Genomic DNA, 115,343 nt, shown 5'->3' with positions numbered 1-115,343 from the left:
CGATTTCCGGCAGAACGTTCAGGCTTTATGCCTCGACCGACCGCACGGGCGTGCAGCTTGGCGGCGCACTGAAGAATGTGCTCGCCATTGCCGCCGGCATCGTGGAAGGTGCGGGCCTCGGCGATTCCGCACGGGCGGCGTTGATTTCGCGGGGGCTTGCCGAGATGTCGCGTCTGGTCGTTGCCATGGGCGGCAAGGCCGATACCGTGCGCGGTCTTTCCGGCCTTGGCGATCTCGTGCTGACCGCCACAAGCCACCAGTCGCGAAACCTGCGTTTCGGCATCGCGCTTGGCCGGGGCGAAGGCAAGGACATGTCCGGCGGGCTGGTGGAGGGCGCCTTTGCGGCAGCCGTTGCCGCCCGGCTCGGCGAACATCACGCTGTCGACATGCCGGTGACCGAGGCGGTTGCGGCCATCATCGACGGCAATCTGGACGTGGCGAGCGCCATGCAACAATTGATGACAAGGCCCATCACCACTGAATGAGTGTGGCCTTCGGATAGTTTTTACGCATGTCCTGGTCCCAAAACCGCTTACACTTTTGGGAGACATGCGCCAGCGAGGAGACGAAAATGCTGTTTGCCTTTATCTGCAAGGACAAGCCCGGCCATCTGAACGTGCGCATGGACACGCGCCCGGCTCATCTGGAGCACCTGAACAAATTGAACGCCGAAGGCACGCTGAAGATTGCCGGACCGTTTCTGGATGCCGAAGGCAAGCCGAATGGCAGCCTTGTCATCGTGGAAGCTGCCGACATCGATGCGGCTAAGGCCCTTGCCGATGCCGATCCCTATGCAAAGGCCGGCCTGTTCGAAAGCGTGGATGTGAAGCCCTATAACTGGGTCTTCAACAATCCGGGGGCGTGACCGGCCATGGCGAATTACTGGCTTTACAAGTCTGAGCCGTTCAAATGGTCCTGGGAAATGCAGAAGGCCAAGGGCGAGGCTGGCGAAGAATGGACCGGCGTGCGCAATTATCAGGCCCGCAACAACATGCGCGCCATGAAAATCGGCGACAAGGGTTTTTTCTACCACTCGAATGAAGGGCTGGATGTCGTCGGCATCGTGGAAGTCTGCGCCCTTTCGCACCCGGATTCGACCGCAGAGGGCGATCTGAAGTGGGATTGCGTGGATATCCGCGCCGTTTGCGACATGCCGAAACCGGTTTCGCTGAAGGATGTGAAGGCCAATCCGAAACTCGAAAAGATGTCGCTGGTCACCTCCATGCGGCTTTCGGTGCAGCCGGTGACGGAAGAGGAATATCTCGAAGTCTGCCGCATGGGTGGCCTTTCCAATCCACCGAAATCTCCGGACTGAGCTTTTGGTGAGGACCGATCCCGAACGCTTCATTCTCGATAATACCGGCATCATGCATCCACCACATGTGCCGGAATTGCGCCTTCATCTTGCGACCGAAGCCCATGAGCTGTGGCTGAAGACGGAGGAGGAGCTGGAAGAGATCGGCCTGCCGCCGCCATTCTGGGCTTTCGCCTGGGCTGGTGGACAGGGGCTTGCCCGCTACATTCTCGATCATCCTGAAAGTGTCTCCGGCAAACGTGTGCTGGATTTCGCCAGCGGTTCCGGACTGGTCGCCATTGCCGCCGTAAAGGCGGGTGCCGCGGCTGTTTTAGCCGCCGATATCGATCCGTGGACGGAAACGGCCATTCGGCTGAATGCGGCTCTCAATGGTGTGGCCATCGATTTTACCGGCCGCAATCTGGTTGGGACGCCGGTTGAGGCGGATGTTCTGCTGGCCGGCGACGTGTTTTATGATCGCGCCTTTGCCGATCTCCTCGTGCCTTGGTTTCTGGAGCTGGCGGATAGGGGCGTGACCGTGCTCGTCGGCGATCCGGGGCGGGCCTACCTGCCCAAACAGCGCCTTCACGCCGAGGCAACCTATCAGGTGCCGGTGACGCGGGCCCTGGAGGACAGTGAAGTCAAAAAAACCACCGTCTGGCGTTTTGTCTGATTATATCAGGGCCTGATGATGCAGACGCCGTGCTGGTAATCGCAGGCGTCGCCTGTCGTTTCGGCGCGGACGTTGATGATTTTCGCCTTCGGTGCCAGCTGCGCGCCCATATTGACGGTTGCGCCTTGTCGCGAAAGCCCACCATTGATCGCGAAATAATTGCCGTTCCCGCGGACTCTCAGGGCGGATATTCCACCCACATAAGTGCCGCCGGAAAGGGTGGAGGGCAGTCCGTCCGTGGAGAAGCTCAACTGTGACTGACGATGCTGATAATGGTGGCGACTATAAAAATCACCTGCCGCAGCAGGAGGCAGTGCCGTGAAAATAATGCCTGCAGTCATCACCGCCAGAGCTGCGATTCGACGCTGTAACATGAGCCTCATTCTCCGGATTTTTTCGGTTAACGAATAGTAAATTACATGATTTCGAAATTACGTAAAGGTAAATATTTTGAAGGCGTAAATCTTGGAAATGCTCGTTTTTTTATTTTCGAGCAAAAAAATTCCAAAAAAAATTCGTGAACCAATCGATTAAATTGGAATCGGTCATGAAATGTGCTTGTCGTGATGCTCCCATGTGATTAAACGTCGCGGTTGGTGCAATGCACATTCTTTCGTCATGTGCTGTTGCTTGGGGGCGCCCGATATGACGGGTGCACGGGAAAACGCCGCGAGGTTCTGATGGCGAACGTGACAAATAACCGGCCTCTGTCGCCGCATCTTCAAATTTACAAGCCGATTCCGACGATGGTCGCATCCATCGTGCACCGCATCACGGGTGCGGCGCTTTATTTCGGAACGCTTCTTGTCGCCTGGTGGCTTATCGCACTTGCTTCCGGCCCTGCCTATTACGACTGGGTCAGCTGGGCAATGGGTACGATCATCGGCAAGCTTATCCTGATCGGATATACCTGGGCTCTCGTTCACCACATGCTGGGCGGCCTTCGCCACTTCATGTGGGATCTCGGCCATGGCTTCGAGAAGAACTTCAACACGAAACTCGCCAAGGCGACCTTTGTAGCGTCGATCTGTCTGACCGCGCTGATCTGGGTCATCGCCCTGATCGTGCGCTAAGGAGATAGCCTGTCATGGATATGCGTACACCTCTCGGAAAGGTTCGTGGCCTCGGCTCCGCCAAGGAAGGCACCGACCATTTCTGGCGCCAGCGCCTTACGGCCGTCGCCAACGTGCCGTTGCTGATCTTCTTCGTGGTCTTTCTCATCAAATATGCCGGCGCTCCCTATCCGGAAGTTGCGGCGGCGCTTTCCAACCCTCTCGTTGCGGTCATCATGGGTCTGGTGCTGGTTTCCGGCCTCATTCACATGAAGCTCGGCATGCAGGTCATCATCGAAGACTACGTGCACGGCGAGGTTTCGAAGCTCGTTCTTCTGATGCTCAATACGTTTTTCGCGGTTCTCATTGGCGGTCTTTGCATCTTCGCCATTCTGAAAATCGCATTCGCAGGATAAATCGGCCATGGCATCGATCAGTTCACCTTCCCAGAATGGCAAGGCTTACACCTACGTCGATCACTCCTATGACGTGATCGTGGTGGGCGCCGGCGGCGCGGGTCTGCGCGCAACGCTCGGCATGGCGGAACAGGGGTTCCGCACGGCCTGCATCACCAAGGTTTTCCCGACGCGCTCCCACACGGTCGCGGCGCAGGGCGGTATCGCCGCTTCTCTCACCAACATGACGCCCGACTGTTGGCAGTGGCACCTTTACGACACCGTAAAGGGCTCCGACTGGCTGGGCGACGTCGACGCGATGCAATATCTCGCCATGGAAGCGCCAAAGGCGGTCTATGAGCTGGAGCATTACGGCGTGCCCTTCTCGCGTAATGCCGAAGGCAAGATCTACCAGCGCCCGTTTGGCGGCCATATGCAGAACTACGGCGAAGGCCCGCCGGTACAGCGCACCTGCGCCGCTGCCGACCGTACTGGCCACGCCATTCTGCACACGCTTTATGGCCAGTCGCTGCGCAACAATGCGGAATTCTTCATCGAATATTTCGCGCTCGACCTCATTATGGCGCCCGATGGCCGCTGCACCGGCGTCGTGGCGTGGAACCTCGATGACGGCACGATCCATCGCTTCTCCGCCAAGATGGTGGTGCTGGCGACCGGTGGTTACGGCCGCGCCTATTTCTCGGCAACGTCTGCCCATACCTGCACCGGCGACGGCGGCGGTATGATCGCACGTGCCGGCCTGCCGCTTCAGGATATGGAATTCGTTCAGTTCCACCCGACCGGCATTTACGGCGCGGGCTGCCTGATCACCGAAGGCGCGCGCGGCGAGGGCGGTTATCTCGTCAACTCCGAAGGCGAGCGCTTCATGGAGCGTTATGCTCCTTCGGCGAAGGACCTTGCTTCGCGTGACGTGGTGTCTCGCTGCATGACCATGGAAATCCGCGAGGGTCGTGGCGTCGGCAAGAACAAGGACCACATCTTCCTGCATCTCGATCACCTTGATCCGGCGATCCTGCATGAGCGTCTTCCGGGCATCTCCGAAAGCGCCAAGATTTTCGCCGGCGTTGACGTGACGCGCGAGCCGATCCCGGTCCTGCCCACCGTTCACTACAATATGGGCGGCATTCCGACCAACTATTGGGGCGAAGTGCTGAACGCCAACGCCGAGAACCCGGAACGCATCGCTCCCGGCCTGATGGCCGTTGGCGAAGCCGGTTGCGCCTCGGTTCACGGCGCGAACCGCCTCGGCTCCAACTCGCTGATCGACCTTGTGGTCTTCGGCCGCGCTGCCGCCATCCGTGCAGCCCAGGTCATCGACCGCGATGCGCCGGTTCCGGCTCTCGACACGGCTGCCTGCGACAAGATCATGGATCGCTTCGACAGCCTGCGTTATGCCAACGGCTCGACGCCGACGGCGGTGCTGCGTGACAAGATGCAGCGCGCCATGCAGGACGATGCCGCCGTATTCCGCACACAGGAATCGCTGGAAAGCGGTTGCCAGCGCATTTCCGCCATCTGGAAGGAACTGCCTGACGTCAAGGTTACCGACCGTTCGATGGTCTGGAACTCCGATCTGGTGGAAACGCTCGAACTGCACAATCTGATGGCCAACGCGATCACCACGGTCTATGGCGCGGAAGCGCGCAAGGAAAGCCGCGGTTCGCATGCCCGTGAGGATTTCGTCGATGGTCCGTTCGGCGGTCGCGACGATGTGAACTGGCGCAAGCACACGCTTGCCTGGGTCAGCCCTGAAGGTGATGTCAAGCTCGACTACCGCCCTGTTCACACCGACCTGATCGCCGACGGCATCGATCCGAAAAAGATCGAGCCGAAGGCTCGCGTCTACTGATTTGAGGAACTGGATATGGTTGAACTCGCTCTCCCCAAGAATTCCCAGATCAGCGAAGGCAAAGTCTGGCCGAAGCCGGATGGTGCCAAGAACGTTCGCGAATACCGGATCTATCGCTGGAACCCGGATGATGGCCAGAACCCGCGCATCGATACCTATTATATCGATATCGACGATTGCGGGCCGATGGTTCTCGATGCGCTGCTGTACATCAAGAACAATATCGACCCGACGCTGACGCTGCGCCGCTCCTGCCGTGAAGGCATTTGTGGTTCCTGCGCTATGAACATCGACGGCACCAACACGCTCGCCTGCACCAAGGGCATGGAAGAGATCAAGGGAACGGTGAAGGTCTATCCGCTGCCGCATATGCCAGTGGTGAAGGACCTCGTTCCGGACCTGTCGAACTTCTACGCGCAGCACCGCTCCATCGAGCCGTGGCTGAAGACGGTTTCGCCGACGCCTGCCAAGGAATGGAAGCAGAGCCATGAGGACCGCCTGAAGCTCGACGGTCTCTACGAGTGCATTCTGTGCGCCTGCTGCTCCACTTCCTGTCCCAGCTACTGGTGGAACGGCGACCGTTACCTCGGCCCCGCCGTTCTGCTGCAGGCCTATCGCTGGCTGATCGACAGCCGCGACGAAGCAACCGGCGAACGTCTTGATGATCTCGAAGATCCGTTCCGTCTTTATCGCTGCCACACCATCATGAACTGCGCGCAGGCTTGCCCGAAGGGGCTCAACCCGGCCAAGGCGATCGCGGAAATCAAGAAGATGATGGTCGAGCGTCGCGTCTGAAGACGATTCGTTTGGACAGAAAATCTATCGGGCCGCGGTTTGGACCGCGGCCCTTTTTTACAACCGGGCGCGGGAAATTTCGGTAAAAATCGACCGAAATGGTAATTATCCCAGCCATCGCTTGCGCAAGATAAGGCTTTGGTAATAATTCAGCCTTCTTGTTTGATCATGGTCTTTCCGGAAGCGAGAGAATCGGGAGCTTGATATGCAATTCAGATATGTGGTGACGGGTCTTGCGGTTGTAATGAGCCTGGCCGGTTGCCAACGTACCTCCTACGATTACAACAACAACACCAGCAACAATCCCGGTTATACGCCGCCGTTGCAGGCACAGCCGGTTCCCTCCGTTCAGTCTGGCGCCCTGCCGCCACCCGGTGGTGCTTCCGGCAGTCAGTTCCCGTCAGCACCCGCTTCTGCGACGCCTGGCGGCACTGATATGGCGTCTGCCGCTCCGCCGACAACGGCGCTTGATGTCACCAAGGAATCCATGGTTGGCAACTGGCGCGTTTCCAATGGCGGCGCCAATTGCGACATGTTCCTGACGCTTACCAATCTCGGCAGCGGTTCTCGTGGCGGCACGCGTGGCTGCTCCGGCGAACTCACGGCGATGGGGTCCTGGGAAGTGTCCGGCAAGATGGTCCTCTTCAAGAACCGTTCCGGCGATACGATCGGCCGCGTCTACAAGAGCGCCGATGCGCGTTTTGACGGCACGACGAATAGCGGCCAGCCGCTGAGCCTCAGCCGATAGAGCATCTCCGGTGCATCCGGATCGCCTCGCCTGTTTCAAGCCATTCCATTCGTCGCGGGCGTCCGTCCGCGACCGGGGCGCTTTTCCATGAAGCCATTGCCTGACTACAACCATAGTGTCGTTGAACAGCTCAACGCATTGACGGCAGCTGGCACCTTGCAGGCGGATGCCGCGCAACGCGGCGTTGCGGCCCACCTCGACCGTATCCTTGCCGATTTGAAAGCGCGCAAACCCGCCAGGAAAAAAAGCGCACTCGGCTGGATGTTCGCTCGCAAGGCTGGCCCGGCCGCCTTCGTCAAGGGACTGTATGTCCATGGCAGCGTTGGCCGCGGCAAGACGATGCTGATGGACATGTTCTACGAGATGGCGCCCGTCTCTTCCAAACGGCGCTGCCATTTTCACGAATTCATGGCTGATGTCCATAATCGCGTGCACGCGCATCGGCAGAAGCTCAAGAATGGCGAAACCAAGCAGGCCGATCCCATTCCTCCAGTGGCAGCCCAGCTTCTGGCGGAAGCGGAGCTTCTTTGCTTCGATGAGTTCACCGTCACGGATATTGCCGATGCGATGATCCTCGCCCGGCTGTTCAGCGAGCTTTTTGCCAATGGCTGCACATTGGTAACAACGTCCAATGTTGTGCCCGACAATCTTTACAAGGACGGGCTTAATCGCGGCCTGTTTCTGCCGTTTGTCGATTTGCTGAAGAAGCATGTGGAAGTGGTGACGCTGGACAGCCCCACCGATTACCGCATGGAAAAGCTGGAAAGCCTGCCGGTCTATGTCACGCCACTCGACGGTGCGGCGGATCAGGCCATGGATATGGCATGGCGGCACATGACCGGCGGCCATCTTGTCGCGCCGACTGAAATACCGATGAAGGGCCGCTCCATTCTGGTGCCGCGCGCCAGCGGCCGTGTGGCCCGCTTTTCCTTCTCCGACCTTTGCGAAAAGCCGCTCGGCGCTTCTGATTTTCTCGCGATAGCCAATCGTTTCGATACAGTCTTCATTGACCACATCCCGTTTCTCAATGCCGACAAACGGAACGAAACCAAGCGTTTTATCATTCTCATAGACGCGCTGTACGATCACAGCGTCCGCCTCTTCGCCTCCGCTGCGGCCATGCCCGAGGACCTGCTCGGCAAGCGGAAGGGCACCGAAGGTTTCGAGTTCGATCGCACCGCCTCGCGCCTGTTTGAGATGCGCAGTGCAGATTATCTGGTGCTCCACCATGAAAAACGGCAGAAAGTTTGACACTTTCGTGACGCATTCTCTTACGTTTACGTAAGAAAATAATGATCTAAACGATTGAAAATATTCATGCCAAAAGAATCTGTTGCCAATTTTGGCCAATGGGGCTAATCGAAGTGCGACAATTTGGCTGCCGGTGGCGTGGTGAAATTGAATTGAAGCTCTAGAGGAAGCATTCGATGGCTCGCAAAAAGATTGCACTTATTGGTTCTGGCATGATCGGCGGCACGCTGGCGCATCTCGCCAGCCTGAAGGAACTGGGCGATATCGTCCTCTTCGATATTGCCGACGGCATCCCGCAGGGCAAAGGTCTGGATATTGCCCAGTCCGGACCGGTTGAAGGTTTCAATGCCAAGCTCACTGGCGCGTCCGACTACGCTGCCATCGAAGGCGCTGATGTCTGCATCGTCACTGCAGGCGTCGCCCGCAAGCCCGGCATGAGCCGCGACGATCTTCTCGGCATCAATCTCAAGGTCATGGAGCAGGTCGGCGCCGGCATCAAGAAATATGCCCCGAACGCTTTCGTCATCTGCATCACCAACCCGCTGGACGCCATGGTCTGGGCGCTTCAGAAGTTTTCCGGTCTTCCGAAGAACAAGGTCGTCGGCATGGCCGGCGTTCTCGACAGCGCTCGCTTCCGCCTGTTCCTCGCCGAAGAGTTCAACGTTTCGGTTCAGGACGTAACGGCATTCGTTCTCGGCGGCCACGGCGATACGATGGTGCCTTTGGCGCGTTACTCCACCGTTGGCGGCATTCCGCTGACCGATCTCGTCAAGATGGGCTGGCTCACCGCCGAGCGTCTCGAAGAGATCATCCAGCGCACCCGCGACGGCGGTGCGGAAATCGTCGGCCTGCTGAAGACCGGCTCGGCCTATTACGCGCCAGCCGCTTCGGCGATCGAAATGGCTGAATCCTACCTCAAGGACAAGAAGCGCGTTCTGCCCGCCGCTGCCCATCTGTCGGGCCAGTACGGCGTGGACGATATGTATGTCGGCGTGCCCACCATCATCGGCGCCGGTGGTATCGAGCGCATCATCGAGATCGAGCTGAACAAGGATGAAGAAGCCGCCTTCCAGAAGTCCGTCGGCGCTGTTGCCGGTCTTTGCGAAGCCTGCATCAACATCGCTCCGTCGCTGAAGTAATAGCCTGACGCATCGGCGCAAAACCGGATTGGATTTTTGCAAGGCACGATGCGTAGATTCAACAGCTTGAAGCGCCCTGCGTCAGATAAGGATGCAGGGCGCTTCAAGCGGCTCCAAACAGGGATTATTCCATGAATATTCACGAATATCAGGCCAAGGCTCTTCTGAAGGGCTATGGCGCGCCGGTCGCTGAAGGCGTCGCCATCCTCAAGGTCGAAGAAGCCGAAGCCGCCGCAAAGCAGCTTCCCGGCCCGCTCTACGTCGTCAAGAGCCAGATTCACGCTGGCGGCCGCGGCAAGGGCAAGTTCAAGGAACTTGGCCCCGACGCCAAGGGTGGCGTCCGTCTCGCAAAAACGATTGAAGAAGTCGTTTCCCACTCCAAGGATATGCTCGGCAACACGCTGGTAACGGCGCAGACGGGCGATGCCGGCAAGCAGGTCAACCGCCTTTACATCGAAGACGGTGCGGATATCGCTCGCGAGCTTTACTGCTCGCTGCTGGTCGATCGCTCGGTCGGTCGCGTTGCTTTCGTGGTTTCCACCGAAGGCGGCATGGATATCGAAGCTGTTGCCCACGACACGCCCGAGAAGATCCACACCATCGCCATCGACCCGGAAAAGGGTGTGAGCGACGCTGACGTTGCTGCGATCTCCAAGGCGCTCGAGCTTGAGGGTGTTGCTGCGGAAGACGCCAAGGCGCTGTTCCCGATCCTCTACAAGGCCTTCAACGAGAAGGACATGGCTCTCCTCGAGGTTAACCCGCTGATCGTCATGGAAAACGGTCATCTGCGCGTTCTCGATGCCAAGATGTCCTTCGACGGCAACGCGCTGTTCCGCCATGACGACGTCAAGGCGCTGCGCGATGAGACCGAAGAAGACGCCAAGGAAATCGAAGCCTCCAAGTGGGACCTCGCTTACGTTGCGCTCGATGGCAACATCGGCTGCATGGTCAATGGTGCCGGTCTCGCCATGGCGACGATGGACATCATCAAGCTTTACGGCAAGGAGCCGGCAAACTTCTGTGACGTCGGCGGCGGCGCCGGCAAGGAGAAGGTTGCTGCAGCTTTCAAGATCATCACGGCCGACCCGAAGGTCGAGGGTATCCTCGTCAACATCTTCGGCGGTATCATGAAGTGCGACGTCATCGCCGAAGGTGTTATCGCCGCGGTGAAGGAAGTCGGTTTGCAGGTTCCGCTCGTTGTTCGCCTCGAAGGCACCAACGTCGAACTTGGCAAGAAGCTCCTGAACGAATCGGGCCTTGCGATTACGGCTGCTGACGACCTGGACGACGCAGCCAAGAAGATCGTCGCGGCGATCAACGGCTAATTGAGGGACCGGAAATAATGTCTATTCTTGTTAATAAAGACACCAAGATCCTCGTTCAGGGTCTGACCGGCAAGACCGGTACCTTCCACACCGAACAGGCGCTTGCTTATTACGGCACGCAGATGGTCGGTGGTATTCACCCGAAGAAGGGTGGCGAAACCTGGACCGGCTCCAAGGGCGAAAGCCTGCCGATCTTCGCAACGGTTGCCGAAGCCAAGGAAAAGACCGGTGCAGACGCATCCGTGATCTATGTTCCGCCGGCAGGTGCAGCCGACGCCATCATCGAAGCCATCGAGGCTGAGATCCCCTTCATCACCTGCATCACCGAAGGTATTCCGGTGATGGACATGGTGCGCGTCAAGGCTCGCCTCGACCGTTCGAACTCGCGCCTGCTCGGCCCCAACTGCCCGGGCATCATGACGCCTGAAGAATGCAAGATCGGCATCATGCCGGGCTCTATCTTCCGCAAGGGTTCGGTCGGTATCGTTTCGCGCTCCGGCACGCTGACCTATGAAGCCGTATTCCAGACATCCAACGAAGGCCTCGGCCAGACGACGGCTGTCGGCATCGGCGGCGACCCGGTCAAGGGCACCGAGTTCATCGACGTGCTGGAAATGTTCCTGGCCGACGAAGACACGCAGTCGATCATCATGATCGGCGAAATCGGCGGTTCGGCTGAAGAAGATGCGGCACAGTTCCTGATCGACGAAGCCAAGAAGGGCCGCAAGAAGCCGATGGCTGGCTTTATCGCGGGCCGTACGGCTCCGAAGGGCCGCACCATGGGCCACGCCGGCGCTGTCGTTTCCGGCGGCAAGGGCGATGCGGAATCGAAGATCGCGGCAATGGAAGCTGCAGGCATCAAGGTATCGCCTTCCCCGGCGCGCCTCGGCAAGACGCTGGTTGAAGTCCTCAAGGGCTGAGACCACATGAGACCGGTAACGGGCGGTGCGGCTCTAACGCCACGCTGCCCGAAGCCGCAAAGAACGACAGACAGACGGCATACCGCTCCGGCGGCAGACAGCAATAATCAAGCGGCAGGCCGATAAACGGCCCTAACGGCATCGAGGAGGCGGACGGACAAGTCCGCAAGAACACAATGGCAAGGCAAGAAGCGAACGAGCAGTTTCAGATCACGTCGTTTCTGGACGGCGCGAATGCAGCCTATATCGAGCAGCTCTATGCCCGGTACGAAGAGGATCCCTCTTCCGTGTCGCCGGAGTGGCAGAGCTTCTTCAAGGCGTTGTCCGATAATCCGGAAGACGTGAAGAAGGCAGCCAAGGGCGCCTCCTGGAAGCGCGCCAACTGGCCGATCCCGGCAAACGGCGACCTGGTATCCGCGCTTGATGGCAACTGGGCTACGGTCGAGAAGGCCATCGAGAAGAAGGTTCAGGCGAAAGCCGAGGCCAAGAGCGCCGATACCGGCAAGGCCGTCAGCCCGGCCGAAGTGCTTCAGGCGACCCGTGACAGCGTCCGCGCCATCATGATGATCCGCGCCTACCGCATGCGTGGCCATCTGCACGCCAAGCTCGACCCGCTCGGCATTGCCAGCGCCGTTGAGGACTATAACGAGCTTTCGCCGAAATCCTATGGCTTCGAGGAAAGCGACTACGACCGCAAGATTTTCATCGATAACGTCCTCGGTCTCGAATACGCGACCGTACGCGAAATGGTCGATATTCTCGAGCGCACCTATTGCTCGACGCTCGGCGTCGAATTTATGCATATGTCCAACCCGGAAGAAAAAGGCTGGATCCAGGAACGCATCGAAGGTCCGGACAAGGGTGTGGACTTCACGCCGGAAGGCAAGAAGGCGATTCTGTCCAAGCTCGTCGAAGCCGAAGGCTATGAGCAGTTCCTCGACGTGCGTTTCAAGGGTACCAAGCGTTTCGGCCTCGATGGTGGTGAATCGCTGATCCCGGCACTTGAGCAGATCATCAAGCGCGGCGGCCAGGACGGTCTGGAAGAAGTCGTGCTCGGCATGGCTCACCGCGGCCGCCTGAACGTTTTGACCAACGTGATGGGCAAGCCGCACCGCGCCGTGTTCCACGAGTTCAAGGGCGGTTCGTTCAAGCCTGATGACGTCGAAGGTTCCGGTGACGTGAAGTACCATCTCGGTGCCTCCTCAGACCGCGAATTCGACGGCAACAAGGTTCACCTCTCGCTGACGGCAAACCCGTCGCACCTCGAAATCGTCAACCCTGTCGTCATGGGCAAGGCCCGCGCCAAGCAGGACCAGCTTGCCAAGACATGGGACGGCGACATCATTCCGCTGTCGGAACGCGCAAAGGTGCTGCCGCTCCTGTTGCACGGCGACGCCGCTTTTGCGGGTCAGGGCGTGGTTGCCGAAATTCTCGGCCTCTCCGGCCTGCGCGGTCACCGCGTTGCCGGTACCATGCACTTCATCATCAACAACCAGATCGGCTTCACGACGAACCCGGCCTTCTCGCGCTCGTCGCCCTATCCGTCCGACGTTGCCAAGATGATCGAGGCGCCGATCTTCCACGTTAACGGTGATGATCCGGAAGCGGTGGTTTATGCGGCAAAGGTTGCAACCGAATACCGCATGAAGTTCCATAAGCCTGTCGTCATCGACATGTTCTGTTACCGTCGCTTCGGCCATAACGAAGGCGACGAGCCTGCATTCACGCAGCCGAAGATGTACAAGGTCATCCGTGGCCACAAGACTGTCGCCCGCATCTATGCTGACCGCCTGATTGCAGAAGGCCTGATCACCGAAGGCGATTTCGAGAAGATCAAGGCCGATTGGCGCGCCCATCTCGAGCAGGAGTTCGAGGCAGGCCAGTCCTACAAGCCGAACAAGGCCGACTGGCTGGATGGTCAGTGGTCCGGTCTGCGCGCCGCCGACAATGCCGATGAGCAGCGTCGTGGCAAGACCGGCGTGCCGATGAAGCAGCTGAAGGAAATCGGCAAGAAGCTGTCGACCATTCCGGAAGGCTTCAGCGCACACCGCACGATCCAGCGCTTCATGGAAAACCGTGCTCAGATGGTCGAGACCGGTGAGGGGCTGGACTGGGCGATGGCTGAGGCTCTGGCCTTCGGTTCGCTGGTCGTAGACGGCCACAAGATCCGTCTGTCCGGTCAGGACTGCGAACGCGGCACCTTCTCGCAGCGCCACTCGGTTCTCTATGATCAGGAGACAGAAGAGCGTTACATCCCGCTTGCCAATCTTTCGCCGACGCAGGCCCGCTACGAAGTCATCAACTCGATGCTTTCGGAAGAAGCGGTTCTCGGTTTCGAATATGGCTATTCGCTTGCCCGCCCGAATGCACTGACGCTCTGGGAAGCCCAGTTCGGCGACTTCGCCAACGGCGCCCAGGTAGTGTTCGACCAGTTCATCTCTTCGGGTGAACGCAAGTGGCTGCGCATGTCCGGTCTCGTCTGCCTCCTGCCGCATGGTTATGAAGGTCAGGGTCCGGAACATTCGTCCGCCCGTCTGGAACGCTGGTTGCAGATGTGCGCCGAAGACAACATGCAGGTTGCAAACGTTACGACGCCGGCTAACTACTTCCATATCCTGCGCCGCCAGATGAAGCGTGACTTCCGCAAGCCGCTCATCCTGATGACGCCGAAGTCCCTGCTGCGTCACAAGCGCGCCACCTCGTCGCTTGCGGAGCTTGCAGGCGAGTCCTCCTTCCACCGTCTCCTGTGGGACGATGCGGAGGTCATCAAGGATGGTCCGATCAAGCTGCAGAAGGACTCGAAGATCCGCCGCGTCGTCATGTGCACGGGCAAGGTCTATTACGATCTGCTCGAGGAGCGTGAAAAGCGCGGTATCGACGACATCTACCTGCTGCGTGTCGAACAGCTCTATCCGTTCCCGGCCAAGGCGCTCATCAACGAGCTTTCCCGTTTCCGTAACGCGGAAATGGTGTGGTGCCAGGAAGAGCCGAAGAACATGGGTGCGTGGTCGTTCATCGATCCCTACCTTGAATGGGTTCTGGCGCATATCGACGCCAAGTACCAGAAGGTCCGTTACACGGGCCGTCCGGCTGCCGCCTCTCCGGCGACCGGCCTGATGTCCAAGCATCTGGCGCAGCTTGCTGCGTTCCTGGAAGACGCGCTGGGAGAGTGAGAACTCTCCCGCATCGCCCCGCAAAAAAGACACCCGAATAACGGAACTATATCATGGCCACTGAAATCCGCGTACCAACCCTCGGCGAATCCGTCAGCGAAGCGACCGTCGGCACCTGGTTCAAGAAGGTCGGCGATACCGTCAAGGCCGACGAACCTCTCGTTGAACTCGAAACCGACAAGGTTACCGTCGAAGTTCCGGCGCCCGCCTCCGGCGTGCTGACCGAAATCGTCGTGCAGAACGGCGAAACCGTCGGTCTCGACGCCCTTCTCGGCCAGATCGCCGAAGGTGCTGCCGGCGCCGCAACTTCTGCACCCGCAGCAAAGCCTGCTGCGCCTGCTGCTGCACCGGCACCTGCCGCAGCCGTGGCCGCCGCTCCTGTTGGCAGCGCCATGCCGCCGGCACCGGCCGCTGGCAAGCTGCTTGCTGAAAACAATCTTTCCGCCGATCAGGTCGACGGTTCGGGCAAGCGTGGCCAGGTTCTGAAGGGCGACGTTCTCGCCGCTGTTGCCAAGGGTGTTTCGGCACCTGCCGCCGCTCCGGTCGCTGCTGCTGCTCCCCGTCCGGTTTCGGCCGAGCAGGATCAGGTTCGCGAAGAGCGCGTCAAGATGACCCGCCTGCGCCAGACGATCGCACGTCGCCTCAAGGATGCACAGAACACGGCCGCCATGCTGACCACCTATAACGAGGTGGACATGAGCGCCGTCATGGATCTGCGCAACCGCTACAAGGACGTTTTCGAGAAGAAGCACGGCGTCAAGCTGGGCTTCATGGGCTTCTTCACCAAGGCCGTGACCCACGCGCTGAAGGAACTGCCTGCGGTTAACGCCGAAATCGACGGCACGGACATCATCTACAAGAACTATTGTCACGTCGGCATGGCTGTCGGCACCGACAAGGGTCTCGTCGTTCCGGTCATTCGCGATGCCGACCAGCTCTCCATCGCTGGTGTCGAAAAGGAACTCGGCCGTCTCGCCAAGGCAGCGCGCGACGGTTCGCTCGGCATGGCCGACATGCAGGGCGGCACCTTCACCATCACCAATGGTGGCGTCTACGGCTCGCTGATGTCCTCGCCGATCCTCAATGCGCCGCAGTCGGGCATCCTCGGCATGCACAAGATCCAGGAGCGTCCGGTCGCCATCGGTGGTCAGGTCGTCATCCGTCCGATGATGTATCTTGCGCTCTCCTACGATCACCGTATCGTTGACGGCAAGGAAGCCGTGACCTTCCTCGTTCGCGTCAAGGAAAGCCTCGAAGATCCGGAACGTCTGGTTCTCGATCTCTGATCGGTCTTGCTTTTCGTTTCAGCGGGGTTTCAAGTCGATCCCGCTGAAATGCCATCAGGAGAGCGAAAGTGCAGCCGACATTTCTTGCCGCGTCACCCTTTTTGCCGCTGATCGGGTTCAGCGTCCTGCTGCTGGCCGCCCACATTGCGCTGCAGGGAATGACGGCAACGCGGGAATTCGGGCTGGACTGGAATGCCGGTCCGCGGGATGCTGAAAAGAAGCCGCAGGGCAGGGTTGCCGGACGCGCCGCGCGTGCCTCGGCGAATTTTCGCGAGACCTATCCCGCTTTCATTGCGCTCGCCTTCGGTGTCATCATGGCCGGCGATCCGTCCGGGCTGGCCTTCACCGGCGCTTTGATCTGGCTGATCTGCCGGGTGGTCTATATTCCACTTTATCTCGCTGGTGTGCCCTATATCCGCTCGCTGGTCTGGCTCGGTTCGATGCTCGGTCTTGGGCTGATGCTTTTCGTGTTGATGTTTTAGAGGTTGATTTTCCCATGCATCAGTATCTGATCGAACTTGCATCCCTGATGGCGATCTTCTTTTTCGCGATCGTTTCTCCCGGCGCCGATCTGGCGATGGTCATGCGTCAGGCCATGGTGCATGGGCGCAAGCAGGCCATCATCACCAGCTTCGGTGTTGGCACATCCCTGATGTTCCACGTCACCTATACGATCCTTGGACTTGGTCTCATCATTTCCCAGTCGATCTATCTCTTCAACATCGTCAAGTGGTTGGGTGTTGCCTATCTGATCTATATCGGCATCAGGGCGCTACGCGCCGGCAAGACCGAATTGCCGGCTGCGGAAGGCGAAGATGGCGTTCGGGCCAGAAGCGGCCAGACTGCATTGAAGGCCTTCACGCTCGGTTTTGCCGCCAACGCGCTTAACCCCAAACCGGTGTTTTTCTTCCTGTCGATCTTTTCGACGGTGGTTCACGCGCATACGCCTGTTGGCATCAAGTTCGGATATGGGCTCGTCATGGCAAGCTGCCTTATCCTGTGGTTCGTCGGCGTCAGCCTGTTCATGACGACGCCGCGCATGCGCGCAGCTTTTCAGCGCGCCAGCCAATGGATCGACCGCACCAGTGGCGTGGTCTTCATCGCTCTCGGTATAAAACTCGCAACGGAAAAAGCGGCCTGAGTTTCAGGTCAAACGGAAGCAGGGCGGTTCAAAATCCTGCCCGCAATCAATCAGGAACAGAAACATGGCATATGATGTAGTGGTAATCGGTACGGGTCCCGGCGGTTATGTTTGCGCGGTCAAGGCGGCACAGCTTGGCTTGAAGGTCGCAGTGATCGAAAAGCGCGCGACCTATGGCGGCACCTGCCTCAATGTCGGCTGCATTCCTTCCAAGGCATTGCTGCACGCTTCCGAAACCTTCGCGCATGTGGCCCATGGCGTTGATACGCTTGGTATCGAAGTCGCCGCTCCGAAGCTGAACCTCGAGAAGATGATGGGGCACAAGGACAGCGTGGTGAAAGCCAATGTCGACGGCGTTGCCTTCCTGTTCAAGAAGAACAAGATCGATGCTTTCCAGGGCACGGGCAAGGTTGTATCCGCCGGCAAGGTCTCCGTCACCAACGACAAGGGCGAGAGCCAGGAAATCGAAGCCAAGAACATCGTCATCGCCACCGGTTCTGATGTTGCTGGTATTCCCGGCGTCCAGGTGGATATCGATGAAAGCGTCATCGTTTCCTCCACCGGCGCGATTGCGCTCTCCAAGGTTCCGGAAAAGCTCATCGTTGTGGGCGGCGGTGTTATCGGCCTCGAGCTTGGTTCGGTCTGGTCGCGTCTTGGCGCGAAGGTCACCGTCGTCGAATATCTCGACACCATTCTCGGCGGCATGGACAGCGAAGTCTCCAAGCAGGCTCAGCGTCTGCTCGCCAAGCAGGGTCTCGATTTCAAGCTCGGTGCCAAGGTGACGGGCGTTGAAAAGACGGGAACCGGCGCAAAGGTGGTGTTCGAGCCGGTCAAGGGTGGCGCGGCTGAAACGCTGGAAGCCAACGTTGTGCTGATCTCCACCGGTCGCAAGCCCTACACCGAGGGTCTCGGTCTTGCGGAAGCCGGTGTCGTGCTCGACAGCCGCGGCCGTGTCGAAATCGACGGCCACTTCAAGACCAATGTGGATGGCATCTACGCCATCGGCGACGTGGTGAAGGGCCCGATGCTGGCACATAAGGCGGAAGACGAGGGCGTCGCTCTTGCGGAAATTCTCGCCGGCCAGCGCGGCCATGTGAACTACGATGTCATTCCGGCCGTGGTCTATACGCAGCCGGAAGTCGCTTCCGTCGGCAAGACGGAAGAAGAACTGAAGGCCGCTGGTGTCGCCTACAAGGTCGGCAAGTTCCCCTTCACCGCCAATGGTCGCGCCCGCGCCATGCAGGTGACTGATGGGTTCGTGAAGATCCTCGCTGACAAGGAAACCGACCGGGTTCTCGGCGGCCATATCGTTGGTTTCGGCGCTGGCGAAATGATCCACGAGATCACCGTGCTGATGGAATTCGGTGGTTCCTCGGAAGATCTCGGCCGCACCTGCCATGCGCATCCGACCATGTCGGAAGCGGTGAAGGAAGCGGCGCTGGCGACTTTCTTCAAGCCGATCCATATGTGATTGTAGCCAATATTAAATTTCAGCCATAAAGCGAACCCCGGCTTGCAATGCAGGCCGGGGTTCAGCATAGTTGCGCCATAGCCTGTCTAACCTTTTGATAAAAGGCAATAAAATGGCGTCCTCCACTCAAGTTTCCTTCTCCGTTCCGCAGCGTATCCTTCACTGGACGATGGCGCTTCTGATCTTCTTCAACCTGTCGTTTCCGGACGGCATGGCCCATGCGTATCGGTTGATGCGGCGGGGTGAAACGCTGACGCCGGACCAGATCTCCTCGGCCAATATTCACGCGTATGTCGGCTTTGCCGTCCTGTCCCTTGCGGTTCTGCGCCTCTGTCTGCGGTTTTTCCAGGGGGTGCCGCCGCATCCCGCCAATGAACCGCGCGCTTCTCAAATCGCCGCGAAGGTCGCGCATTTCACCTTTTACGCGCTGTTTTTTGCCCTGCCATTGTCGGGCATTGCGGCCTATTATTTCGGCGCGCGAGTAGCAGGAGAATTGCATTCCGGGCCGTTCAAGGGGCTTATGTGGGTGTTGATCGCCGGCCACGTCGCTGCAGTTCTGGTTCATCAGTTCTACTGGCGCACCAATGTTCTGAAGCGTATGACGCACGGCTAACGCATTCCCGCTTTTCCGAAAGCGAAAACGCTCTATCTCTTTGTCTCTTCATATTTTCTGAAGCTAAACCCGCTCGAACTGCCATTAGCGGCGGTTTGTCACGTTCCCGGATGATCGGAAATAGTGATGATGAGCCTCGCCACACAAGGGGGCAATGAGGTTATGGGATGCGGGATAGCGAAGACATATTGCCGGGCGCGGACTGGCGGGATTGCTTTGAAGGAGAGATGGTGACGGCCGCATCGAGTTCACTCGATGTGAGCAGACTTCTCCTCGATCATCCTCCGGCATGGATCAGCGGCCTTATGGCGCTTCGAAACCGTCTCGTATCGCTTTTCGGTCTCAGAACGGTCGAGCTGGCGGCGGGTACTTCGGCGGGCGGATTTCCCGTGCTGTCGTCTACTGCGGACCGGACAGTGCTCGGCTTCGACGACAACCATCTCGATTTCCGTATCGTCGTCGATGTGGAACAGGAGCCTGGTCGGCAGATCGTGAAGGTCACGACTATCGTCCGGCGCAAGAATCTGTTCGGGCGTCTCTATCTTTTCGTCGTCGGGCCGTTTCATCGTCGCATCGTGCCGGCGACGATGCGGCCGTTTTGCGCCAATGTCCGCCCCGTCAAGACCGGAGACGAGTGGATCAGTCGACCCGTGTGAGGGTAAAGCCCTGCGCACGCAGGAGTTCAATTACGCCTTCTTCGCCCGGCAGGTGCAAAGCGCCGACGGCCATGAAGACATTGCCTTTGGCAAGCTCAGGGGCCGATCGCTCCGCCATGACGTGGTTGCGATCGGTGATGATGCGTTGCTCGAAGGCGGCGTAGCCCTGGTCATTTTCAGACGCTTTCTTGGGATCGATGCTCTTCAGCATGGGCATGGTCATGCCGATGTCACCGCTGACATAAAGATCGGTCATTGTCGTCATGATGTCGTCCATGCGGTCGCCCAATTCGAGCGTTTCGATCAGCGCCTGCAGATGAAATTCCATTGGCAGCTCAGACATGGCCGCAAGCTGCTCCACCATGGTCTCCAGCCCGACAAGATGCTTTCCGTCCGCGACTGCATCTTCAGCGAGCTTCTTGTCAAGGAAAGACAGGCCAGTGGCCTTGCGGGCAAATTCGCAGGCGGGAAGGGCGACGAAACTCGACAGCATCCATGGCTTCATGCGCGAAACGGCACTCAGCGGAATGCCGCGCTCCTTAAGACCCTTTTCAAGGCGTGCGACATTTTCGGGTGACAGGATGTCGGTGATCGACTTGCCGTCCAGAAACATGGTGAGGTCGGGTCTTGTCAGCAGCGATGCCGCAATTTTCTTGTCATCGACGATTTCGTCCGATTCCACGATGACCGTCGCGGCTTTTTCAAACGCGGGTGTTGCGGCCGCTGGCATTCCGAGAACACGTGGATCGGTGACATGCATGGTGCCGAGAAGAAAGGACGGTGCTGTCCCAGCTTTTTCGATGCGCCAGAAGTTGCCCTTGCCGTTCGGGATAGCTGCCGCTTCCTGTTCGATCTTCGCGAAGCCCTGCGGGTCGCTCTTGCGCATCTCCACGAGAATATCGCTGCCCGTGCAGCTTATCTCCTGTTCGGCGGCTTGCGCCTCACCTAACGATAGCAACGTTGCGAAGAGGATTGCGACAGCAGTGACGTGCAGAGCGGCGAGCAACCAGAGCAGGGTGTCGCCGGTCTTGCCCATCAGGGTGGCGGTGAGATTTTGTGGCTTTATCAGGCTTTGCATAGGTACCATCCGGTTCTAGTCCACTTATAGAACGGCGGCTTGGACGTCTGATTAATGACTATGGTTAAGCATTTCCTGCTTCATGCGCGCGGGTGGGCATTATCGTAGATTTCCAGCAATCTTGCGGTATCGACGCCGGTATAGATCTGCGTGGTGGAGAGGCTGGCATGGCCGAGCAGTTCCTGAATGGTGCGCAGGTCGCCGCCGCCGGCCAGTAGATGGGTGGCGAATGAGTGGCGCAGCGCATGCGGTGTGGCGTTTTCCGGCAGGCCGAAAGCGCCACGCAACTTCTGCATCTCGCGCTGGATGATGGCAGGTTGCAGCTTGCCGCCGCGCGCGCCGAGGAATAGCGGCTGGTCGGCAGCCAGATGATAGGGGCAGAGCTTTTTGTAGGCCTCAACCGTTTCCGTTACCACCGCCAGCAAAGGCACCATCCGGGTCTTGTTGCCTTTGCCGGTGATGCGAAGGCTGCGGGCGTCGGGCGTGAAGTCGGCTGGAGCCAGCCCGAGCGCCTCGGAGATGCGAAGACCGCAGCCATAAAGAAGCGAGAGAACCGCAGCGTTACGGGCGGCAATCCACGGCTCTTCATTCAATTGTGCCTCGGTGGTGGTTATTTTCAGCGCCTGCCGGTCCGTCAGCGGTTTTGGCAGAGATTTCGGCTGTTTCGGCGAGCGCATGGCGGTGGCCCCGGCCGCATTCACCAGACCTTTCTTTTGCAGATAGTGGAGAAAGGAACGCAGGCCCGCCAGATGCCGCCCCAGCGAGCGTGCGCCGGCGCCTTCCCTGCGACGACTGGCCAGAAAGGCGCGAAGATCGACCGGGCGCAGATCGGCGATATCGGCGATTGAAGCTGGCTTGCCGATGTAACCGGTGAGGAATGTCAAAAACTGGCGAGTGTCGCGCTCGTAGGCCTCGACGGTATTGTTCGCAAGGCGACGTTCACCGGCAATCGCGGCAAGCCAGGATTGGCGCTCGTTCAAGAGATCGGGTGTGGCAAAAGTCAGAATTTCGGTCACGGGGCGCTCCATTCCTCTCCCAACGCTATGCCCTTATGGTCAGTATTTGGTTAAGGCTCGCGCCTGGGCTTTGCATCTGGCGTGGACTTTACCGGGGTCAGCCATTACATCCGGGCGGTTTCCTTTTTCATTCCGCCGGGGCATGTTCGCCACATCATGGCAAAAGATTCGTCCGATCTGTTTGGGGCTCTGTTCGACCCGCCGTCGCTCACGCGCACGGTGCCCGTTCTCGTGCCGATGCCGGCGCCGGGACCCTACAGTTATGCCGTGCCTGACGATATGGTGGTGGAGACCGGCTCCATCGTTCAGGTGCCGCTTGGACCACGGCAGGTCTTCGGCGTGGTGTGGGACGATGCAGGAGAGAAGAGCGTCGATCCGAAAAAGCTGCGGCCCATCACCAAGAGTTTCGAGTGCCCGCCGCTGAAAGCGGAAATGCGGCGCTTCATCGACTGGGTTGCCGCTTACACGCTTTCTCCGCCCGGCCTTGTGGCGCGCATGGCCCTACGCGCGCCCGCCGCCTTCGATCCCGAACCCATGATCGAGGGGCTGCGGCTGACCGAAGGCAGGCCGGAGCGGCTTACTCCCGCCCGCGAGAGAGTGATGGAGCTGGCGGCCGAGGGCCATGGCTGGACGAAGAGTGGCCTTGCCCATGCCGCCGGCGTTTCTACCAGCGTTGTCGATGGTCTGGTCAAGCAGGGCGTATTCGAGACGGTTTTTCTGCCCGCGCCGCCCGTTTTGGCCGATCCTGATCCCGACTATGCCGAGCCGCGACTGGAAGGCCCGCAGAAACAGGCGGCATCGGAAATTCTCGAGGATGTGCGCAAGGGTGGTTTCCATGTTTCACTGATTGATGGTGTGACCGGCTCCGGCAAAACCGAGGTCTATTTCGAGGCGGTGGCGGAAACGCTGCGACAAGGCAAGCAGGTCCTCATCCTGTTGCCGGAAATCGCGCTGACGGCGGCCTTCCTGGATCGCTTTCACGACCGCTTCGGCGCCAAGCCGGCGGAATGGCATTCTGACCTGTCGCCGCGCATGCGCGAAAAGGTCTGGCGACAGGCGGTGACGGGTGAGGTGAAGGTGGTGGCCGGCGCGCGCTCGGCGCTGTTCCTTCCCTTCGACAATCTCGGCCTCATTATCGTCGATGAGGAGCATGACCCGGCCTACAAGCAGGAAGACCGCGTCTTTTACAATGCCCGCGACATGGCGGTCGTCAGAGCCCGGATCGGGGATTTCCCGGTGGTGCTGGTCTCCGCCACGCCGTCAGTGGAAAGCCAGGTCAACGGCAGTTCTGGCCGCTATAACACCATCCATCTGCATACGCGCTTCGGCGATGCGGCGATGCCCGATCTGCATCTGATCGATATGCGTCGCCATCCGCCGGAAAGGGGAGGGTTTCTTTCGCCGGTTCTCCTGCGCGGCATCGGCAAAACCATCGAAAAGGGCGAGCAGTCCCTGCTCTTTCTCAATCGTCGCGGTTACGCGCCGCTGACGCTCTGCCGGGTCTGCGGTCACCGTTTCCAGTGCCCGCAATGTTCGAGCTGGCTGGTGGAGCACCGGTTCCGCAATCAACTGCAATGCCACCAGTGCGGTCACAACGAGCCGACGCCGGACCATTGCCCGGAATGCGGCACCTTCGATCATCTGGTGGCCTGCGGGCCGGGGGTAGAGCGGATCGCCGAGGAGGTGGAGAAACATTTTCCCGAGGCCCGCACCATCGTGCTCTCCTCTGACCTGATGGGCGTCAAGCGGCTGCGTCTGGAGCTGGAGGCGATCGTCAAGGGAGAGGCGGACATCGTCATCGGCACGCAGCTGGTTGCCAAGGGGCACAACTTCCCCCTTATGACGCTTGTCGGTATTGTCGACGCCGATCTCGGGCTTGCCAATGGCGATCCGCGCGCAGCGGAGCGAACGTTCCAGCTGCTCTCGCAGGTGACCGGTCGCGCCGGGCGAACCGGGCTGAAAAGCCACGGCCTGTTGCAAACCTACCAGCCGCAACACCCTGTCATGCAGGCAATCGTGTCCGGCGATGCATCTGCCTTTTACGAAAGGGAGATCGTGGAGCGGGAAAAAGCCGTTCTTCCGCCTTTCGGACGGCTTGCCTCAATCATCGTTTCCGCCGATACGCGTGCGGAGGCCGAAACCCATGCGCGGGGTTTAAGGGCGGCAGCACCGCAGGTTACGGGCATCATGCTGCTCGGCCCGGCGGAAGCGCCGCTGGCGCTTATCCGTGGCCGGCACCGTTTTCGCCTGCTGGTGCATGGGCGGCGCAATTCCGACATGCAATCCTTCCTTCGAACGCTTCTGGCCAATGGCCCGAAGGAACGGGGCAGCGTGCATGTGCAGCTCGATATCGATCCGCAAAGTTTCCTTTGAACTTTATCAATGGGGACGTTTTCCCGCTGTCATGACCGTGTCATAACGCAGCAGGCAAAAATGATTTGGGGAACGAGATGGAGTTTTATTTTCCCGCCGAATTCGGCGAGCAGCTGGCCTTCGGCGCTGCGGTGGTGTCGGTCGTGATCGGCCTCTTTTTCATGTTTGCACCAGGCGTTACTCTGCGTGCCTTCGGTCTGCAGGCGATCGGCGAGCGCCGGGATGGTTACGCGCTTGTGCGCTCGTCGCTTGCCGGTTTTTATCTCGGCCTCGGTGCTTCCGCCCTGCTTCTGGCGCAGCCCATGGTCTATCTCGCCTTCGGTGCGGCTTTCGGTCTCAGCGTGTTCGGCGGCATTCTCTCCATTCTCTCGGATGGAGGCGCAACAGTGCGGAATTTCATACTTCTGGTTGTACACCTTCTGTTGTCTGCACTGTCGTTGAGCTACGTGTTCGGACTGGTCTGAGACGGGCTTTTTGGCTTTTGTGCCGCACCTGCGGCGCATCCTGGGCGGAATCGGAAAATTTAAACGCATTCCCCCTTGCCCAAACGGCGCTTTCCGCTATTACGCGTGTTGCGAGTCCCGGCGTCCTATGCTAGACGGACCGCGAAATTGGGAAAAGGCAGGGGGGAATTCCGGTCTTTTTCGGGGAAATTGAAACGATTTCAAGAATTTGATGCGGAGGATCCCCCTCGCTGATGTTCTTGGACGATTAGCAGGGAAAAAGTGCCCGTGGCAGATACCTCCCATGGAACATCCGGTGTAGCCGAAAGGTATGCATCGTCGCTTTTCGAGCTTGCTTTGGAAGCGGGTGCGGTCGAGGCAGTTGGAGCCGATCTGGACAGGTTCGGCGCACTTCTCGATGGAAGTGACGATTTGAAGCGTCTGGTTGCGAGCCCGGTGTTTTCCGCCGAGGATCAGTTCAAGGCAATCACCGCAATCTGCGAGAAGGCCGGTATTGCCGGTCTTGCTGTCAATTTCCTCAAGGTCGTTGCGAATAACCGCCGTCTGTTTGCCGTTCCCGGCATGATCCGCGCCTATCGCTCCATTGCTGCTGCCCATCGCGGCGAAATTACCGCCGAGGTCACCTCGGCACATGCGCTCGACGAAGCGCAAGAAACTGAACTGAAGGCGGCGCTGAAGAGCGTTACCGGCAAGGATGTGACGGTTTCCGTTACCGTTGATCCTTCGATCCTCGGTGGCCTGATCGTCAAGGTTGGTTCTCGCCAGATCGATACGTCTCTTCGCACCAAACTTTCCACCCTTAAGCTTGCACTGAAAGAGGTTGGCTGATGGATATCCGCGCCGCGGAAATTTCCGCAATTCTGAAAGATCAAATCAAAAATTTCGGCAACGAGGCGGAAGTCTCGGAAGTCGGTCAGGTGCTTTCCGTCGGTGACGGTATCGCCCGCGTCTATGGTCTCGACAATGTTCAGGCCGGCGAAATGGTCGAGTTTCCTGGCGGCGTTCGCGGCATGGCGCTCAACCTCGAAGCCGACAACGTCGGTGTGGTTATCTTCGGTTCCGACCGTGCCATCAAGGAAGGCGACACCGTAAAGCGGACTGGCGCTATCGTTGACGTTCCGGTTGGCCCGGAACTGCTCGGCCGCGTCGTTGACGCCCTTGGCAACCCGATCGACGGCAAAGGCCCGATCAACGCCGCCAAGCGTTCGCGCGTTGACGTCAAGGCTCCCGGCATCATTCCGCGTAAGTCGGTTCATGAGCCGATGTCGACCGGCCTCAAGGCCATCGACGCCCTCATCCCGGTTGGCCGTGGCCAGCGCGAGCTCGTCATCGGCGACCGCCAGACCGGCAAGACCGCGATCATTCTCGACGCGATCCTGAACCAGAAGGCCATTCACGACAATGGTCCGGAAGGCGACAAGCTTTATTGCGTCTACGTTGCTATCGGCCAGAAGCGTTCGACCGTTGCCCAGTTCGTAAAGGTTCTGGAAGAGCGCGGCGCCCTGCAGTATTCGATCATCATTGCTGCCACGGCTTCCGACCCGGCTCCGATGCAGTACTTGGCACCGTTTGCCGGTTGCGCCATGGGCGAATACTTCCGTGATAACGGCAAGCACGCCCTCATCGGTTATGACGACCTTTCCAAGCAGGCCGTTGCTTACCGTCAGATGTCGCTTCTGCTGCGCCGTCCTCCGGGCCGCGAAGCTTATCCGGGCGACGTTTTCTACCTTCACTCCCGTCTTCTGGAGCGCGCTGCAAAGCTCTCCGACGAAATGGGTGCTGGCTCTCTGACGGCTCTGCCTGTCATCGAAACCCAGGGCAACGACGTTTCGGCCTTCATTCCGACCAACGTGATCTCGATCACCGACGGCCAGATCTTCCTTGAAACCGACCTGTTCTACCAGGGTATCCGTCCGGCCGTTAACGTCGGCCTGTCGGTTTCGCGCGTTGGTTCTGCCGCCCAGATCAAGGCGATGAAGCAGGTCGCCGGTTCGATCAAGGGTGAACTTGCCCAGTATCGCGAAATGGCCGCCTTCGCCCAGTTCGGCTCGGACCTTGACGCTTCCACGCAGCGCCTGCTTAACCGCGGTGCCCGCCTGACCGAGCTTCTGAAGCAGCCGCAGTTCTCTCCGCTCAAGACGGAAGAGCAGGTCGCGGTGATCTTCGCCGGTGTCAACGGTTATCTCGACAAGATCCCGGTCGCGCAGGTCGGCAAGTTCGAGCAGGGTCTGCTCTCCTACCTCCGCTCGGAAGGCAAGGCGATCCTCGACACCATCCGCACGGAAAAGGCAATCAGCGACGATACCAAGAGCAAGCTCAAGGGCGCTCTTGATAGCTTCGCGAAGTCTTTCTCGTAATTAGGGCTCTTTTACTCGGACGGATAACGGATGCCTTCACTAAAGGATCTGAAAAACCGCATTGCCTCCGTAAAGGCGACGCAGAAGATTACCAAGGCGATGAAAATGGTCGCCGCGGCGAAGCTTCGGCGCGCCCAGGAAGCTGCGGAGGCCGCCCGGCCTTATTCGCAGCGCATGGGCGCCGTTCTTGCCAACATCGCCAAGGCGGTAGAGGCGGACGTCGCTCCGGCGCTGATGACCGGCACCGGCAAGGACAACGTGCATCTGCTCGTTGTCTGCACCGCTGAACGTGGTCTTTGCGGCGGTTTCAACTCGCAGATTTCCCGTTTTGCCCGCGATCAAGCCCGCAAGCTGATTTCCGAAGGCAAAACGGTCAAGATCATCACGGTCGGCAAGAAGGGTTACGACAGCCTTCGTCGCGAATTCGCAGCTAATATCATCGAGCGCATCGAACTGCGCGAAGTGAAGAAGGTCGGTTTCGAAAACGCCGACCAGATCGCCAAGAAGGTGATCTCCCTGTTCAATGCGGGTGAATTTGACGTCTGCACGCTGATCTACTCGGAATTCAAGTCCGTCATCAGCCAGATCCCGACCGGTCTGCAGCTTATTCCTGCCGCAGTCCCTGTTGTGGAAGAGGTTGAGGCAACGCAGAGCGCCGTCTACGAATATGAGCCTGATGCGGCTTCTATTCTGGAAGACCTTATTCCGCGCAACATTTCGGTTCAGGTTTTCCGGGCTCTGCTCGAAAACGTTGCCGGTGAAATGGGCGCCAAGATGAGCGCGATGGACAACGCAACGCGCAATGCCGGTGATATGATCAACAAGCTGACGCTTTCCTACAACCGTCAGCGTCAGGCTCAGATCACCAAGGAACTCATTGAAATCATTTCGGGCGCGGAAGCGCTCTGAGGTAAGGAAAGAGGGTAAGGATAATGGCTAAGGCAGCTACCCCCAAGAAAACCGCAGCGGTGAACGGCGCGGGCAAGGTTACCCAGGTTATCGGCGCTGTTGTCGACGTGGCGTTCGAAGGCGAACTGCCTCCGATCCTCAACGCGCTCGAAACCGATAACAACGGCAACCGCCTGGTTCTGGAAGTCGCTCAGCATCTCGGCGAAAACGTCGTACGCACGATCGCCATGGACTCGACCGAAGGTCTCGTCCGCGGTCAGGTCGTCGCTGATACGGGCGCCCCGATCGAGGTTCCTGTCGGTCTGGAAACGCTCGGCCGCATCATGAACGTCATCGGTGAGCCGGTTGACGAAGCAGGTCCGATCGTAACGGCCAAGAAGCGCGCCATCCACCAGGACGCACCGTCTTACGTCGAGCAGTCGACGGAAGGCCAGATCCTTGTTACCGGCATCAAGGTCGTTGACCTTCTGGCTCCTTACGCCAAGGGCGGCAAGATCGGCCTGTTCGGCGGCGCTGGCGTTGGCAAGACGGTTCTCATCATGGAACTGATCAACAACGTCGCCAAGGCGCACGGTGGTTACTCGGTATTCGCCGGCGTGGGTGAGCGTACCCGCGAAGGTAACGACCTCTATCACGAAATGATCGAGTCGAACGTCAACAAGCTTGGCGGCGGCGAAGGTTCCAAGGCAGCTCTCGTTTACGGCCAGATGAATGAACCGCCGGGCGCCCGCGCTCGCGTCGCTCTGACCGGTCTGACGATCGCTGAAAACTTCCGCGACGAAGGCCAGGACGTTCTGTTCTTCGTGGACAACATCTTCCGCTTCACGCAGGCTGGTTCGGAAGTGTCGGCTCTTCTCGGCCGTATTCCTTCGGCTGTGGGCTATCAGCCGACGCTCGCAACCGACATGGGCCAGATGCAGGAACGCATCACCACCACGAACAAGGGTTCGATCACCTCGGTTCAGGCGATTTACGTTCCCGCCGACGACTTGACCGACCCTGCGCCGGCCACTTCGTTCGCGCACCTTGACGCAACGACGGTTCTGTCGCGTTCGATCGCAGAAAAGGGTATTTACCCGGCTGTTGACCCGCTCGACTCCACCTCGCGCATGCTCGACCCGATGATCGTCGGTGAAGAACACTACGAGGTTGCCCGTAAGGTTCAGTCGACCCTGCAGCGCTACAAGTCCCTTCAGGACATCATCGCCATCCTCGGCATGGACGAACTGTCGGAAGAAGACAAGCTGACGGTTGCCCGCGCCCGTAAGATCGAGCGCTTCCTGTCGCAGCCGTTCTTCGTTGCCGAAGTCTTCACCGGTTCTCCGGGCAAGCTCGTCGCACTCGAAGACACGATCAAGGGCTTCAAGGGCCTGGTCAACGGCGAATACGACAGCCTGCCGGAAGCAGCTTTCTACATGGTCGGTTCGATGGAAGAAGCCATCGAAAAGGCAAAGAAGCTGACTGCTGAAGCTGCCTGATTATGAATTGGCGGGCGCGTGGTTCGACCACGCGCCTTGCCGACGGTGACGGTGAAACCGGAACGGCTTTGCCGGCGTTTTAATAAAAGTCCGTGACGCCCGCGTAATTGAAAAGAAGTGAATAGCCATGGCTGACAGTTTCAAATTCGATCTCGTTTCCCCGGAACGTCTGCTCGTTTCCGAAACGGTTACGGAAGTCGTCATTCCGGCTACGCTGGGTGAGATGACGGTTCTGGCCAATCACGCGCCCACCATGACGACGATCAAGCCGGGCTTGGTGACTGTGAAATTCGCCTCTGGCGAAACCCATAAATACGTCGTTTTCGGTGGTTTTGCCGATATTCTTCCGACAGGTTGCACGCTTCTCGCCGAATCGGCTGTTTCGGCTGACGATATGTCCCCTGACACGCTGCAGAAGCGCATCGATTTGGCCAAGGCCGAAATCCAGGAAGGCAATCATCACCACGAGCATCTGACCAAGCTTGAAAAGCATCTCTACGAACTGACGAACCTGCATGAGGTTCTCGTCGCCGCTTGAAAGCACCGGGCGGGTTCGAAAGAATGACTGTCCACACAATACCTAAAACAAAAAAGCGGCCGTTTCGGTCGCTTTTTTGTTTTCGGCCACTGCCTGTTTTCTTAAGCAGGCAGAAAAATCTGAGTTCTCGTTCCAGTAAAAGCGTCTCGGTCCGCTCATTACGTTTGCGGAAATCGATTCCGATTTTCAGGGCGATAGGCTAGACATGAGGGTGAAAAGTAACATCGCTGTTGTCGATCGAGAGCAGACGAGAAGCCATGTTTCTTGTCATGGAGGGATGATCGCCGTGTCGATAGAAGCCAGTTATCGAAGGGTCGCAAGATCCGCGCTGCGACAGGGCGCCCTTAGCGCGGGTGAGCGCGCCGTGCCGGAGGAGGTGCCGGTTGCCTTTTCTTACGGCGGCAGCACCCATGCCGTGATGATGGCTAGTCCCGCTGATCTTGTCGATTTCGCCGTCGGCTTCAGCCTGACAGAGGGCATCATTTCGGCACGCACCGAAATCCGGGCGATAGAGGTCATTGAAGCCGGGCAGGGCTATGATGTCCAGGTGGATCTGATGGATGCCGAGGCTGATGCCCTGCGGGCGAGACGGCGGCATATGGCAGGTCCGGTTGGTTGCGGTCTGTGCGGGATCGAATCCATAGAACAGGCGGTTCGCGTGGTCCCCGATCTCAGCGGCGTGAGAATGTCGATCCACGGTGATGACATCGTTGCCGCAGTGAAAGCACTGAGCGACGCACAAAGCCTCAACCGCGAAACCAGGGCCGTTCACGGTGCGGGTTTTTACAGTCCTCAAGATGGTTTGCTTGCGGTGCGCGAAGATGTCGGTCGCCACAATGCGCTCGACAAGTTGGCCGGTGCTGTCGTGAATGCCGGTATTTCCGCCAAGACAGGCATTGTTGCCGTCACCAGTCGCCTCTCGGTGGAGATGGTTCAGAAGACAGCGATCCTTGGTAGTCCGGTTATGGCAGCAATTTCGGCTCCTACCGCGCTTGCCATCGAAACCGCCGAGAGTGCGGGCATCACGCTTGTTGCGCTGGTGCGGGGTGAAGACTTCGAAATCTTCACCCGTGCGGACCGCGTCATTTTATAATGCCAGTTGCCGGCCGGCATTGGCATCCGGGCTTCGAAGCATACTAAAACTCCGCCCATTCGGGCGCAGCATTTCCGTGAGACCTTGCCGTTGCGTATCGCGGCTGTGGTGCTGTCAGCCTCGTTATTGCAGCGGGTCTTTTATTGATCTGCTGGGCGGATGATATCTGTCCTTCGCGCGTTATTCTGAACTGCCGGAGCAATTCGTGCAGGTTGTCCGCTTCATTGGCGAGGCCGTGGCTGGCGGCAGTGGTTTCTTCCACCATGGCGGCGTTTTTCTGGGTCGCCTGATCCATGACGTTGACGGCCTGGTTGATTTCTCTCAGACCGTTGGCCTGTTCGCGCGAGGCCTCGACGATGGCCGAGACGTTGGCATCGATTTCGCCCATTTGCGATTGAATATCCCGCAGTGCACCGCCGGTTCTGCCAACGAGATCGACGCCATTGGCGACCTGTTCGCGGGAGGTGTTGATGAGGGACTTGATTTCCTTGGCAGCAACGGCGGATCGTTGCGCGAGTTCCCGCACCTCTTGGGCGACCACCGCGAAACCCTTGCCCGCTTCACCGGCACGGGCAGCTTCCACGCCCGCATTCAGCGCCAGAAGATTGGTCTGGAATGCAATGTCGTCAATGACGCCGATGATGTTGGTGATTTCACCGGAGGAGCGCGAAATCGCGTCCATGGCGGAAATTGCCTGCTGAACGACTTCACCGGAATGTTCGGCATGTTCTCTCGTGCGCAACACCAGTTTCCCGGCCTCGCCGGCGCGCTGGCTGGCATCGGTCACGGTGGTGGTGATTTGCTCCAGCGCCGCTGCTGTTTCTTCCAGCGAGGCCGCCTGCTGTTCGGTTCGCTGCGAGAGTTGATCGGCGGCCATGCGGATTTCACCCGAGCCGGATGCGATTGTCGAGGCATTGTGAGCGATCGTCTGCATGGTGGACTGAAGTTTGCCGACCACGTCGTTGAAGTCCTGGCGCAATTTCTCCATGCTGGGCACGAAGCTGCTATCGAGGCGCTGCACCAGGTCACCCTCGGCCAGTGCCTGCAAGGCATCGGCGAGAATGGTGATGGCGCTCATGCGCGGCGTCACGTCGGTTGCGAATTTGACAACCTTCACCACCTTGCCCGTCTCATCCAATACCGGGTTGTAAGCGGCCTGGATCCATATCTCCTTGCCATTCTTTCCATAACGAACAAATTCGTCCGAGATGAATTCTCCGGATGCCAGCCGCGGCCAGAAATTGGCATAGGCTGGCGATGCGGCATAGGCCGGATCGCAGAACATACGGTGGTGCCGGCCTTCGATTTCCTTAAGGTCGTAGTTTACAGTGGCGCAGAAATTCGGATTGGCGGTAATGATCGTGCCATCCGGCAAAAATTCGATGGTGGCCTGGGAGCGTGAAAGCGCTTCGAGTTTGCCAGCATCTTCTACAGCCTTGATCTTCTTGGCTGTGATGTCGGTCGCTATCTTGACAACCTTATAGGGTTTGCCTGACCTGAAGACGGGGTTGTAGGAGGCCTCTATCCATATGGTCGATCCATCCTTGCGTATGCGGCGATATTCCTTGCCCTGAAATTCGCCGCGCGCAAGAGATTCCCAGAATTCCTGGTATGCGTGCGATGCGACAAATTCCCGGTCGCAGAAGATACGATGATGCTTGCCGACGATCTCTGCGAGATCATAGCCCAGCGTCACACAGAAATTGCTGTTTGCCGTAAGAATATTGCCTTTAAGATCGAATTCTATGACTGCCTGCGATCTGGATATCGCATCGAGCATATTTCGATTGTCTGCGCTTTTCCCTAACCCCAGCATTAACGTCCCCCAAATAGCGGCCTCGGCGCGCGCTGCCGCACAGGAGGTGTGGTCGGCGCCGTATCATGTTGAACAACGAACAGGTTCTGCCGCCAAAGGCAGCAATGCAGGCACTGCGACTTGTCAGCCTCGGTCAGGTATCGGACCCCGCGTGATGTGATGTAGGCGCGGTACTGTTCGTCGGCTTTTAATATTAGATATCTATAATATTAAAATGTTCTTATTTAATAAAAGAGACGGTCATGAAAACAAAAACCGCCGGGCAGGTGCTCCGGCGGTTTGGTTCAATGGTCAATAGTCTCGTATTTGAGCCTTTGTTCTTAGGTTGCCTAAGAACGCGAACCGGCCGTCATGCAAAGGAATTGCAACGATCAGGCGGCGAGATCTTCCGCTTCGGTTCCCTTGAACATCTTTGCAAGGTTCAGGAAGCAGATCATGCCATGTTCGTTGGCAATGATGCCTTCGGAGTAGGACTTGTCGAAAGAGGCCGAGATTTCCGGAACCGGCTGGACCTGATTTGCCGGGATCGTCAGAATGTCCGAAACGCGGTCGACGAGCATGCCGATGACCATGTTGTGCACTTCGGCCACCACGATGGCGCTTCTTTCATTTGCGACGGTGCTTTTCATTCCGAGTTTGTGTGCGAGATCGATGATCGGAATAACCGAACCGCGCAGGTTCATGACGCCGATGACGTCTTTCGGCGCGTGGGGAATGGGCGTTGAAGGCGCCCAGCCGCGAATTTCGCGGATAGTCGTCGTCTTCACGCAGAATTCCTGATCATGCAGGCGGAATGCGATGATTTCGAGCGTCTCGCCGCCAAAGTTGGTAGAGTTTATCATTGCCATCAGAATTCTTCCCAATGCTCGCTGTGGAGGCCAGCGCAAGTGCACCGACACTTGCATATGCGAATTTGGCGTTCTGCCTGGTGCCTGAACAGCCGGAAACAATATTTTCCGCCTTCAATGGAAGATTCGTAGCATGAGATGGTTTCGCAAACCTAAATGCGAAGACTTCAATATTCTTTCTCGTAAAATATACCGGCTGCACCTTCGCCATTACCGCCCGCTTCACCGCGCAGCTTCACGCCGCGCCCGACATCGAGGTTAATGATGGCCTTTGCGCCGGAATCGCCGCTTTGCTGCAGTTCGAGATAGGTTCGCTCGTTGAGATATTTGCCGGCGGAAACGCGGGCCTGGCCTTCGGAATCCGTCGAGATGTCGAGATCGTCGACACCGAGATTGCTTCGGAGCTTGTCGAACAACGAGGTGGAGCGCCCACCGGCAAGCTGTGCTGCCGCATCCGCCAGCCGCGCGATCTGCAAGGCCGAGAGCTTGGACATGGATTGGCCGAAGATCAGCTGTGCCATAACTTCATCCTGCGGCAGAGCCGGGGTTGAGGAGAAGGCGAATGTCGGGTCGTTGGCATTGCCGGAAACCGCAACGGTGATGGTGGCGGAACCAGCGGTGGACTGCGCCTCCATATCCAGAACCGGCACGAGGCCGCCGCCGAAGGTTATCTTGCCCGTATTGAAATCGAGACGGCGGGTGAGAATTTCGAGCCGTCCACGGCGCATTTCAAAACCGCCGGAGATGACGGGAACAGCTGCCGTACCGCGAATGGTCAGATTGCCGGTCAGTTCTGCGTCGATGCCGCGTCCGCGCACGAAGATGCCGCTCGGTGCGTTTACCTGAAGATCGAGATTGATGGTCGATGAACTACCACTGCCGCCCTGATCGTTGCCGAGTGCCTTTACCTGCGCCCGCACCTGCGGCGGGGCGTTCTTGTGCTTGACGTCGATTTCCGTCAGCGAGGCTGGAAGTTTCTCCGGGATGGTGATGGCGCTTCTGTCCAGCGTCAGCTTGCCGCCAAGCACGGGCGAATTCAGAAGCGGACCCTTCAGCGTCAGCGTGCCGCTTACGATGGTCGTCACCAGCGTGCCATCATTGTAACCGGCGCGGTCCAACGTGATCGTGATGTCGGCTGGAAAGCCCGAACCGCCCGTTATACCGACGCTACCCGTTCCCGAGATCGTTCCACCGCCAGCAAGCTTTCCCGTCAGCCGGGAGATGACGGCGCGATCACGATCGAAGGTGACCGTTGCTGCCAGCCCGTTGACTGTGAGGTTACGGCGCACATCGGTCAGTCGTGTACCATCGGTGGTGATGCTGCCGGTAACGACAGGCGCGGAAGCGCTGCCGGAAATCTTCACATCGATGGCGGCGGTGCCGTCCACATCGAGGCCCTGTGCTGCGGTTTGTGCGGCAACGGCGGAGAAGGGCAACCTCCCGGAAAAGGCCATGGAAAGCGGACGGTTACCGGCAATGCCGAGGGAGCCGCCGCCCGAAAGCGACATGCCGCCCTGACCGGTTACATTCGTATCGATCTGCAGGGTGCCGCCGGCGAAACGGCCGTTTGCCTTGATGCCGAGCGCTGCAAGCCCTGCCGCACGCGTCTGGGCAACCTCGGCATTCGTCCAGTTCAGATTATAATCGACCGCCGGGTCTGAAGCCGTGCCCTTGGCGCTGACCGTTCCGGATATACTCCCCGCCGCATCCAGCCCGGTGGCGAAGGCATTTGCGAGGTTCGCGGGAAGCGAGCGGATATTGGCGTTGATGTCGAGTGTCGAACCCGCCGTGCCGTTTACCTCGACGCGCCCGTCGCCGGTGATGATAGTCAGACCGGAGATGCGGGCCGTGCCGTTCTCGATCGCAATTGTACTCGGCTTTTCAAGCCGTACGGCAATGCCCTTGGGGGCGGCCGAGAAGGCATCGAGCCGCACGGTCATCGGCGATCCTGCGGTATTGGCACTGCCCTTTACCACGAGCGGCGCATTGTCGTAGCGTCCGTTGACATCGAAGTTGGTGGTCGTGCCGGAATGGCCAATGGTCGCATTCAGCGCCGAAATCGCCGCGGTGCCAGCATTGACGCTGTCGGCGCTGACCTTGCCGTTGATGGCGAGCGCCTGAAGGTCGTCAATGGAGATATCGGCAGCGAGCTTCGAAATAACCGTTGTGCCCTGGCGGATAATGCCGCCATTCGCCTTTATCGTCGCGGCAATCCGGCCGTTATCGTTACTGAGTACGATGTCGCCGGCAATATCGCCATCTGCCTGTTGCGCGGCAAGTGCCGCCAGCAGGGCCAAGTCCGGGAAATTGAACGAAAGATTGCCAGATGGCAGGAATTGTTGCGAGAATTGCAGCTTGCCGTTCAAGATATTGCGACCCACTGCCACATGAAGCTCGGGTATTGCCGTGCCGTTTTCTGTCTGCACCACATTGGCGTTGGCGTCGATCTTCTGCCGGTCGAGGCTGCCGCTGGCGGTCAGTTTTGCCTGCGGTGCGGCCGGATCGGCCTTGCCTGCGGCATTGACCTTCAGGGCTTCAAGCTTCCGTCCGGCAAGTGTGGCACTTTCGGAGCTTAAGGTGACATTGAAGTCGGGCGCGGCAAGCGCGCCGCTGGCTTCAATTGCAAAATCGGCAACGCCCTTTGCCTGTGGCGTCAGTTTTTCGAGAGCGGGAAACTTGCCCGTCAGATTGGCGCTCAACGCGTTGTCTTCGAGACTGACATCACCTGTCGCTTCAATTGTTCCGGATTTGACCACGAGGTTCTGAACGCTTGTGCGCCCGCCAATGATCAGGTCGATATCGCCCTGCAAAGCGATGGTGGTATCGAATTTTTCCGCCAGCGCTGGCGGCAGGGTGGCGGGCAACGCAAAGAGCTGCACGCTGGATGTCAGGCGATTGTTGGCGAGGTCGAAACTGCCGTTCAGCGTTCCGCCGACACTGGCGCTCTCCAGCGTCGCGCCATCAAAGCCGATCGTCGACGAGGTGAGGCTGACCGGCGCCTTGATGGTGACCGGCGCACGCACCAGCCGGTCGATATCCGGGCTGACGAAGGACGATTGTGCCACGGAGAGAATGGTGTCGATGGTGCCGCTGCGATCGGCGATGTTGAGATTGCCGCTCCTGGCCGTCAGCTTGACATCATCAAGCCTACCCTGTGGCAGGGAAAGGCTGCGCAACGATGCCGTGGTGTTGAGATGAGCGGCATCAGCGTTGCCTTTCAGGGAAAGATCAATGCCATTGATGAGGGCCTGGATCTCGCCATTGTTCAGCGGCCAGCGGAAATCCACTGGCCCGGCGGTGCCGATGAGGTTGGCACTAAGATCGTTCTGGCCGTTCGGATCCACGGTGCCCGAGGCCGTCAGCAGCAATGTGCCGGTTTCCAGCGTGCTGCTGCCGATTTCGATGCGGCCCTGTGGTGAGAGCGTGGCGTTTGCATCAAGTTTCGTCTCGCCGGCAAAAAGCTGCCGGAAAGCGGGGGGCAGAAGCAGATCGGGCTGGCCGCCGCCTGCGACCTCGATACGCCGCGTGCCGTCGTCTCCTAGTAGATGGTGGCCGGTGACGTTGAGCACGGGGTTGCCGGCGACGTTGCCGCGCAGAGTGCCGGTCCAGTCAGAAAGCGGACCTTCACCGTTCACATCGATCGCCACGGCGGGTGTGCCCGGAAGCGAGAGCAGCGTGGCCAGAAGCCCGCCCTCGGGCTCCTTCATTTCCGCTTTCAACTTCAAGACATTTTCATTCGGCAGAAACGCGATGTCCGCATTGATGGCAGCGTCCGGCGTGCTCTGCCGGTGGGCGGTGAGCGATAGCCTGATATCGTCCTGCGCGGCCTTGAGATTGCCCTCGGCGGTCAGCTCGAAGTCGCGGCCAAGAAGAGATTGTCCGAGGCTAATATCGGGAAAATTGAAACTGTCGATGCCGATTTCAATCGGCAGGGACGAACTGCCGGAGCTTTTGGTCGATGTTTGCTCAGCGGGAAGCGGTTTGCGATCGACATCAATCGATCCGGCCGACACCCGGTCGGCGTGGAAGGTTCCGGCAAGAAGCGAGAGCGGCGACCAGTCAACGGCGATCTGGTTCACGCGGGCGTAAGGTCCCTGCCGATCCGAAAGGGTGACATTGTCGAGCCGCAGGCGACCGGTCAAAAGACCGCTGGGTGGAGAGATTTCGATTGTCTGGTCGGGCGTGGAAACGAGCGATGAAATCTGCTTTGCGGCAATTCTTGCACCCATCGGGGTAAGACCGACGAACAGAACCGCAAGCAACACCAGCACCACGCCGCAAAGAGCAGCGTAGCCCAGCCATCTCAGCAATCGAATCAACGTTGTCATCAAGCGTAATCTACACTCTGTTGCTAGGGTGTTCGATGGCGGCGTTTAAAAAGACTGGCCGATGCCAGCATAAATGCCGAAATTGTTGCCACCATCATATTTTTCAAGCGGCATGGCGACATCAAGACGCAAAGGCCCAAAGGGCGTTGCGTAACGCAAACCAATACCGGCGCCAGCCCGGATATCGGAGAAATCAGGGGTTACGCTGTCGGATACCACACCCGCATCGATAAAGGGCACGATTCCGATCGTATCGGTGACCTTGATACGGGCTTCGATGGAGCCAACCACGTAAGAGCGGCCGCCAGTTGCATCACCGGCTGCATTATAGGGCGATATTTCCTGGTAGCTATAGCCGCGGACGGATCCGCCGCCGCCGGCATAAAAGCGCCTTGTGGTCGGTATGTCCTGCAGATTGCTGCCGCCGACGAGCACGCCGCCGGAAAGCTTTCCGGCCATGATCAAGCGATCTTCGGCGCCGAGTCCCTTATAACCCGAAATAGAGCCTTCAAAGGAGGAAAAGAAAGTGCCGTTCAGCGCTTCGTAGCTGGGCTTGGCGGCCACCGATGCACGAAAGCCTTCAGTGGGGTTGAGCTTGTCGTCGCGCGTATCGCGAACGAATTCCAGCGGTATGGAGGTGGTCAGATATTTGTTCTTGCCGAATGCGTCTTCGGTATCTGCCCACTGCACCTCGAGACCGGCGGCTGCGGTATCGGTGTCGTTCAGCTCATAACTGAAACCGGCGGCTCCCGTTATGGTCTTGGCCTCATAGGTATCGGGATGTTCGGTCTTGGCGATCAGGCTGGTCTTGAATGTGGTGCGCGGGTTGAACATGCCGGGCTTTGTGAAGGTGATGCCCGCCGAATAGTCCATGCCTTCAACGCTCGATGCTTCGGCGATGCGTGAAACCGAACCCTCGATCCGCAGCGATTCCGCCTGCCCGAACAGGTTCCTGTGGCCCCAATACCCCTGGAGGCCAATGCCTTCCGTGGTGGAATATTGTGCGCCGACGCCGAAATAACGGTGCTTGCCCTCTGACACCTCGATGGTGAGCGGAATGGAGCCATCGCGTGACAGTGTTCCTGCTTCCTTGATTGTCAGGCTGGAAAAGACCCCGAGCTGGCGTAGCCGGTCTGCGGCCTTGCGCAGTTTTTCCGGGGAGTAGGGTTCGCCGCCATTGAGGCGCGAATAACGGCGGATGAAGTCGCCGTCGACGGTTTTTTCGCCGGTGACGGTGACCGCGCCGAGCGGTGCCACGGGGCCACCTTCGGCAGCCATGGTAATATCCACCGTATTCGTCGCGTGGTTTGCAACGGCCTCGCGTTTCGTCAGCTTCGCAAGAGGGCGGCCTTCGGCTTTCAGATCATCGATCAGCTTGTTGCCGGCGCGGATGATTGCCAGAGATCCGGCATCGCCGCCGGTGACGAGACCGTATTCTTCAAGGTTGCGGCCCGTCACATCACCCTCGAGCCTGATATTGCCGAGCGTGAAGACCGGGCCGGGGGTGACGGTTATGACCACGGGCACCGGAGCGGAGTGATCGAACACCGGATTGGGTGGCAGATCGTCCACATCCTTGCCGGCGACCGTGACCTTGACGATGCCGCCATATCGGGCGTTTTCGTAAAGCGCTGCGATCAGCCTGTCCCTGTCATCACGCGCCTTGATCAGAAGGCCGAGATCGCCGGAGGCCGGTTTGTCCTTGTCGGCCAGAAGAAGCGAGCTGTTTTCCAGGCTGCCTTTGAGAGATTTGTCTGCATCGGCAGCATTCAGCGTAACGGCATATTTGACCGGATTTATAACTTCGATCTCCGGTTCTTCCGAACCCCAGAGACGCACGCCGAACAGCTTGAAAGCAAAAGCATCGCGAGTAAACGCCGGGTACAGGGCGAACGTAACGGCAACCGCAAGAGCGGTGCCAGCTTTCCGATACGCAATACCTGTCTTCGGGTTAGTCCGTGTTCTTCGCATAAGCTGCTTTATGGTTGAGCATTTATTATGGCTCTGACCCGTTTCCTGTCCGTTAACAGTGCAGTTTAATCATAAATAAACGGCGTTGAGGACCCTTCGGACTGTGTTTTGCCCGCCTTAACGCAAAAAGCCCCGGATGACCGGGGCTTCTGTGCAACGGTATCTCGTGCAGCTATTAACGGCAACGCGCCGTGTAACGCTGACCGTACTGGTCGCGATAATAGCAATAGCCAGGTTCGGATGCATTGCCGATCAACGCGCCGCCAACGCCACCGATCGCCGCGCCTACTGCAGCGCCACGAACGTTGCCCGTGATAGCGCCGCCCAGGACCGCACCGGAAACGGCACCGATCGAAGCACCCTTTTCAGTCTGCGTGCAGCTTGCAAGCGACAGGCCGACCAGCGCAAATATGATTGCCTTTTTCATGAAACTCTCTCCAACGTTACAATGAGCTCTTCGGCTCGGTAGGCGTCCCATATTTATCTGCGGCGACTGCTACCTCCGACCGCCACAGATAACTAACAATTCGATACCGTTTAGGGAAGCCTCCTCTTTCAGGCGTTCTTCCGCGCGTAAATCGATTGCGTCCCAAACAACGGCGCCGTTTGAAAAAGGTTCCAAATTTCCGGGTTTTTTGATGTGAATCAATTTTGTACTTTTCATCGGCGTCTATAAACGGTTTATTGGAATGGTTCAAAACAACGGCGAATTGACGCAGACGCGGTTAAAGCAGCTCGCAAGGGTTGACGGTCCCGGTGTCGAGGCAGAAAACGATCTGGTCAATTCTGGAGCATGGCATGGACTTCGAGGCATTTTTTACGACGGAACTGCAGAGCCTGCATTCTGAGGGACGCTATCGCGTTTTTGCGGATATCGAACGCCAGCAGGGCAATTTTCCCCGCGCGACACGGTACAACGCCAATGGCGAGCGCAAGGACGTAACCGTCTGGTGTTCCAACGATTATCTGGGCATGGGCCAGAACCCCAAAGTCATCGAAGCCATGAAAGCCGCCATCGATCACTGTGGCGCGGGTGCGGGAGGCACCCGGAACATTTCTGGGACCAACCATCATCACGTCCTGCTGGAACAGGAACTTGCCGATCTGCACGGCAAGGAATCGGCGCTGATCTTCACGTCGGGTTACGTTTCCAACTGGGCGACACTCGGCACACTTGGCCAGAAAATTCCGGGCCTCATCATTTTCTCCGATGCGCTCAACCATGCCTCGATGATCGAAGGCATCCGTTACGGCCGTTGCGAGCGGGTGATCTGGAAACATAATGATCTCGAAGATCTCGAGGCGAAGCTCAAGGCAGCCGATCCAAGCGCGCCGAAGCTCATCGCCTTTGAATCCGTCTATTCGATGGATGGCGATATCGCCCCGATCAAGGAAATCTGCGATCTTGCCGATCGTTATGGCGCAATGACCTATCTCGACGAAGTCCATGCCGTTGGCATGTACGGACCGCGCGGCGGCGGCATTGCCGAGCGCGAAGGCCTGATGGATCGCCTGACGATCATCGAGGGAACGCTCGGCAAGGCTTTCGGCGTGATGGGCGGTTATATTGCCGGGTCCACGGCGGTCTGTGATTTTATCCGTTCTTTTGCCTCCGGTTTCATCTTCACGACGGCCCTGCCGCCGTCGCTTGCTGCCGGCGCAATCGCCTCGATCCAGCATTTGAAGGCAAGCCCCTTTGAGCGCGCCCGCCATCAGGACCGGGTACGCAAGCTGCGGGGGCTTCTGGATGCACGCGGCATTCCGCATATGGACAATCCCAGCCATATCGTACCGGTCATGGTGGGCGATGCCGCCAAGTGCAAATGGATTTCGGATATCCTGCTCGACAATCACGGCGTCTATGTCCAGCCGATCAATTATCCAACCGTGCCGCGCAAGACCGAGCGTCTGCGCATCACGCCGACACCGCTGCACACCGATGCCGACATCGAACAGTTGGTCGGCGCGTTGCACCAGCTCTGGTCACATTGTGCGCTGGCGCGCGCCGTGGCTTAAGGCCGCAGTTCAAACAAGAGAAAATCTGGCCGCGTTTACGCGGCCTTTTCTTTGCTGGCGATCAGTTCCCGCGCGTGATTGCGGGCTTCCCCGTCCGCCGAAAATACGTCTTCGATGCTGTTGGCTGATCGGCCGTCATGCATGCGGTCCATGACCGTTTCGACGATTTCGGCCATATCGAGAAAACCGATGCCGCCTTCGACGAAGGCGTGAAAGGCGGTTTCTTCGGCGGCATTCAGAGCCGCGCCCTGCAAGCCTCCGCGCTCCAGCGCCGTGCGCGCCAGTCGGAGCGCCGGAAACCTGGCCTCATCAGGAGCTTCGAAATCGAGCCGCGCCAGTTTGGCGAAATCCAGGCGTTCGACATTGAGATTGCCGCGCTCAGGATAGGTGAGGGCATAAGAGATGGCGGTTCGCATATCGGGCGAGCCGAGCTGGGCGATATAGGAGCCATCCGTATAACCCACCATCGAATGTATGATCGACTGCGGATGAACGATCACCTCCACCTGCTCGGGCCTGAGATCGAAGAGATATTTCGCCTCGATCATTTCCAGCCCCTTATTGAACATCGAGGCGCTGCCGATCGATACCTTCAACCCCATCGACCAGTTGGGATGTGCGCGGGCGATATCTGCCGTGACATTGGCCATCTGCTCACGCGACCAGGTGCGAAAGGGTCCGCCGGATGCGGTGAGTACGATGCGCTCCACGGCCTGTGTGTGATCGCCCGTCAGGCACTGGAAGATCGCGCTATGTTCGCTATCGACCGGGATCAACCTGCCGCCGCCCTGTTTGACCGTGCGCAGGAAAACATCGCCTGCGGAAACGAGGCATTCCTTGTTGGCAAGCGCTATGTCTGCGCCGCGCCGTGCGGCTGTCAATGTCGGGGCAAGACCAGGTGTTCCGGCAATCGCTGCCATTACCCAGCCGGCCTCCATCGAGGCCGCTTCTTCGAGGCCGGATTTGCCCGCCGCAACTTCAATGCCGGTGCCGGCAAGGGCCGCTTTCAGCGCTTCGTATTTGCCATCCTCGGCGGTTACCGCAAGCTGCGCGCCGAATTCACGCGCCTGTTGCGCCAGAAGATCGATGTTTCCGGCGCCGGTGAGCGCCAAAACCTCGAATTGTCTGCGACCACCTAGCTGACGGACGACATCCAGTGTGTTCGTACCGATCGAACCCGTCGAACCCAATATCGTCAGCCTGCGTGGCATTTCACTGGTATCTGTCATCTTCCGTCCGTCGGTCGTTTCCGGTTGCCCGAAACCGATGCATAGTTTCTGGCGACATGCACTAGCCTCTACTCGTGAAAACCCGTCATAACAAGGACACAGCCGGGCTATTGTTTTTGCGGATGGCAAAGCCATATGCAAGAAAAACGATGAGAGAATATTGATGCGACGTTTTCTGGTTTCCAGCGGTTGGATTTTTGCGGCAAGCCTTGTGCTGGTTCTGGTCTTTATTCCTTTCGACCCACGCCTTTCGGAACATGCTCAAGCCCTGCCGGGAAGGATAGTTTCCTTCAATCGCTCCATTACCGATTTCGGTACGTTCAGCTGGATGCTTTATTCCACCGGCGCTCTTGCCATCCTCGCCTATGTCGGCGCGCGGGTCCTGCAGGCGCGGACCTACGCCGGGCGGCTGAGAACGGCATGGCGGCTTCTCGCTTACTTCTTCCTGACGATCGGAACGGCGAGCATATTGGTCCACACGCTGAAATTCCTGATCGGGCGGGCGCGGCCGGAGCTTTTTCTGGAAATGGGTGCCTATAGCCTCACGCCTTTTACCGGTGACAATCTTTATGAGAGCTTCCCGTCAGGCCATTCGACGGCTGCCGGAGCGTTTTTCGGTGTTTTCGCCATGCTGATGCCGCGCTTCCGCTGGGCGTTCCTGCTACTTGCGCTTGTCATTGGTGTTTCACGCGTCATCGTCGGCGCGCATTATCCAAGCGATGTGGCCGCCGGGCTGTTGCTTGGCATGTGGACGGCCATGGCCTTCGCCTTTATCTTTGCCCGGTCCGAAATGCTTTTCCGTTTCGATGCACATGGTTGGCCACAGCCGAAAAATGCAAACCTGCCGGCGGCGGATGCACGATAGAGACGTTTAACGGACAGGGGGGCGGTGATGGAAGAAGCGAAAGTCGTGCCGGAGAATGACGGCAGGGCCGTTCAGCACATCCGCACGTCCGTTGTCGTGGCCGGTGGCGGGCCGGCCGGCCTGATGCTCGGCCTTTTGCTTGCCCGCAGCGGTATAGACGTAACGGTTGTCGAGAAACATGGGGATTTTCTGCGCGATTTTCGCGGCGACACCATTCACCCCTCCACGCTTGAACTGATGGAGCAGCTGGGTTTTGCCGAGGAGTTCCTGAGCCTCCCGCATACGCGTGCGCCTCGGCTGAACGCAGTCATCGGCGGCGAGCGTATCACGATCGCGGATTTTTCGCGGCTGCCGGTCCATCATCGTTTCATTGCCTTCATGCCGCAATGGGATTTTCTCAATTTCATCGTCGGCAAGGCCGGGCAATATGAGAATTTTCGGCTGCTGATGAATGCGCCGGTAACCGGCCTGATCGAGCGCGACGGGCGTGTTGGTGGCCTCATGGTCAATACGCCGGAAGGCCCAATCGAGATCGCCGCTGATCTGGTGGTGGGCGCGGATGGCCGCAACTCCATCGTCCGCGAGGCGGCGGGACTTGAAGTACAGCACTTCGGCATCCCGACCGAGGTGCTTTGGATGCGCCTTTCGAGACAGCCGGGTGATCCGGCCGACACCATGGGCCATGCGGGTTCGCGGCAGGGTTTCGTGATGATCAACCGCGGTGACTACTGGCAATGCGGGTACGTGGTGCGCAAGGGCTTTTTCGCTGACATGAAGATTGAGGGACTTGAAGCCTTCAGGAACCGGGTTGCGGAAATCTGCCCTTTCCCGCGCGAGAGGCTCGACGAAATTACGAGCTGGGATGACGTGCATCTGCTCACCGTCCGTATCGATCGGTTGAAGCGCTGGTGGAAGCCCGGCCTGATCTGCATCGGCGATGCGGCCCATGCCATGTCGCCCGTCGGCGGTGTCGGCATCAATCTTGCCATTCAGGATGCGGTTGCTGCGGCCAATGTTCTGGTGCCGGTATTCACATCCGGCCGGACCATTGCCGATGATGACCTCGCCGCCATAGAGAAACGGCGATCCTTTCCAACCAAGGCCACGCAATTCTTGCAGCGGATGATGCGTGTCGGTCGCAAGAAAGAGCAGGCGGAAACGGCGGAAAAGCCGAAAGGCCCACCCGCCATCGTGCGGGCGATCATGCGGTTTCCACTTTTTGCCCATCTGACCGGCAGGCTGGTGGGGTTGGGCTTTCGTCGGGAAAAGATCGAGACGGTGTGACGCGGCTTAAGCCGCATTCACGATTTCCTTCGCATATTTCAGCCCGATAACGGCGGAACCGATCAGCCCCGGCTCGATCCGGCAAATGGCAGGCACGACGAGCGGCCTGTCGAAGCGCCTGAGAATGCGGCCCCTGACGGCTTCGTCCAGAGCTGTCACGAGTTCCCTTGAATTCGAAAGTCCGCCGCCTACGGGCACGATGGTTGCGCCGGTGACATTGATCACCATCGCCAGCGGCGAGGCGAGAATATCAATGAGTACATCGATGGTTCTTGCGGCTTGCGCATCGCCTGCCTGCCAGGCGGCAATAATATCCTCACTGGTCATATCCTGCCCGTGAAGATGCAGATGCAGCTTTTCCATGCCGCGCGCGCTGCCGATTGCGTCGACACAGCCGGTGAGGCCGCAACCGCATTCGAATCGCGGCAGCGATACCGGTGGATTGCCGGCCAATGTCGCGGCCACTGGCCCATGTCCCCATTCGCCGGCAAAACCGCCGTCGCTGTTGATGAGCTTGCCGTCTATCACCAGCCCGCCGCCGACACCTGTTCCAAGGATAACGCCGAAGACGACGCGATGTCCTTGTCCGGAGCCGATTTCCGATTCGGCGATCACGAAACAATCCGCATCGTTCGAAACGATAACAGGAAGGTTCAGGGCTTTTTCCAGATCGTCTTTTAACGTTCTGCGGTGAATGCTGGGAATATTGGCGACTGTCGCCTTTCCCGTATCAAGATCGATGACGCCCGCGATCGACAGTGATACGCAGTCGGGTGTGCCGCCGCTGTTGTCGATGACGGATTTCAAGCCGGCAGCGAAGTCTTCAAAGCTGGTTTTGGGCGTTGGTATACGCGGTACGGGGCGAATATCGTCCGGGGCATTGGCAATCGCGCCCTTGATGGTCGTTCCGCCGATATCGAAACAAACGATCATGGTTCAGACTCCGGAACGTGTGGCATCGTAGATTTTTTCTCCGCCAATCCATGTTGAATGCATCTGGAGGTCTGGTGTCAGCATCACGAAATCAGCATCGAAACCGGCCAGGAGTTTTCCCTTGCCGGAGGCGCCGATTGCCTGCGCGGGATAGGCGGATGCCATTCGCAAAGCTTCTTCCAGCGGCATTTCCATCTTCTCACGCATGAAGCGGATGCAGGAGAGCATGTCTATATCCGCTCCCGCCAGCGTGCCGTCGGCCAATGTTAGCCGTCCACCGTTGCGATAGACGCGCCGGCCGTTCAGTTCAAAACCGTCATCATCCGTGCCGATGGTGGACATGGCGTCGGTGACAAGGAAGATGCGGGCCGGGCCATTCTTGGCGCGCAGCGCAATGCCGATTGCGGCCGGATCGACATGGAATCCGTCGGCTATAAGCCCGCAATGCAACTTGCCGTTCGAAAGTGCGGCCCCGACCAGCCCCGGCTCGCGGTGGCCAAGCGGGCTCATGGCATTGAAGAGATGCGTCACCATGGAAGCGCCTGCATCAGCATAGGCCGTCGCAACATCGAGACCGGTGTCGGTATGGCCGAGGCTGACGACGATGCCGGCGTCGCTGAGTGCTGCAACCTGCTCGACAGTAACATTTTCCGGGGCAATGGTTGTCAGCACGAAGGGGAGTTCCGCCCTGCAGCCGGTCAGGACCGCGAGGTCGTCTGTCTCCATCTTGCGGATCAACGCCGGATCATGCGTGCCCTTGCGCGCGACGGAAAGATGCGGCCCCTCGAAATGCAGGCCGAGGAAACCGGCCACATGCTCCTTGCCCGCGGCAATCCCCGCCTGCGCCGCCCTGAAAGTCACGTCCGACCGGTCGGTGATGAGCGTCACCATCAAAGCCGTCGTGCCGAACTGGGCGTGGGCGGAGCAGATGCGGGCAATGCCAGCCACATCCGGCTGGTTGTTGAACATGACGCCGCCCCCGCCATTGACCTGAAGGTCGATGAAGCCCGGCGCGATCAATAGTCCATCTGTATCGATCACTTCGGCGTCGGCAGGCACGCTGTCCAGGACAGCGGCAACGCGCCCTTCGCGGATCAGGAGCACCTTGTCATCATGCCATTCGGCGCCATCGAAAATGCGGGCGCCGACAAATGCCTTTATGCCGCTCATTGGGTTTCAGTCACCTTCTTCAATGCCACGGGAGCATCCGGGTTGAAGCCTCTTGCGCGCGACAATTGCTCGATGAAGCCGTAAAACGGTGCGATAAGCAGCAATGCATCGGTCAGGGGATGGTTGGTTTCCACGAATGGCAAGGGCTTGGCCGGGCTACCCTTGGCGGATGTGACGAAAACATTGGCGCCTTTGTGGGCAAGGCTTGCGGCAATATCCGTAACGGAGGTCTCGGCGCGGTCGCGCGCGGCAAAGGCGATTACCGGAAATTTCGGTGCGACCAGCGAAACCGGGCCGTGCATGACTTCTGCCGACGAATAGGCTTCCGCGTGCAGCTCGCAGGTTTCCTTGCATTTCAGCGCGGCTTCCGCGGCAATCGCAAGAGCGGGGCCGCGGCCCAGCATATAAAGTGAATCCTCACCCTTCACAGCCTCGCCAATATGGCTCCAGTCAAGCGCGATCGCCTTGGCGAAATTCTGCGGCAGGGTGCTGACGGCCTTCGCGAGCAGGCTGTCTTCCGTCCATTCGGCAAGGATGGCCAGACCGGCGACAATGGAGTTGACGAAGGACTTGGTTGCGGCAACTGCCTTTTCCGGTCCCGCCTGGATGTCGACGGCGTGATTGGCTGCGTCTCCAAGGGGGGAGGGCAGGGTGTTCACGAGGGAGAAGGTAAGCGCTCCGCCCTTGCGGGCACTTTCCGCCAAAGCGACGATGTCAGGGCTTTTGCCCGATTGCGATACGGCGAAGGCTGCAGCCCGTTCCAGCCGCAGTTTCGTTTGGTAGATCGAGGCGAGCGAAGGGCCGAGCGAGGCGACTGGAAGCCCCGTCTGTAACTCGATCGCGTATTTCAGGAAATGCGCGGCGTGATCGGACGATCCGCGGGCAATGGTGACGATAACGGCCGGGTCACGGGCTTTCAGCTTGTCTCCGGCCTGCCGGAAGTCGGCACTGGTATTGTCCAGCAGACGGGCGACGGCATCGGGAATCTCGTTGATTTCCTGGCGCATCAGGGTTGTCATCGTTTTCTGTCCTTGGTCGATGTGTTTCAGTCGGAGGTCATCGTCAGTTCGGCGACGAGGTCGTAGGCGTCGCTGCGATAAAGGGCGCGCGATATTTCCATGAGGCGGCCGCTTTCGAGATAGGCCATGCGCTGGACGGAAAGTGCAGCAGACCCGGGGGGAACTCCAAGCAGCATCGTTTCCTCATCCGTAAGGTTGCGCGCGGAGATGCGCTGGATGGCGCGGACGGGGCGAATATCGCTTTTCGCAAGCTCCTGATAAAGCGAGTTTTCCACCAGCTGTGGGTCCGGCAGAATATCGCCCGGCAGGCTCGTGACTTCGAGCGCGATCGGCTGGTCGTTGGCAAGGCGCAGTCGCGTCAACCGGGCAACCATGGCGGATTGGGAAAGGCCGAGAGCCATCATCTCGTCACCGGTCGGGTAAAACAGGCCTCTTTCAAGCCAGCGCGTGCTCGCCACCATTCCCCGGCGGCGCATATCCTCTGTAAACGAGGTAAGCTTGGTCAACGGCTGCTGCATACGGGTGATGGGTTTGACGACAAAGGTGCCCGACCCATGCCTGCGGACGAGAAGTCCGTCGCGAACGAGATCGTCCACAGCCTTGCGCACCGTGACGCGGCTGACGCAGGCGCTTTCTGCAATGTCGCGCTCGGGCGGCAGGGCATCGCCATGTTTGAGGCGGCCGCCATTGATGGCGTCTTCAATCGTCTGACGCAGTTTCAGGTAAAGCGGGCCGCCGCCTCCCGATTGCAGGTCGTCCAGATTAAGCGCTGCCCCGTTCATCCATAACCTCTGTCACAATCGATGTGGCGAATTCCGGCTATACCATATGCGTCACAATCGGCAATACCAAAATAGAACCATTAGTGGATTTGTACGATTAATCGGTGGTTTTTTCGATCATTTGCTGAATAATGTGGCCTCTTGCTTGAAATTTTCGCATTAACCAAAAAAAATTTCCGGCAATTGGAATTGCTATAGACGATTGGCATTTTTTTGGTATTGTTTTTGTATCAGTGGCTGACGGCGCTCTATCTTGCGCCTGTCTCCGCTGGAGAAATCGGTCTCCGGTCCTCACTAGGATTTGCGAGATCGAATTTAACTTGACCGTTATGAAAATTAATTTCATCGTGGCGGAAAATTATCGCAGATATCAGGATAGCCAGCAAAGAAATGGTTGCTTCTGCGAAAATGAATTACGAATGAACAGGGAACAAAGTTCATGAAGGTGGGAATTATCGGACTCGGATTCCGTCTCGGTTATCTGGGCTACGTTTTTCACGAGATCGACAAGGATTTCGAGATCGTCGGTTATGTCGATCCTGCCCCGGCCGGTCTGCCGGGTCTTGAGGAAAAGGGCATTTCGGCTGGCAAGGCCTATGATAGCCCCGAGGCGCTGATTGCCGGCGAGACATTCGACCTTTTGATGATCGGCTCACCGAACCATATGCATCTGGAGCATATCCGCATCGGGCTTGAAGCCGGTTGCACCATTTTCTCGGAAAAACCCATCGTCGTCAGCATCGAGGAAAGCCTCGAACTCGCCCGGTTGCTCAACAAGCATGGACATGAGCGGCTGCTGGTCGGTCTGGTCCTGCGTTACTCGCCGCTTTACCGCGATCTGCGCGCCGCGCAGGCCGAAGGCAAGCTGGGTGACGTCGTCTCCATCGAGGCTTCGGAACATATCCCGCCCTATCATGGCGCGTTCTTCATGCGCGACTGGCGGCGTTACGAGAACTATTCCGGCTCCTTCATGCTGGAAAAATGTTGCCACGACCTCGATCTCTATAATGGCGTGGTGGGTGCCCGGCCGCGTTTCGTGTCGAGCTTTGGCGGGCGCAAGAGCTTCACGCCTGCAAATGCTCCGCAAAATGACGGCATCAACGACATGGAAGTCTACCATCGCAAGCCGAGCGGCTGGATGGGTTCCGACAAGGTTTTCGACAGCGACGGTGATATCATCGACTACCAGACCGCGATCGTCGAATATGAAAATGGCGCATCGCTCGCCTTCCATACCAATCTGAACGTTCCCGACGATTTCCGCCGTTTCTGCGTCATCGGCGCCAAGGGCATGGCGGAGGGCGATTTCGTGCGCGGCTTCCTGAACGTGCACAATGCCCGCACCAACGAAAAGACCGTTGCCAAGACCTATTCGGCGGCAACCGTGCTCTCCCAGCATTATGGCGCGGATGAGCAGATGGCCGAGGACGTGATCAACCATGTCGTCGAGGGGACGCCCCTGCCGGTTTCCGCGCTCGATGCGATCGAGGCCGGTATTCTGGCGCTCGCCATGGACGAGGCGCGCCATGGCCGCAAGGTGGTCGATCTCAAGCCGGTGTGGGAGGAATATGATCTGGCACTCCACGGGCAGTTGAAGTCGCCCGCCGTGAAATCGGCTTAAGGGGGCGCTGCGATGGATGCGAAACGCAGCGCGGTCATCTTTGCCTGGCTTCTTCTTTTGCCGGCGCTTTTATACATCACTGTTATTGTTGCTTATCCGCTCGTCGATACCTTCATCCTGTCCTTCACGGACGCGTCGTTGAAAAAGACGACGAACTGGGTGGGTTTCATCAATTACGAGAAGATCTTCAACGAGACTTTCGCCGGGGTCATCACGCGGACCTTTATCTGGACGTTCTTTTCCGTCTCGATAAAGATGATCATCGGCACCTTCGGTGCGGTGTTGCTGAATTCGGCCGTTCCCGGTCGGGCCCTGTTTCGCATCCTGACGATGCCGCCATGGATCGTGCCGATGGCTATCGGCATCTTCATGTGGGGCTGGATGTATAACGGCCAGTTCGGCATGATTTCCGGTGTTCTCCAGAATCTTGGCCTGGTGGACGGTCCAGTCGCCTTCCTCGCCTATGGCAGCACGGCTTTCTGGGCGACCATCATCACCGACGTATGGATCGGCGTGCCGATGGTGACGCTTTATCTGCTGGCGGCAATTCAGGCCATTCCGCAAGATCTTTACGAGGCAGCCTGGACCGACGGCGCCAGCCGCACCTACCGCTTCCGCCGCATCACGTTGCCGCTGATGCTGCCGGCCATGATTACCATGTCGATGATCTCGCTGATTTCGACCTTCAATTCCTTCGACATCATCTGGATCCTGACACAGGGCGGACCGACGGGCCAGACGACGACCATGATCATCGACACCTACAAGACGGCGATCGGTTCCTACAAATACGGTGAGGGCGCAGCGCGTGCAGTGCTGATCTGCATCTTCCTGTCCATATTCACCTACTTCTACTTCCGCATCACCAGCCGTATCTCGCAGGAGACCAGCCGATGACCGACAAAAATGCGATGATCAACCGTTACAGATGGTATGAGATCGTCGGGATTTATTGCGGCATCGCCGTATTCCTGACCTTCGTGCTGGCGCCGTTTGTCGAAGGGTTTCTGGTTTCGCTGAAACCGCTCAGCCTGCTTTTTTCGTCACCGTATAAGTTTTGGCCGGAAAACGGCTCCTTCGAGGCTTACCGGACCATGTGGGTTAGCGTTCCCGGCTTTGCCCGCTACGTCTTCAACTCCTTCTTCATCTCGACGATATCGACGATCATCGTTCTGCTTCTGGTGGTGCCGGCGTCCTATGCTTTCGCGCGGTTCCAGTTTCGCGGTCGCGGGCAATTGCTCGGCGCGTTTCTGGCGATCAACATGTTCTCCGGTGCGGTGCTTTTGATCCCGCTTTACCGGCTGATGCGCAATATGGGCGTCCTGAACACCTATCTGGCGATGATCATTCCCGGCGCCGCCTTTTTGATCCCCACTGCCATCTGGCTTTTGCGAACCTACATGCTGCGTATTCCGCGCGAACTGGAAGAGGCGGCCTATGTAGACGGCGCGAGCTATTTCTACACCTTCCGCCGGGTGATCCTGCCGCTTGCGATGCCTGGCATCGCCGTCGTGTCCATCACCACCTTCATCGGTGCTTATGCGCAGCAGTTCATCTTCGCGCTCACCTTCAATTCCAAGACCGAATATATGCCGCTGCCCATCGGCCTGTTTGCCTATTTCGGTCGTCAGGAAGTCGTCTGGAATGAGTTGATGGCGGCCAGCTTCGTCGGCATTGCGCCGGCCATGGTCGTCATCTTCTTCATGCAACGCTATCTCGTCAGCGGGCTTACCGCAGGCGCGGTGAAATAATCAACAATAGGAACGACCACCAGAAAACGGGAGACTATCTATGGCACTGAAACATTACGGATTGGCGCTTTGCGCCTTCGCATTTGCCGGTTCCACTGCCCTTAGCACGGTGGCGGCACACGCCGCCGACAAGGAGATCAGCTGGATCTATTGCGGCGACAAGATGGACCCCATCCATGAAAAATACATCAAGGAATGGGAAGGCAAGAATGCCGGCTGGAAGGTCGTTCCGGAAGTCGTCGGCTGGGCGCAGTGCCAGGACAAGGCAACCACGCTCGCTGCCGCCGGCACTCCGGTCGCCATGGCCTATGTCGGTTCGCGCACGCTGAAGCAGTTCGCACAGAACGACCTCATCGTTCCGGTGCCGATGACCGAAGAAGAAAAGAAGACCTATTACCCTAACATCGTCGACACGGTTACCTTCGAGGATACGCAGTGGGGCGTGCCCGTCGCCTTCTCGACCAAGGCGCTCTATTGGAACAAGGACCTCTTCAAGCAGGCCGGTCTCGATCCGGAAGTGCCGCCGAAGACCTGGGCTGAAGAGATCGCCTTTGCCAAGCAGATCAAGGAAAAGACCGGCGTCGCCGGTTATGGCCTGCCCGCAAAGACCTTCGACAACACCATGCACCAGTTCATGCACTGGGTTTACACCAATAACGGCAAGGTCATCGACGGCGACAAGATCACCGTCGACAGCCCGCAGGTTCTTGCAGCTCTGAAGGCCTACAAGGACATCACGCCTTACTCCGTCGAGGGTCCGACGGCCTACGAGCAGAACGAAATCCGCGCTATCTTCCTCGATGGCAAGGTTGGCATGATCCAGGCGGGATCGGGTGCTGCAACCCGCCTGCAGGAAACCAAGATCAACTGGGGTATCGCAACCCTGCCGCTCGGCCCTGAAGCCAAGGGTCCCGGCACGCTGCTCATCACCGACAGCCTCGCGATCTTCAAGGGAACCGGTGTCGAAGAAAAGGCGACCGAATTCGCCAAGTTCATCACCTCTCCCGGCCCGCAGGGCGAATACGAACTGCAGGGCGGCGCTGGCCTGACCCCGCTTCGTCCGTCGCCGAAGGTTGATGAGTTCATCGCCAAGGACCCCTTCTGGAAGCCGCTGATCGACGGTATCGCCTATGGCGGTCCCGAGCCGCTCTTCACTGACTATAAGGGCTTCCAGGACACGATGATTGAGATGGTGCAGTCTGTCGTTACCGGCAAGGCGACACCGGAAGATGCCGCAAAGAAGGCATCTGCCGCTCTCGAGCAGTACAAGTAATCCACATTTATAAGGTTGCGGGCGCAGGTCGCCCGCAACTCATAATTCGTTGCGAGAATACCCGCCGCTATGACGGCAGGAGCTTCTCGTGTGTTTCAACGGTTCCGATAAGGCGCGATTTTTCCGTGTCGCGGAACGTCTCTGAACGCAGCCTGATGTCGGCTGGTGACGGGAGAGGCAAGTTTTGGGTCAGCTTTATCTCAACAACGTCCGCAAGAACTATGGACATTTCGAAGTCATCAAGGGCGTTCAGCTCGACATCAGGGATGGCGAGTTCGTCGTTTTTGTCGGTCCCTCGGGATGCGGTAAATCCACATTGCTGCGCATGATCGCCGGCCTTGAGGATATTTCCGCCGGCGACATCGTCATCAACGGCGTGAAGGTCAATGACTTGCCGCCGGTTAGACGCGGCATCGCCATGGTATTCCAGTCCTATGCGCTCTATCCGCATATGACGGTTTTTGAAAACATCGCTTTTCCCCTCCGCGTCGAAAAGATGGAAGAGGGCAAGATCAAGGAAAAGGTCGAGGCCGTCGCGAAGATCCTGCAACTCGACCAGCGCCTGCAGCAGCGTCCCGGCATGTTGTCCGGCGGCCAGCGCCAGCGTGTAGCGATCGGCCGCGCCATCGTTCGCGAGCCGAAGATATTCCTGTTCGACGAGCCGCTTTCCAACCTTGACGCCGCACTTCGCGCCGACATGCGTATCGAGCTCACCAATCTGCATCGGACGCTGAAGGCGACGATGATCTACGTGACGCATGACCAGGTGGAAGCCATGACCATGGCTGACCGCATCGTGGTGCTGAATGCGGGCGAAATCTCCCAGGTCGGCGCGCCGCTGGAACTTTACCACAAGCCCGCAAACCTGTTCGTCGCCGGTTTCATCGGCAATCCGAAAATGAATTTCCTGAAGGTCACCTGCAAATCCGTCAGCGCCGATGGTGTGACCGTGGAGTATGAGGGCCAGACAATCACCGTGCCGGTGGAGCCGCGCGCCGGTCTTGAAGGCACGCAACTGACGCTCGGCATTCGCCCGGAACACACCGGTCTCGAAACGGCCGACCTGAATATCAAGGTCGCGCCCAGCGTTATCGAGCGGCTGGGTGTGAATACGATCGCTTATGGCGTCGCGCCCACGGGTGAAAATTATTGCGCGCTTCTTTCCGGTTCTGCGCCTGTTGTCGTCGATGAAACCATCGTCACCGGTATCAAGGCGTCGGATTGCCATCTGTTTGATGAAAGCGGCACATCGCTCGAACGGCGTGTCGATCTTTCTGTCCTCAAACTGATACAATAAAGGGCGGGAACCGGGCCATGAAATCTGTCTCGCCATGCCCGGTTTTCTGCGACGCTATCGGTTTTCAGCGGTCTTCGTCTTCCAGACGAAAAAGCAACGCCGGGCTTTCGGCCCGGCGTTCAAAACGGTCTGGCAGGTCCGCTGGATCACGGCATGGGATTGGGCATGTATCCGGTGAAACCACTGATTTTCCAGCGACCCTCATGCAGTCGGCAATAATAGAGCGTCTGCCATTTCATGACGTCGAAGCTGCCGTCGGCCTTGCGAAGCCCGCCGTCGAACTTCTTGCGAACCAGTGCGGTCTCACCTTCCACTTCGATTTCTTCCAGCGTGGTGGTGGTGAAGATCGCATTGCGCGGGTCTTCAGCGAATTGCTGGGTCTGGAAATCCTGCGCCTGTCGCAGCCATTCGTCGCGATAGGCGTCAAGCGAGGGGAAGGACAGGCGCCAGTTGTCCGGGTTTGCATCCCGGTTGGCGTTGATACCGAGAAAGCCGTCCTTTACGAAATCATCCGCGACTTTCGACCAGTCGGCAGTGAGGAAGGCGTCGATATCCCGTGTTACCAGCATGTCCCAGATGGAGTGGCGGGCGACGTCTGTTTCGGGAAAAGGGTTTTTGAATGGGTCGCGCATGATTCAGGTCCGTTGTTGAAATTATTTTCAAGATTTGGATATTTCTCTGGCGAAGATTGTTGGCATATGCTCATCTCGCAATCAACAGAGAAAATAATTTTCAAATCAAAGGTGTCCGGCGTGTCGTCAACGGGGCGAAACATGGTCGATTCATGGGTGTGTACGGTTGACGGGCGTCTCGGATTAGGGTGCATCGGAAACGGGGCCAAGCCTTAAGTTTTGGCGGAACGGAGACCGGTGAGCATGGATATTTTCGCAAAGATTCAAGACGACAGGGGACAGTTCTCGCAATCGGAGCGGCGGATCGCCGATATTCTGGTTTCGGACTTCGAGTTTGCGGTCAATGCATCGATCATCGAGCTTGCCGCCCGCGCCGAGGTTTCCCCGCCAACTGTGACGCGGTTCTGCCGCCGTCTGGGTTGCCAGAGCTTTTCGGATTTCAAGGTCAGCCTTGCCAAGACCGCTTATGTCGGCATCCGCTACCTCACCTCGGAACCGACCAGCACGGGCCCGTCGGACGTCGCCGAGGAAGTGCTTGCCAAGGCGCAGGAGGCGCTTTTCCTGCTGCACAAGACGCTCGATCCCGCCCTGGCCGACGAAGCGGCCGTCCGGATTGCCAATAGCGGCATGATCTACGCGTTTGGAGCCGGTGGTAATTCCTCGATGATCGCCTCGGAAATTCAGAACCGGCTGTTTCGCCTTGGCCTGCGCGTTTCGACCAGCGCCGATCACAGCATGCAATTGATGATGACTGCCGCTGCGCGGAAGGAAGACGTCATCATCGGATCCTCCTTTTCCGGCCGCAACATGGAATTGGTGAAGTGCTTCAGGCTGGCGCGGGAAATGGGGGTTACCACCATCGCGCTGACCCAGAGCGATACGCCCGTCGCCTTGGCGGCCGATATGGTGGTGGCCGTCAACGTGCCTGAGGGAAACAATATCTTCCGCCCAACATCATCGCGTTATGCCTATCTGGCGGCGGTTGATGTTCTGGCGACGCTAGCTGCCTATCACCACCGGCAGCGGTCGATGGTGACCCTGCGGCACATCAAGCAGCAGCTTGTGGAGCATCGTGATCCGGACGACCGGCAATTGCTGGGTGACTAGAGCATTTCCAGTGAGCCGCGTAGCGGTTTCACGCCCGAAAAATGCGTAAAAACAAAGATGTAGAGCGGCTTGACCTCAAAACCCGCTCTGGAAAGCCTCGAAGGAGTAGCATGACATGCAGGACAGGAAAGACAAAGTCGCCGTCGTAACGGGCGCGGCGGGCGACATCGGCCGGGCAATTGCCGCGGCGCTTTCTGAAAGCCACGCGAAGGTGGTGTTGGTCGATATCGATCCCGACGCCCTTTCCAATGCGCTTTCCCTGCTTTCCGGTTCCGCCTTCGTTTCGAAAACCTGCGACGTCACCGATCCGCAGGATCTTGCAAGGCTGGCCTTGGAGGTTGGGGAGCTGGGTGATGTCGCGACCCTCGTCAACAATGCCGGTGCTGCAAGGGCCGTCAGCCTGCACGACACGACCGCAGAGATATGGCGCAAGGACAATGCCCTTAACTTGGAAGCACCGTTTCTCTGCTTCAGGGCTTTCGAGGACGCGCTTAAGCGCACGCAAGGGTCTGTCATCAATATCACCTCCGTCAACGGCATGGCTGTGTTCGGCCATCCCGCCTATAGCGCGGCAAAGGCAGGCTTGATCCATCTGACGAAGCTGATCGCTGTCGAATACGGAAAATTCGGCATCCGTTCCAATGCTGTTGCTCCAGGAACCGTGCGCACGCAGGCTTGGGAAGCGCGGGCGGCAGTCAATCCTCAGGTCTTCGAGGAAGCGAAGCACTGGTATCCGTTGCAGCGCATCGTGAGGCCTGAGGATGTCGCCAACGCCGTCGCTTTTCTAGCCGGGCCACAGGCAGCGGCTATCAGCGGCGTGTGCCTGCCGGTGGATTGCGGCCTGACGGCAGGGCAGGCGCCGCTCGCCCGCACTTTCTCACAATCCGAACACTACTGACCGAAGTCCTCTCGGGCTTGAAGCACAATAAAGGGGAGCATCATGGCGCTCGCACAATTTCGTCTCGAAAACTCATGGCATCCGCTCGAAGATTCCGCATCGGGTGGCTTCACCTTCACCCTGTTCAATCTTTCCAGCGAGCCGGTGAAGGATTTCCGGATCGTCTATACGTCGCTGACGCGGACCATCGACAAGCCCGTTTGCGGCAATGCCGTCTATCTGCGCCGCAATGCCAATTTCCATGAATTTGCGCCGCCACGGGGTTTCGTGCTCGAAGCCGGGAAATCGTGGCGTTTCACCGTTGACGGCCTGCTCAGGCCTGCCCGCCATCGCACAGACGGTGCGAAATCCGCCTATATCAGCCTTGCCGACGGCACACATCGCGCGGTTGATGTCGCTGACCTGATGCTTGACGGGCGCCATAGCGAGCCGGCACCAGCCCTGCTTCCCGAAGGAAAGCTCGATCTGCCCTTCGCCATCCAGCCCTGGCCTGCAGAAATCGATGCCGCGCCGGGCGAAGACTTCCCCGTCGCACTCTTCCCGACGGAAGAGGCAGGCAAGGAAGAAGTGCTTGCGGTGGAAACTGTTTCGTCGCTTTTCCGCAGGCTTTTTGCCGTTGGTCACGTGCCTTTCAGCCTCGCGCCTGTTCATGAGGGCAAACCGCTTCGCTTCAAGCAACATAGCGGTCTGGAAGCTGAAGGTTATCGCCTGTCTTTCTCTGATGACGCCGTCGTCGTGGAATATTCGGCCGCTGCAGGTCTGCAATACGGCCTGACTGTGCTCGCGCAATTGCTGCACGGCGCGCGCACCGATACCAAATTCCGTTTCCCGGTTTCCGGCACCATCGCCGATGCGCCGCGTTACAGCTGGCGCGGTTGCCATCTGGATGTCTCGCGACAATTCTATCCGACCGGTGATGTCGTGCGGCTGATCGACATTCTTGCATGGCTGCGCATGAACCGGTTCCATTGGCACCTGACGGATGACGAGGCTTGGCGTCTCGAAATCAAGGCTTACCCGCTGCTGACGACAGTCGGCGCGACGCGCGGCCCGGATGCGCCGCTTCTGCCGCAGCTCGGCAATGGGGCTGAGCCGGTTTCCGGTTATTACACGCAGGATGATGTTCGCATGGTCGTCGCGCATGCGGCGGCACTGAACATCGAAATCGTGCCGGAGGTCGATATTCCCGGCCACAGCACGGCGGCTCTCGTTGCCTATCCGGAGCTGACGGATGGGCAGGAAGCGCCGGACAGCTATCGCTCCGTACAGGGCTATCCCAACAATGCGCTCAATCCCGCCATCGAGCCGACCTATGAATTCCTTGGCAAGATATTCGACGAGATGGTGGAGCTTTTCCCCTCGCGGCTGATCCATATCGGCGGCGACGAGGTAGCAGATGGCTCCTGGCTTGCCTCGCCGCTTGCCAAGTCGTTGATGGAAAAGGAAGGCCTCGACGGCACCTTCGGCATTCAGTCCTATTTCATGAAACGTATTCAGGGGATGCTGCATGAGCGCGGCCGCCAGCTTGCCGGCTGGGACGAAGTTTCGCACGGCGGCGGCGTCGATCCCTCGGGAACATTGCTGATGGCGTGGCAGAAGCCGGAAGTTGGCCTGGAGCTTGCAAAGCAGGGCTATGACGTCGTGATGACGCCGGGACAGGCCTATTATCTCGACATGGTGCAGGATGAAGCCTGGCAGGAGCCGGGCGCAAGCTGGGCCGGCACCGTTCCGCCGTCGCATACATATGCTTACGAGGCAGTCGGTGAGTTCCCCGAGGAATTGAAGGAGCGAATGAAAGGCGTTCAGGCCTGCATCTGGTCCGAGCATTTCCTCAATCGCGCCTATTTCAACCATCTGGTTTTCCCGAGACTGCCCGCCATTGCCGAGGCGGCGTGGACGTCGAAAGCGCAGAAGGACTGGCTGCGTTTCTCCGCCATCGTCCGCTTGAGCCCGGTCTATTGAGAGGAAGGCGAGATGCGTATTGCCGTTGGTGGAATTCATACCGAATGCAGCACCTATTCGCCGGTGCTGATGCGTCAGGAAGATTTTCGCGTCTTTCGCGGGACGGAGTTGCTGGAAGCCGAATATTTCAATTTCCTCGGCGAAGGCGGGGCGGAGGTGTTGCCGCTTCTGCATGCGCGGGCGGTGCCGGGTGGTCCCGTGTCGCGCACGGCCTATGATGCGTTCAAGCAGGAATTCTTGGAGCGTCTCAAGGCCTGCCTGCCGCTCGACGGGCTTTATCTCGCCATGCATGGCGCGATGAATGTCGAGGGAATGGACGATGCGGAAGGGGACTGGATTTCCAGCGCCCGCGCCGTAGTCGGACCGGATGTTATCATTTCCGCCAGCTACGACCTGCACGGCAATGTCAGCCAGTCGATCATCGACCAATTGGATATTTTCGCCGGCTACCGAACTGCGCCGCATATCGATGTGCGCGAGACGATGGTGCGGGCGTGGACGATGCTCATCAAGGCTCTGAAAACTGGCGAGAAGCCCGGTGTGGCATGGGCGAAAATCCCCGTTCTCCTGCCGGGTGAAAAAACCTCCACGGAAGATGAACCGGCCAAAAGCCTCTATGCCGTCTTGCCGCACTACGACGCGCGGCCCGGCATTTGGGATGCGAATTTCATGATCGGCTACGTCTGGGCCGATGAACCAAGGGCGACGGCCTGCGCTGTCGTGACCGGGACGGACAAAGAGGCCGCGCAGGCGGTCGCCTCGGAGATTGCGCAATCCTACTGGAATGCCCGACAGGATTTCCGTTTCGGTCCCGTGACCGAACCGCTCGAGGTCATCATGGATATTGCGGAAAAAACAACAACCGGGCCGATCATTCTGGCGGATTCCGGCGACAATCCGACCGGCGGCGGGGTGGGCGATCGCGCCGATGTTCTGGCGGCGTTAATTGCGCGCAATTGGCAGGGCGCGTTGATCGGCGGCATCACCGACAAGCGGGCGGTCGAGGCCTGTTTTGCGGCGGGCGAGGGCGCGGCGCTTTCCCTGAAGATCGGCGGCAGTCTCGATCCCGAAAGCCCTTCCATCACTGTCGAAGCCAAGGTCCTGAAACTGGACGATCCAGGTGCTTCCGATCAGCGGCAAGCGGTAGTCGTCATCGATGGCATTACCGTCATTCTGGCTGCAAGGCGCAGGCCCTATCACATGATCGCGGATTTCACCCGTCTGGGCTTCGATCCGAAGGCGGTAAGGCTGCTGGTCGTCAAGTCAGGTTATCTTTCGCCGGAGCTTGCGCCCATCGCCAATCCCAATCTCATGGCGTTGACGGAGGGGGTTATCAATCAGGATATCGAAAACCTCCCCAATCGCCGCCGGGATGGCGATTTTTACCCATGGAAATCGCATTTCAACTATATCCCGAAACCCATCCTTTCGGCCCGCTGGCGATGACAGCGGTTCGATAGCATTTCATTCAGCGATCCGGCCGTGCCGGATCATCTCAGGCGAACCTTCATGCCGTCGGCTCTTTCCATCGTTTTCAACAATCCGTCGATCCGCATCGGGGCGCTCGCCATCCTGTTCTTCGGATTTTCGAATGCCGCCACCGCCCCCTATCAGGCGGTGATCGGCATTCGCGAAATCGGGCTCAGCAACACCGTCTATTCCCTGCTGATGCTGTTTGCCGCCATCATCAATGTCAGCGCCAGCGTGCTGATGGGCATCGTTGCAGACCGGCTCGGCGAATATCGCAAACCCATGTTGCTGATCGCGCTTTTCGGCGTCAGCGGCTATCTGCTGGTTTATCTCGTTGGTAATGCCACCGCCTTCGTGACCGCAAAGCTGCTGCTCCTGCCGATTTTCGGGGCGATGAACTCTCTGATTTTCGCGCATGTGCGCGCCGATGCCCGCAATCTTTCGACGGGCGACATGATCGCGGTGAATTCGATCATGCGGGCCACGATTTCGCTTTCATGGGTGCTGGTGCCGGGTATCGTCGGTATTTTTCTCGTAAACTCCGGCAATATGCTGATGGCTTTCCTGTTCTCAGGCATTTGCGCGCTTATCTGCTTTCTGCTGGTCGCCTTCTGCCTGCCGCGCACGGCGACGCCGACATCGGTGAACACGCAGGCACGCTTCGGTGTCCGCGCTTCACTTGCGGAAATCGGGGAGCGACGGGTGCTGCTGCGGATCATCGCCATCGCGCTCATCTGCTCGATGCTACATCTCAATGATTCCATCCGCTCGCTCATCATAACGGGTCAGGCAAAGGGAACGGTCGCGGATATCGGTATCGTCGCTGGCATCGTTGCCGCGCTGGAAATCGTCTTCATTCTGCTGTGGGGCTGGATCGAAAAGAAGGTGCCGCAAACGCTGACCCTTGCGGCGGGAGCGGGGCTTTATGCCGTCTACCTCATCCTGCAGGGGCTCGCGACGGCACCTTGGCATATCTATGCGCAGACCTTGATCAGCGCGCTCGGCGCAGCCGCCATCATCAGTATCCCGATCACCTATCTGCAGGAACTGATTGCGGATCGGCCGGGGCTTGGAAGCTCGCTGATTGCCGTCAACATCTTCCTCGGCGCGGGTTTGGGTGCGCTGATTTTTGCCGTCGGCACGCTCGTCACGAGCTATTCAGGCACTTCAATCCTGGGAGCGGTTGTAGGTCTCGGCGGCGTTTACATGCTCTACGCGCTTGATGGGAAGGGCCGCCGCAGGTAGAGCGTCGGACCGAAAAGTGTGGGCGGTTTTCGGATAAGCCGGCGCGAAAACACGGCACATTCAAAAGAAAGAGGTTACGATGATTCTCGAGATTTGCGTGGACGACGTGGCCGGTCTGGAAGCGGCGGTCAGGGGTGGTGCCGACCGAATAGAACTTTGCGCGGCATTGTCCGGTGGCGGTGTGACGCCATCTGCGGGTTTCATGCACCGGGCGGCGGCCTACGCCCTGCCGGTGAGCGTGATGATCAGGCCGCGCGCCGGGGATTTCGTGTTCACGCGCGACGAAGCCGATGTGATGAAACGCGATATCGATGCGGCGCGCGCGGCGGGGCTTTCCGGCGTGGTGCTCGGTGCCTCGCTTGGCGATGGCTCGCTTGATATTCCCCTGCTCGAAGAACTGCGCCGCCACGCCGACGGGCTCGATATGACGCTGCACCGGGCGATCGACGTTGTTCCCGACATGGATGAAGCATTGGAGGCCGCTATCGCGCTGGGTTTCCCGAGAATTCTGACCTCCGGGGGCGCGCGTTCGGCGCTTGAGGGCATCGAGACCTTGGCCCGATTATCCGAGCTTGCCGCCGGGCGAATTGTCATCATGCCGGGGGCCGGGGTGCGTCCACCAGTCGTGCAGACGTTGCTGGACCGCTTTCCCATTACGGAGATCCACGCATCCTGTTCCGCCATTCCGTTTTACGATCCGGAAAGCCGGGTGGCGAAACTCGGTTTCACCGGCGCGGGGCGCAAAGGCACCGATGAAGAGGCCGTTCGAGAGTTAAAGGCAATCCTCACCGCTCATCAAAAAGGCGGCGCAAAGCTCTAGCCGTTCCTGCGGCGCCATCGAGATCGAGGTGGATCACGTCGGGTCCCGGCAGGGCCAATGCCGCCCTGATGGCATCGGCCATGGATTGCGCAGAGATATCCTTCTCTTCCAGAACCTGTGCCAGTCCCAGCCGCGCCAGCCGTTCGGCGCGGGCGCTCTGTTCCGTTTCGCCATCGGCCGCAAACGGGATCAGAAGCGAGCGGCATTTTGCCTGTAGAATATCGCAGACGGTGTTGTAACCGGCCTGCGAAACCGAAAGCCGCGCGCCGGCAAGCAGGCTTGCGAAATCCTTGCGGAAGCGGAAGATGGACACATTTTCGGGCGCCTGCGCCGAGATCGCATCGAAATCTGCCTGCGGCATGTTGGGGCCGGTTATGAGGCACCAGCTTTTGATCTCTTCCAGCAGAGGCGATGCCTCAAGTGCGGCCCGGATAAGGGCTGCACCAACGGCACCTCCGCCAGCGGAAACGACGATATCGAATTTTTCCGCCGGTTCCGGCGATGGCAGCGGCGCGACGAGGCCGGTATAGACAACGCGCTGGCTGATTTCGCCGGCAAGGGGAAAGGTCTCCTCCAGCCGGACGAAATCCGGATCTCCGTGGACCAGCACCGCGTCGAAATGTTTCTTCACCAGCGACACGGTTTCTTCGTCACGGCCGGGTTTGGTTTTTTCCTGCAGAATATCGCGCAGCGACGTCATGACGAGCGGGCGTGGTTCACTGTCCTCGATCTCGCGCAGAAGCGGCAGCAATTCGAAACGCACCTGCCTGCGGCCGAAGGGGAAGGCCTCTATGATGACGATATCCGGCTTTGCGCCGTGATAAGCGCCGATCAGCATATCCGTTCGCAGCTTCTTGAAGTCGTCATCGACCGGTTTGCCGGAACTATCGACAAGGCCGGAAAAGCTGCCGTCGCTGACGGCGATCGGCGGCAATTCGACATGGCGGATGCCTTCGCCCGGAAAGCCGGGAACCGGGGTGCCGCCTGTCACCAGAACGACATCGAAACCATCAGCCTGAAGGGCGTTGGCAACGCGGCTGGCGCGGGCGATATGGCCGATGCCCAGAAGGTGCTGGACGTAGAAGAAAACGGAAGGGCGCTTTTCCGTATCGGTCATGGCGTTTTTTCCCACTCGGTTTCGAACAGCGTCTTCAACTCGGCAATGCTGGTGCGGTTGTCGAAGGCGGTTCGCACACGGTTTTCCGCCGCACTACCCAGACGCTCACGCAATTGTGGATCGGTAATCGCCGTGCGCAGAGCCTCGGCGAAGGCAACCGGATTTTCGGGCTCCGTCAGCAGGCCGTTTTCACCGTCCACGAAGAATTCCGGAATGCCTGATATATTGGTGGAAATGCAGGCCAGCGCCTGGCTGGCGGCCTCGATCAGCACATTGGGAAGACCGTCGCGGTCACCATCGCTGGTGATGCGGCAGGCAAGGGCGAAGAGGTCGGCCTCGCGGTAATTCTCCAGCACCTGTTTCTGGTCCATGGCGCCGGTCCAGAAGATCCTGTCGGCGATGCCAAGCTCGTCGGCGAGTTTTTTCAACCCGGCAAGTTCGTCGCCGCCACCTATATGGGTGAAACGCCAATGGATGTCCTGTGGAAGCGAGGCCAAAGCCTGCAACAGAATATCGATGCCCTTTTTCTTGACGGCCCGTCCAACACTCAAAATCCTGACCGGATCATGAGCGTCCGATCCATCTCTTTGCGGACGCGGCGTGTCGAAATGCGGGAAGCGGGTGAGATCGAGACCGTGATAGCTCAAATGCACATTCTGTTTGACGCCGGAAAGGGTGCGAAGATGCTGAAAGCCGCTTGCGGTGCAGGTCACGGCCCAGCGGGCGCTTTCCAGCTTTGCGGCAAGGTCCCGGTCGCTGGAGGTCCAGATATCCTTGGCGTGAGCCGAAATCGTCCAGGGCGTGCCGGTGATAAGATGTGTATAGGCGGCGACCGAGGCGGGTGTGTGGATGAAGTGGACATGCAGCCACCCGGCATCTACAGGCCATTCGTGCGCCAGCACGGCCGCCTGCCCGAAACGGCGGAAGCGGTTGCGGCTGAGATCATGCGGCAGATCGCTGAAAAACCGACGCAGCGCCTTGGTGAAGCCTGGCTTTTTGCGGCAGGCCCACAGGGCCTTCAGCACGCGGATGGGCTCGTCATGCAGATATTCCGGCAGGTAGGTCACGGGTGCGCGGATTTCATCGTGAACGGGGTGGCGTTTTTTATCCGTCGGGCGGCGCATGGACATGAGTTCCAGCTTAAGGCCAGCCTTTTCAAGCCCCAGAAGTTCCTGGGCGATGAAAGTCTCGGACAGGCGCGGATAGCCCTTGAGGAGCACCACGATTTTTTTTGTGTCGGTCACGTTGCGCGTGTCTCTTTTGAAGCGGTGGTTGTCGGGGAGCCGGTTACGCTGTCAGCGTTATTGGCACCTTGTCGCCCTCGGGCGGCAGCCATTCGGCTATCCGTTTCGAAATGTTTTCCAGACCATCGAGCTTCAGGTCCTGCGAATTGACGGAAGGCGGCGCGCGATTCGGCAGCGCTTTAAGAGCTGCCGCCATTTTTGCCGGATTCTCGGCATCCTCAGGTAAAAGCATGTCGAAAAGGCCGAGCTCCGACGCGCGGCTTGCGCGGATAAGCTGCTCCTCCCTCGGCACCGTGCGCGGCACGACGAGGGCAGGCTTGTCGAACGACAATATCTCGCAGACGGTGTTGTAGCCTCCCATCGACACGACGGCCTGAGCGCCGGCAACGAGGTCTTCCATGCGGTTGTCGAATTCGATGATCTCGATGTACGGAATATCGGCAACACTGCTCATGAATCGCTGGCGCTGGTCTGCCGGCATGTAAGGGCCGAGCACCACGAGCGCCTTGTGCGTCAGTTCGCTATCATGACGGTAGGCGTTGATGACGTCATCGATCAATTCGCTGCCGTCACCGCCGCCGCCAGTGGTGATGAGAAGATAGTCACCCTCCGGCCGGTGCGCCACGGTTTCCGCCTGCGTTTTGGAGCGTTGCAGGAAGCCGACGAAATCCATCTTGTCGCGAACGGTCTGGGGAACGTCGAGCCCCGTCAAGGGGTCGTGGAAGTCCGGCGGGCCATAAATCCAGACGTGGTCATAGAACTTGCCGATCTTGGTCATCACGTCATTGCGCTTCCACTCCGCTTCAAGCAGCTGCGGTGCATCCATGACGTCACGGAGGCCGATGACAAGCTTGGTTCCCTGTCCCTTGAGATACGCAAGCGTTTCCTCCACCTCGCCACGAAGACCCATGGGCTCCTTATCGACGATGAAGATGTCCGGCTGGAAGCTTTCGGCAGTGTGATAGATGATGGAGCGGCGCATCTTCAGTGTTTCCTGAAGATCGATATGCCGGTCCATGGAGGTGTATTCGCCGTTGCGCAGCTTGATGACGCTCGGGATTTTCACGAAATCCACACGAGCGCGATAATCGAAGGCGCCGGCGATAGTCGCACCCGAAATGATAAGCACGTTGAGGCCGCGATAATCCTCCACCAGCGCGTGAGCGATCGTGCGACAGCGTCGCAGATGTCCGAGGCCGAAGGAATCGTGGCTGTACATGAGGATGCGTGCGTCGTTCAGACGGGAGGTCATCGGCCACACCTCTTTTTGCCTTTCCCAAAAAAGGCGATGGCGGAAGAGCAGTTTATCAAGGCGTGTTCCATTTTATCTGAAGGGATCCGCAGCATCACGTAGTCCGTCACCGAAGAAATTAAAGGCCAGAATGACGAGAACAACCGGAATCGTCGGGATGAGAAGCCACGGATATAGCGCAATGACGCTGACGCTGCGCGCCTCCGTGAGCAGAATTCCCCAACTTGTGATCGGCGGCCTGAGGCCGAGACCAAGGAAGCTCAGCGCGGTTTCGCCGAGAATCATGCCCGGTATCGTCAGCGTCGCCGAGGCGATCAGATGTGACATGAAACCGGGGATAAGGTGCCTGCCGATGATGCGCGGCGTGCCGGCGCCCATCAGTTGTGCAGCCAAAACATAGTCTTCCTCGCGCAATGCCAGCAATTTGGAGCGCACGGCGCGCGCCAGTCCCGTCCAGTCCAGCATGCCGAGAATAATTGTGATGCCAAGATAGACGAGGATCGGACTCCAGGTCACCGGCATGATCGCTGCGAGTGCGAGCCACAGCGGAATGCTCGGAATGGATTGCAGGACTTCGATGATACGCTGGACGATGAGATCGAAAGTGCCGCCGCGATAACCTGCAAGACCGCCGATCACAATGCCGAGAACGAAGCTCATGGCGACACCGAGAAGGCCGATCGTCAGCGAGATGCGCGCGCCGTAGATGATTCGCGACAGCACGTCTCGTCCAAGCCGGTCGGTGCCGAGCAGGAACATTTCACCACCTTCGGCCGGACATACGAGGTGGGTTCTAGCCTCGATCATGCCCCAGAAATGATAGGTATCGCCCTTGCAGAAGAAACGTAGCGGCTGGATATCCGTCGGCACATCCCGGTAGACACGCCGCAGATTGTCCATGTCGAGCGTCATTTCCCGACCATAGACGAAGGGCCCGACAAATTTTCCGTCATTGAAAAGGTGAATGGCCTGGGGTGGGGCGTAGATATGCTCGATATTGCGGGTGTGAAGATTGTAAGGCGCGAGGAACTCGCTGATCAGGATCGAAAGATAAAGCACCACCAGAAAGGCGCCGGACCAGACGGCGATCTTGTGCTGGCGGAACTGCCACCACATGAGCCGCAGCTGCGACGCCTTGCTGAAGGCCGCCATTCCGGACGTATTGGGTTCGATGAGCGACGGGTCGAACGGCGCCGTCGAAACGTAGTGGGGCAGTGCTTCGCCGGATGTCGGGATGGATGAAGTCATTTGACGTTACCACCTCCGAAGCGGATTCTCGGGTCAAGTATGGCAAGGGCGATATCCGACACAAGAACGCCGATCACCGTGAGGAAAGCAAGGAACATCAGGAAGGAGCCGGCCAGGTACATGTCCTGGCTTTGCAGCGCCCGGATGAGCATCGGACCGGTTGTTTCGAGCGACAGCACGACGGCGGTGATTTCCGCGCCTGATATGATGGCGGGTAGGATCGAGCCGATGTCCGAGATGAAGAAATTCAGCGCCATGCGCAGCGGATATTTGATCAGCACCTTGAAAGGGTGAAGCCCCTTGGCGCGGGCGGTTACGACATATTGTTTCTGCAACTCGTCCAAGAGGTTGGCGCGCAGGCGGCGGATCATGCCGGCCGTGCCCGCCGTTCCGATGATGAGGACGGGTATCCAGATATGTTCGAGAATCGATTTGAACTTTGGCCAGCTCATCGCCTGGTTCAGATATTCCCGATCCATCAGATGGCCGATGGAGATGCCGAACCAGATATTGGCGAAATACATCAGGATCAGCGCCAGCATGAAGTTGGGGATGGCGATGCCAAGCAGACCGAGGAAGGTCAGGCCGTAGTCGCCCCAGCTATATTTGTGCGTGGCGGAGTAGATGCCGATCGGGAAGGCAAGAATCCAAGTGACGATGATGGTGACGAAGGACACCAGAACCGTCAACCACAGACGGTCTCCCACAACCTCGTTTACCGGGAGCTGATATTCGAAAGAATAACCGAAATCGCCAACCAGCATGCCGGTTGCCCAGCGGAAGTAACGGATCGGCGCCGGCTGGTCGAAGCCATAGCGGACGCGCAACTCCTCGATTTCGGCAAGGTTTGCGGTCTCGCCCATGGCGCGCAGTTCGGCGACGTAGCTTTCGAAATAATCGCCCGGCGGCAATTCGATGATGGTGAAGACCAGCATCGAGATCAGGATCAGCGTGGGGATCATGACGAGGATGCGCTTGAGAATATACCGCAGCATATCAGGCGTCTCCGTCATACCAGAAGGCATCCGGCATGTAGATGCCGAGATACGATGTGGGTTCAAAGCCGAAAAGCGCCTTTTCCGGCACGTTTCGCATGCGTTTGACATGGACGACGGGTTGTAGCGCGCCGTTGACGATGCCGATGGAAAATACCTGCTGCGTGTAGATACCAAGCATTTCCAGCCAGATTGCCTCGCGCTCTTCCTCGGTGACGCTTCGGCGCCATTTTTTCAGGAGATCGAGCAGATGCGCTGCTTCCGGCAGGTCAGGCTCCTTGCCCTCGCGCCCGCCGGACAGATAGTGGATGCCCCAGACCGGCCATTGCAACTGGTCGTCGCCGGTGGGCGCAAGGCCCGAAGGCAACATGTCGGGGGTCGGCACGCCATTGTCCATGCCCATCCACACCGACATCAGCACCTCGCCGCCCATGGCGCGCTTGCGGAAGACATCGCGCTGGGTCGGGCGGACCGAAACCGCAATGCCGATATGCCGCCAGTGGTCCGTGACCAGTTCCATCACGTCCGTTTCGAGCGTGCTTTCGCCTGTGGTCTCGACGATGATATAGGCTGGACGGCCGTCCGGCAGAAGCCGGTTGCCGGCGCTGTCGCGCTTATCGAGACCTGCTTCGTCAAGCAACCTGTTGGCCATCGCCCGGTCGAAGGCACTCCAGGCCTCGGCAAATTCCGGTCGGTAAAGCGGGCTTTCCGGCAAGACGGTGTCGGCGCTTTCCTTGGCCAGCCCGTAAAAGCAGACCATGTTGATTTCGTGCCGGTTTATAGCGAGCGACATTGCGCGGCGCACGCGCACGTCCTGGAAACAGCTCCGCCATACAGGATCGGCGCAGTTCAGATTGGGCAGAAGCGCAATGCGCGAACCTTGAGAGCGTTTGTAGAGGTTCACCTTTAGAGGAAAGCGCTTTTCGGCATCCTTCAGGAAGGTGTAGTCGGCGAAATCGAGGCCGAAATATTGCAGATCGCTGTCACCCGACGCCGTCTTGGCCGAGATGATGTCGGAGGACGTAACGTTCAGCAGGAACCGGTCGAGATAGGGCAGTTGCAGGCCGTTTTCGTCGACACGGTGATAATAGGGATTGCGCTCGAAAACGAACTGTTCGGCCGGTGGCGAAGTCGTATTGCGCCATGCGTCCAGCGTCGGCAGAGCGGGATTTTCCGGACGGACCTGCCGCGACATCTTGATATGCAGCCCGCTCCAGTCATCCGCCTTGTTCTTCTTGATGAGCTTGGCGAGGTTTTCCGCGGTCTGATATTTGATGTGGAACTGCTTCATATAGGCGGCGGGCAGGAAAAGCCGCGCGGGCGATGCTGCTGCGAGCTTTGCCAGAAAATCGGGGTTCGGACCTTCCCAGGTATAGCGCACCGTCAGCCGGTCAATGACTTCGATCTGGGGAGGATTGTTGTTGACCAGCAGTTCGATTGGCGGGCCGCCCTTGTGAATTTCCTTATTGAGAGCAACATCCTCCCAGAAATACCGGAAATCCTCGGAGGTTAAATCGCTGCCGTCGGACCATTTGTGGCCTTCGCGTAGCTTGAAGGTGAAGATGCGTTCGTCCTGAACGTCGTAGCTTTCCAGAATGTCGGGATGAAGCTCGAATTTTTCGTCGTAACCAACCAGGCGGGCATAGTTGCTGATGGGCATAAGCCGGATATCGCGCTGGCCGCCGATCAGCATGCGCACGGAACCACCGTGTTTTCCGGGCTCCCGGCCAAGCGCCTTCATATCGATGACGCGCGGGTTTTTCGGCAAGCGCTCGGCAATATCAGGCAGCTCACCTTTTTCCCGCTTTTCCTTGAAGTAGGCGGGGTCGGTATAGGCAGCGCGCGCATAGGTCGGCAAAAAGACGGATGCCATCAAGGCAAGGGTGGTGCGGCGCGTAATCACGAGCGAAGCTCCCTGATGTCGGCATTGCCATTTGCGAGAACGAAATGGCCATCGCCAAGATCGGCAGAGATCATTTCGCCGTCACCCTCGTCGCGGAATTGCTTGCCCCAGTCGAACTTGCCCGTCGCGCTGATCTTGCCGATGGTGCGGAAATCGAGCGGACGGTCGAGATCGGGAAAAGGCACGGCCGCCAGCAACGATTTTGTATAGGGGTGAACCGGAGAGCGCATCATGATTTCCCGCGGCGCCAGCTCGACGATGCGGCCCTCGCACATCACCGCCACGCGGTCCGCCATGTAATCCACCACTGCCAGATTGTGCGAGATGAAGAGGTAGGTAAGTCCGAGGTCCTTCTGCAAATCCTTGAGCAGGTTGAGGATTTGCGCCTGCACCGAGACATCTAGGGCAGAAACGGGTTCGTCGCAGATCAGCAGTTCGGGACCCAATGCCAGGGCTCTGGCAATGCCGATACGCTGCCTCTGGCCGCCTGAGAAACTGTGCGGATAACGGTTCAGCGCGCTTTCTCCAAGGCCGATTGCCTTGACGAGATTACGGACTTTTTCCGCGCGGTATTTCGCATCGCCCCGTCCATGGATTTCAAGCGGCTCGCTCAAAATATTGCGCACGGTCATGCGCGGTGAAAGCGATGAGATCGGGTCCTGGAAGACCATCTGTATCTTCGACCGCAGTTCCTTTAGATCGCCGTCCCTAGCATTGAGGACGTCGATATCGCCCTGCGGCCGGTGAAATGTCACGGAGCCTTCATCCGGGCGAACGGCGCGCATGAGGATTTTGCTGACGGTTGTCTTGCCGCTGCCGCTTTCGCCGACGAGGCCAAGGCATTCTCCCCGGCGGATTTCAAAACTGACGCTGTTGACCGCCTTGGTGGCATTGGCATCGCGGCGGCTGAACCAGCTTGACTTCCGGGTAGTGAAGGTCTTGCTGATATTCTCCACGGTCAAGAGCGGGCCGGGTGTTTTGTTCACTGCGGCGGTCTTCTTGCCGACAAGGCTTTCGTGGTCGACGGTGATCTCACGAAGCGCCTTCAGCCTCTCACCCGGCTTCATGTCGAAATGCGGCACGGCGGCCATCAGGCCCTTGAGATAGGGGTGGCTCGGTGCCTTGAAAATATCGTCGACCGTTCCGGCTTCCATGATCTCGCCCTGATAGATCACGGCAACCTCGTCGGCGATGTTTGCCACCACGCCGAGATCGTGGGTGATGAGCAGCATGCTCATGTTCAGCCGGCTCTGGAGATCGCGCAGGAGTTTGAGGATTTGCGCCTGTATGGTTACATCAAGAGCCGTCGTCGGTTCGTCGGCGATCAGAAGCGCGGGGCGACAGATCAGTGCCATGGCGATCATGGCGCGCTGGCGCATGCCGCCCGACAATTCGAAGGGATACATGTTCACGACCTTCTTCGGGTTGGAAAACCCTACAAGGTCGAGCGTCTCATACATTTTTTCCGCGCGCTCGGCCGGCGACAGGATGCTGTGGATTCTCAGCGCTTCGTCAATCTGGTTGCCGATCGTGTGCAGCGGCGAAAAAGACGTCATGGGTTCCTGAAAAATCAGCCCGATGCGATTTCCGCGTATAGCGCGGATTTCCCGGCCGTCCTTCGGCAGTTGCAGCAGATCGACGGGGCCGGCTGCGGCATTTGCGGGATCGGTAAACAGCACGCGTCCGTTCACGCGCGCCGTCTTGGGGTGGATGCCCATGATCGTCTGGCCGATGACGGATTTTCCGGAGCCGGATTCTCCGACAAGCGCGGTCACTTTTCCCGGAAGAATGCGAAGGCTGGCACCCCTCACGGCGTCAATCGTGCCACCCATAAGAGAAAACGAGACCCGCAGATTTTCAATACGGAGCAAATCTGCGCCTGCGCTCATGCTAAAGGGTTCCTTGCCGTCTCTCTTTATCGTTGTCTTGTGACAATTTGCTCAGGAGGGCTTAAAGGCACGTTATCGTAGGGTTTGTTGTCTGTCTATGCCTCTGAAACATCGAATTGTTTAGCAAATTCAAAGCCGGCTTCCAAATTGCAATGGCTTGCCTGATGGCTTGTGTTTGGCGATATGTTAACGAACGTTCCCGGGTGAGGATCCATGTCCGACAAGAAATATTACGATGCCCAGCTGGATAGAGCCCGGCAGTTGCAAAACCAGGGACAATATGCGGAAGCGCATGCGCTTCTCTTATCGCTGGTTGCAGTAAAAGACGGGCACCTGATGGGCGAACGGACAGTGCTCGGTCTGCCGCGCCGGCTGCATGCGGCACGGCTGCGTCTTGCCAAGGCTGAAGGCGATGTGGTCGCGAGGATCGGCTATCAATATACGCTGGTTCCGCCGCCGCAGGTGCTTGCAAAATATGCGCATTTTTCCCTGGAGGAGCACCGCGCTATCAATCTGAAAAGCAGGGAGGACGTGCCCAGGCGCATCCACCAGATTTGGATCGGAGACAAGGCCCCGCCCGTATCGGTCAAGGCCTGGGCCGCCCATGCCGCCTCGCATGGTTACGAATATCACCTCTGGCGGGAGACCGATCTTGAGCGGGAAGGCGTGTTTTCGAATGACGTCTTCAGGACGATGCTGGAAGACGGCGATTATCCCGGCGCTGTCGATGTGGCCCGCTATGTCGTGCTGGAGCGTTTTGGTGGCATCTATCTTGATTGCGACTGGTATCCGGCGCGGGATGATGCAAGTTTCGATGCTTTCCTGCCACTGGTAGGGCTGACGGCGTTCGATGAAGAAACGCCGCGCGACACCGGGCAGGGCAGCATGCTTCTTGCCAACTCTTTCATTGCGACACCTGCCGGCCATCCGGTCTTCCGCAGGATGCTTGAGGTGTTTCCGAGGATTCTTGAGGAAATGCCGCGTGCGCCAGCCTGGTGGTCGACGGGTCCGCTGATCTTTACCGTCATCGCTCGGGCTGGGAGCATCAGCCTTGCGCCAGCGGGGTTTGTTGCCGCTTCTCTTGCCGATCGCGCCGCGTTGCAGGAGGTCGAAGCTGTCAGGCGCGAACTTGCCACCAAGACGGGTGGTTTGCTGATTGCCTGGAAGTCATGGTGATATCTGGTTGATGAGTTCCGCCGAGGAACGCCAGCGCGCGGCAGGATGTTTGCCGGTAATTTCGAACAGCCGTTTCAGAAAACGCCAGACGTTGTCATCATGCACGAGATGATGGGTGAGGATGCCGGTCGTGTCGCCGTGCTCCGCAGTCTGCAGGATGCGGGCGGCGGTCTCGGCGAAAAGGATGTCGTCTTCGCGCCCACCGCGGCTGCCGTGCCAGTCAATCACGTCTACATGGGTGTTCAGGCAAGGTGGCACAGTGTCTTTTTCCGGGCCGAAAACCGAAAGCGCTCGATATCCGAGGTCTGCCAGGCCCTGCACCACATTGGCATCTATGCGGTTCCACGGCGGAACGAGCATAGGCACGAAACGACTGCCATGCAGATCGTGCAGTTTTTCCAGCCCGGATTGCAACTCGTCGAGAACGATGGACAGGTCACGGTGTGATCCGAGTTCCTGTTTCTTTTCTTTCTCGGTGGCATAGTTCGTATGGGACCAGCCATGCACGGCGACATGGGCAATGTCAGTCGTATCCAGGTGCTGCGCGAGCTTGTCCGTCGTCATCTCGGGAATAACCGCAAGCGTGACCGGCGCGGAAAAGCTGCTGCAAAGATCGAGAAGCGTGTCGAGCGCCGGTGTCGGTTCCACCGCATCGTCGTCCCTGAGCCAGAGATCGGCCGTTATGCCGCGTCGTCCACATTCATCCAGTGCCGCTACGAGTGTTTCCAGACTCATGATGTTCGTGCCTTTGCTCGCAACAGGATATCGTTCAGTTCTCTTGCGGCGTTTTCCAGAGATCGTTCATTTTTTACGAACTGGCGGGCTGCCCTTGCCAATTCCTCCCGCCGCTTGTCATCCCCGAGCAGAGTTTCGATTGCTCCAGCATAGGCGGCTGTATCATTTTCCGGTGTCAGTAATCCGGTGGTTCCGGATTTTACCACTTCGGGAACGCCGGCAACCGCTTCGGCGATAACGGGCAGGCCCGCAGCCTGTGCCTCGAGATAGGCGAGACCGTAGGCTTCGCCATGCCCCGGCCAGACGTAAACCGATGCTTTTGAAAGAAGTTCTGCGATTTCGTTTGCGTTTTTTTCTCCGTGCCAGACAAGACGGCGATCGGGGAAAGAGCTGAACATGGCCTGTACGGCAGCGCGTTCCGGCCCGTCGCCGATGATATCCAATGTCCAGTTCAAGTCCTGCGGCAACAGCGCAAGCGCTTCGCGAAGCGCGCGATAGCTGTCGAATTTGTCGCCCGCCCGCATCATGGCGACGGTGATGAGTTTTCCCGGTGTGGGGCGCGGAGCAATTTCAAGAAAATTACTCGCATCGATAAAGGGCGCCAACATCGCCGAGCGGAGTGCGGGAGAGGCGCGGACAAGCCCGTCGCGATCACGCGCGGTGAAGCAGATATTGATGGCGGCAGCGTTCAATGCGGCCAGTAACTCGTCCTGAACCGCCTGCCAGCCCATGCCATTGCGCTTGGGGGAATAGGAGGCCTCGGCGGTGACGTAGGGAATATCGAAACGTGTGCCCAGTTCCGGCCCGAGCAAGTCCGGGGCCTTGTAATAGGGGTGATAACAAAACCACAGGTCCGGCGCGCCTACCCTCTGCCAGCGCTCCGTGATGGTCTCGATTTCGCGCGTCGCCGCATCGGCAAGCAAGGACCGCGCCGGATCGTCAGCCTGTTTGAGAAAGCTGCGCAGCTCGGAAGCGACGGAAACATCGTGGCCGCCCATTGCCATCGCCTTCATCAGCAGGCGGGCCATCAGCCGGTCTCCGGAGGGAACGGGATGGTTGGGGGATTTGAGCGGTGAATAAAAAGCGATCCTCATCCGGATGGTTGTGCGTCGCCCATGGCTCTGGCGTCAACCGGAATTTGAGAGGGCCGAGCCTTGACAGCCTGACCATTCTTGCCCAACTGAAAGGCATCTTTTGCACATGCGCGGAGCGTGACACGCTTTGACTTTCCCAGTCGTTTCCCAGAACCTGCTTTCCAGCATCGAAAACAAGAGCGCCAAAGCGGCGGTGATCGGCCTTGGCTATGTCGGTCTGCCGCTAGCCATCACGATCGCCAAGGCTGGTTTCAAGGTCGTCGGTTTCGATATCGATCCCGGTAAAATGGTCGCGATCGATGCCGGCCGCAGCTATATCGAGGCGGTTTCGGACGAGATGCTGGCAAGCGTCAGGCGCGATGATGGCTTCATCGCAACGTCTGATTTTTCCAGACTGGTTGAATGCGATGTGATTGCCATTTGCGTGCCGACGCCCCTGACAAAATATCGCGAGCCGGACCTCTCCTATGTCGAAAAGACCTGCCGGGACATTGCCGCGCATCTGCGCAAGGGGCAGCTTGTGGTGCTGGAATCGACCACCTATCCCGGCACGACCGACGGGGTTGTGAAGACCATTCTGGAAGGTACGGGACTTGTCTCCGGCGTCGACTTCTTCATCGGTTTTTCGCCCGAGCGGGAAGATCCCGGCAATCGCGATTTCGAGACCTCGACGATTCCGAAGGTCGTTGCAGGCGATGGCGAGGCTGCCGGGAAACTGATGGCGGCATTCTACGGCTCGGTGGTCAAGAAGATCGTTCCGGTCTCGACAAACGCCACGGCCGAGGCGGTGAAAATCACCGAAAACGTCTTCCGTGCTGTCAATATCGCGCTCGTCAATGAACTCAAGGTCGTCTATGAGGCCATGGGCATCGACATCTGGGAAGTGATCGACGCGGCGAAAACCAAGCCGTTCGGTTTCATGCCGTTTTATCCCGGCCCGGGTCTTGGTGGCCACTGCATACCGATCGATCCTTTCTATCTCACCTGGAAATCGCGAGAGTACGAGTTGCCGACGAGGTTCATCGAGCTCGCCGGCGAAATCAACACCGGCATGCCGCGTCATGTCATCGGACGGGTTGCGGAAGCCCTCGACATCCGTTCCGGCAAGGCGCTCAGCCGCTCCAAGGTGCTGGTGGTCGGTCTCGCCTACAAGAAAAATGTGCCCGATATTCGTGAAAGTCCTTCGCTGAAACTCATAGAACTTATTCAGGAGCGCGGCGGCGAAGCGGCCTATTATGATCCGCACGTGGCAGAAATCCCGAAAACCCGGGAATATAGCCACCTGATGGGCATGAAATCCGTGGCTTGGGACAAGCAGACCGTCAGCGCCTTTGACGCTGTTCTGGTCGCGACCGATCACGACAATGTGGACTATGCCGCTCTTTGCGAATGGTCGCCGCTGATCATCGATACGCGAAACGTCTTCGCACGTCGGGATATCGCCGCAAAACACATCATCAAGGCCTGATCGGCTTCTCCCGGACATTTCCAGCAAAATCGCCATACGCTTTTACTGAAAATGCCCGGCATTCATGAACGGACGGACTATGAGCAGATTGGACAGTTTTATTCGCCGGCTGACCGCGCAGCGCGATATCCTCAACCACGTCAAGGCCGATCTTGATCTGCCTGACGAAGGTGCGATCATGGAAATAGGCCTCGGAAACGGGCGCACGTTCAATCATTTGCGGGAACTGTTTCCGCAACGCCGTATCGTTGCCTTCGACAGGGCCATGGGCGCACACGCCTCGTCTGTTCCGGCGCAGGAAGATCTCGTCATCGGTGAAATATCGGAAACCGCTCCCGCCTTCATCGGTGTGGAGGCGGCCATGGTGCATGCCGATATCGGCACGGGCTACCCCGAAAAGGATGCCATTACCCTGACATGGCTGCCGAACCTTGCCGCGGGCATGCTGGCAAAAGGCGGCGTTGCGGTCAGCGGTCTGCCTCTGGATCATCCCATGCTGAAGCCTCTGCCGGTGCCGGAAAGCGTGCCGACCGACCGTTATTTTCTCTATCGCAAGATTTGAGGCCGGATGGCCCGTCAGCGAGAGCGCCGGTATTGCCCTATAGGTAACGCTCGCTCTCTTCTTTCGAGAGCAGGAAAACTTTCATTTGCGAGTTTCTCCCGCGAATGGCGATTTTTTCGCTTCGCAGATCGGCAATCTCTTGTCCCGCCTGAATGATGGCGGGTTCGGAAACGACGATGGCGGCGCCGAATTCCTTGGCCTTGGATTCCAGCCTGCTCGCCACATTCACGGTGTCGCCGATGGCGGTCAGGGTTTTCGCTGCGCCATAGCCCATGACGCCGACGATCGTCGGGCCAGCGTGGATGCCTACTACCACTTCCAGCCGGACGGCAAATTGTTTTTCCAGTCCCTCATTCAGGATTGAAAGCTCCCGCAATATGATAGCGGCGGCCTTCATGGCGTTGCGGCAGGCATTTTCTGCATCGTCACCAAGTCCGAAAAGAGCCATGGCGCCATCACCGATGAATTTGTCGAGATGTCCTCCGGCCTGTTCTACGGCCTGCCCGACGATGGTGAAGTAGCGGTTTAGAAGAAACACGACGTCATATGGCAGTTTCGCCTCGGAAAGCGCGGTGAAATTGCGGATATCACAAAAGAGGATGGCGATCTCCTCTTCCTTGCCCGGCCGTGCCGGTTGCGCATCCGCTGGCAGATCGCTCTGTTGGGGCGGCGATACCAGAAGCGCTATTCCAATATCCTGGGTGGGCCGCAACTGGCAGCCGAGCCGCACATCTGAATCGGCATGGATGCGCCTCAAAGTGGTTTGTTCGATATCTCCAGGAGGCGGAAGCGGGCCTTTGCTTTCGACAATCCTGACCCGGCAGGTCGAACAGCGTCCTTTGCCGCCGCATACGGAATAATGCGGTACGCCCGCGAGTCTGCTGGCCTCCAGAATGCTGAGCCCGGCAGGGACGCGCGCTTGCGCGCCATGCTCATAACGGATTTCGATAGCCGTCGATCTCTGTCGCCAGCTGCGCACGCCGCGCAAGACGAACACCAGCATGACCGCGCCGACAAAAATCGCTTCCGTTGCGTCGGTAACGAAACGGATACGCGTCTCCATCTCCCGTTGTAACGGTATGTCGTCTCTTTGAACGGTGGTATCTGCAAGCCCGGGAGGAAGTGAGTATTTTCTGTCCACCTCCTCCAGCCAGCGGCCGGCATCGCTGAAGCCCAGAAGCGCCAACAAAGGTAGCATCACCGCCACAGTCATGAATATCCCGGCAATTTTGGGATACCAGTCCCGGTAACGTAACCAGAAAAACAGGCCGATACACCCGTGGGTCCAGATCACGATCAATGCGAGGCTTTGCCACGCGCCGGCCATCGGGTTGTTGATCCAGAGCCGGCGAACGACCGAGTAATATCCCACGTCGATGTTGTAGATCATGTGCGACACGCGAATATTGACGGCGTGGCTGATGATCAAAAACGGGATCGACAGGCCAAGTATGGCTTGCAGCGCTTCGCGAAGGGGCATGCGCAATGTCCGGCGCTGATAAAGCGAGCGCAGGACAAGACAGACGTGCACCACAACCGACCCATAAAACAGCAGGCTGCTGACGGGATTGAGCCAGATCAGGCTGAACCATTTTCGCGCCCGCTCGGCGGTATCGATGGAGATGAGAGCGAGCGAATGGTTGAAAAGATGGGAAAATACAAAGGCAAAAATGATGAGGCCGGACAAGATCCGGGCGCGTCTCAAATTGGTTTCCGAAAAGAAACGGATCATGCAAATCCCATCATGCGGTCATTTGGCGCAGAATCATCATTAAGTGTGCTCTGGTGTCTTTAATGCAGGGTATCTCGTGGCAATATCGTGGAGCAATGGGCCGGCGATGGTCAATTGTGCGTGTTCGAACGTCGGTTCGCCGCATGATACAAATCAGGCTTCAAAAAAAGCGTCAAACGCAGGCCAGCAACACGAGATTGGTGACCGCGATCAGAGGTCGATGATCTGGCCGTCCATTGTCGCGAATGCACCGCTGAACTGGGCTTTTGCCTGTTTTTCGATGTCATCCAGCTCATCGTCGCTGCGGCTTGGGGCGTGGTGGATGAAGCCGACATTTTTTGCGCCTGCCAGTTTGGCAAGGCGGATCGCCTCCTGCCAGGACGAATGGCCATAACCGCGATAAAGGCCCATCTCCTCATCGGTAAACATGGCGTCGTAGAGGAAGAGATCGACGTCCTTGATCAGATCAAGCACGTTCTTGTCGATATTGCCCGGTTCATGTTCCGTATCGGTGATAATGGCGAATGACTTTCCCGCCCAGTCCAGGCGATACCCGATGGCGTTGCCCGGATGATTGAGCATTCCAGTTCGGATCGAGAGGCCCGGATGAACATCCAGGACGTCGCCCGGCATGAAGTCACGGGTTGCCATTTTTGCGCAGCAGACTTCCAGCGGTACGGGGAACCATGGCGGGCTCATGAAGTCCTTGAGCATTTCCCGCGTTGTCATGGTGCCGGCAAGATGACCCGACCAGATGGCGACATCGTTGGAGCTATTGTAGAACGGCTTGAAATAGGGAAAGCCGACGATGTGGTCGTAATGGCAGTGAGAGAAGAACAGGTTGACGTCGGTAATACCTTCCGCCCGCAACGCCAGACCAGCAGGGTGTAACCCCGAACCCGCGTCGAACAAAAGAACATGATCTCCGCATCGTACCTCGATGCAGATGGTATTCCCGCCATATTTTCGGAAGTTTTCACCTGAAACAGGAAGCGTTCCCCGCGCACCCCAGATCTTTACCCGAAAATCTTTATTACCTTCCCGACTTACTATGTCGGAATCGAACGCCATGACACACCCCGATTACAACGGAATCTTGCACGCTTCCTCCCATGAAGCCCGTTGTCTCTACAGATTATTATATCCGCTCTCTTTTGGCGGACGCCCTTACCCTTATTCAGTCAGCATTTCATTTATATTGCAATGGTGCGACATTTATTTTTCCAACATCGCCATCCACGGTAGCAAGAAATTGCGGCTCATGTTCTCGCGTTTGCACGCGCTTTGCTAAGCTCCGTCGTCGTCTGGGTGAGACGTTCGGCAAGAACGCGCATGACCTTGATGGTAATGTCGGGGAAATCGGACATGAGCTTGAAGAACTGTTCCTTGCCGATACGCAGGGCTTCCACGTTGGTGGAGGCGCGCACGGTTGCGGTTCTGACGCTGTCGCAGAGAATGGCGATTTCACCGACGATCGCATTGCCGGTCATTTCGGCCACTTTTAACGTGCCCGACGGAGAATCGACCAGAACATCCACTTTGCCGGTCAAAAGGACGTAGGCCGCATCGCCGACATCTCCCTGCCGGAACAGCATGTCGCCGGTGTGATAGGACACGCGGTCGGATGCGAATGCGAGAAGTTTGAGCTTCGACGGTTCCATTTCCGAAAAAAACGGGACGCGTTTCAGCATTTGAATTTCGTCTTTGAAAAGCATTGCCTTACCCTGTTCTTGTTCCACCTCGGTCACTTTCTTGGATTTATGTTGCGACCATATCCTTGAATGTACCGTTTTCCTGCGCAAGAGTCTCGTAACTTCCATCAGCGCTGATAAGGCCCTGATGGACGACGATGACCCGGTCGAACATGCGCGAGAGCGTCGCATTCGACAGAACCCACACGATCGCCGGGTTATTATTGTTCTGTTTCAGGAATGTGATGACCCGTTCGACAATTTCCTCCTGTTGCCGCGGATCGAGGCCGGGAAGGGGGCGATTGAAGACGTAATAGTCGGACTTGCGGATCAGCGCCCTTGCGAGATTGAGCTTCTGCCGCTGGAGTGGCCCGAGCCGCTTGCCGCCGGCGCCGAGGTTGAAATCCAGACCCACCGCAAGCACACGCTCATAGACGCCCTGCTTGCGCATGACCTCGGCCACGATGTGGGTGATGCGCCGTGATGCGTCGGTATAACGATGGCTGACCTTGCCGAAGAGAATATTGTCCAGAAGGCTGGTGGCACTCATGTATTTCGTCGGATCGTAGATTTCGATCACGTTCTTCAGGCTGTCCGGCAGGTTTTCATGGAACATGTGCCGGACTTCAACGATCCGGTTCATGATTTCCGGTGACAGAAGGCCGAAACGCTGACGGGGCTCAATGTAGAAGAAGCTCAGCCGCAGCATCGCGCGTCTTTCGCTTTCATTGGCCTCGTCGAAACTCCGGCTCTGAAGACGCTGCAGCATTTGCTGATAGACCGGAACATCGTCGGGCGTCATGAATGTGAGCTGCTGGAAGAAGGGGTGGTCACCCGGCAGGTCGGCGAAGATTTCCACGATGTTTTCGGCAATCGTATACCCCATTTCGAACAGGGTTTTGACGAGGCCTGTTTCGCGCATCAGCGAACGGAAATATTCGCTTTCGATGACGGTCCTGATCGACTGTGATGAGTCGCGCATGGTGCCGAACAACAGGTTCTCGCCCACGGTGGCCTCGCTGTTGTAGCTCTCCAGCTCAAATGGAGCGATGAGGCCGCTCAGGTTCTCCTTTTCCAGTTCGGCGCGCAGGACATGTCGCAGTTCCACAATGCGGGCCGCAAGATGCAGGTCGGTCAAAGGGTCGATCGTCGAGCGCAACGCGAATTCCAGAATATCCTGTGAAAGTTCCACGCTGTCGAGCACAGCCAGAACGGCCTGGATGAGGTTTTCCGGCTTGCCGTCACCGGCCGGGCTTGAAGCGTAGTCGATCCATTCGCTGTTGATGTCGATCGTCGGATTGCCCGCAAGCTTGGCTTCGCGGATCTCCCATTTGCGGTGTTCCAGCGCTGCACCTTCGTATTGCTTTTCGACAAGCGGTGCGTGCTTGAGACCGTAAAGCAGATTGTCCTTCAGGCTGGCGTGGAAAAAATAGCTGTCCGAGGACACATAGGAGATGCGACGGCCCGTCAGCGATTCAGGCAATTCCAATATGTCGACGTCGTTGATGCTCACCTTGCCGGAGGTCGGCCAGAGCGTGCGGCCGATAGCATCCGCGAGCGCCTCTGCTCCCGATCCACCGACGATGGCGATCACCTCGCCTGCCTCGATCTTCAACGATGCCTGTTCCAGAAGCCGGCTGCCGCTATCGTCTTCCAGCGTCAGATTGCTGACGACGATCGGTGCGGCAATTGCCGCGACTGCTCCCGGTGACAGTTTTTGCACCTTGTCATCGATCATGTTCGACGCATCGAACTGCTCGAAGACCTGCTCGTATTTTACCTGAACATCCTGACGCGCCTGATCCCAGTCGATCAGCTCCTTCAGCGGTCCTGGCAGTTCCTTATAAGCGTTGATGACGGCAACCAGCTGCCCGACATCGAGGCTGCCCTTGAGCGTGAGATAACCGCCGAGTGCATAAAAGAAGAAAGGAGTGAGCTGCGCGAGGAAGTTATTGATGAATTTGACCAGAAACTTCCACTGGTAGAGATCGTAGCGGATCCTGAAGATGTCGCCGAGCCGGTGCGAGGCATCGGCACGCTCGAAATTGGAGGTGTCATAGGCGTGGATGGTGCCGATGCCGTCGACCATTTCGCCGATGCGCCCGGCAAGCTGGCGTGCGCTCAGCTGCCGCTGGCGCCCGAGTTCGATGAGGCGACGGCGCATTTTGGGGATGATGCCGACCTGGATGGCGGCCATGAAAGCCGCAATAAGACCCAGCCAGAAATTCTGCACGAGAATGAAGAAGAGTGCCGAGAGCGCCTGACCGCCGAGAAGCGCCGGCTGCACAAAGGCGTCGCCGGTAAATCCGCCCAGCGGTTCGACCTCGTCCTTCACCATGCTGGAGATTTCAGCACCCTTGACCCGCTTGAAATGCGTGGGCGGGAACCGCAGGATCCGATCGATAAGTTCGAAACGGATACGCCTGAGAAGCCGCTCGCCGAGGCGGCCCTTGAAGGTGTTGATATAATATTTGAAAAGCCCGTTGATGACGACAAGCGCAAGGAAGGTGAGGCTGAGCGCCATCAGCATCGACATGCGGTTGAGTTCGAGCCCGGGGAAGAGCGTCACGGTGCCCCAATAGGGAATATCGACCGTGAGATGCATGAAAAGCTGTGTCGCGTTTGCCCCTTCGAAGCCGTCTCCCTGAATGGGCCCGTTGACGATCTGTTTGGGCAGATCGAAGGCGAGGAAATAGGGGATCATGGACAGGGCGACGATCAGCAGAATGAAAAGCTGCTGCCGCTTCGTATGCGACCAGATATAACGCGTAAGGCTTTGTTCCATATAAAACTTCTATGACCTGTCGGGCAGGGCCCGGCGTGTTGGTTTGCGCGGTGTCAAGACGGTCAGGCTGCCGGGTGGCGGGATCCCCTCCTGCAAATAGGTATGTGACTCGCTATTTATCAGTATATTCAAGCGGTTTCGAGCAAAATAGCGCCCGTGCCGAGGCTGGCCCACGATCCCCGATATTTGTTTTTGTAACGTGCATTCCACATTCGATATTGAGACGACTACATTTTTAGACTTCCCTAATGTTATTGGTTTTACTGTAGAACAGGACGTTAGGACGCTCCGGTATAGTTATCCCGCAAATGGTTGAGCCGACACAGGCGTAGTGATTGCAAGGTCGATGGCGATAGATATTTCAGAGCGTGCAAGCGGTGAATCGTCCCCTGACATGTTGTCGCTCTCGGGCATTGCATCCGATGGGTCGATCGCACATCCGGTTTCTTTTCAAGGATGCACGGGTGTTTTTCACCCGGCGCGCAAAGAGGTCAAACAGGATCATGCGGTTCTTTTCGTCAGCCCCTGGGGCATGGAGGAACTGTGCACTCGCAAGTTTCAGCGGGTTGTGGCTGAACGGTTGGCGGCGGCCGGCGTCGCCAGCCTGCGGTTCGACTATCATGGCGCTGGGGATGCGCTCGATCCGGAGGATGTCGGCCGTGCGGCGGATTGGCTTTCCGACACGCGAGCGGCGCTCGATTATCTAAAACGTCTTTCCGGCTGTTCCAGGGTGGTCGTCATCGCTCAGGGTCTCGGCTGTCTGATCGCCATACAGGCGCTCGCCGATGCGGCGGCCGTCGATTCCATGGCGCTTCTGGCGCCCGTCGTCTCCGGACGGGCCTATCTTCGCGAACTGGCGATGTGGTCGTCCATGATCGACGATGGCCTTGGTCTTCGTCCCGGGCAGCGCATGGCGGAGGCGGGGGCAATTGCAGGCATGGCCATGCCGGTGGGTGTTGCTGATGCTATCAAGAAGGTCAATCTTGCAAAGCTTGATACCGCTCCTGCGCGGAGCATTCTGGTGCTGTCGAGACCGGGCCGGGCGAGCGACAGCGATTTTGCCAAACAACTCGCCGCGATTGGTGCCGAGGTGGGGGAGGCGGAATTTGAGGGATATGACGATCTCGTATCCAGTCCTACACTCTCGAAAATACCCGGCGATGTGGTGAAGCGGCTTCGGGATTGGGTCCTGTCCAAGACACAGACCACGGATGCGGCAGGTCCGCAGGAGGATTTCATCGTCAACGCTCCGCAGCGCGGTCGCGGTTTTCTGGAGCAGCCGGTGCAATTTGGCGAAGCCGGCCGGCTTTTCGGTGTTTTTTGCGAGCCTGACGATCGGCCGGCGGTCTCCTCGGTCCTTCTGCTGGGCGCGGCCTACGACCGGCATGCGGGTTGGGGCAGGCTTTCCGTGCAAACGGCCCGTTTGCTCGCACGGGAGGGTATCACTTCGCTGCGGTTCGACGCGGCCAATATTGCCGACAGCCCCCCGGTCAAAAACGCGCCTGATCAGGTTCTTTACGATGCGGCGCAGAATGACGATGTGGCCGCTGCGCTCGATTTTCTCAGTCGGCGTGGCAAAGGACCCGTCGTTGCTGCTGGGCGCTGCAGTGGCGCCTACCTCGCCTTCAATGGCGCGCTTGCCGATGACCGGATCAGCGGGGTGGTTGCGGTTAATCCGGTTGTGTTCCACTGGCGGAAAGGCCGCTCTGTCGATGAAGCGCTGCACAAACCGCCACGGTCCTTTGGGGAATACACCCAGCGTTTTCGCCAGGGCGCTACGTTCAAGCGTCTCGTCAGCGGCGATGTCGATGTGATGAGCGCCGGTCGCAATATCGCCAAGGCGACGCTCAAGAAGCTTTCGATAAAAACGGCAAGGCTTTCCCGCCGGGGGAGCGAGGAAGGGCGTGCCGTCTACGGTGCTTTCGACAAGCTCAAGACAAGGGATGTGTCCATTAGCCTGCTTTACAGCGACAATGACGACGGACTTGAGCATTTCCGGTATTATTTCAACGCCGATGGCAGGGGCCTGTCGGCCTATCGGAATGTGTCGCTGACGATTATTCCTGACGCCGACCATAATCTTTCAACGCCGGAGGCCAGAAAAGCCTACATCGATGCGGTGAAGCTGATGGCTCTAAAAGGAAAATCGCCGGCTGGAGCCTAGCGAGACGACATCGCCGGAAGGGGGTGTTTCGGATATTGCTGTCTCCGGCAGAAGGTCGATTTTTCTGGTTTCACCGGGTGCGAGATGGAACCAGCTTTCCGAGGCGCGGTAATCTTGCGCCGTGATATGGACGGATTGCGCCAGCCGGTCCGTGCCGATCTCGAGCGACCAGATGCCGTTCGCCTCGCTCACCTCCACCTGAAGGTTGGCGGCGTGCAGTGCTTTTTTCCGACCGAGAGGAAAATGGAATGCGTCGGCGATGACAGATCCGGTCGCGACATCGCGGAGCCGGGCTACCGTCACATCATGGGAGGGCGGGCCGAAACGATAGGCATAGGTCGTATCGAAAAAGGCGCCGAACAAATCGGTTGCGGCGATGGTCTGGCTCTGTCGCGGCGAGAGCGTGAGCGGCCGTTTGGCATGGACGACAGGTTGCGTGCCATCGCGCAGGCAGGTCAGTTCCAGCATGGCGTCAAGGTTGTCGCCGGTTTCATTGATGACATGAATGTCCAGCCCGTTGGTGCCTTCATCGGAAAGGCTGACCTGGATGGGACGAAACGCTCTTTTCAGCGCATGCCAGACGGATTTGGGTCTGCCGGTGGCATCGATCATACCCCAGCCAGCGCCGGGAACGAGATCCTGCAAGGTCCAGACCAGGGCGCCCCGGCAAGGGGACGCGTCGCGACGCCATTCGGCGAAGGTTGCTTCCATGACCTCGGCAGTGACGGCACGAGACATGTCGAGATAGAGGCCGCCATCCTCCCGACGCAGCACGTCCGGCTCAACGTCGTAAAGCAGTTTCAGATAATGGTCGCGAATATCCTCGAAATCCCAGGAAGCGCCGCGATCGCGCGGCGTGCGCGCCTTCCAGCGCGGATCATGCACCGCCAGTGCGGGAAGATGTCTGTCCAGCGTTTCCTGTTCGGGAATATTGGCGAAGGCCAGGCACTCTGCGGCAAAGCGGACATTGGCCCGGCGGGCATCTTCCAGCGGACGGCAATAGGCGCCCACACCGTAATAATGACCAACTCCGGCATTGGGAAAGAAGGGCAAGGCGCCGCCTGAAGGGGAATTCGCCACATAGGCCGCGTCTGGCCGTTTTTCGGTCAGGACTTCGGGCAAAATTGTCTCGGTGAGCGTCCCCTTCCATATCTGTTCCGGCAGACCGAGCATCGCGCCCTGCTGGTACATTTCGCTACCACCGCAAAAAACGATCAGCGAAGGGGAAAGGGCGGTCGCCTCGAGGAACTGCGAGACTTCCGTAACGATGTGCTGGCTGAGCGCCTCATCCTTTGCTGGATAATCAAAATTGGCAAGCATGGCGTCCTGCCAAACCATGATGCCGAGTTCATCGCAGAGCGCGAAGAACTCCGGCGTTTCATAGGCCATCGTGCCGCCGACGCGGATCATGTTCATACCGGCTTCGGCAGCTTTTCGAAGCCAAGGCTCATAGTCCGGTCTTGTTCCCGGCAGCCGCACGATGTCGGCGGTCGTCCAGACTGCGCCCCGGCAGAAAACGGGGTGCCCGTTTATCCGGATGCCGAAACCGTTGCCGTCTTCGCCGTAATCCACCTCAACGCGCCTGAAGCCGGTGCGCCCGAGCCTGTGTTGCTTACCATCCAGTTCCAGAACGACTTCATGAAGCGCCGGTCTGCCGTGGGTATGCGGCCACCAAGTCTCGACATCGGGTATCCGGAGTTCGCCCAAGAATTCGCCGTTTTCACCTCTGGAAAGATCGGTGCTGTAACCGGCGCAGGTGAGCCGTGCGGATGGAATGTCGTGGTTCGCCTCCAGGGCGATGTTGACCGTTCCCGTCCCGGTTTCGTCGAGCGAGGACCGGACTGTGCAAAGCACGCCTGCCTGTCTTCTAAGGCTGATGGGTCGCCATGGTCCGGCGGCATGGATTTCCGGGCACCAACCTGGCATATATCCGAGCGCCGTGGTGCGGATCAGCCGCAGACCTTGGGTGTTCATCATCTGCGGACGCCAGCGGGCGCGGGGACCGGTTTTTTCGAGCCTTGGCGAAAGTGCCCGGAAGCAGATCGATAGTTCATCTGCGCCTGTCAGTTCAACCGGCACCTCCAGCCTTTCGAACATGCTCTGACTGGCGGCGATCAGTTCGCCGTTGAGGAAGATTTCTGCAATCGTCGACAGGCCGTCGAAGCGCAGGATCGCCCGCTCCCGCACATCGGAAATCATCGTCAGACGGTACCAGGCATCCTTGTCGTTCAATGGTGTCGGACTGAAACGGTCAAATTTTCCGGCCAGTTCCAGAGCTTGCGCCACTGTTCCGGGAACGGATACGTGGAAGCTTTCAAGGGTTGCGGGAATTTCCGAGGGCGTTTCGCAGGCGTTGGCGGACGTCATTGTCAGCGTCCAGCCTTCGCTTAGTAATTTTTCGCTTTCGCGCGGAAGATAAGTCCTCACGCGGCCTCGCTGGTGTTCGACAATTTTGCCGCAAGGGCTTCCATCACACCATCCCATGCTTCCGCAGCCGGATCGAGCACCGAGGCGAGCGCGTCGAATTTACGGCGCGTGACGGCGCGAGCTAGCTGGAACTGCACGGTCTTGGCGACCTCGGATATGCGCAGCGCGTGGTCTATCGCTTCAGCAAATTCGCTCTTGTCCAGCCATTCAAGGTGGCTCGCCGCCAGTTCGAAATTGGCGCCGAGCTGGCGCAGCGTATTGAAGGCATATTTGTGGAAAAAGCCAAACGGACGGTCTGCCACCTTCTCGACCTGAGCCGGAAACACGGCTGCAAAAGCCCTGACCGGATTGTCGGATGGTCGCCGTGAAAAATGAAACTTCAGCAGCCGTTCGGCCGTTTTGCGGATATGTGCCGGCGAAGGGTTGCTGTCTGCGAATTTCGCAAATTCCGTGTAGGGCAGGAAGGGCGGCTCGCTCTCTGACAGGTGATGCTGGAACAGGCCGTCGAAATCTTCGCTCGACAGGTGGAAAAAGCCTGCATTATGAAAATAATCGAGTTCCCGGTTTGCAAGGTCCAGCCGGTTGATGGCGATGGTGGTCTTGCCATGTTCCTTCCGGTAGCCCACCCCGTGGGTATCGGGCATATAGAAGCTGTCCATCTCGATCAGGCAGATGCGGCCGCGCTCCAGCTGCGCTTCGATATGGTTTTCAACCCGGTCGAAGATCGCAAGTTCGGTGGCGCGAACGCCATAAAGTGCTTCCAGATCTTCCAGCGGCACCTTGAAGAAGGTGAACTGGTCGCCTTCGAAATCCTGCGTCAGTGTGAAGCCGAACATGGCCTCAGGCGGCAACCTTTTTTTGGCCAGCACCTCGATCCACAAATCGATGTAGCAATTGGTCTCCGGCCACATTCTTTCCGAAGAATGAAGCGGGTGCTGCACATAATTTTTGGGATCGAGACCGGGGAAAATCTGCCGCATGAATGGTTAGCCCCAGAGTGTTTTCAAGGCCTTTTCGGGCCATGTTTTTACATCCAGTCCGTGATGCGCAAAAAGTGCCAGCGCAATGCGCTCAAGGCCGAAACCGACGCAGGCGGTGTGAGCCACATCACCATTGTCGAGGTTCAATCCCCATTTCTGGCCAAAGGCGTCCTGATGGTAATTGAAGCTCATGCAGGCCGTCGGGTTGGTGGCGGATGTGACGGGAATCAACAGTTCGAATTTCAGGTTCTGGTCGCGCTGGTTGTTGGCGAGCATTTTGCCGGCGCGGCCGAAGAATGGATCGTTGGCCACGTCGATGGTCACATCAAGGCCCACGGCTTCCATCATCGCCACGCCGCGATCCATCCATGTCTGGCGGAATTCGGTCACATCGCTCTCCGTGCCCATGCGCACATATTCCCGCATGCGGAAAAGTTGCTGACGTGCCGGGTCCTTCGAGGGTTCATGGCGGAAACAATAGGACTGGATGTCGTAGAGACCGCCGCCGGAAGGCAATGCGCCGCGCTTGGCGATGGTCGGATAAAGAGGGTAGCAAGCGGCCGGCGTCAGCACGATATCGGTTGCTTTCTGGTCCTTTGTCCAGTCGCCGCCCTCATCCATGGATTTGAGAAGGCTGACATGGTCAAGTTCGCAACCGCAGAAGGAATGCACCGTGCCCGCAAGCTGCGGGAAGCTTTTCATGTAACCGCTCTTTTCGAAATAGGCGCGGTTGATGCCGGGCGGAAAGCGGATCGCCTCTGCACTGTCCGGGCCGCCGGTGCGGTCGATCAGGCGTTCGAATGCGGCAATGACATCCTCGAACTGGCCGCTGCGTCCGTAAAGACCATCGACACCCGTTTCAATCAGCAGGCCTTCTTCGAACAGTCGATCGAGAAACGATGTTTGCATATCCATGGTCTTATCCCAAGAGGCTGGTGTCCTGCTTGTGAACCAGCAGGAGATTGGCGGAATTGCCGAGAATACGGTCGTTGGAAATCATCAGGCGCGCGGAATGCGCGTCGCGAAGGTGTCGGCCAAGGCTGTAGGGCGTACCGTTCTTGTAACCCATGATGCCGCAGACCAGCATCGCTTGGTCGATGATCTCCAGAATGGTTTCCGAAGAACAGATCTTCACATTGTTCATGGCAACCGCGAACGCCATGGACATCAGCTTGTCCGGGTCGCTCTTGGTGTCTTCGTAAGCCTTTACGCCCGCAATGACGTTGGATTTGACCACCTGTAATTTGGTGGAAATTTCGGCAATGTGGATAGCGCCTGGCGGTGTGACACCGGGCGACTTGCGTGCTGCCGTCCTGACGAAGGATTGCGCGCGCAGCACCGCATCCGACGCGATGCCATACCAAACGGCGCTCCACAGAAGATGCGAGCTTGCAAGCATGGATTGCGCGGCGATTTCCGCAAAGGGTTTTGGGAATATCTGCACCGCTGGCGCCTCGCCGCGGAACAGGAAACCGTCCGAACAGGTGCCGCGCATGCCGAGTGTGTCCCAGACGTGGGTCTTCTCGAGCTTGTACTGATCTTTCAGGAAGACGGTCATCACCTGATCGGCCGGGGCGGCATCCTTGTGGGCGCGCGAGGTGATGAGGATGGCATCCGCATTGCTGCCGTAGGAAATGACGGTGGCGTCCTTCTCCAGCCGGCAGATGTCTCCTTCGACCTCAATCGCGCAGATTGAATTGCGCAGATTGCCGCCGATTCCGCCTTCGGTCGTGGCCGAGGCGAGTAGAAGCTGTTCGCTTGCAATGCGGCTCATGAAGCCCGCATGCCATGGGCTTGTCTCGCCGTGTTCCACAAGGCTCGATGCCTTGATGTGGTGCATGGCGAAAATCATCGCGGTTGCCGAACAGGCCTGGCCAAGCCGGGCGCAGATATCGGCGATTTGCTGTATGGATGCGCCTTCGCCACCAAGAGAGGACGGGACCTGAATGCCGAGAAGGCGCTCTTGTCTCAGCGCCTTGACGGCTTCCTCCGGGAAGCGACCGGTGACGTCCACCTCATCCGCGTGTTTGGCGGCAATTGCTGCGACGCGGCTTGCGCGCGCGGACAGCGTTTCATCCTGCGGCGCAACGGTCACATTCATCAGGCTGCCTCTTTACCATCCAGAATGAGCTTAACGGTGTCTTCAATGGCCTTGATGCTGGCAAAGGACTTACGGTTCAAGAGGTTGTCGGGGAATTCGATATCGAAAGCTTCCTCGATACCCAGCATCAATTGCACCGATGCAAAGGAAGAAAGACCTGCCGCATAAAGATCTGCTTCGTTTTCAATCGTATCGACGGGGGTAGGAAGCTGGCCGAATTTTGCCAGTATTTCACGAATAGTCGCATTCATTCCGACTTATCTCCCATGAATTTAACATCAGGATGGTTTGTGCTTATCGTTAATTTGAAAACGATAATATTCGCCTAAACCGTTAGGTTAATTACCACTAACGGCGCTTTTGTTGTTCGTCCACCTTTGCCAGCCATCAGCAGCACCCTTGACAAATGTCGGGCGGTGTTTTCTCTTGTGTCCATTCACCAGGGGTGTCCCGTCAAGGGGCTGAGATTCTGCTTTTATGCGCAGTGACCCGTTGAACCTGATCCAGTTCATACTGGCGTAGGGACGGTGCAAAGACCGAAGGTCGGATTGCGTGTAACTTGCGCTGCCGACGCGTCGGTATTTTCCATCATTCCGGCTCGAACTGGGTCTCCACTGTCAAACTTTGGAGCCTCATGATGAATATCGTTGCCAAGAATATCCCGCTTGTCGTCACAACCGGGCCGCATCCCGCCTCCACGAAAATCCACAAAACCGGAATTTTGCATCCGCATATTCGCGTGCCCATGCGCGAAATCGCCGTCCACCCGACGGCGGGAGAACCGCCGGTCACGGTCTATGATTCTTCAGGCCCCTATACCGATCCATTGCATAACGTTCTGATCGAAAAGGGTCTGCCGCGCCTGCGTCACGACTGGGTTGTAGCGCGCGGCGATGTCGCGGCTTACGACGGTCGGCACGTCAAACCGGAGGATAACGGCTTTGCCACCGGCGAGCGCCTGACGCCTGAATTTGCCATGCGCCACCAGCCGCTGATGGCCACGGAAGGAAAAGCCGTAACGCAGCTTGCCTATGCGCGGGCAGGCATCATCACGCCGGAAATGGAGTTCATCGCCATCCGCGAAAATCTGGGGCGCGAAGCGGCGAAGGAGAAGCTGGCTCGTGATGGCGAGAGTTTCGGTGCACAGATACCCGATTATGTGACGCCGGAGTTCGTCCGTCAGGAAGTCGCATCGGGCCGCGCCATCATCCCGGCCAACATCAATCACCCCGAGCTTGAGCCGATGATCATCGGCCGTAATTTTCTGGTCAAGATCAACGCCAATATCGGCAATTCCGCCGTTACCTCCTCCATGGCCGAAGAGGTGGAGAAGATGGTCTGGGCGATCCGCTGGGGTGCCGATACCGTCATGGACCTTTCGACCGGGCGCAACATCCACAATATCCGCGAATGGATCATCCGCAATTCGCCGGTGCCGATCGGCACGGTGCCGCTTTATCAGGCGCTGGAGAAGGTCAACGGCATTGCCGAGGACCTGAACTGGGAAGTGTTCCGCGATACGTTGATCGAACAGGCGGAGCAAGGCGTGGATTATTTCACCATCCATGCCGGTGTTCGGCTGCATTACATTCCGCTTACCGTCAACCGTGTCACCGGTATCGTCTCACGCGGCGGGTCGATTATGGCCAAGTGGTGTCTGCATCATCACAAGGAAAGCTTCCTCTACGAGCATTTCGACGAGATCTGCGACATCTGCCGTGCCTATGATGTTTCCTTCTCGCTGGGTGACGGGTTGCGGCCCGGTTCGATTGCCGACGCCAACGACGCCGCGCAATTTGCCGAGCTGGAGACGCTCGGTGAGTTGACACAGATCGCATGGGCGAAGGATTGCCAGGTCATGATCGAGGGCCCCGGCCATGTGCCGATGCACAAGATCAAGGAGAACATGGACAAGCAGTTGAAAACCTGCGGTGAGGCGCCCTTTTATACGCTTGGGCCGCTAACGACTGATATCGCCCCCGGTTACGACCACATCACTTCCGGCATCGGGGCAGCGATGATCGGCTGGTTTGGCACGGCGATGCTCTGCTATGTCACGCCGAAGGAACATCTGGGTCTGCCGGATCGTAACGACGTGAAGGTCGGTGTCATCACCTACAAGATCGCGGCTCACGCGGCCGATCTCGCCAAGGGCCATCCGGCAGCACAGGTGCGGGACGATGCGCTGTCGCGTGCAAGGTTCGAGTTCCGTTGGGAAGACCAGTTCAACCTGTCGCTGGATCCGGACACGGCGCGCTCCTTCCATGACGAGACCCTGCCGAAGGAGGCGCACAAGGTCGCGCATTTCTGCTCGATGTGCGGGCCGAAATTCTGCTCGATGCGGATTTCCCATGACATCCGCGCCGAGGCGCAGAAGGAAGGGCTGGAGGCCATGGCCGCGCGCTTCAAGGAAGGTGGCGAGCTTTACATGCCGCTCGCGACCCCGGCAGACGGCCAGTAGCATGCGTGTTCTTGTTAAGGGAACTGGGGTCGCCGGTCTGACGGCGGCCTTCGAACTGGCGCGGCGCGGCGCAACCGTGGAGGTTTCGGAGCGCAATGCTGAAGCCTCGCGCGGCGCATCCTTTTATGCGGGCGGAATGCTGGCGCCCTGGTGCGAGCGTGAAAGTGCGGACGAGGCGGTACTGACACTCGGCCAGGCGGCTCTCGACTGGTGGGATGAGGCGACCCCCGGCCTTGTCATCAGACACGGCACGCTGGTCGTCGCGCCCGCCCGCGACAAAGCCGAGCTTTCGCGTTTCGCATCCAGAACAACTGGATACCAGTGGGTGGATGAGGGTGAAATCGCCGCTCTGGAGCCTGACCTTGCCGGGCGGTTCCGCTCCGGGCTTTATTTCCCGGGCGAGGGGCATCTCGATCCGCGCCTTGCACTCAAATCGCTGCATACGCGGCTTTGCGGCTTGGGCGTGCTGTTTCATATGGGTATTCCGGTGGATGAGCAGCCGTTCGATCGGGTGGTGGATTGCACCGGCGCTGCGGCGGTGGGCGAGATTGCCAATCTTCGCGGCGTGCGGGGAGAAATGCTCTATCTAGCCACGACAGAGGTTTCCCTGTCGCGCGCCGTCCGGCTCTTACATCCGCGCATTCCGCTTTACATTGTGCCGCGTGAGCCGGGTCGCTTCATGGTGGGGGCGACGATGATCGAGACAGAGGATGCCGGAGCCATTTCAGCGCGCTCGATGATGGAGTTTCTGAACGCCGCCTATGCCGTACATCCGGCCTTCGGCGAAGCGGAAATCATCGAGACCGGAACGGGCGTGCGCCCCGCCTATCCCGACAATCTGCCGAAAGTTACGCAGGACGGCCGGACCGTCTTCATCAACGGCGCCCACCGGCATGGCTTCCTGCTGTCGCCGGCGATGGCGCGGCAGGCGGCTGAAATCGTCTGCCAAGATATCTCTGGAAAGGAACAGGATCATGAAACTTCTGGTGAATGGCGACGAGCTTGATCTCGCCACCGAGACGCTGGCCGGGTTACTCACCAGCCTCGACTATGAAGGCGAGTGGCTGGCGACGGCGGTCAATGGCGATCTGGTGCATTCGGAAGAGCGCGCCGATTATCGATTGAAGGCGTTCGACCGTGTCGAAATCCTCTCGCCGATGCAGGGAGGTTGAGGCCATGCTGACGCTTTATGGCCGTGAGGTCTCGTCGCGCCTCCTGCTCGGCACGGCGCGTTATCCGTCTCCCGCCGTGCTTGCCGATGCAGTGCGGGCCAGCAACACGGATATTCTGACGATTTCGCTGCGTCGGGAAACGGCAGGCGGCAAGAAGGGTGGCCAGTTTTTCGAGCTGATCCGCGAGCTGGATCGTTACATTCTGCCCAATACGGCTGGCTGCCATACCGTGAAGGAAGCGGTGCTAACGGCGAAGATGGCGCGTGAGGTTTTTCACACCAACTGGATCAAGCTGGAGGTCATCGGCCATCACGACACCTTGCAGCCCGATGTGTTTGCGCTCGTCGAAGCGGCGAAAATTCTCTGCGACGATGGTTTCGAAGTCTTTCCGTATACGACTGATGATCTTGTCGTGGCGGAAAAGCTCCTGGATGCGGGTTGCAAGGTGCTGATGCCCTGGTGCGCGCCGATCGGCAGCGCCATGGGGCCGCTTAATCTGATGGCGCTGAAATCCATGCGGGCGCGTTTTCCAGATGTGCCGCTGATCGTCGATGCCGGTATCGGCCGGCCTTCACATGCGGTGACGGTGATGGAGCTTGGTTACGATGCCGTTCTGCTCAACACGGCGGTCGCGGGGGCGGGTGACCCTGTCGGCATGGCGGAAGCTTTCGCCCGCGCCATTGAGGCCGGGCATCAGGCTTTTGTGGCGGGGCCGCTGGAGCCGAGAGATATGGCCATTCCCTCGACACCGGTGATTGGCACGGCGGTATTTTCCTGATTCACCTTTTGCGTTGACAGTGCCCCGTGGCGGCGGGATACCGGGAGAAAAGGGGAACGGCATGGCGGCACTCAATAATCTTCTGACGGATATCAATGGGATTTTGGTCGGCAATGTCACCGATCTTGCACTCGGCTCCGGCGTCACCGCAATCGTTTTCGAAAAACCCGTAATCGCCTCCGGTTCGGTTCTTGGCGGGGCGCCCGGTGGTCGTGATACCGGCCTGCTCGACCCGGCGATGACGGTGGAAACCGTGGATGCCTTCGTACTTTCAGGCGGTTCGGCCTTCGGGCTGGATGCGGCGGGTGGTGTTCAGGCCGGTCTGCGCGAGATCGGGCGTGGCCTGCAAGTCGGTTCCACCCGTGTTCCCATTGTGCCGCAGGCGATCCTCATGGATCTGCTGAATGGTGGCAACAAGGAGTGGGGGCTGCATTCGCCCTATCGCGAGATGGGCTATGCGACTTTCAGGGCGGCGTGTGCGGAGCCCTTCGGGCTTGGAACAGTCGGCGCGGGAACGGGGGCGACCACCGCCACCTTCAAGGGCGGACTTGGTTCGGCAAGCGCTGTCAGTTCCGGCGGTTACAAGGTGGCGGCCATCGTCGCCGTCAATGCGCTTGGCTCGGCAACCGTTGGCACCAGCCGCCATTTCTGGTCTGCGCCTTTTGAAGAGCAGGGCGAGTTCGGCGACTGCGGTTTTCCTGATCGTTTCGAACCGGATCATACCGCGCTTCGTCTCAAGGGCGTCAACCTCACCGCGACGACCATCGGCGCCGTGGTCACCGATGCCGTCCTTACCAAAGCGCAGGTGCACCGCCTTTCTATCATGGCGCATGACGGGCTGGCGCGCGCCGTGCTGCCCGCCCATCTGCCGAGCGACGGCGACACCATGTTTTCGGCTGCGACCGGTGAGAAGCCGCTTGAGGGCGGCGCTCATTTTGCGGAACTCTGCCATCTCGCTACCATCGTTATGGCGCGCGCGGTGGCGCGCGGTGTTTACGAGGCGAAGGCTCTGCCGCAGCACGGTGCGCAGAAAGCCTATCACGATCTCCATGGCCGGGGTTTCTAGCCGATGAGCAAGATACATCAGCCACTGAAGCCCGTTCTCCGCATCGATTTTCCGCCCGGAGATCGTCTCGGCCACGGTAAGATCGAGTTGATGGAGCTGATTGTCGAGACCGGTTCGATCTCGGCCGCCGGGCGAGCGATGGACATGTCCTATCGCCGTGCATGGCTGCTTGTGGATGCGCTGAACCATATGTTCAGGCAGCCGGTGATCGAATCCCAGCGGGGCGGCAAGCAGGGTGGTGGGGCCGCGCTGACCGCTTTCGGTGCCGAATTGCTTGAACGGTATCGCAGCATGGAAAAGCGGATGAATGAGGCCCTGCGCAAGGATATCGACTGGCTTGAGGCCAACCGCAATCCGGATGCCGCCATCACTAATATGGATCGAGAGCCGCCGACTTTATGATCGCGTGTACCGGTTTCCCGGGTTCCAGCTGGAGACGTTCGCGCGACAGATCGGTGATGCGCGACTGTATAATATCGCCGCCGCAATTAACCTGAACGGTTACCATGCCATCTTCGCTGGCGGAGATGCCGGCAATATGGCCTTCGAGGATGTTAAGGGCGCTCAGGCCTTCGGGTTTTGCCGTGGCAAGCATGACGTCACGCGCCGGTATCAGCACGCGTGCCGGGGTGCGGGGTGTTCCTCCTTTTGCTGGAACCTGCAGGAGCGACGAGCAGAGCCTTACGGCAGCAAGCCCGTGCCTTTCATCGAAGCTTTCGATGTGTCCCGAAAGGATGCTGCCTGCTTCTCGTCGCTCAAGATGTGCGCTGAAATTCGACCGTGACAGCACGTCGGCCGCTTTTCCCTGTGCCTCCACCTTGCCGTCCTTCATAACAACTATGCGGTCGGCAAGGCGGGCGACTTCCTGGATGGAGTGGCTGACATAGACGATCGGGATTTTCGTTTCGTCGCGCAGCCGTTCCAGATAAGGGATGATCTCGGCCTTTCGTTCCTCGTCCAGTGAGGCGAGAGGTTCGTCCATCAACAGTAGTCTGGGCGATGACAGGAGTGCGCGGCCGATGGCGACCCGCTGTTTTTCACCGCCGGAAAGCTTGTTCGGACGACGCTGGAGAAGATGGCCGATGCCAAGCATGTCGATAATGCGGTTTTCATTCGCCCGCTCAGCTTTTTCCGTAGCGAACCATTTGCCGTAGTTCAGGTTCTGGGCAACGCTGAGATGAGGAAATAGCCGGGCTTCCTGAAAAACATAACCAAAATGGCGCCTGTGCGCCGGCAGGAACAGGCGCTTTCCGCTATCGGCCAGCACTTCGCCATCGAGCGATACCTGACCACTATCTGGCCGCAGCAGACCTGCGATGATGCGGATCATCGACGTTTTACCGGAGCCGGAGCGTCCGAAAAGCGCTGTAACGCCGCCATCAGAGGTGAATGACGCGTTGAGTTCGAAGGAGCCGAGGCGGTGGCGGGTGGAGACAGAAAGCGTCATTCCATGCTCACCCGTTTGCCGATGATGCGGGCCAGAAACTCGGAGACGAGCAAGGCCGACATGGAAATCACGACGGAAACGATGGTCAGCCGCAATGCGCCTGCATCGCCGCCCGGAACCTGCGTGAAAGTGTAGATGGCGGCGGACAGCGTCTGGGTTTCGCCGGGAATATTGGAAACGAAGGTGATGGTCGCGCCGAATTCGCCCATGGCCTTGGCGAAAGCGAGGATCATGCCCGCGATGATGCCGGGCAGGATCAGGGGAAGTGTGACGGTGAGGAACACCCATAGGGGGCTTGCACCCAGGGTTCCGGCCGCCTCTTCCAGCTTGCTGTCCACCGCTTCGATGGAGAGGCGGATGGAGCGCACCATCAGCGGAAACGCCATGACGGCGCATGCGAGCGCCGCCCCCGTCCAGCGAAAGGAAAAGACGATGCCGAACCAGCTGTCTAGAAACTGGCCGATGGCGCCTCTGCGGCCGAAGAGGACGAGCAGCAGAAAGCCGGTGACGACGGGCGGCAGAATGAGCGGCAGGTGGACAATGCCATTGAGCAGCGACTTGCCCCAGAAGCGCCCGCGCGCCAGCGCGACGGCAACCGCAATGCCGAAGGGCAGGCTGGCGAACATGGCGATGGAGGACACCCACAGGCTGAGCCTGATCGCCGTCCATTCTTCAGGGCTTAGTGTCCACCAATGCAAAGCCATATCCTACAATCGTCATCTCTCGCGGTCCCATACTGGATGGGACCGCGAAACGCAGTTTATTTCAAAACGGTAAAGCCTTGCTTTTCGAAGAAGGGCGTAGCCTTGGCGGACTTCAGGAAATCCAGATAGGATTTTGCCGCCGGAGATTTTGCTTCCGAGAGAATGGCGACGGGGTAGATGATCGGCGGATGGCTGTCCTCCGGGAAGGTGCCGACGATCTTCACGCCCGGATCGGCGGCCGCATCGGTCTGGTAGACGATGCCATAGGGCGCTTCGCCGCGCGACACCAGCAGCAGCGCTGCGCGCACGCTTTCCGCGCCGGCGACTTTCTTTTCCACGGATGACCAGACGCCGAGTTTTTCCAGCGCAGCCTTGCCGTATTTACCCGCCGGAACGGAATCGACCGCGCCCATGGCCAGTCGGCCATCGCCCACCAGTCCGGCGAGATCGAAGTCCTTTTTAATATCGACCGGCTTGGCCTTGTCGGCCGGGGCGACGAGAACGATGCGGTTGCCAAGAAGATTGGAGCGGCTTTCGACGTCGATCAGCTTCTTTTCGGCAACATAATCCATCCAGGCGAGGTCGGCGGAAATGAAGATATCCGCCGGTGCACCCTGCTCGATCTGTTTGGCGAGTGCGGAGCTTGCGGCGTAGGACACGGTCGCTTCATTGCCGCTTTCCTTCGCCCATTCGGCATTGATCGCATCAAGTGCGTTTTTCATGCTCGCGGCAGCAAACACCGTGACTTTTTCGGCGGCATGGGCGGGAACCACCGCAAAGGATGCCGCCACCCAGAAGGATGTTGCTGCGGCGATGGTTTTGAAGAAGGTGCGGCGTAAGAGTCTCATGGTGTGTTCCCCCGGTTCGAGATATCCTGATGAATATATCGATAGGCCTATAGGGCAATCATTATATTTTCAAGAATATATCGATGCCGTTTAAAAAGCCGCCACGACCGGCGGCTTTCGGCCTGTTGATCAGAAGCGTTCACCGGCGAAATGGGCAATCTGTGCGCCCGCCTCGTAATAGGCTTCCTTCACTGCCCTGAAGGCCTGCGCTTTTGGTTCGGTCAAGGGAAGAGGCAGGTCGTTTTCGGCGATATCACCGAGAATATGTTGCGCAATCACCTTGCCGAAGGCAGTACCGGGTGCGATGCCGCGGCCATTATAACCGGAAAAACCGACGACATTTTCCGCGAATTTATGGAAACGCGGCACGGCATTGTCCGTCATGCCGATCTGGCCGTACCATTCGCATTCGAATTCAGTCTCTCCCAGTTGCGGGAAAAGCCGCTTCAGCGATCGTTTGGCCCATGCCCGGTGAATGGCGGCACCCGTGCTGCGCAACGCGCCGACGCTGCCGAAGACCAGCCGACCCGCTTTGTCCATGCGGAACGAGGAGAGGATTTCCTTTGTATCCCAGCAACCTTCTCGGTTCGGCAGGATACTCTTTTGCAGATTGTCGCTAAGCGGTCTGGTCGCGAAGTTGAAGTAGGGCAGGTAGGTCTGTTCGTCGCGGACGATCTGCCACGGCCCGGTGCTGTAGGCTTCGGTGGCGACGACGATCCAGTTGGCGGTCACCGATCCCTGCGGTGTTTTTACCACCCATTTTCCGCCGCTGCGTTCGGTCGACATGACGGGGCTGGCGGTGTGCAGCCGTGCTCCTGCCTTTTGCGCGGTGGCAGCCAGACCACGAACATAGGCAAGCGGCTGAAGCGTGCCGGCGCGCGTATCGAAAAGTGCGCCGGAATATGCGGTGCTGCCGGTGTGTCTTGCCGTTTCATCGGCATCGAGAAGGCGGACGGGAGCGCCCCTGGCTGCCCATTGTTCGCAGCGCTCGCGAATTTCGGCGAGCCCTTTTTCACCGACGGCGCAATGCAATGTGCCATTCTTTTCGATCTCGCAGGGAATCGCGTGTTTTTCCACCAATTCGCGCACCAGCAACGGCGCATCACCCAGAAGGCTGAGAAGCCGTTCCCCGTAGGTTTCGCCCAGCACGCCGGGCAACTCCCTCGGCATGACCCACATGCCGCCGTTGATGAGACCGACATTGCGGCCGGCGCCGCCGAAGCCTATTTCCCTGGCTTCGAGAAGAACGACATCCATGCCCTTTTCAGCAAGATGAAGGGCGGCGGATTGTCCGGTGAAGCCGCCACCGACAATCACCACATCGGCAACCGCCTCGCCTTGCAGTGCAGGCGTTGCGGGCGGCTGCGGCGCGGTCTTTTCCCAGAGGCCGTGCGAGCGGGGATCATTATACATCGTTCCACCATTTTCCGGGCGAGTTCATTTGTTTTCCGTATGAGTGACAAGCCCTTGTTTATGAGACTTTACAAGCGGCCTCACCTGTTGAATATCGACATATCGTCAAGAGTTCATTCCGTGAGGGAATATGGTTCTACCGCCTCGGCGCTTCTTACCGTCGCTTTCACTTCTTGCTGCCTTTGAAGCCGCCTCGCGCACGGGCAGCGTGACCGCGGCTGCGAGAGAACTCGGGCTTACTCAAGGCGCGGTCAGTCGGCAGATCCTCGCGCTTGAGGAGCAGCTTGGCGTGGCGCTGTTTCTGCGCGAGCGGCAGACAATCCGGCTCACCCGGGCGGGGGAGGGTTATGCGCGGGAAATCCGGGAGGCCCTGCGGCGAATATCGACCGCGTCGCTCAATCTGCGCGCCAATCCGGATGGCGGCACGCTCAATCTCGGTGTTTTGCCAAGCTTTGGTACGCGCTGGCTGGTGCCGCGTCTTCCCGATTTCATTGCCCGACATCCGGGCGTTTCGGTCAATCTTCTTACGCGTTCGTCGCTGTTCGATTTCCGTACCGATACAGTCGATGCGGCGATCCATTTCGGTTTGCCGCATTGGCCGGGTACCGAACTCGTTTTTCTGATGCATGAAACAGTCATTCCGGTGTGCAGTCCCGCTTTCAGGGAGCGCTACGGGCTTTCACAGCCGGGCGATCTGCTGCATGTGCCGCTGCTGCACATGACGACCCGGCCGGACGCCTGGGAACAATGGTTTCGCAGCCATGATGTGGTTTTCGACAATGTGCATGGCATGCTTTTCGATCAGTTCACGACGATTGCCGAGGCGGCGAGCGCCGGGGTCGGGGCATCGCTCATTCCGTCCTTCATGATCGGGGAGGAGTTGCGAAGCGGCCGGCTTGTCGCGGCGGTTACCGGCGAGGTGGAGAGCGAAGAGGCCTATTATCTCGCCTGCATGCCCGATCGCGCCGGTTACGCTCCGCTTGAAAGTTTTCGAAGCTGGATCGTTTCTCAGGCCGCGATCGGGGCTGGTAGCAGCGGATGAGACTTTTCTGCCTAAACCGGCAGGCGGTCTTGCAAGACCGGCGCGGCTAAGCCAATAGTGCGCCATGACGCATGGCAAAGAGCCACGCACCACAAGTTCCAATACGGGAGATGTCCGTGAAGCCCATTTTTGTCCAGCTTCAATGCGAGCCCGGCAAGACCTATGATGTCGCCGATGCCATCTACAAAACGGAGCTGGTTTCCGAGCTTTATTCCACCAGCGGCGAATATGATCTGATGCTGAAGATCTATCTTCCGCAGGAAGAGGATATCGGCAAGTTCATCAACCAGAACATCGTCAATATTCCAGGCATCGTCCGCTCGTTGACGACGCTGACCTTTACCGCGTTCTGACGCGCGTCTGCGCGGCGAGAGAGTCTTTTCAGCCCTGGGATCTGGGCTGGCTGGATTCCTGCGACGAGCACAGAAACCAGGAGAGGTGGGAGCTCTAGGAGCGCGTGGCTTTTGCACTCCAATCCGGATTTGAAAAAGCTATTTCACCTTAGTGCAGGGCGTATTGATACACCCCGTCGTGGTTTATGACAGACCAGTGGACGAATTGTCAGGCAATAGAAAAGCGCGCCATCGACCCGGTATTCTGGATCCGATATTGGGCGCGCTTTGGTTTTGAAAGGTCCGTGAGCGGGTGATGGGTTTCCCGCATCAGGCCGCGGCCAGGTTCCGGCTGCGCACGAGATTGCGAATTGCAATCCGCACATCGTCGGCGCTGTCGAACTTCTGTTCGTCCAGGTCGTGGACGTGGAACTTCACCGCGATGAACTTCAGCCGGTCGTTGTCCGGTATGACGATGCCGACGGGTTCGCCAGCGAATTCAATAACTTGCTTTTGCATAGGTATACTCCCGCTGTGGCTCATTAACACAGCATGTTGTCGAACTGATTTTCAGAAAATTGAGACCGTCAGGTCACATTCGACAGCAGCGGGAACACGTGGATTTAAATCCAGCATTCCAGGACTCAAGACCAAGGATTGCGTTGATGCGAATATATTTTGACATGACACACTCCCTGTATTGGTGTTGATCCGGAATCAGGAGACTCGCTCTCCAGTTCCACACTGATAATCCAGACCACCATTAAAATCAATGCTGATTGTTATAGGTAGAATATTTTTCTTTATGATGACAGGAGGGGGGCGGAAATGTGAAATTTTTGTTTTCGTTCGACGCCGCTTTGAAAAGCCCGGCACGGCGGGCTTTTTATGCTTTTTTTAATCGTCGCCGGATGCAGGCGGCGGGTAAATATGATCGTTTCCGTTGAAGTCCGAGACGGAGTAGCAGCCATCGCGGGTTTTTTCGGCCGCATTCGGGCCGATCGTGGCCTTGCCGTGACCGCCCGGAATGTCGAGAACGTAGGTCGGCTGGCAAAGACCGGAGACATGCCCGCGCAACGCGGAAACGATTCGCTGACCTTCTTCTATCGTCAGCCGGAAATGGCTGGTGCCGGGCGCAAGGTCGGGGTGGTGCAGGTAGTAAGGCTTGATACGGTTCTCGACAAAGGCGCGCATCAGTTCGGCGAGAATTGCCGAATCATCGTTGATGCCCTTCAAAAGTACGGTCTGGCTGACCATGGCGATGCCGGCATCGATCAGCCGCGCGCAAGCACTTCTGGCTGCTTGCCCAAGTTCGCGTGCGTGGTTGGCGTGCAGGGCCACATAGGTGGTTTTACCGCTGGCCTTCAATGCCTCGATCAGCGGCCCGTCGATTCGTTCGGGATCGACGACCGGCACACGGGTGTGGAAGCGAACGATCTTGACGTGCGGTACGTCTTTCAGCCGCGTCATCAGGTCGGACAATCGCCGCGCCGAGAGCACCAGCGGATCGCCGCCGGTGAGGATGACCTCCCAGATGGCCGGGTTGGCTTTTATATAGTTGAATGCGGCGTCCAGCTCTTCCGGGTTCATCATGCCGTTGCCTTGCGGCCCGACCATTTCGCGGCGGAAACAGAAACGGCAATAGACGGGGCAGACATGCACCGCCTTCAAGAGCACCCGGTCCGGATAACGGTGGACGATGCCATGGACGGGACTATGTGCACCGTCGCCGATCGGATCGTCCCGTTCTTCGGGAAGGTGGACGAGTTCGGCTAGGTCCGGCACGAATTGCCGCGCGATGGGGTCCTGCGGATCGCCGCTGTCCATCAGATCGGCCATTGTCGCTGTGATGGCTAACGCGTAACGCTGCGTCACCGCGCGCACGTCCTCGAGCGCCTCGGTCTTGATCAACCCCGCCTCAACAAGTGCTTCGGGTGTCTTGATGGTTTCAAGCCTTGTCATCGTCCGTATTCCGCGACGGGTGCCCACATGACCAGATCGATTCGGGGCGCGCCGGTTGCCAGCATCACCAGTCGGTCGAAACCGAGTGCTATGCCGCTTGCCGGCGGCATGATCGCCAGCGCCGCCAGAAAATCCTCGTCCAAAGGATAGGTCTCGCCGTAAACCCGCTGCTTCTCAACCATCTCCATTTCGAAACGCCGTCTCTGCTCAGCAGCGTCTGTCAATTCGCCAAAGGCATTGGCAAGTTCCACGCCACACGCATAAAGCTCGAACCGTTCCGCCACCCGCGCATCCCCAGGCGATTTGCGGGCAAGCGCAGCCTCGCTTGTGGGGTATTCATCGAGAATGGTGGCGCGGCCGAAGCCCAGTTCGGGTTCCACCCGCTCCACGATAACGCGGCTGAACATATCCGCCCAGGTGTCGTCCTTAGCCACACGAATTCCGGCATTGGTGAGGCTTGCGGCAAGGTGCTGGCTATCCGTCTCGCCGTTTCGGTCAATCGTCGCCAGAAGATCAATTCCCGCATAGCGATCGAAGGCTTCCGCGACGCTCAGACGTTCCGGTTCGAGGAACGGATCGACGCTGCGGCCACGATAGGTGAAATTGTTTGTTTTGGCGGTTTCTGCCGCCAGCGCCAGAAGATTGGCGCTGTCCTTCATCAGGATCTCGTAGGTTTCTCCGACCCTATACCATTCCAGCATCGTGAATTCTGGGTGGTGCAGGGGGCCTCTTTCCCGGTTTCGATAAACATGGGCGAAACAGAAAATGCGTTCTTCACCGGCCGCGAGCAATTTCTTGCAGGCGAATTCGGGCGAGGTGTGGAGATAGAGCGGAGCGGCGTCGCCGGCCGGCGTCAGTCCCTGGGTGGCGAAGGCATGCAGATGTGCCTCGTTGCCGGGAGAAATCTGCAATGTGGCGGTGTCGACCTCTAGAAAGTCCGCGCGCGCGAAATAGCTGCGAAATTCCGACTGGATCGCGTTGCGTCCAAGCAGAAAGGCGCGGCGGTCGGCATGGACGTCGGGCGTCCACCAGGGCGACATTGTCTCGTTGCTTGAGCCCATCTCTTTTTTCTTTTCCGTCTTACCTGCTGGCCTTGTTACGGATAAACGGCCCGCAAAACGCCTGATCGCATCATTTAAAGCAATTCCGGGCGGAAAACCGCTAGGCACTCTTCCGCGAATTGCTGTAGAAGGCTGGCAATTCGCGCGGATTTAAGGTAGTTGCGCCCCAGAAAAAAGACAAAACGTCTGCCGGGCCGGTGCTATCGCGCAGTCCTTTACGACGCATTTCATCGAGTTACAAGGAAGTCATATGGTCAAGGTTATCGCCTCATCCGTCCGCAAGGGCAATGTTCTCGACGTGGACGGCAAGCTCTACGTTGTTCTCACCGCGCAGAACTTTCACCCGGGCAAGGGCACGCCTGTCACGCAGGTTGACATGCGCCGCATCGTTGACGGCGTGAAGGTCTCCGAGCGCTGGCGCACGACCGAACAGGTTGAGCGTGCTTTCGTCGAAGACCTGAACTTCCAGTTCCTTTATGAAGACGGCGAAGGCTTCCACTTCATGAACCCGGCAAACTACGATCAGGTCGTTGTCGATGTCGAGACGATGGGCGACCAGAAGGCCTATCTGCAGGAAGGCATGACCTGCGTTCTTTCCATTCACGAAGGCAATCCGCTGGCTGTCGAACTGCCGCGCCACGTCACGCTTGAAATCGTGGAAACGGAACCGGTTGTGAAGGGCCAGACGGCTTCTTCTTCCTACAAGCCGGCAATTCTTTCCAACGGCATCCGCACCATGGTGCCGCCGCACATCGACGCCGGTATCCGCGTGGTCATCGCGACGGAAGACAATTCCTACGTCGAGCGCGCCAAGAACTGAGCCCGACGGCAGGTTAAACAAAAAGCACCGGGCGACCGGTGCTTTTTTTGTGTCTGGAATACAAAAAAAAGCCCGCGTCTCGACGCGGGCTTTTCATTTGCCTTGAGGCGTTTCTTACATGCCCTTTGCAGCGGCCACGGTTGGGCCGGCGGACTTCTTCGGGGCAGGCTGGCCAACGGCATAACCGCCACCGAGAGCCACGTTGAGCGATACATAATCCTGCGCGGTCGTCTGGATCGCCGTTGCAAGGTTTGCCTGCGCATCGGAGACCGACCGCTGGGCATCCAGAACGTCGAGCAGAGACGAAGCACCGTCACGATAGCTGGCTGTCGAGAGCTGCAGCGCTTCCTGGTAGGATGAGACAGTCTTTCTCAGCGCGTCGACGGTACGCTGGTCGCGATTGATGGCGGCCAGGGCGTTTTCGACTTCTTCAACTGCGTTGAGAACGGTTGCCTTCCAGACGAGATATTGCTCGCGTGCTTGAGAGTTCGCGATGTCGACATTGGCGCGCAGTCTGCCACCATCGAGGATCGGGAGAGTGAGGCTCGGACCGAAGGACCAGCTATTGGCCGTTCCCCTGCCGCCGCCACTCAGGAAATTGTAGCTCGGGGTGATCGCGCCACCAAGCTCGATGCTTGGATAAAGCTGTGCCTCGGTTACACCGATCGTGGCGACCGCAGCGGCGAGATTGCGTTCAGCGACGCGGATGTCCGGACGGTTGCGGATCAGGTCGGCCGGGATGCCGGTGCGGGGAACTGCGCGCGCAACAGGCTGGCGTGCGCCCTTCTGCAGCTCGGTGATGAGCGACGAGGCCGGCATGCCGAGCAGGGTCGCGATGCGGTGGGCTGACTTGCGGAAGCTGGTTTCGAGGCCGGGTATCTGCGACAGCGTTGAATTGACCAGACCTTCGGACTGGACGACATCGAGACGCGAGGCCGCACCCGCTTCGAGCTGCAGCTTCGTCAGATCGAGCGTTTCGCGGCGTGAACTCAGGTTCTGGCGGGCAATCGCCAGGCGCTCCTGATAATAACGCACGTCGATATAGGCCGCGGCGACTGAGGAAATCAGCGTCAGGCGCTGAACGTCGACGGTGGAGTACGCGGCGTCAAGCGAAGCATCAGCGCTTTCCGTTGCCCGGCGATAGCGACCGAAAAGGTCGAGGAACCAGGAAATGCTAAGGCTGCCGTTGGACACGTTGGTGACGGGAACGTCACGGTAGCTGCCCTTGGTCTCGCTGGTCGTGTGGCTGCCACTGCCAGTCAGGCTCGGCAGGCCGCCGGCGCCGTCCACGATCACCTGAGCCTGCGCCTGATTGATGCGCTCGATTGCTTGCATGACGGTGAGGTTCTGCGCAAGGCCGGTGGAGACGTAACCGTTCAGGCGGTTGTCGTTAAAGGCCGTCCACCATGCAACGCTGCTGATGTCGCCATTACTGGTTTTTCCGGCTTCCGCGAACTTTCCCGGCAATTGAATTTCCGGCGTCTTGTGGTCGGGTCCGACAACGCAGCCCGAAAGCAGTAGCATTGTCAGGGGAATAGTAGCGCGAATAGACAGCATATAATTTTCCCAATTCTCTGGTTGGCTTACCAAGCGCGGCTTGCTGACAAATGGGCTGCGCGGTCGATATGCCCTAGAAACGTGCGTTTGCCAAATCGGCCATATTTCTAGCAGCGTATTAACGGTTGGCACAGCCCATTTTTGTTTTGTTAACGCCTTGAAAGGCGACGAATGATGACGAAAAAGGACGGAACGAAGAAAATTCCGAGCAGTGTTGCAGAAAGCATACCACCCAGCACCCCGATACCGATTGCATTTTGCGCAGCGGAACCCGCTCCGGTTGCGATCGCGAGAGGCACGACGCCGAGGATGAAGGCGAGCGACGTCATGATGATCGGGCGCAGGCGCAGCTTCGCCGCCTCCAGTGCCGCCTCCACCAGACTTAACCCGTGCTCCTGCCTCTCCTTGGCGAATTCAACGATCAGGATCGCGTTTTTCGCGGCAAGGCCGATGGTCGTCAGCAGGCCCACCTTGAAGTAGACGTCGTTCGTCTGGCCGAAGAAATGGGCCGCAGTCAAAGCGCCGAGGACACCCACCGGGACAGCCAGAATGACCGAGAACGGGATCGACCAGCTTTCATAAAGGGCAGCCAGGCAAAGGAACACGATGAGAACCGACAGCGCGTACAGCATGGGCGCCTGCGAGCCGGAAAGGCGTTCCTGATAGGAGATGCCCTGCCATGCCACGGTGTAACCGCCTGGCATGCTTGCCGTCAGACGTTCCATCTCGTCCATGGCTTCGCCGGAAGCAACGCCTGCGCCGGCGGTGCCTTCAAGCGAGATCGCGCCCGTACCGTTGTAGCGTGCCAGTGACGGCGGCGCGTTGATCCACTTCACCTCGCTGAAGGAGGAGAAAGGTACCATTTCGCCGCTGGTGTTGCGGGCATACCAGAACTTCAGGTCGTCCGGCTGCATGCGATAGGGTGCATCGCCCTGAACATAGACCGGCTTGAGCTCACCGTTCAGGGTGAAGTCGTTGACATCCCGGCCGGCAAAGATCGTCGACAGCATCAGGTTCACGGAGGAAAGATCGACGCCCATGGCCCCCATCTTTTCCTGATCGAGAATGATCTTCATCTGCGTTTCGTTGTCCTGGCTGTCGCTTCGCAGAGAGCTGATCTTTGGATTGCTTGTTGCAAGCGCAATCAGGTCCTTGGAGGTTGCGGTCAGAGCGTCGGTGCCGTTGCGGCCGCTATCCACGAGATACATGGAGAAACCGCTCGACGTGCCCATGCCCTGAATTGCCGGCGGCAAAAGCGGGAATACCTGTGCATCGCGGAAGCCGAAGAACGTACCCATTGCCCGCTGCACAATGGCGGCGGCGTGTTGATCGGGTGCGGTTCGCTCGGAAAAGTCCTTGAGCTTGGTGAAGACTATCGCGTTGTTCTGACCCGAACCGCTGAAGCTGAATCCAAGCACGCCGAAAACCGATTCGACATTGGCTGCTTCTTTTTCACGGAAGTAGCTTTCGACCTGTTTTACCACCTCGTTGGTGCGTTCGATGTTCGAACCGGTCGGTGTCTGGATGATCGTCAGCAGCACGCCCTGATCTTCCTGTGGGAGGAAGGAGCTTGGCAGTTTGGTGAAGAACCAGGCGCAGCCGCCGACGACGATCAGGAAAAGAATCGTCACGCGCAGGGGCCGTTTCAGCAGATAGCCGATCGACGAAACATAGCCGTCCGTCGTCTTGCCGAAGCCGCGGTTGAACCAGGCACCCGGTCCACGCTGCTTTTTGGTATGGTCGATGGGCTTCAGCATTGTTGCGCACAGCGCCGGCGTCAGAACGATGGCGACCACCGCCGAAAGCAGCATGGCCGAAACGATCGTGATCGAGAACTGGCGATAGATGATACCAGTCGATCCGCCAAAGAAGGCCATGGGAATAAACACGGCGGTCAGGACGAGCGCGATGCCGATGATGGCGCCGGTTATCTCGCCCATCGATTTTTCCGTCGCCTCGACCGGCGACAGGCCCTCTTCCGACATGATGCGCTCGACGTTTTCAACAACGACGATGGCGTCATCCACGAGAAGGCCGATCGCCAGAACCATGGCGAACATGGTCAGCGTGTTGATAGAATATCCGGTGACTGCGAGGATGCCGAACGTGCCGAGGAGCACGACGGGCACGGCGATCATCGGAATGAAGGTGGCGCGCAGGTTTTGCAGGAAGACCAGCAGCACGACGAAAACGAGGATGATCGCCTCGATCAGCGTATGCACCACTTTCTCGATCGACAGCTTCACGAAGGGTGTCGTGTCGTAGGGATATTCGATCGAGACACCCGCAGGCAGCGAACCCTCAACGGCCGTAAGCGCGGACTTGACACGTGCTGCAGTATCGAGCGCGTTGGCGCCCGTGGCGAGGTTGACCGCGAAACCGGCGGAAGGACGGCCGTTGGAGCGGGAATCACCGCCATAGGTTTCCTGGCCGATTTCGATGCGGGCCACGTCGCTCAGGCGAACGGTTGCGCCGTCCTTCTCAACCTTCAAGATGACCGATTCGAAATCGGCGACGGTGGTGAGCTGGCTCTGCGCCGTCACCGTCACATTGAGCTGTTGGCCCTGGACGGCGGGAACGGCACCGAGGGAGCCGACCGAAACCTGGGTGTTCTGGCTTTCGATGGCGCCGGTGACGTCAGCCGTGGTCAGCTGGTATTTGTTGAGCTTGAACGGATCGAGCCAGATGCGCATCGCATATTCGGAACCGAAGACGTTGATGCTGCCCACGCCTTCAAGGCGCTTGATCTGGTCTTCAACGCGCGAGGAGAACACGTCGCCGAGATCGGCCGAATTGCGCTTGCCGTCCGTCGAGATCAGCGCACCCACCATCAGAATGCTCGATGTGGAGCGGCTGACCTGAATACCGCGCTGCTGCACGGTGTCGGGCAATTGCGACTGCACGAGCTGCAGCTTGTTCTGCACCTGAACCTGCGCGATGTCAGGCAGGATGCTGTTGCCGAAGGTCAGTGTCACTTCGGCGCTGCCGGTCGAGGAAGACGAGGTCATATAGGTGAGGTCGTCGAGGCCGGTCATGCCGTCCTCAATGATGGTCGTCACCGATTTTTCGACCGTCTCAGCGCTAGCGCCGTTATAGGTTGCGCTGACGCGGACCGTCGTCGGGGCAATATCGGGATATTGCGAGATGGAGAGCGTCACAATTGCCAGAGCGCCGCCCAGCATGATGACGATGGCGATAACCCATGCAAAAACGGGGCGCCTGATAAAGAAATGGGCCATGGCAGTCCTGCCTTACCTTTTACGAGCTTCGACCGAGGGTTTCGTGCTCATGTTTATTTCGAGGGGGCGGCGGCAGGCGGAGCTTGCTGCGGCAGAACGACGATACCGCGATCGTCGATGGTCACTTCCACGGGCGCGACCGTCGCGCCGTCGGCAATCCACTGGAAACCGTCAACGATGAGTTTGTCGCCATCCTTGACATTTTCCGTCACCAGCCAGGCATTGCCCGACTGCTGGCTGGACGGGAAGGTGCGCGTTTCCACCTTGTTTTCCGCGGTGACAAATTTCGCGGTCAGTTCGCCATTGGCGTTCCGGCTAGCTGCGCGCTGCGGGATGCGGAAACCCGTTTCCTTACCGATGGTCAGCGTTGCGCGAACATAGGTGCCGGGAAGCAGAAGATCGTCCGGGTTATCGAAGAGAGCACGGATGGAGAAGGTGCCCGTGGTTTCGCTCACCGCCATGTCCGACATGTCGATCTTGCCGTCATGCTTGTATTCGGTGCCGTCTTCCAGCGTCAGGTGAATGCCGGTTTCCTTGGTATCGCCGCCGAGCTGGCCCGACGAGATCGCCTTTTTCAGACGCAGAAGATTGATGCTGGATTCCATCAGATCGATGTAGATCGGATCGATGCGGCGCAGCGTCGTCAAAGCCGTCGTCTGGTTTGCGGTCACCACGTTGCCGATGCTGAAAGCGGTTGCGCTGGTGATGCCGTCGAAAGGCGCGCGGACCTTGGTGAGATCGAGATTGATCTCAGCCGTTTCCAGCGCAGCCTTGGCCTGGGCTACGTCGGCTTCGGCCTGAAGCAGCGTCACCTTGGCGTTTTCATATTCGATCTGCGTTGCGCCGCTGTTGACCAGCCGCTCGTAGCGGGCAAGGTTCGCCTGGGCGCTCGGAACGCTTGCTTCGGCTTTCGCTACGCTTGCCTTGGCCTGTGCCACTTCTGCCAGATAGGTGTTGTCTTCAATCTGGTAGAGAATGTCACCCTGCTTGACCTCGCTGCCTTCCTTGAAGGGAATGTCGCGGATGATGCCAGTGACGCGCGGGCGGATTTCCGCCGTCTGGAACGCGCTTGCGCGGCCGGGAAGAACGGTGGTCAGGGGATATTCGCTCGTCTTCATCACAATGATGCTGACCGGAGACGGGGGACGCGCGGCGCCCTGGCCGGCGGTCTGGCTGCTTTCGCCGCCATCGCTGCATCCCGCGAGAACTGCGGTCATGCACAGAGAAGCAAATAGGGGTAAAATACGTCGGCTCATTGTTCTTCCCTGCGTATCGGTCGCATTCAACTATAAGCGCAGTGTCGCTCGGCGGATGCTGGTCCGGGTGCAGGGACGATGGGTGAAGGCCCTATGGGGACTTTCTTCGTTCAATCTGCTCGGACCGCCATTCGCATAGAAGCGCAGGCTTTCACGCTTCGCAAGCAATTGCGAGAAGGTGACGTAAGTTGAGAATCGTCACTTAGCAAGCGGATTGCGCAATCCTGCCTCGATTAAATCAACCAGTTGATCGCAACGTGTTGCTAAATTGCCGATATCTTCCCGTGCGATGAGGACGGGATGGATGACGCTCGCGAGTGCGTGGAGGACGGTTTCCGCCAGAGGCGGGATGTCGGCGGGGGCGTAAATTCCCTTATCTACGCCATCGCGAATAATGTCGGCCACCAGGTTTGCTATGACGGATTTGTAATAGTCACCGCACTTCATGTCCTGCTTGGCCGTCATCAGGATCATTTCGAATATATAGGGATTGTCGTTGAGGTTCTGATGGTGTTGTTCCATCAGGGTGCGGGCGAGATGGCGCAGCCTTGAAACTGGTGCATGACTTTTATCGAGCGGGTGGATTTCCCGCTCGAAGGCACCGATCTGCTCAAACCCGATGGCATCGACGAGCGCATTCTTCGAATTGAAGTTCTTGAAGACGTTCGCGGGCGACATGCCGAGTGCTGCGGCGATATCGGCAATCGCCACTGCATTGAACCCGCGCTCGCGAAAAAGTTCTTCGGCTTTGGCAAGAATGTCCCGCCGCGTCTCTTCGGCGGAACGGCGAGGCCGGCGCTTGACAGGAACGTCGTTCCTCCTGTCACCCTTTCTCGCCTGTTCGATCGTTTTGCTCAAGGTCAGACTCCGGGGAAAAATTGCTCCAGGTTCCGGCGTACTCTTGCCAGCGGCGTCTCACCGCTATCGTCGGGAACGAAGCTTTGTCCGGTGATGCGTTCGTATGCATCAATATATACCCTTGACGTCTGCAATACGAGTTCCTGCGGAATTTCCGGAACGTCGTCCTTATAGGGATCGCAGCGTTCGGCAACCCAGGCTCTCACGAAATCCTTGTCGAAGCTTGCCGGCCGTGCGCCGTTGCGGAAGCTCTCTTCATAGGTTTCAGCCATCCAGTAGCGGCTGCTGTCAGGCGTGTGGATTTCGTCGGCCAGAATAATCGTGCCGTTTTCATCGGTGCCGAATTCGTATTTCGTATCGACGAGGATGAGGCCCTGCTTTGCGGCAATCTCCTGTCCGCGCTTGAACAGTGCGAGCGCGTAACGGGAAAGCGTGTCCCATTGCTCCTGCGTCAGAAGTTTCTTCTCCACGATCTCGGCCGGCGTCAACGGCTCGTCGTGACCACCATCGAAGGCCTTGCTCGTCGGCGTGATCACCGGCTCGGGCAAGATCTGGTTGTCCTTCATCCCGTCCGGCAGGCTCATGCCGTACATCTGTCTCTGGCCCTTCTTATAAAGGGTCAGGATCGATGTGCCGGTGGTGCCGGCTAGATAACCGCGAACCACCACTTCGACCGGCAATATTTCAAGCCTCTTGCCGATGACGACATTCGGATCGGGATAGCTGACCACGTGGTTGGGGCAGATATCCTTCGTCTGCTCGAACCAGTAGCGTGCCGTCTGGGTCAATACCTGCCCCTTATAAGGAACACAGGTGAGGATGCGGTCGAATGCGCTGAGGCGATCGGTTGATATGATAATGCGGTTGCCGTCGGGCAGATCGTAATTTTCACGCACCTTGCCACGGTAGTAATTCGGCAGCTCGGGAATGACGGCTTCATCGAGAATGCGCACGGGCTCTCCAATTCTTAAGGCTATAAGGGGCGTCGGACGCCCCAGTCTGGCTGAAACTCTTATCCGTTCCTATTGCATGTTTCCCGAAACAGAACCAGTCGGCACATACAGGAGGCTCCTCTTGCCCTCCCTGGCGGTCCGCCTTGAAACTATCTTTTATTTTCATACGGTTAGCAAAAATGTCAGTTTTTTGACGATAGGTGTGTTGACTTGTTTGAGGGTGATCTCTTATAAGTCCGCTCACTGAACGAGGGCGGCGGCGCTGCTGGCGACGAAGTCTTTCGTTCTAAAGAAATCATGTTGATGAGCTGACTGCTTGTTGTTTTCCAAGGGCTTTTGCTTTTGGGGTTTGATTTTGTGACTGCA

99 protein-coding genes and 1 riboswitch (1 of these 100 running past the window's edge) are annotated in these 115,343 nt (G+C 58.5%); of the genes, 55 read left to right on the top strand and 44 right to left on the bottom strand.

Annotated features, from left to right (window positions below; all coding sequences use genetic code 11):
* From ASD46_RS15485 to ASD46_RS15470, 4 genes are all read left to right on the top strand, one after another.
* Window positions 1-485, top strand: the final stretch of a protein-coding gene (locus ASD46_RS15485) for an NAD(P)H-dependent glycerol-3-phosphate dehydrogenase (protein WP_060642520.1). 499 nt of this gene lie to the left of the window's left edge; the window shows 485 of its 984 coding nt (coding positions 500-984); its start codon lies beyond the left edge, outside the window; its stop codon occupies window positions 483-485.
* Window positions 486-571: 86 nt separating this feature from the next.
* Window positions 572-865 carry a YciI-like protein gene (locus tag ASD46_RS15480; protein ID WP_003516711.1) on the top strand — a complete coding sequence of 98 codons (294 nt, stop codon included), beginning with the start codon at window positions 572-574 and terminating at the stop codon, window positions 863-865.
* Between the two features lie 6 nt (window positions 866-871).
* A complete protein-coding gene (locus ASD46_RS15475; protein WP_003516712.1) occupies window positions 872-1,315 on the top strand; it encodes an EVE domain-containing protein in 444 nt (147 codons plus the stop codon).
* Between the two features lie 7 nt (window positions 1,316-1,322).
* On the top strand, window positions 1,323-1,967 hold the full coding sequence (locus tag ASD46_RS15470) for a class I SAM-dependent methyltransferase (RefSeq protein ID WP_025594556.1): 645 nt from the start codon (window positions 1,323-1,325) through the stop codon (window positions 1,965-1,967).
* 5 nt (window positions 1,968-1,972) lie between these two features.
* Here ASD46_RS15470 and ASD46_RS15465 read toward each other — a convergent pair whose 3' ends face one another.
* Window positions 1,973-2,341: a hypothetical protein gene (locus tag ASD46_RS15465; protein WP_019566047.1), complete on the bottom strand. Its 369-nt coding sequence runs from the start codon at window positions 2,339-2,341 to the stop codon at window positions 1,973-1,975.
* Window positions 2,342-2,647: 306 nt separating this feature from the next.
* Between ASD46_RS15465 and sdhC the strand changes: the two genes are divergently transcribed.
* The 16 genes from sdhC to ASD46_RS15385 all read left to right on the top strand — a co-directional run bounded on the left by sdhC (window position 2,648) and on the right by ASD46_RS15385 (window position 19,802).
* Entirely contained in the window at window positions 2,648-3,040 is a 393-nt protein-coding gene (gene sdhC / locus ASD46_RS15460) for a succinate dehydrogenase, cytochrome b556 subunit (RefSeq protein ID WP_013636889.1), read from the top strand.
* 14 nt (window positions 3,041-3,054) lie between these two features.
* Complete coding sequence (sdhD, locus tag ASD46_RS15455; protein WP_003516716.1) at window positions 3,055-3,435, top strand: succinate dehydrogenase, hydrophobic membrane anchor protein; 381 nt, start codon at window positions 3,055-3,057, stop codon at window positions 3,433-3,435.
* A 7-nt stretch (window positions 3,436-3,442) separates the two neighbouring features.
* Window positions 3,443-5,284, top strand: a complete 1,842-nt coding sequence (gene sdhA / locus ASD46_RS15450) for a succinate dehydrogenase flavoprotein subunit (protein WP_013636888.1) — start codon at window positions 3,443-3,445, stop codon at window positions 5,282-5,284.
* Window positions 5,285-5,299: 15 nt separating this feature from the next.
* Window positions 5,300-6,079, top strand: a complete 780-nt coding sequence (locus tag ASD46_RS15445; RefSeq protein WP_003516718.1) for a succinate dehydrogenase iron-sulfur subunit — start codon at window positions 5,300-5,302, stop codon at window positions 6,077-6,079.
* Window positions 6,080-6,284: 205 nt separating this feature from the next.
* Window positions 6,285-6,827 carry a protease inhibitor Inh/omp19 family protein gene (locus ASD46_RS15440; protein ID WP_003516719.1) on the top strand — a complete coding sequence of 181 codons (543 nt, stop codon included), beginning with the start codon at window positions 6,285-6,287 and terminating at the stop codon, window positions 6,825-6,827.
* A gap of 87 nt (window positions 6,828-6,914) precedes the next feature.
* Window positions 6,915-8,078, top strand: a complete 1,164-nt coding sequence (gene zapE / locus ASD46_RS15435; RefSeq protein WP_013636887.1) for a cell division protein ZapE — start codon at window positions 6,915-6,917, stop codon at window positions 8,076-8,078.
* Between the two features lie 176 nt (window positions 8,079-8,254).
* Window positions 8,255-9,217 (top strand): malate dehydrogenase, encoded by a 963-nt coding sequence (gene mdh, locus ASD46_RS15430; protein WP_003516723.1) that lies wholly within the window; start codon window positions 8,255-8,257, stop codon window positions 9,215-9,217.
* A 131-nt stretch (window positions 9,218-9,348) separates the two neighbouring features.
* A complete protein-coding gene (sucC, locus tag ASD46_RS15425) occupies window positions 9,349-10,542 on the top strand; it encodes an ADP-forming succinate--CoA ligase subunit beta (RefSeq protein WP_003516725.1) in 1,194 nt (397 codons plus the stop codon).
* A 17-nt stretch (window positions 10,543-10,559) separates the two neighbouring features.
* On the top strand, window positions 10,560-11,462 hold the full coding sequence (gene sucD, locus ASD46_RS15420; protein ID WP_025594552.1) for a succinate--CoA ligase subunit alpha: 903 nt from the start codon (window positions 10,560-10,562) through the stop codon (window positions 11,460-11,462).
* A 176-nt stretch (window positions 11,463-11,638) separates the two neighbouring features.
* Window positions 11,639-14,635 (top strand): 2-oxoglutarate dehydrogenase E1 component, encoded by a 2,997-nt coding sequence (locus ASD46_RS15415; RefSeq protein WP_003516728.1) that lies wholly within the window; start codon window positions 11,639-11,641, stop codon window positions 14,633-14,635.
* Between the two features lie 53 nt (window positions 14,636-14,688).
* Window positions 14,689-15,921, top strand: coding sequence for a 2-oxoglutarate dehydrogenase complex dihydrolipoyllysine-residue succinyltransferase (gene odhB, locus ASD46_RS15410; RefSeq protein ID WP_025594550.1), 1,233 nt, complete (start codon window positions 14,689-14,691; stop codon window positions 15,919-15,921).
* A gap of 68 nt (window positions 15,922-15,989) precedes the next feature.
* Entirely contained in the window at window positions 15,990-16,403 is a 414-nt protein-coding gene (locus tag ASD46_RS15405) for an MAPEG family protein (RefSeq protein WP_025594549.1), read from the top strand.
* Between the two features lie 14 nt (window positions 16,404-16,417).
* On the top strand, window positions 16,418-17,062 hold the full coding sequence (locus ASD46_RS15400) for a LysE family translocator (RefSeq protein ID WP_019566053.1): 645 nt from the start codon (window positions 16,418-16,420) through the stop codon (window positions 17,060-17,062).
* Window positions 17,063-17,126: 64 nt separating this feature from the next.
* Complete coding sequence (gene lpdA, locus ASD46_RS15395) at window positions 17,127-18,533, top strand: dihydrolipoyl dehydrogenase (protein ID WP_019566054.1); 1,407 nt, start codon at window positions 17,127-17,129, stop codon at window positions 18,531-18,533.
* 112 nt (window positions 18,534-18,645) lie between these two features.
* Window positions 18,646-19,146: a cytochrome b gene (locus ASD46_RS15390; RefSeq protein ID WP_025594546.1), complete on the top strand. Its 501-nt coding sequence runs from the start codon at window positions 18,646-18,648 to the stop codon at window positions 19,144-19,146.
* A 167-nt stretch (window positions 19,147-19,313) separates the two neighbouring features.
* Complete coding sequence (locus ASD46_RS15385; protein ID WP_003516737.1) at window positions 19,314-19,802, top strand: DUF2867 domain-containing protein; 489 nt, start codon at window positions 19,314-19,316, stop codon at window positions 19,800-19,802.
* Here ASD46_RS15385 and ASD46_RS15380 read toward each other — a convergent pair.
* Window positions 19,786-20,880 carry a TraB/GumN family protein gene (locus tag ASD46_RS15380; protein WP_013636881.1) on the bottom strand — a complete coding sequence of 365 codons (1,095 nt, stop codon included), beginning with the start codon at window positions 20,878-20,880 and terminating at the stop codon, window positions 19,786-19,788. The two genes, ASD46_RS15385 and ASD46_RS15380, sit on opposite strands and share 17 nt — an antisense overlap.
* Before the next feature lie 80 nt (window positions 20,881-20,960).
* Window positions 20,961-21,908 carry a tyrosine recombinase XerC gene (locus ASD46_RS15375; RefSeq protein ID WP_025594544.1) on the bottom strand — a complete coding sequence of 316 codons (948 nt, stop codon included), beginning with the start codon at window positions 21,906-21,908 and terminating at the stop codon, window positions 20,961-20,963.
* A 144-nt stretch (window positions 21,909-22,052) separates the two neighbouring features.
* Between ASD46_RS15375 and ASD46_RS15370 the strand changes: the two genes are divergently transcribed.
* The 8 genes from ASD46_RS15370 to fdhD all read left to right on the top strand — a co-directional run bounded on the left by ASD46_RS15370 (window position 22,053) and on the right by fdhD (window position 31,108).
* A complete protein-coding gene (locus ASD46_RS15370; RefSeq protein ID WP_025594543.1) occupies window positions 22,053-24,269 on the top strand; it encodes a primosomal protein N' in 2,217 nt (738 codons plus the stop codon).
* A gap of 77 nt (window positions 24,270-24,346) precedes the next feature.
* Window positions 24,347-24,733 carry a phage infection protein gene (locus ASD46_RS15365; protein WP_019566060.1) on the top strand — a complete coding sequence of 129 codons (387 nt, stop codon included), beginning with the start codon at window positions 24,347-24,349 and terminating at the stop codon, window positions 24,731-24,733.
* Between the two features lie 261 nt (window positions 24,734-24,994).
* Window positions 24,995-25,561 carry a F0F1 ATP synthase subunit delta gene (locus ASD46_RS15360; RefSeq protein ID WP_025594541.1) on the top strand — a complete coding sequence of 189 codons (567 nt, stop codon included), beginning with the start codon at window positions 24,995-24,997 and terminating at the stop codon, window positions 25,559-25,561.
* Window positions 25,561-27,090, top strand: a complete 1,530-nt coding sequence (gene atpA, locus ASD46_RS15355; protein ID WP_003516747.1) for a F0F1 ATP synthase subunit alpha — start codon at window positions 25,561-25,563, stop codon at window positions 27,088-27,090. Before ASD46_RS15360 ends, atpA begins: the two co-directional genes overlap by 1 nt.
* A 30-nt stretch (window positions 27,091-27,120) precedes the next feature.
* On the top strand, window positions 27,121-27,999 hold the full coding sequence (locus ASD46_RS15350; RefSeq protein ID WP_003516748.1) for a F0F1 ATP synthase subunit gamma: 879 nt from the start codon (window positions 27,121-27,123) through the stop codon (window positions 27,997-27,999).
* Window positions 28,000-28,022: 23 nt separating this feature from the next.
* Entirely contained in the window at window positions 28,023-29,477 is a 1,455-nt protein-coding gene (gene atpD, locus ASD46_RS15345; protein ID WP_003516750.1) for a F0F1 ATP synthase subunit beta, read from the top strand.
* 127 nt (window positions 29,478-29,604) lie between these two features.
* The gene (locus tag ASD46_RS15340; protein WP_003516751.1) at window positions 29,605-30,015 is read left to right on the top strand and encodes a F0F1 ATP synthase subunit epsilon; all 411 of its coding nucleotides are present in this window, start codon (window positions 29,605-29,607) and stop codon (window positions 30,013-30,015) included.
* Between the two features lie 277 nt (window positions 30,016-30,292).
* Window positions 30,293-31,108, top strand: a complete 816-nt coding sequence (gene fdhD / locus ASD46_RS15335; RefSeq protein WP_025594539.1) for a formate dehydrogenase accessory sulfurtransferase FdhD — start codon at window positions 30,293-30,295, stop codon at window positions 31,106-31,108.
* Between the two features lie 43 nt (window positions 31,109-31,151).
* On the opposite strand, the gene ASD46_RS15330 is transcribed toward fdhD, so the two are convergent.
* The 5 genes from ASD46_RS15330 to ASD46_RS15310 form a co-directional block, all read right to left on the bottom strand.
* A complete protein-coding gene (locus ASD46_RS15330; protein WP_025594538.1) occupies window positions 31,152-32,924 on the bottom strand; it encodes a methyl-accepting chemotaxis protein in 1,773 nt (590 codons plus the stop codon).
* 371 nt (window positions 32,925-33,295) lie between these two features.
* Window positions 33,296-33,772, bottom strand: a complete 477-nt coding sequence (locus ASD46_RS15325; protein ID WP_003504949.1) for a chemotaxis protein CheW — start codon at window positions 33,770-33,772, stop codon at window positions 33,296-33,298.
* A gap of 167 nt (window positions 33,773-33,939) precedes the next feature.
* On the bottom strand, window positions 33,940-38,100 hold the full coding sequence (locus ASD46_RS15320; protein WP_025594536.1) for a translocation/assembly module TamB domain-containing protein: 4,161 nt from the start codon (window positions 38,098-38,100) through the stop codon (window positions 33,940-33,942).
* Window positions 38,101-38,145: 45 nt separating this feature from the next.
* Window positions 38,146-40,071: an autotransporter assembly complex protein TamA gene (locus ASD46_RS15315; RefSeq protein ID WP_019566066.1), complete on the bottom strand. Its 1,926-nt coding sequence runs from the start codon at window positions 40,069-40,071 to the stop codon at window positions 38,146-38,148.
* A 175-nt stretch (window positions 40,072-40,246) separates the two neighbouring features.
* Entirely contained in the window at window positions 40,247-40,498 is a 252-nt protein-coding gene (locus tag ASD46_RS15310; RefSeq protein ID WP_003492347.1) for a YMGG-like glycine zipper-containing protein, read from the bottom strand.
* A gap of 371 nt (window positions 40,499-40,869) precedes the next feature.
* Between ASD46_RS15310 and hemA the strand changes: the two genes are divergently transcribed.
* A complete protein-coding gene (gene hemA, locus ASD46_RS15305; RefSeq protein WP_003516756.1) occupies window positions 40,870-42,087 on the top strand; it encodes a 5-aminolevulinate synthase in 1,218 nt (405 codons plus the stop codon).
* A 35-nt stretch (window positions 42,088-42,122) separates the two neighbouring features.
* Here hemA and dxr read toward each other — a convergent pair whose 3' ends face one another.
* Entirely contained in the window at window positions 42,123-43,316 is a 1,194-nt protein-coding gene (gene dxr, locus ASD46_RS15300; protein ID WP_025594535.1) for a 1-deoxy-D-xylulose-5-phosphate reductoisomerase, read from the bottom strand.
* A gap of 163 nt (window positions 43,317-43,479) precedes the next feature.
* Here dxr and ASD46_RS15295 point away from each other — a divergent pair, with 163 nt between their 5' ends.
* Window positions 43,480-44,181, top strand: a complete 702-nt coding sequence (locus ASD46_RS15295) for a phosphatase PAP2 family protein (protein WP_025594534.1) — start codon at window positions 43,480-43,482, stop codon at window positions 44,179-44,181.
* 27 nt (window positions 44,182-44,208) lie between these two features.
* The gene (locus tag ASD46_RS15290) at window positions 44,209-45,465 is read left to right on the top strand and encodes an FAD-dependent oxidoreductase (RefSeq protein WP_025594532.1); all 1,257 of its coding nucleotides are present in this window, start codon (window positions 44,209-44,211) and stop codon (window positions 45,463-45,465) included.
* A gap of 6 nt (window positions 45,466-45,471) precedes the next feature.
* Here ASD46_RS15290 and ASD46_RS15285 read toward each other — a convergent pair whose 3' ends face one another.
* From ASD46_RS15285 to ASD46_RS15270, 4 genes are read right to left on the bottom strand one after another with little or no spacing between them, the layout of a single operon-like run.
* Complete coding sequence (locus ASD46_RS15285) at window positions 45,472-46,398, bottom strand: ROK family protein (protein ID WP_025594531.1); 927 nt, start codon at window positions 46,396-46,398, stop codon at window positions 45,472-45,474.
* Between the two features lie 3 nt (window positions 46,399-46,401).
* Window positions 46,402-47,568: an N-acetylglucosamine-6-phosphate deacetylase gene (gene nagA, locus ASD46_RS15280; RefSeq protein ID WP_003516764.1), complete on the bottom strand. Its 1,167-nt coding sequence runs from the start codon at window positions 47,566-47,568 to the stop codon at window positions 46,402-46,404.
* Window positions 47,565-48,587 carry an SIS domain-containing protein gene (locus tag ASD46_RS15275; protein ID WP_025594530.1) on the bottom strand — a complete coding sequence of 341 codons (1,023 nt, stop codon included), beginning with the start codon at window positions 48,585-48,587 and terminating at the stop codon, window positions 47,565-47,567. Before ASD46_RS15275 ends, nagA begins: the two co-directional genes overlap by 4 nt.
* 26 nt (window positions 48,588-48,613) lie before the next feature.
* On the bottom strand, window positions 48,614-49,369 hold the full coding sequence (locus ASD46_RS15270; protein ID WP_003516768.1) for a GntR family transcriptional regulator: 756 nt from the start codon (window positions 49,367-49,369) through the stop codon (window positions 48,614-48,616).
* Between the two features lie 439 nt (window positions 49,370-49,808).
* On the opposite strand from ASD46_RS15270, the gene ASD46_RS15265 reads away from it, so the two are divergent.
* From ASD46_RS15265 to ASD46_RS15245, 5 genes are all read left to right on the top strand, one after another.
* Window positions 49,809-50,990 (top strand): Gfo/Idh/MocA family protein, encoded by a 1,182-nt coding sequence (locus tag ASD46_RS15265; protein WP_035198773.1) that lies wholly within the window; start codon window positions 49,809-49,811, stop codon window positions 50,988-50,990.
* A 12-nt stretch (window positions 50,991-51,002) separates the two neighbouring features.
* A complete protein-coding gene (locus ASD46_RS15260; protein WP_003516771.1) occupies window positions 51,003-51,887 on the top strand; it encodes a carbohydrate ABC transporter permease in 885 nt (294 codons plus the stop codon).
* Complete coding sequence (locus ASD46_RS15255) at window positions 51,884-52,741, top strand: carbohydrate ABC transporter permease (protein WP_003516772.1); 858 nt, start codon at window positions 51,884-51,886, stop codon at window positions 52,739-52,741. The genes ASD46_RS15260 and ASD46_RS15255 overlap by 4 nt, the downstream gene beginning before the upstream one ends.
* Before the next feature lie 40 nt (window positions 52,742-52,781).
* Window positions 52,782-54,014 (top strand): extracellular solute-binding protein, encoded by a 1,233-nt coding sequence (locus tag ASD46_RS15250; protein ID WP_060642519.1) that lies wholly within the window; start codon window positions 52,782-52,784, stop codon window positions 54,012-54,014.
* Window positions 54,015-54,198: 184 nt separating this feature from the next.
* Entirely contained in the window at window positions 54,199-55,311 is a 1,113-nt protein-coding gene (locus ASD46_RS15245; protein ID WP_003516776.1) for an ABC transporter ATP-binding protein, read from the top strand.
* Window positions 55,312-55,457: 146 nt separating this feature from the next.
* Here ASD46_RS15245 and ASD46_RS15240 read toward each other — a convergent pair whose 3' ends face one another.
* On the bottom strand, window positions 55,458-55,943 hold the full coding sequence (locus tag ASD46_RS15240; protein ID WP_013636865.1) for a hypothetical protein: 486 nt from the start codon (window positions 55,941-55,943) through the stop codon (window positions 55,458-55,460).
* 243 nt (window positions 55,944-56,186) lie between these two features.
* Here ASD46_RS15240 and ASD46_RS15235 point away from each other — a divergent pair, with 243 nt between their 5' ends.
* From ASD46_RS15235 to ASD46_RS15210, 6 genes are all read left to right on the top strand, one after another.
* Window positions 56,187-57,050, top strand: a complete 864-nt coding sequence (locus tag ASD46_RS15235) for a MurR/RpiR family transcriptional regulator (protein ID WP_003516783.1) — start codon at window positions 56,187-56,189, stop codon at window positions 57,048-57,050.
* 115 nt (window positions 57,051-57,165) lie between these two features.
* Window positions 57,166-57,948, top strand: coding sequence for an SDR family oxidoreductase (locus ASD46_RS15230; RefSeq protein ID WP_025594525.1), 783 nt, complete (start codon window positions 57,166-57,168; stop codon window positions 57,946-57,948).
* Between the two features lie 42 nt (window positions 57,949-57,990).
* Window positions 57,991-59,910, top strand: a complete 1,920-nt coding sequence (locus ASD46_RS15225) for a beta-N-acetylhexosaminidase (RefSeq protein WP_025594524.1) — start codon at window positions 57,991-57,993, stop codon at window positions 59,908-59,910.
* 12 nt (window positions 59,911-59,922) lie between these two features.
* Window positions 59,923-61,356, top strand: coding sequence for a M81 family metallopeptidase (locus tag ASD46_RS15220; RefSeq protein ID WP_025594522.1), 1,434 nt, complete (start codon window positions 59,923-59,925; stop codon window positions 61,354-61,356).
* A gap of 63 nt (window positions 61,357-61,419) precedes the next feature.
* Window positions 61,420-62,625 (top strand): MFS transporter, encoded by a 1,206-nt coding sequence (locus ASD46_RS15215; protein WP_025594521.1) that lies wholly within the window; start codon window positions 61,420-61,422, stop codon window positions 62,623-62,625.
* A 79-nt stretch (window positions 62,626-62,704) separates the two neighbouring features.
* Entirely contained in the window at window positions 62,705-63,445 is a 741-nt protein-coding gene (locus ASD46_RS15210; RefSeq protein ID WP_025594519.1) for a copper homeostasis protein CutC, read from the top strand.
* On the opposite strand, the gene ASD46_RS15205 is transcribed toward ASD46_RS15210, so the two are convergent.
* The 7 genes from ASD46_RS15205 to ASD46_RS15175 all read right to left on the bottom strand — a co-directional run bounded on the left by ASD46_RS15205 (window position 63,411) and on the right by ASD46_RS15175 (window position 73,093).
* On the bottom strand, window positions 63,411-64,562 hold the full coding sequence (locus ASD46_RS15205) for a glycosyltransferase family protein (RefSeq protein WP_025594517.1): 1,152 nt from the start codon (window positions 64,560-64,562) through the stop codon (window positions 63,411-63,413). The genes ASD46_RS15210 and ASD46_RS15205 overlap by 35 nt on opposite strands.
* Window positions 64,559-65,806, bottom strand: a complete 1,248-nt coding sequence (locus tag ASD46_RS15200; RefSeq protein ID WP_025594515.1) for a glycosyltransferase family 4 protein — start codon at window positions 65,804-65,806, stop codon at window positions 64,559-64,561. The genes ASD46_RS15205 and ASD46_RS15200 overlap by 4 nt, the downstream gene beginning before the upstream one ends.
* A gap of 43 nt (window positions 65,807-65,849) precedes the next feature.
* Window positions 65,850-67,058, bottom strand: coding sequence for a glycosyltransferase family protein (locus tag ASD46_RS15195; RefSeq protein WP_003516795.1), 1,209 nt, complete (start codon window positions 67,056-67,058; stop codon window positions 65,850-65,852).
* A gap of 72 nt (window positions 67,059-67,130) precedes the next feature.
* The gene (locus ASD46_RS15190; protein ID WP_003516796.1) at window positions 67,131-68,306 is read right to left on the bottom strand and encodes an ABC transporter permease; all 1,176 of its coding nucleotides are present in this window, start codon (window positions 68,304-68,306) and stop codon (window positions 67,131-67,133) included.
* On the bottom strand, window positions 68,303-69,301 hold the full coding sequence (locus tag ASD46_RS15185; RefSeq protein ID WP_003516797.1) for an ABC transporter permease: 999 nt from the start codon (window positions 69,299-69,301) through the stop codon (window positions 68,303-68,305). Before ASD46_RS15185 ends, ASD46_RS15190 begins: the two co-directional genes overlap by 4 nt.
* Window position 69,302: 1 nt before the next feature.
* A complete protein-coding gene (locus tag ASD46_RS15180; protein ID WP_025594514.1) occupies window positions 69,303-71,204 on the bottom strand; it encodes an ABC transporter substrate-binding protein in 1,902 nt (633 codons plus the stop codon).
* The gene (locus ASD46_RS15175; RefSeq protein WP_025594512.1) at window positions 71,201-73,093 is read right to left on the bottom strand and encodes an ABC transporter ATP-binding protein; all 1,893 of its coding nucleotides are present in this window, start codon (window positions 73,091-73,093) and stop codon (window positions 71,201-71,203) included. The genes ASD46_RS15180 and ASD46_RS15175 overlap by 4 nt, the downstream gene beginning before the upstream one ends.
* 213 nt (window positions 73,094-73,306) lie before the next feature.
* Here ASD46_RS15175 and ASD46_RS15170 point away from each other — a divergent pair, with 213 nt between their 5' ends.
* Complete coding sequence (locus ASD46_RS15170) at window positions 73,307-74,269, top strand: glycosyltransferase family 32 protein (protein WP_025594509.1); 963 nt, start codon at window positions 73,307-73,309, stop codon at window positions 74,267-74,269.
* Here ASD46_RS15170 and ASD46_RS15165 read toward each other — a convergent pair.
* Both ASD46_RS15165 and ASD46_RS15160 read right to left on the bottom strand, forming a co-directional pair.
* Window positions 74,261-75,004 carry a polysaccharide deacetylase family protein gene (locus ASD46_RS15165; RefSeq protein WP_025594508.1) on the bottom strand — a complete coding sequence of 248 codons (744 nt, stop codon included), beginning with the start codon at window positions 75,002-75,004 and terminating at the stop codon, window positions 74,261-74,263. The two genes, ASD46_RS15170 and ASD46_RS15165, sit on opposite strands and share 9 nt — an antisense overlap.
* A complete protein-coding gene (locus ASD46_RS15160; RefSeq protein WP_025594506.1) occupies window positions 75,001-76,098 on the bottom strand; it encodes a glycosyltransferase family 4 protein in 1,098 nt (365 codons plus the stop codon). Before ASD46_RS15160 ends, ASD46_RS15165 begins: the two co-directional genes overlap by 4 nt.
* Before the next feature lie 127 nt (window positions 76,099-76,225).
* Here ASD46_RS15160 and ASD46_RS15155 point away from each other — a divergent pair, with 127 nt between their 5' ends.
* Both ASD46_RS15155 and ASD46_RS15150 read left to right on the top strand, forming a co-directional pair.
* Complete coding sequence (locus ASD46_RS15155; RefSeq protein ID WP_025594504.1) at window positions 76,226-77,566, top strand: nucleotide sugar dehydrogenase; 1,341 nt, start codon at window positions 76,226-76,228, stop codon at window positions 77,564-77,566.
* 79 nt (window positions 77,567-77,645) lie between these two features.
* A complete protein-coding gene (locus ASD46_RS15150; protein WP_025594502.1) occupies window positions 77,646-78,128 on the top strand; it encodes a class I SAM-dependent methyltransferase in 483 nt (160 codons plus the stop codon).
* A gap of 37 nt (window positions 78,129-78,165) precedes the next feature.
* Here ASD46_RS15150 and ASD46_RS15145 read toward each other — a convergent pair whose 3' ends face one another.
* From ASD46_RS15145 to ASD46_RS15130, 4 genes are all read right to left on the bottom strand, one after another.
* Window positions 78,166-79,860 carry an adenylate/guanylate cyclase domain-containing protein gene (locus ASD46_RS15145; protein ID WP_003516805.1) on the bottom strand — a complete coding sequence of 565 codons (1,695 nt, stop codon included), beginning with the start codon at window positions 79,858-79,860 and terminating at the stop codon, window positions 78,166-78,168.
* A 210-nt stretch (window positions 79,861-80,070) separates the two neighbouring features.
* Window positions 80,071-80,931 (bottom strand): MBL fold metallo-hydrolase, encoded by an 861-nt coding sequence (locus ASD46_RS15140; RefSeq protein WP_019566087.1) that lies wholly within the window; start codon window positions 80,929-80,931, stop codon window positions 80,071-80,073.
* Window positions 80,932-81,119: 188 nt separating this feature from the next.
* Complete coding sequence (locus tag ASD46_RS15135; protein WP_003516807.1) at window positions 81,120-81,575, bottom strand: cyclic nucleotide-binding domain-containing protein; 456 nt, start codon at window positions 81,573-81,575, stop codon at window positions 81,120-81,122.
* Window positions 81,576-81,618: 43 nt separating this feature from the next.
* A complete protein-coding gene (locus ASD46_RS15130; protein WP_003516808.1) occupies window positions 81,619-84,336 on the bottom strand; it encodes an ABC transporter ATP-binding protein in 2,718 nt (905 codons plus the stop codon).
* Between the two features lie 346 nt (window positions 84,337-84,682).
* Between ASD46_RS15130 and ASD46_RS15125 the strand changes: the two genes are divergently transcribed.
* Window positions 84,683-86,500, top strand: coding sequence for a serine aminopeptidase domain-containing protein (locus ASD46_RS15125; protein ID WP_082546210.1), 1,818 nt, complete (start codon window positions 84,683-84,685; stop codon window positions 86,498-86,500).
* On the opposite strand, the gene ASD46_RS15120 is transcribed toward ASD46_RS15125, so the two are convergent.
* From ASD46_RS15120 to ASD46_RS15100, 5 genes are read right to left on the bottom strand one after another with little or no spacing between them, the layout of a single operon-like run.
* Window positions 86,471-88,927, bottom strand: a complete 2,457-nt coding sequence (locus ASD46_RS15120) for a glycoside hydrolase family 2 protein (RefSeq protein WP_025594498.1) — start codon at window positions 88,925-88,927, stop codon at window positions 86,471-86,473. The two genes, ASD46_RS15125 and ASD46_RS15120, sit on opposite strands and share 30 nt — an antisense overlap.
* The gene (locus ASD46_RS15115) at window positions 88,924-89,907 is read right to left on the bottom strand and encodes a DUF1839 family protein (protein ID WP_060642518.1); all 984 of its coding nucleotides are present in this window, start codon (window positions 89,905-89,907) and stop codon (window positions 88,924-88,926) included. Before ASD46_RS15115 ends, ASD46_RS15120 begins: the two co-directional genes overlap by 4 nt.
* 6 nt (window positions 89,908-89,913) lie before the next feature.
* Complete coding sequence (locus tag ASD46_RS15110; protein WP_003516814.1) at window positions 89,914-90,822, bottom strand: amino acid--[acyl-carrier-protein] ligase; 909 nt, start codon at window positions 90,820-90,822, stop codon at window positions 89,914-89,916.
* 4 nt (window positions 90,823-90,826) lie between these two features.
* Window positions 90,827-92,008, bottom strand: a complete 1,182-nt coding sequence (locus ASD46_RS15105) for an acyl-CoA dehydrogenase family protein (RefSeq protein WP_025594494.1) — start codon at window positions 92,006-92,008, stop codon at window positions 90,827-90,829.
* Window positions 92,008-92,259: an acyl carrier protein gene (locus ASD46_RS15100; protein WP_003492279.1), complete on the bottom strand. Its 252-nt coding sequence runs from the start codon at window positions 92,257-92,259 to the stop codon at window positions 92,008-92,010. Before ASD46_RS15100 ends, ASD46_RS15105 begins: the two co-directional genes overlap by 1 nt.
* Before the next feature lie 180 nt (window positions 92,260-92,439).
* Window positions 92,440-92,551, top strand: a riboswitch (TPP riboswitch).
* A gap of 94 nt (window positions 92,552-92,645) precedes the next feature.
* On the opposite strand from ASD46_RS15100, the gene thiC reads away from it, so the two are divergent.
* The 6 genes from thiC to ASD46_RS15070 all read left to right on the top strand — a co-directional run bounded on the left by thiC (window position 92,646) and on the right by ASD46_RS15070 (window position 97,887).
* Window positions 92,646-94,469, top strand: coding sequence for a phosphomethylpyrimidine synthase ThiC (gene thiC / locus ASD46_RS15095; RefSeq protein ID WP_025594493.1), 1,824 nt, complete (start codon window positions 92,646-92,648; stop codon window positions 94,467-94,469).
* 1 nt (window position 94,470) lies between these two features.
* Complete coding sequence (gene thiO, locus ASD46_RS15090; RefSeq protein WP_060642517.1) at window positions 94,471-95,475, top strand: glycine oxidase ThiO; 1,005 nt, start codon at window positions 94,471-94,473, stop codon at window positions 95,473-95,475.
* Complete coding sequence (thiS, locus tag ASD46_RS15085; RefSeq protein ID WP_003516823.1) at window positions 95,444-95,641, top strand: sulfur carrier protein ThiS; 198 nt, start codon at window positions 95,444-95,446, stop codon at window positions 95,639-95,641. The genes thiO and thiS overlap by 32 nt, the downstream gene beginning before the upstream one ends.
* Before the next feature lie 4 nt (window positions 95,642-95,645).
* The gene (locus ASD46_RS15080) at window positions 95,646-96,419 is read left to right on the top strand and encodes a thiazole synthase (protein ID WP_003516825.1); all 774 of its coding nucleotides are present in this window, start codon (window positions 95,646-95,648) and stop codon (window positions 96,417-96,419) included.
* A 61-nt stretch (window positions 96,420-96,480) separates the two neighbouring features.
* Window positions 96,481-97,485 (top strand): P1 family peptidase, encoded by a 1,005-nt coding sequence (locus ASD46_RS15075; protein WP_060642516.1) that lies wholly within the window; start codon window positions 96,481-96,483, stop codon window positions 97,483-97,485.
* 3 nt (window positions 97,486-97,488) lie between these two features.
* The gene (locus tag ASD46_RS15070; protein ID WP_025594488.1) at window positions 97,489-97,887 is read left to right on the top strand and encodes a winged helix-turn-helix domain-containing protein; all 399 of its coding nucleotides are present in this window, start codon (window positions 97,489-97,491) and stop codon (window positions 97,885-97,887) included.
* On the opposite strand, the gene modC is transcribed toward ASD46_RS15070, so the two are convergent.
* From modC to ASD46_RS15050, 4 genes are all read right to left on the bottom strand, one after another.
* The gene (modC, locus tag ASD46_RS15065) at window positions 97,856-98,932 is read right to left on the bottom strand and encodes a molybdenum ABC transporter ATP-binding protein (RefSeq protein ID WP_025594486.1); all 1,077 of its coding nucleotides are present in this window, start codon (window positions 98,930-98,932) and stop codon (window positions 97,856-97,858) included. The genes ASD46_RS15070 and modC overlap by 32 nt on opposite strands.
* Window positions 98,929-99,636 (bottom strand): molybdate ABC transporter permease subunit, encoded by a 708-nt coding sequence (gene modB, locus ASD46_RS15060; protein ID WP_025594485.1) that lies wholly within the window; start codon window positions 99,634-99,636, stop codon window positions 98,929-98,931. The genes modC and modB overlap by 4 nt, the downstream gene beginning before the upstream one ends.
* 56 nt (window positions 99,637-99,692) lie before the next feature.
* Window positions 99,693-100,484: a molybdate ABC transporter substrate-binding protein gene (modA, locus tag ASD46_RS15055; protein ID WP_025594483.1), complete on the bottom strand. Its 792-nt coding sequence runs from the start codon at window positions 100,482-100,484 to the stop codon at window positions 99,693-99,695.
* Window positions 100,485-100,613: 129 nt separating this feature from the next.
* Window positions 100,614-101,897 carry an NAD(P)/FAD-dependent oxidoreductase gene (locus ASD46_RS15050; protein WP_060642515.1) on the bottom strand — a complete coding sequence of 428 codons (1,284 nt, stop codon included), beginning with the start codon at window positions 101,895-101,897 and terminating at the stop codon, window positions 100,614-100,616.
* Window positions 101,898-102,027: 130 nt separating this feature from the next.
* On the opposite strand from ASD46_RS15050, the gene ASD46_RS15045 reads away from it, so the two are divergent.
* Together ASD46_RS15045 and ASD46_RS15040 are read left to right on the top strand one after the other, a co-directional pair.
* Window positions 102,028-102,939 carry a LysR family transcriptional regulator gene (locus ASD46_RS15045; RefSeq protein WP_025594480.1) on the top strand — a complete coding sequence of 304 codons (912 nt, stop codon included), beginning with the start codon at window positions 102,028-102,030 and terminating at the stop codon, window positions 102,937-102,939.
* Window positions 102,940-103,055: 116 nt separating this feature from the next.
* A complete protein-coding gene (locus ASD46_RS15040; RefSeq protein WP_003516842.1) occupies window positions 103,056-103,292 on the top strand; it encodes an Lrp/AsnC ligand binding domain-containing protein in 237 nt (78 codons plus the stop codon).
* Between the two features lie 309 nt (window positions 103,293-103,601).
* On the opposite strand, the gene ASD46_RS15035 is transcribed toward ASD46_RS15040, so the two are convergent.
* The 3 genes from ASD46_RS15035 to epmA all read right to left on the bottom strand — a co-directional run bounded on the left by ASD46_RS15035 (window position 103,602) and on the right by epmA (window position 106,294).
* Window positions 103,602-103,790, bottom strand: a complete 189-nt coding sequence (locus ASD46_RS15035; RefSeq protein ID WP_003516843.1) for a hypothetical protein — start codon at window positions 103,788-103,790, stop codon at window positions 103,602-103,604.
* 378 nt (window positions 103,791-104,168) lie between these two features.
* On the bottom strand, window positions 104,169-105,233 hold the full coding sequence (locus ASD46_RS15030; RefSeq protein ID WP_025594479.1) for a lysine-2,3-aminomutase-like protein: 1,065 nt from the start codon (window positions 105,231-105,233) through the stop codon (window positions 104,169-104,171).
* Complete coding sequence (gene epmA / locus ASD46_RS15025; protein WP_025594477.1) at window positions 105,230-106,294, bottom strand: EF-P lysine aminoacylase EpmA; 1,065 nt, start codon at window positions 106,292-106,294, stop codon at window positions 105,230-105,232. The genes ASD46_RS15030 and epmA overlap by 4 nt, the downstream gene beginning before the upstream one ends.
* Window positions 106,295-106,544: 250 nt before the next feature.
* Here epmA and efp point away from each other — a divergent pair, with 250 nt between their 5' ends.
* The gene (gene efp / locus ASD46_RS15020) at window positions 106,545-107,114 is read left to right on the top strand and encodes an elongation factor P (protein WP_003516849.1); all 570 of its coding nucleotides are present in this window, start codon (window positions 106,545-106,547) and stop codon (window positions 107,112-107,114) included.
* Between the two features lie 114 nt (window positions 107,115-107,228).
* Here efp and ASD46_RS15015 read toward each other — a convergent pair whose 3' ends face one another.
* From ASD46_RS15015 to ASD46_RS14995, 5 genes are all read right to left on the bottom strand, one after another.
* Window positions 107,229-108,671 carry an efflux transporter outer membrane subunit gene (locus tag ASD46_RS15015; RefSeq protein ID WP_025594476.1) on the bottom strand — a complete coding sequence of 481 codons (1,443 nt, stop codon included), beginning with the start codon at window positions 108,669-108,671 and terminating at the stop codon, window positions 107,229-107,231.
* Between the two features lie 149 nt (window positions 108,672-108,820).
* On the bottom strand, window positions 108,821-111,910 hold the full coding sequence (locus tag ASD46_RS15010) for an efflux RND transporter permease subunit (protein WP_003516853.1): 3,090 nt from the start codon (window positions 111,908-111,910) through the stop codon (window positions 108,821-108,823).
* A gap of 53 nt (window positions 111,911-111,963) precedes the next feature.
* Window positions 111,964-113,166 carry an efflux RND transporter periplasmic adaptor subunit gene (locus tag ASD46_RS15005; protein WP_025594474.1) on the bottom strand — a complete coding sequence of 401 codons (1,203 nt, stop codon included), beginning with the start codon at window positions 113,164-113,166 and terminating at the stop codon, window positions 111,964-111,966.
* Window positions 113,167-113,364: 198 nt separating this feature from the next.
* Window positions 113,365-114,024: a TetR family transcriptional regulator gene (locus ASD46_RS15000; RefSeq protein WP_019566104.1), complete on the bottom strand. Its 660-nt coding sequence runs from the start codon at window positions 114,022-114,024 to the stop codon at window positions 113,365-113,367.
* 2 nt (window positions 114,025-114,026) lie between these two features.
* On the bottom strand, window positions 114,027-114,977 hold the full coding sequence (locus ASD46_RS14995; protein ID WP_003516858.1) for a phosphoribosylaminoimidazolesuccinocarboxamide synthase: 951 nt from the start codon (window positions 114,975-114,977) through the stop codon (window positions 114,027-114,029).
* Window positions 114,978-115,343: the final 366 nt, after the last annotated feature.

Origin of the sequence: Rhizobium sp. Root491 (assembly GCF_001427205.1) — a bacterium.
In the GTDB taxonomy this organism is placed as follows: domain Bacteria; phylum Pseudomonadota; class Alphaproteobacteria; order Rhizobiales; family Rhizobiaceae; genus Agrobacterium; species Agrobacterium tumefaciens.
This window is presented reverse-complemented; position numbering and strand designations above follow the sequence as displayed.

Bases quoted from the DNA above. Each gene is read 5' to 3' on its own strand.
- ASD46_RS15480 (WP_003516711.1), top strand. From the start codon at position 572: ATGCTGTTTGCCTTTATCTGCAAGGACAAGCCCGGCCATCTGAACGTG.
- ASD46_RS15475 (WP_003516712.1), top strand. From the start codon at position 872: ATGGCGAATTACTGGCTTTACAAGTCTGAGCCGTTCAAATGGTCCTGG.
- ASD46_RS15465 (WP_019566047.1), bottom strand. From the start codon at position 2,341: ATGTTACAGCGTCGAATCGCAGCTCTGGCGGTGATGACTGCAGGCATT.
- sdhC (WP_013636889.1), top strand. From the start codon at position 2,648: ATGGCGAACGTGACAAATAACCGGCCTCTGTCGCCGCATCTTCAAATT.
- sdhD (WP_003516716.1), top strand. From the start codon at position 3,055: ATGGATATGCGTACACCTCTCGGAAAGGTTCGTGGCCTCGGCTCCGCC.
- sdhA (WP_013636888.1), top strand. From the start codon at position 3,443: ATGGCATCGATCAGTTCACCTTCCCAGAATGGCAAGGCTTACACCTAC.
- ASD46_RS15445 (WP_003516718.1), top strand. From the start codon at position 5,300: ATGGTTGAACTCGCTCTCCCCAAGAATTCCCAGATCAGCGAAGGCAAA.
- ASD46_RS15440 (WP_003516719.1), top strand. From the start codon at position 6,285: ATGCAATTCAGATATGTGGTGACGGGTCTTGCGGTTGTAATGAGCCTG.
- zapE (WP_013636887.1), top strand. From the start codon at position 6,915: ATGAAGCCATTGCCTGACTACAACCATAGTGTCGTTGAACAGCTCAAC.
- mdh (WP_003516723.1), top strand. From the start codon at position 8,255: ATGGCTCGCAAAAAGATTGCACTTATTGGTTCTGGCATGATCGGCGGC.
- sucC (WP_003516725.1), top strand. From the start codon at position 9,349: ATGAATATTCACGAATATCAGGCCAAGGCTCTTCTGAAGGGCTATGGC.
- sucD (WP_025594552.1), top strand. From the start codon at position 10,560: ATGTCTATTCTTGTTAATAAAGACACCAAGATCCTCGTTCAGGGTCTG.
- ASD46_RS15415 (WP_003516728.1), top strand. From the start codon at position 11,639: ATGGCAAGGCAAGAAGCGAACGAGCAGTTTCAGATCACGTCGTTTCTG.
- odhB (WP_025594550.1), top strand. From the start codon at position 14,689: ATGGCCACTGAAATCCGCGTACCAACCCTCGGCGAATCCGTCAGCGAA.
- ASD46_RS15400 (WP_019566053.1), top strand. From the start codon at position 16,418: ATGCATCAGTATCTGATCGAACTTGCATCCCTGATGGCGATCTTCTTT.
- lpdA (WP_019566054.1), top strand. From the start codon at position 17,127: ATGGCATATGATGTAGTGGTAATCGGTACGGGTCCCGGCGGTTATGTT.
- ASD46_RS15390 (WP_025594546.1), top strand. From the start codon at position 18,646: ATGGCGTCCTCCACTCAAGTTTCCTTCTCCGTTCCGCAGCGTATCCTT.
- ASD46_RS15385 (WP_003516737.1), top strand. From the start codon at position 19,314: ATGCGGGATAGCGAAGACATATTGCCGGGCGCGGACTGGCGGGATTGC.
- ASD46_RS15380 (WP_013636881.1), bottom strand. From the start codon at position 20,880: ATGCAAAGCCTGATAAAGCCACAAAATCTCACCGCCACCCTGATGGGC.
- ASD46_RS15375 (WP_025594544.1), bottom strand. From the start codon at position 21,908: ATGGAGCGCCCCGTGACCGAAATTCTGACTTTTGCCACACCCGATCTC.
- ASD46_RS15370 (WP_025594543.1), top strand. From the start codon at position 22,053: ATGGCAAAAGATTCGTCCGATCTGTTTGGGGCTCTGTTCGACCCGCCG.
- ASD46_RS15365 (WP_019566060.1), top strand. From the start codon at position 24,347: ATGGAGTTTTATTTTCCCGCCGAATTCGGCGAGCAGCTGGCCTTCGGC.
- atpA (WP_003516747.1), top strand. From the start codon at position 25,561: ATGGATATCCGCGCCGCGGAAATTTCCGCAATTCTGAAAGATCAAATC.
- ASD46_RS15350 (WP_003516748.1), top strand. From the start codon at position 27,121: ATGCCTTCACTAAAGGATCTGAAAAACCGCATTGCCTCCGTAAAGGCG.
- atpD (WP_003516750.1), top strand. From the start codon at position 28,023: ATGGCTAAGGCAGCTACCCCCAAGAAAACCGCAGCGGTGAACGGCGCG.
- ASD46_RS15340 (WP_003516751.1), top strand. From the start codon at position 29,605: ATGGCTGACAGTTTCAAATTCGATCTCGTTTCCCCGGAACGTCTGCTC.
- fdhD (WP_025594539.1), top strand. From the start codon at position 30,293: ATGATCGCCGTGTCGATAGAAGCCAGTTATCGAAGGGTCGCAAGATCC.
- ASD46_RS15330 (WP_025594538.1), bottom strand. From the start codon at position 32,924: ATGCTGGGGTTAGGGAAAAGCGCAGACAATCGAAATATGCTCGATGCG.
- ASD46_RS15325 (WP_003504949.1), bottom strand. From the start codon at position 33,772: ATGGCAATGATAAACTCTACCAACTTTGGCGGCGAGACGCTCGAAATC.
- ASD46_RS15320 (WP_025594536.1), bottom strand. From the start codon at position 38,100: ATGACAACGTTGATTCGATTGCTGAGATGGCTGGGCTACGCTGCTCTT.
- ASD46_RS15315 (WP_019566066.1), bottom strand. From the start codon at position 40,071: ATGCGAAGAACACGGACTAACCCGAAGACAGGTATTGCGTATCGGAAA.
- ASD46_RS15310 (WP_003492347.1), bottom strand. From the start codon at position 40,498: ATGAAAAAGGCAATCATATTTGCGCTGGTCGGCCTGTCGCTTGCAAGC.
- hemA (WP_003516756.1), top strand. From the start codon at position 40,870: ATGGACTTCGAGGCATTTTTTACGACGGAACTGCAGAGCCTGCATTCT.
- dxr (WP_025594535.1), bottom strand. From the start codon at position 43,316: ATGACAGATACCAGTGAAATGCCACGCAGGCTGACGATATTGGGTTCG.
- ASD46_RS15295 (WP_025594534.1), top strand. From the start codon at position 43,480: ATGCGACGTTTTCTGGTTTCCAGCGGTTGGATTTTTGCGGCAAGCCTT.
- ASD46_RS15290 (WP_025594532.1), top strand. From the start codon at position 44,209: ATGGAAGAAGCGAAAGTCGTGCCGGAGAATGACGGCAGGGCCGTTCAG.
- ASD46_RS15285 (WP_025594531.1), bottom strand. From the start codon at position 46,398: ATGATCGTTTGTTTCGATATCGGCGGAACGACCATCAAGGGCGCGATT.
- nagA (WP_003516764.1), bottom strand. From the start codon at position 47,568: ATGAGCGGCATAAAGGCATTTGTCGGCGCCCGCATTTTCGATGGCGCC.
- ASD46_RS15275 (WP_025594530.1), bottom strand. From the start codon at position 48,587: ATGACAACCCTGATGCGCCAGGAAATCAACGAGATTCCCGATGCCGTC.
- ASD46_RS15270 (WP_003516768.1), bottom strand. From the start codon at position 49,369: ATGAACGGGGCAGCGCTTAATCTGGACGACCTGCAATCGGGAGGCGGC.
- ASD46_RS15265 (WP_035198773.1), top strand. From the start codon at position 49,809: ATGAAGGTGGGAATTATCGGACTCGGATTCCGTCTCGGTTATCTGGGC.
- ASD46_RS15260 (WP_003516771.1), top strand. From the start codon at position 51,003: ATGGATGCGAAACGCAGCGCGGTCATCTTTGCCTGGCTTCTTCTTTTG.
- ASD46_RS15255 (WP_003516772.1), top strand. From the start codon at position 51,884: ATGACCGACAAAAATGCGATGATCAACCGTTACAGATGGTATGAGATC.
- ASD46_RS15250 (WP_060642519.1), top strand. From the start codon at position 52,782: ATGGCACTGAAACATTACGGATTGGCGCTTTGCGCCTTCGCATTTGCC.
- ASD46_RS15240 (WP_013636865.1), bottom strand. From the start codon at position 55,943: ATGCGCGACCCATTCAAAAACCCTTTTCCCGAAACAGACGTCGCCCGC.
- ASD46_RS15235 (WP_003516783.1), top strand. From the start codon at position 56,187: ATGGATATTTTCGCAAAGATTCAAGACGACAGGGGACAGTTCTCGCAA.
- ASD46_RS15230 (WP_025594525.1), top strand. From the start codon at position 57,166: ATGCAGGACAGGAAAGACAAAGTCGCCGTCGTAACGGGCGCGGCGGGC.
- ASD46_RS15225 (WP_025594524.1), top strand. From the start codon at position 57,991: ATGGCGCTCGCACAATTTCGTCTCGAAAACTCATGGCATCCGCTCGAA.
- ASD46_RS15220 (WP_025594522.1), top strand. From the start codon at position 59,923: ATGCGTATTGCCGTTGGTGGAATTCATACCGAATGCAGCACCTATTCG.
- ASD46_RS15215 (WP_025594521.1), top strand. From the start codon at position 61,420: ATGCCGTCGGCTCTTTCCATCGTTTTCAACAATCCGTCGATCCGCATC.
- ASD46_RS15210 (WP_025594519.1), top strand. From the start codon at position 62,705: ATGATTCTCGAGATTTGCGTGGACGACGTGGCCGGTCTGGAAGCGGCG.
- ASD46_RS15205 (WP_025594517.1), bottom strand. From the start codon at position 64,562: ATGACCGATACGGAAAAGCGCCCTTCCGTTTTCTTCTACGTCCAGCAC.
- ASD46_RS15195 (WP_003516795.1), bottom strand. From the start codon at position 67,058: ATGACCTCCCGTCTGAACGACGCACGCATCCTCATGTACAGCCACGAT.
- ASD46_RS15190 (WP_003516796.1), bottom strand. From the start codon at position 68,306: ATGACTTCATCCATCCCGACATCCGGCGAAGCACTGCCCCACTACGTT.
- ASD46_RS15185 (WP_003516797.1), bottom strand. From the start codon at position 69,301: ATGCTGCGGTATATTCTCAAGCGCATCCTCGTCATGATCCCCACGCTG.
- ASD46_RS15175 (WP_025594512.1), bottom strand. From the start codon at position 73,093: ATGAGCGCAGGCGCAGATTTGCTCCGTATTGAAAATCTGCGGGTCTCG.
- ASD46_RS15170 (WP_025594509.1), top strand. From the start codon at position 73,307: ATGTCCGACAAGAAATATTACGATGCCCAGCTGGATAGAGCCCGGCAG.
- ASD46_RS15165 (WP_025594508.1), bottom strand. From the start codon at position 75,004: ATGAGTCTGGAAACACTCGTAGCGGCACTGGATGAATGTGGACGACGC.
- ASD46_RS15160 (WP_025594506.1), bottom strand. From the start codon at position 76,098: ATGAGGATCGCTTTTTATTCACCGCTCAAATCCCCCAACCATCCCGTT.
- ASD46_RS15150 (WP_025594502.1), top strand. From the start codon at position 77,646: ATGAGCAGATTGGACAGTTTTATTCGCCGGCTGACCGCGCAGCGCGAT.
- ASD46_RS15145 (WP_003516805.1), bottom strand. From the start codon at position 79,860: ATGATCCGTTTCTTTTCGGAAACCAATTTGAGACGCGCCCGGATCTTG.
- ASD46_RS15140 (WP_019566087.1), bottom strand. From the start codon at position 80,931: ATGGCGTTCGATTCCGACATAGTAAGTCGGGAAGGTAATAAAGATTTT.
- ASD46_RS15135 (WP_003516807.1), bottom strand. From the start codon at position 81,575: ATGCTTTTCAAAGACGAAATTCAAATGCTGAAACGCGTCCCGTTTTTT.
- ASD46_RS15130 (WP_003516808.1), bottom strand. From the start codon at position 84,336: ATGGAACAAAGCCTTACGCGTTATATCTGGTCGCATACGAAGCGGCAG.
- ASD46_RS15125 (WP_082546210.1), top strand. From the start codon at position 84,683: ATGGCGATAGATATTTCAGAGCGTGCAAGCGGTGAATCGTCCCCTGAC.
- ASD46_RS15115 (WP_060642518.1), bottom strand. From the start codon at position 89,907: ATGCGGCAGATTTTCCCCGGTCTCGATCCCAAAAATTATGTGCAGCAC.
- ASD46_RS15110 (WP_003516814.1), bottom strand. From the start codon at position 90,822: ATGGATATGCAAACATCGTTTCTCGATCGACTGTTCGAAGAAGGCCTG.
- ASD46_RS15105 (WP_025594494.1), bottom strand. From the start codon at position 92,008: ATGAATGTGACCGTTGCGCCGCAGGATGAAACGCTGTCCGCGCGCGCA.
- ASD46_RS15100 (WP_003492279.1), bottom strand. From the start codon at position 92,259: ATGAATGCGACTATTCGTGAAATACTGGCAAAATTCGGCCAGCTTCCT.
- thiC (WP_025594493.1), top strand. From the start codon at position 92,646: ATGAATATCGTTGCCAAGAATATCCCGCTTGTCGTCACAACCGGGCCG.
- thiO (WP_060642517.1), top strand. From the start codon at position 94,471: ATGCGTGTTCTTGTTAAGGGAACTGGGGTCGCCGGTCTGACGGCGGCC.
- thiS (WP_003516823.1), top strand. From the start codon at position 95,444: ATGAAACTTCTGGTGAATGGCGACGAGCTTGATCTCGCCACCGAGACG.
- ASD46_RS15080 (WP_003516825.1), top strand. From the start codon at position 95,646: ATGCTGACGCTTTATGGCCGTGAGGTCTCGTCGCGCCTCCTGCTCGGC.
- ASD46_RS15075 (WP_060642516.1), top strand. From the start codon at position 96,481: ATGGCGGCACTCAATAATCTTCTGACGGATATCAATGGGATTTTGGTC.
- ASD46_RS15070 (WP_025594488.1), top strand. From the start codon at position 97,489: ATGAGCAAGATACATCAGCCACTGAAGCCCGTTCTCCGCATCGATTTT.
- modC (WP_025594486.1), bottom strand. From the start codon at position 98,932: ATGACGCTTTCTGTCTCCACCCGCCACCGCCTCGGCTCCTTCGAACTC.
- modB (WP_025594485.1), bottom strand. From the start codon at position 99,636: ATGGCTTTGCATTGGTGGACACTAAGCCCTGAAGAATGGACGGCGATC.
- modA (WP_025594483.1), bottom strand. From the start codon at position 100,484: ATGAGACTCTTACGCCGCACCTTCTTCAAAACCATCGCCGCAGCAACA.
- ASD46_RS15050 (WP_060642515.1), bottom strand. From the start codon at position 101,897: ATGTATAATGATCCCCGCTCGCACGGCCTCTGGGAAAAGACCGCGCCG.
- ASD46_RS15045 (WP_025594480.1), top strand. From the start codon at position 102,028: ATGGTTCTACCGCCTCGGCGCTTCTTACCGTCGCTTTCACTTCTTGCT.
- ASD46_RS15035 (WP_003516843.1), bottom strand. From the start codon at position 103,790: ATGCAAAAGCAAGTTATTGAATTCGCTGGCGAACCCGTCGGCATCGTC.
- ASD46_RS15030 (WP_025594479.1), bottom strand. From the start codon at position 105,233: ATGACAAGGCTTGAAACCATCAAGACACCCGAAGCACTTGTTGAGGCG.
- epmA (WP_025594477.1), bottom strand. From the start codon at position 106,294: ATGGGCTCAAGCAACGAGACAATGTCGCCCTGGTGGACGCCCGACGTC.
- efp (WP_003516849.1), top strand. From the start codon at position 106,545: ATGGTCAAGGTTATCGCCTCATCCGTCCGCAAGGGCAATGTTCTCGAC.
- ASD46_RS15015 (WP_025594476.1), bottom strand. From the start codon at position 108,671: ATGCTGTCTATTCGCGCTACTATTCCCCTGACAATGCTACTGCTTTCG.
- ASD46_RS15010 (WP_003516853.1), bottom strand. From the start codon at position 111,910: ATGGCCCATTTCTTTATCAGGCGCCCCGTTTTTGCATGGGTTATCGCC.
- ASD46_RS15005 (WP_025594474.1), bottom strand. From the start codon at position 113,166: ATGAGCCGACGTATTTTACCCCTATTTGCTTCTCTGTGCATGACCGCA.